This is a genomic window from Geodermatophilus sp. SYSU D00697 (assembly GCF_054050175.1).
In genome coordinates, this window is record NZ_JBJGYV010000014.1 from 1 (window position 1) to 110841 (window position 110841).

Genomic DNA, 110841 nt, shown 5'->3' on the forward strand with positions numbered 1-110841 from the left:
CACGGTTTGCGGGGCGCCGGGGGGGGGTGCGGCGGGGGCGGGCGGGCCCCGGCGCCCGGGCCGTGACTCCACCGGGTGCGCGCGGACCGACCGGATCCGCGCGGCCGGTCTGCACCCCGGGAGGTCAGCCGCGCACGGGACGCTCGCCCCCGGGCCCGCACCCGTCGGGTGCCGGCGCAGGGTCACCGGCGCGCGCCGGACCGAGCCGGTGGCGCACGCGCGCGGCCCACCCGGCCGGGCTGCGGTCGAACTCGGCGGCCACGACCGTCGCCGCGACCACGACGATCGAGACGCACAGCAGCCAGCCGATGAGCGCGAGCGTCACGCCGAACAACCCGTAGCGCAGGCTGTACGTGGCCATCAGGCGGGGCATGTAGACCGTGGTGGCCAGCGCGTAGACGCCCGCGCAGACCGCCGTGAGGGCACCGGTCGGCACCAGCCGGCGCCAGGGGACCCGCCGGTCCAGCAGGAGCCACGGGACGGCCGTCCAGAGCACGAGGCTGCCCAGGACGGAGACCGCCCCGCCCAGCAGCCAGCCGGCGGGCAGCGCGCTGACCAGCGTGCGCAGCAGGAACAGCAGGCCGATCTCCACCAGCAGGACGGCGAGGGCGAGGGTGGCGTGTAGGGAACCCCTGACCCCACGGCGCGGGGGGAGCCCCCAGGCGTCCTGGTACACCCGCTGCAGCCGCCGGGTCAGCGAGACGCCCGAGAAGACGAGGAGCACCACGCTGAAGACGCCGGTCGAGGCGGTGGACGGGTGCGCGAAGAGCCCGCGCACCGCCTCGGCAGCGGACCCGCCGAGGTGGAACCTGCGGATGAGCACGTCGGAGACCAGGTCGCGGTGGTCCGCCGACGCCAGCCCCGAGGCCAGGATGACCAGCGGGATCAGGGCGGTGAAGGCCGAGGCGGCCATGGCCGTCGCCCGGTCGATCCCCCGCAGGGCCACGAAGGAGGCCACCGAGCGGCCGGACAGCGTCGACTCCAGCCGCCTCCCGGCCGTCCGGAGGCCCTCGACGGTCAGCATCCCGGCTCCCTCCCGCGAGGCACGCGGGCCGGAGGCGACGACCGCGTCGTCCGCCGTCCCCGGCAGCCGCCCCCGCCCCTCCGCCGGGTGGTGACCGGCCACGACGCCGTCAGTCGGACCGGGCGGCGCGCCGCGCCACCCGACGACGGTGCCGGCGCAGCACGCCGAGCCCGATCCACAGGACCGCTCCCAGCAGCGCGTCCACCAGGGTGAACAGCCACAGCGGCCAGGTGAAGCCCCAGACCAGGAACCGCAGGGTGACGTCCGCGGTGTTCTGCAGCAGGAACACGACGAGCAGGCCGCCGCCCGCCAGCGTCGCGACGACCCCGCCGCTGAGCCGCCCGCCGTTGGACCGACCACCGGTGCCGCTGGTTCTCGCCGGGCTGGCGCTCTGCCGGACCATGACCGCCTCCTGTGCCGCTCCCGACCGTAGGAGGTCACCGGTACCGACGGGCGTCATCCCGCCCGGATGACCCGGCCCGTCACCGCCTCCTGCGCGGGTCCGGCGGGCCCGGTCCAGGCGCCGACCCTCGTGGCCGTGTCGCCCGCTCACGCCCGCCGGGCCCGGTGGCTGGTGCGCGCGGTGCCCGGTTCACCCCTCCCGGGGGAGGCTGCCGCCACCTCGCGGACGGAGCATGGCGACCCGTGGGCGGCTGCGGGGAGGGGACGGGGTCGGTCGAAGGCCCCGGGTGGGAGGGGGAGCCAGTGGTGACGACAGCGGACCAGTGCACGCCGGCGACGGCCGACACCGCCACGGTCGCGCAGACGCTCCGGATCGGCCACGGGGCGGTGCTGCGGGCCATCCAGGGCAACTCCGTCGACGTCCCCCTCCCCGTCCTCGGGACCGTGCGGTTGCCGCCGCTCGACAGCCTGGTCTGGTTCGGCGGTCTGGCCACCCTGGTGGCGGTCGGCCTCGTGGAGTGGCCCGTCGCCGCGGCCATCGGCGCCGGGCACCTGCTCGTCCAGCAGCAGCACCTCCGGCTCCTGCACGACTTCGGCGAGGCGCTCGAGCGGGCCTGACCGTGCGCCCGCCGGTCAGTGCACGACTGCCTTGAGCCCGATCAGCCCGGCTCCGATCAGGGCCACCAGCGCGCCCTTGAGCAGGGCCTGGTGGGTCGTGGCGCCGGCGAACCGGGCCGCCCAGTACCCGTAGAAGCCGATCAGGGCCAGGCCGGTCCACTTCGCGACCGTGAACGCGGCGTGGACGTCGAGCAGCCCGAGCGCCGACAGCAGGAAGAAGACGGCGGGGAAGGCGACGCCGAAGCCGACCGCCGCGGCGTCCTCGGCCATGTGCCCGAACTGGGACCGGGTGACCGGCGCCCGCGTGCTGGTCTCGGCACCCACGACCTCGCTGTAGACCTCCGCCAGGCCGACCGCCAGGGCCGTCCCGAGCAGCCAGACGGCCATGACCCACGCCTGCGGCGGGTGCTTCTCGATCGCCACGACCAGGGCCAGCCCGATGATCGAGCCGTAGACGACCCTGCCGACCTGCCGGGACCCCAGGTGCGCTTCCAGACTCGTCCGCATGGCGGCAGGGTCGACTCCCGCGCCCCCGCGCGCACCATCCGGTCCGGAGGATGTGCGGATGGGTCAGCCGACGGCACCGGGGACGACGGCGAACAGCCGCTCGCGCACGGTCTCGCGCACCTGCAGCGTCTCCTCGATCCGGACCAGCTGCTCCTCGGACGCGGGCAGCCCGAACACGCTGCTGAGGAACCGCGGCAGGTCCGCGCGGTAGTCGTGCTGCGTCGCCCCGAAGGCCCCGGACGACGTCTGCGCGTTCTTCATGTCCACGAGGCCCTGGAAGAACGAGGTCACCGGCCGCCACCGCATGGCCGGGGGGATGCCGCGGGGGCTCCCCGCGACGACCGGCTCCGGGCGGGGCCGGTCGGTACCCAGCCAGTCCGGCGGGTACCAGAGCAGGTCCGGGCCGAACCTCGTCACGCCGTCGTTGTCGTGGCTGAGCAGGACGAACCGCGGCGTGCAGCCGCGCTGCTCGACCAGGGCGGTCGACTGGGCGTGGTCGTTGACGACGGCGACGGCGTCGGGGTCGACGTCGAGGCGGCCGCCGCGGGTGACCTGGCGCATCCACCCGCTCCCGTACGGCGTCCCGATCCACAGCGCCCGGTCGATCCCCATCGCGTCGAGGCCGAGCGTCCCCCAGTGCAGGAACACGTCCTGGCTGGTGTGCGCGCCGAGGCTCTCGCCGAAGAGCACGACGCGCGGACGGCGTCCCGGACGGTCGCGGAGGCGCTGCAGGACCCGCAGCCACAGCAGCCGGTTCTGCTCTCGAGCCCGGGGCACCATGCCGAGGGACAGCGGGGACGGACGGCGCGAGTACTGCAGGGTCACGGTGGCGACGTCGCCGAGCGCGAGGTACTGCAGCGCGGCGACCGCGACGTAGTTGACGTAGCCGGTGCCGGTCGGCGAGACGAGGACGAGCAGCGAACGGTCGAACGCGCCGGTCCGCTCCAGCTCGGCCATCGCGAGGTCCACCCGTGCCCGCCGGCTCGGCGCGTTGTCCAGCCCGACGTACACCTGCACGGGGGCGGCGCGGGCGGGCGTGCCCATGACGGTCTCGATCGACAGGTCCGGCACCCCGTCGGGACGCTCGACCAGTGGCTCCGGGCGGACCGAGGCGAGGGCGTGCAGCCGGCCGTCGCGCCCCATGCCCTCCCAGGCCACCAGGCTGCCGGGGCCCCCGCTGACCGTCGACGGCACCCACCGGTCGCCCTCGCCCGGCTCGAGCACCGGGACGTCGACCGACGTCCGCGCCTCGATCCGCCGCATCGCCCGGTGCCAGACCGCGGAGACGGCGAGCCCCAGGCCGGCGAGGGAACCCGCATGGCCGGCCAGCCGCCAGGGTCCCGGCGCCCCGGGCAGGACCGCGGCCAGCCGCCGGGCGACGAGGTCGGTGAGGGCGTGCTCCCCGTAGGCGACGCCGGCCAGCGACCCGACGACCCCGGACGCGGCGGCCAGGGACCTCAGCGGTGAGGGAGCTCCTGCCCCCTCGGTGCGCCCGTCCGCGCGGAGCCGGTCCAGCACGTAGGCGACCCCCAGGCCGACCGGGACCGCCAGCGGGACGGCGGCCAGGCGCCCCCCGAGCCGCAGGCGGTCGTCGAGCTCGCGCGCGCCGAGCTGGGCGCCGCCGAGCAGCGCGCCGCTGAGCCCGGTGGCACCCAGCCGCCAGGCGGCCTGGCGCACGGCTCCCCGGAGCGGGTCCTCGGCCCGCGGCGGCAGGGCCCGGAGCAGGGTGAGCCCGAGGGGCACCGCCGCGGCGTCGACCGCGATCGCCCCGGCGCGCCGGGCGGCCGGGGACGCCCCCGCGCCGGCGACCCGCCGGCCGGTGGCCTCGAGCGCGTCCTGCGCCGCGACCGACAGCAGGAAGTGCACCCCGGTGGCCAGCCCCGTCACCAGCCCCTGGTCGACCGCGCTGCGGGGCGACAGCGAGGGCGTGAACGTGCCGGGGGCCGTCGCCGCGGCCACGAGCAGCCCGACGTCCGGCGGCGATCCCGGCTCGGGCCACCGCACCGGGATCCGCCGTCGTGGGTGCACCCGTGCTCGTGCCATGGCGGGATGGTGGGCGCGGGCTCGCGTCCGCGGCTCATCCTCCCGGTAGGAGTTCCGACCGCCGGAGCCTCCGTAGCGTCGTCGCGACCACGAGCGGAGCGTGCGATGACGACTGAACCGGCGACGAGGCCCCCGTCCGAGGACACGGGTGTCGCTCCACCGCCGACGACGGCGACGTCCGCGGGGACTCCCCGGCGCCCGGCCCGGCGGTGGACGCGCCGGCTGCCGCGCTACACCTGGAGCGGGACGGTCGGCGCGGTCGTGCTCGGCTGCGCCTCGCTCACCCCCTCGCTGCTGCCCCGCGGCTGGCTGCTCCAGGGCGTGGTCGGCGGGGTCACGGCGGCGATCGGCTACGGGCTCGGCGTCGCGGTCGCCTGGTTCGTCGCGGAGCTCGCCGACGCCCGGCTGTCGGCCACCGCCCGCCGCCGCGCCTGGCACGTGCTGGCCGTGGCCGGGCCGCTGCTCGTCCTGGTCGCGCTCTGGTCCGGCGCGCGCTGGCAGCGGGACACCCACCTGCTCATGGGCCTCGAGCCACCCGAGGGGTGGTCCTCCGCCGGGATCGTCGTCGTCGCGGTGCTGGTCTTCGCGGGCCTGGTCGCGGTCGCCCGCGGTGTCCGCTGGCTGGCCCGCCGGCTCGTCCGGTGGCTCGGCCGGGTCCTCCCCTCGCGGGTCGCGCGGCCGCTCGGCGTGGTGGCAGTCGGCGCGCTCGTCGTGGTCCTGCTCAACGGCGTGCTGTTCCAGGGACTCGTCGAGGCCGCCAACTCCGCGTTCAGCGTCAAGGACGACGGCACCGAGGCCGGCGCCGTCCGCCCGACCGTCCCCGAACGGTCGGGCGGCCCCGGGTCCCTGGTGGCGTGGGAGCAGCTGGGCCTGCAGGGACGCAACTTCGTCGGCACCGGCCCCACCCCGGAGGAGCTCGCCGCCTTCTCCGGCCGCCCGGCGCGCCAGCCGGTCCGCGCCTACGCCGGGCTGGCCTCCGCCGAGGACGTCGCCGACCGCGCGGACCTCGCCGTGCGCGACCTCCAGCGAGCCGGCGGCCTCGACCGGGAGGTGCTCGTGGTGGTGACCACCACCGGGACGGGCTGGGTCGACCCCGCGGCCGGTGCGGCCCTGGAGTACACGTTCAACGGGGACACCGCCATGGTGGCCGTGCAGTACTCGTACCTGCCCAGCTGGCTGTCCTTCCTCGTCGACCAGGCGAAGGCCCGAGACGCGGGGCGGGCGTTGTTCGACGCGGTGTACGGCGCGTGGGCCCAGCTGCCGCCGGACGACCGGCCGCGGCTGTACGTCCTGGGCGAGAGCCTGGGGACCTTCGGCGGGGAGGCCGCCTTCAGCGGCCTGGGGGACATCCGGAACCGCACCGCCGGAGTGGTGTGGGCCGGGCCGCCGAACTTCAACGAGCTGTGGCGCGGCCTCGTGGCCGACCGGGACGCCGGCTCGCCGGAGTGGCTGCCGGTGTACGACGAGGGCCGCACGGTCCGCTTCGCCGACGAGGCGCCCGACCTCACCGGCCCCCCGGCGCCGTGGGGCGAGCCCCGGGTGGCCTACCTGCAGAACGCCTCCGACCCGATCGTCTGGTGGTCGCCGCGGCTGGTCCTCCAGCGCCCGGACTGGCTCGAGGGTCCGCGCGGTCCCGACGTGTCACCCGAGATGGTGTGGCTGCCCTTCGTCACCTTCTGGCAGGTCACGGCCGACCTGGCGTTCTCGACCGGCGTGCCGGACGGGCACGGGCACCGGTACGAGGCCGACTACGCGGACGCGTGGGCGCAGGTGGGGCAGCCGCCCGGGTGGACCGACGTCGACACCGAGCGGCTGCGCCGGCTGCTCGGCGGGGGCTGACCTGGCCGGCGCACCGGCGTGCGGACGTCCGCTGCCCCCCGCCGGCGGTACCGACTGGTCTCGGGGGCCGTCGTCGTCACGCTGGTTGCGATCAACGTGGTCGACCACTCGCTGCACCCGCCCTGGTGGGTGCGGGGGCTCCAGGGCGCCGCGCTGCTGGCCTGGGCCCGGCTGGACGGGCTGACCTGGGCGCAGCTGGGCCTGGGCCGGGACCGGCTGCGGGCCGGCTGCCGGTGGGCACTGGGGGCGGGGGCCGTCGTCGCCGGCGTCTACGTGGTCGGGGTGTTGCTCCCGTGGACGCGGCCGGCGTTCCAGGACGACCGCTACGACCTCCCGCTGCCGGGCGCGCTGCGCACCGCCCTGCTGGTCATCCCGCTCGGTACGGTGCTCCTCGAGGAGGTCGCGTTCCGCTCGGTGCTGTGGGCGACGCTGTCCCGCCACTGCCGGCCGGGGCAGGTGCTGGTCACCACCTCCGTGCTCTTCGGGCTGTGGCACGTCTTCCCCGCGCTGGGCATCGGGACCACCGACCGCGGCGTCTCCGACGCGGTCGGGGGTGGTGGCAGCGCCGTGGTCGTCGTGGCCACCGTGGCGTTGACGACGGTCGGCGGCCTGGTGTTCGGGGAGCTGCGCCGGCGCAGCGGCAGCGTGGTCGCCAGCGCCGGGGCGCACTGGGCGACCAACGCCCTCGGCGTCCTCTTCGGCCTGTTCGCCCGGCGCCTGGACGCGGCGGGAGCCTGATCTGTGGCGCTCCGGGCCGGTCACCCCCCGCGGACGATGCCCACGGACCGCCCGGCCGCAACGGTGGGACGGTCCGCGCCAGGGCTGCCGGGGGCGAGGAGGTGCGCCGGTGACCGCCGTCGCTGCAGGGGTCGTTCCCGAGGACGACGAGCCCCTCCCACCCGGGACGTCCTTCGTGGACCTCCTGGTGGCCCGGATCGTGCGGGACCACGGCGCGGACCCCGCGGAGGTCCGGGAGCGGGCCGCCGTCGCGCTCGCGGCGTTCGCCGGCGCGCGGGTGCAGGCGTTCGTCCCGATCCTCGTGGAGAAGAGGGTGCGGGAGAGCTACCGCGGCGGCCGGTGAGGTGGGAGCCATGACACCGGTGCCGCCCGGCCTCCGCGCGCCGGCCGGCTCCCGCAGGAGCTGGCTGGTCAAGGACGTCGTGGCCGGGATCGTGCTGACCACCTTGCTGGTGCCGCAGGGGATGGCCTACGCCCAGCTGGCGGGGCTGCCGTCGATCACCGGCCTGTACACGACCATCACCTGCCTGCTCGCCTACGCGCTCTTCGGCCCGTCCCGCATCCTGGTGCTCGGGCCCGACTCCTCGCTGGGGCCGATGATCGCCGCGACCGTGCTGCCGCTCGTGGCGGCGGGCGGCGACCCCGAGCGGGCGGTGGCGCTCGCCTCGATGCTGGCCGTCCTGACCGCGGCGGTCATGATCGCTGCGGGCTGGGCCGGCCTGGGCTTCGTCGCCGACCTGCTCTCGAAGCCCACCATGATCGGCTACATGAACGGGCTGGCGCTGACCATCCTGGTCGGCCAGCTGCCCAAGCTGCTCGGGTTCTCGGTGGACGGCGACGGGCTGCTCGTGGAGCTCGCCGGGTTCGTCGCGGGCGTCGCGCGGGGGGAGACCGTCCCGGCCGCCGCGGCCGTCGGGGTCGGCGGCATCGCCGTCGTCCTCGCCCTCCGCCGGTGGGCGCCTCGCGTGCCGGGTGTGCTGGTCATGGTGGTCCTGGCCATCGCCGCCAGCAGCGCCTTCGGCCTCGGGCAGCGCGGGGTGAGCCTCGTCGGGGTGCTGCCAGAGGGCTTCCCACCGCTGACCGTCCCCGCCGTCGCGTGGTCCGACGTGGCTCCGCTGGTCGCCGGCGCGCTGGCGATCGCGCTGGTCTCGCTCGCGGACACCATCTCCACCGCGTCCTCCTTCGCCGAGCGCACCGGCCAGGAGGTGCGCGGCAACCAGGAGATGGTCGGCATCGGCGCGGCCAACCTGGCCGCCGGCCTGTTCCAGGGCTTCCCGGTCAGCACCAGCGCCTCCCGCACCGCGGTGGCCGAGCGCGCGGGGATGCGCACGCAGCTCACCGGGGTCACCGGAGCCGCGCTCATCCTGGTGATGATCGTGTTCCTGCCGGGCCTGTTCCGGGACCTGCCGCAGGCGGCGCTGGCGGCGGTGGTGATCACCGCGTCGCTCTCGCTGGCCGACCTGCCGGGTACCGCCCGCCTGTGGCGCCAGCGCCGCGTCGAGTTCACCCTGTCGATCGTCGCGTTCGCCGGGGTGGCGCTGCTCGGCGTCCTGCCCGGCATCGCGATCGCCGTCGGCCTGTCGATCCTCAACGTCTTCCGGCGGGCCTGGCGCCCGTACCAGACCGTCCTCGGGCGGCCCGACGGCGTCGCCGGGTACCACGACGTCCGCTCCTACCCGGACGCCCGGCAGCTCCCGGGGCTGGTGATCTACCGGTTCGACGCGCCGCTGTTCTTCGCCAACGCCAAGACCTTCCGCGAGGAGGTCACGGCGCTCGCCCGCACCGAGCCCGCGCCCCGGTGGATCGTGGTCGCCGCCGAGCCGATCACCGACGTGGACACCACGGCCGCCGACGTCCTCCTCGACCTCGACCGGCTGCTGGACGGTCGAGGTCAGACCCTCGTGTTCGCCGAGCTCAAGGACCCGGTCCGGCGCGAGGTCGAGGGTTACGGGCTGACCCGCGAGATCGAGCCGCGGTACTTCTTCCCGACCGTGGAGGCGGCCGTCGAGGCCTTCCAGCGGCGGACCGGCGCCACCTGGCCCGCGCCCCCCGCCGCGCCGGAGGTGGAGACCGCCGTGCTGGAGCGGCCGGACCCGCCTCGCGCGGCCCCGGCGTGAGGCGACTCAGCCGTCCCGGCCGGCCGCGGGGGCAGCGGGGTCCGCGCCCACCGGCGCGGGCCGGTCGGCCGCTCCCGGCTCCGGTGCCGGCGGCCGGCCGGTGGCCAGCCGCCACAGCGCCACCCACCGCACGCGACCCCGCGGGGGCCGGGTGCCCGGCCGTTCCCGGGGGAGCCGGACGCGCAGGGCGCGCGGGCGCACGGTGCAGCGGACGGGGACCGACAGCCGCACCGTCTCCCCGTCGATCCCCACCGGCACCTCGGGGACGTCGGCGGTGACCAGCACCTCCCGCGCCTCCGCCCGCTGCAGACCGCGCTGGTGGGCGCCCTGCAGCAGCCCGACGGCCTGCCGGGCGGTGTCCACCCGCACCGCGATCACCCCGAGCACGCCGCGGTCGAGCCGGGACCGCCGGCCCATCCCGGCGAGGTCGGAGTCCTCGTAGGGGTCGTTGCTCACCAGCAGCGCCTGCGGTGCGTCGATGACCACGTCGCCGACCTCGGCGACCAGGTGCGCGCCACGCCGGCGGCTGAGCAGGTCCGGGAGCGCCTGCAGGGTGGTGCCGCGCTTGTCGTCGCGGTACGCGGGGCTCTCCACGATCTCGGCGTACGCGCCGAAGGAGGCGTTGTTCACGAACGGCCGGCCGTTGACCTCGCCGAGGTCGATCCGGGCCTCCACGCCGTCGCGCAGCGCGTCGAGGCAGCGCGCGGGGTCCTGGCGGTCCAGCCCCAGGTCGAGGGCGAAGTGGTTGCGGGTGCCCGCGCTGACGACCAGGAAGGGCACGCTGTGCTCGGCCGCGACCTGCGCGACCAGCGCCTGGGTGCCGTCCCCACCGGCCACGCCGAGCAGGTCCGCACCCCGGGCCAGGGCGTCCCGGGCCAGTTGCTGGACGTCGGTGCCGGGCCGGTCGAGCAGGGCCACCTCCGCGCCGAGCTCCTCCGCCCGTTCCCGCAGCCCGAACCGGCCGACCTTGCCCCCGCCGGAGCGGGGGTTCATGACGACGAACGGGTGCCGCGGCGGCGGGGTGTCGGTGACCGGCAGGGCCCACTCGGCCCGGTGCGGGCGCAGCGCCGTGTGCGCGGCGGCCACCCCGGCGGCGAGCAGGACGGCGGCCGTGACCGCCACCCACAGCAGGCCGGCGACCGCGAACACCACGACGAGCGCCACGGGCGTGCCCACGGCCAGGGTCAGGGCCAGCCAGCGCACCGGCCCCCGGTGCAGCAGGAACCAGAAGGCCGCGGCCACGACCACCGCGACGGCCGCCACGGTCAGCAGGACCAGCCACAGCCCGCCGTCCCCGGCGAAGGACACCAGCAGCAGGAAGGCGGCGGCGACGAGCGCCAGGGACCCCCGCGCCCACCACCGCCGGGCACGCACCGACGCCACCGCACACCTCCCGGGACCGACGTGTGGCGATGCTCGCGGGCCCGGCTGCCGGGGTCCTCACCCTCTCCGGACGGTTTCCCGGGGTACGGGCGGCCGGGTCCCGCGCGCCGCCCGTCTCCCGAGCAGGAGGACGACGACCGCGGCGACCGACACGAGGGGTGCTGCGCGCATCGCCTCGGCCAGGCCCACCCGGTCGGCGAGCAGCCCGACCACGAACGAGCCGGCCGCCAGCCCCAGCAGGTTGTTGGCCAGGGCGAACACGCCCAGCCCGGTCGCGCGGAGGGACTCGGCGGTCATCGCGGTCACGAGCGCACCGGCCGCGCCGGCGATCCCGGCCACGAAGAACGCCCCCACGGCCAGCAGCACCAGCTGGGCGCCACCGGGTCCCAGTGAGAAGGCCGAGCCGAGGCACGCCAGGGAGGCCAGGCAGTACGCGACCGCCGTCGTCCAGCGGCCGTCCGGCCGGGTGCGGCTGGCCGCGTCGGTGGCCCAGCCGCAGCCGACCATGCCCAGGCCGATGCAGAGGAGGACGGCCGCGGCCACCAGCGCGGCGCGGTCGGTCGACAGGTGGTGGGTCCGGGTCAGGTAGGTCGGCAGCCACGCGATGAGCGCCCCGGCCACGAACAACTGGAGGCCGCTGCCGAGGTAGGCGCACAGCAGGGACGGGCTCGGGACGAGCGCGGTCAGCCGCGCCCGCCCGCCGTCGGCCTCGGCCGCCGGGCCGTCGTCCGGTGCCGGCACGACCCGGTCGGCCACCCGCCGGTCGGTGACGACGAGCGCGTGCAGGCCGGCCAGCGCGAGCCCCACGGCGGCCATGACGGCGAACGACCAGCGCCAGCCGTACGCCGCCGCGACGACACCGCCGAGCAGCACGCCCAGCACGACCCCGAGCGAGGCGCCGGCGAGGAAGGCGCCCGCGATCACCGCCCGGCGGGCGGCGGGGACGACGGTGAGGACCAGGGCGAGCCCGGCGCTCGCGTAGGCCGCCTCGCCGATCCCGAGGACCGTGCGCGCCGCCAGGAGCTGCTCGTAGCTGCCGGCGAGGGCGCAGGCGAGGGTGGCCAGGCTCCACACCACGGCCATCGCCTGCACCGCCCGCGCCCGCCCGACGCGGTCCGCGAGGAGGGACAGCGGGACGCTCAGGACGGCGACCCCCACGGCCACGACGCCGGTCAGCGCACCCAGCTGCGTGTCCGACAGCCCGAACTCCTCGCCGACCAGCGGGAGCACGGCCGTGAGGACGTGGCGCGACATGTGGTCCGACAGCAGCAGCGTGAAGGACAGCGCGAACACGACCCAGGCGAACGCGCTGCGCGCCCCACCGGCCGGGCGCCCGCTCGCGGGGTCCGCAGCCGACGCGGGGCCGGCTCCCTGGCCGGTCGCTGCCTGCTCCTCGCCCGGGTCACCGGAGGAGGGCCGCCGGGGGTGGGCCACGGGCCTCAGCGCCCGTCCGGTGCCGGGGCCGGGGTCTCGTCCGCCGTCGGGGCCGTGGAGCGGGTCCCGGTGCGGGCGGCCGCGCGCCACTGGCTCGGAGTCGTGCCGAACCGCTCGCGGAACCACCGGGTGAACGCACTCGGTGCGCCGAAACCCAGCAGCTGGGACACGTCGGTCAGCGAGAGCCGGTCGTTGGGCAGGTAGCGCTCGACCAGGCGGGCCCGGGTGGCGTGCACGACCGATGAGAAGCTGGCGCCCTCCTCCGCCAGGTGGTGCTGGAGCGCCCTCGGCCGCAGCCCCAGGTGCCGGCTCACCAGCTGCACCGAGCAGCGGCCCAGCGGGAGCAGCAGCTCGACCACCTCCGCCACCTGGTCGATCGCCGTGCGCGCCCCGGGGGCCACGACCGTGCGCAGGAGCTGCTGGGTGTAGGGCCGCAGGGACGCGTCGGAGATGAGGACGGGAGCGGCCAGGTCCCGCGCGCGGAAGGCCACGCAGGTGCCGTCCTGGCCGAACCGGACCCCGGGGCCGAACAGGCGGCGGTAGGGCCCCGGGTCACCGGGCTCCGGGCGGGTGAAGGAGACCGACAGCGGTGTCCAGCTCGCGCCCACGAGCGCCCGGATGACCCCCAGGACGGCCGCCATGACCGTGTCGAGCGCCTGGTCGGTCGGCGCGGGCTCGCCGAACTCGAGCCACACGGTGAGCGTCGCCAGGCCGTCGAGCTGCGCCAGGCGCACGTGGAACGCCTCGTTGTACACGCGCTCGTACCGGATCAGCAGGTCCAGGGCGCTGCCGAGGTCCGGTTGGTCACGGAGCACGACGCTGATCGGGCCGAGGGTGCCCAGCCGGCGCTTCTCGGCCATGCGCAGGCCGAAGTCGGGGCAGTCGGCGTCCCGGGCGGAGAGCTCGAGCAGGCGCGCGGCGGCGGCCCCGGGGATCCACCGGTCCGGGACGTCGAGGTCGGCGGGGTCCAGACCCACGGAGGACAGCAGCCTCGCCGGGTCCAGGCCGAGCGACCGCGCCAGGTCGGCGTACCCGGTGAGCGCCGCGCTCCGCATGCGAGGCCGCATCGGCGGTCCCCTCCTCGGCGATGCGCGAAAAGGTAAGAGGCACGACCCGATCCGTAAAGCGCCCCGTGCCTCCGCTCCCTAGCGTGGCACCACCGGATGGCGGACGACCGAGTCGTGCGGTGGCCCACCCTCCGCCCGTTCGTGCCCCTGGGAGGACCCCGTGCCGTGTGCGCCCCGCGCCGACCCTGGCCCGCGGTGCCCGGTCCCCGCGCCGCGCCGACCCTCGGCGGAGGGCGCCGTGCCCTGGCCGCGCCGCCGACCTGACCCACGCCCCGCGGACGGGAACCGGGCCCTCACCGACCGTGACCGGCAGCTGCTCCGCCACCTGGCGGAGGGCAGGTCCACGGCCCAGATCGCCGCCGCGATGTCGGTCACGAGCAACGCCGCCCGCACCCGGATCCGCCGGGTGCAGGACAAGCTGGCGGTCTCCGGGCGCCGGCACCTGGTGGACGCCGCCCGTCGGAGCGGCGTCCTCTGAGTCGCGCGGCGCCGCCTCATGGACGCCGCCTCTCCGGACGCCGCTCCAGGGACGCCGCCTCGCCGACGCCGACTCGCGGACGACCAGCGGTCCGTCACACTGAGACCACCTCGCCAGGCGGGCGACAGAGGGCCCGCCGGTCCGTGGCGCGTCCGCCTGGCGAGGCCGCGCCCGCCGTCGGCAGGCGGCTCAGCGCGGCGTGTCGACCGCCCCGACCACCCAGCGCGGGAAGGGGTCGCGGCGGTCCTCGGAGGACCCGACGGTGACCGACCCGGCCAGCGCCGCGAGCACGGCCACCGACCGCGCGATCCGCGCCGCCACCGGCTGCCGAGCGGTCCCTCGCCGCGTGCTCGTCACCCCGGCACCCTCGCCGCCGGAGGGTGACGCTGCGTGACCGCCCGGGTGGACTGCCGCCCGGTCCGGCGACGGGGTTCCCCCCTGCGGGTGTCCGGCCGGCCGGCCGGCGCGGGGGTGCAGGATCGGGCGCGTGGACCACCGACCCCGGGACCTCGACCGGTGAGCGGACCGCGGCCGCGCGGCCGCTTCCCGCGGGTGGTCTACGAGCAGGGGGAGGAGCCCGACCCCCGGTTCAGCCTGGCCAACGAGCGGACCTTCCTCGCCTGGGTCCGCACGTCCCTGGCGCTGGCCGCGGCGGGCGTGGCACTGGAGGCGCTGGAGATCCCGCCGTCGGCCGGGCTGCGCCTGGCCTGCGCCCTCCTGCTGGTCGGCCTGGGGGTCCTGGCGCCGCTGCAGGCGTGGTGGGGCTGGGTCGCCACCGAGCGGGCGATGCGCCTGGGGCGGCCGCTGCCGGCGCCCCGGCTGTCCCCGGTCATCGCCGCGGGCACGCTCGCCGCCGGCGTCCTCCTGCTGCTCGGCCTGGTGATCCGGTGAGCGGGGTGCTGCGGTGAGCGCGCCCTCCGGCGGCGGCGACGCCGGCCTGCAGGCCGAGCGCACCGCGCTGGCCTGGCGGCGCACGGCCCTGGCCCTGGCCGTGGGCGCGGTGGGCGCCGGCCGCCTGGCCGCGCCGGTGGCCGGCGCCGTGGCCGTCGCGGTGGCGGGGGTGGGCCTGGTGCAGGCCGTCGCCGTGGCCGTCGCCGCCCAGCGGAGGTACCGGGCCGCCGTCGGGTCCCCGGTCCCGGGCGCGGACCTCCCGGCCGTCCGCGCCGGCGGGCTGCCGATCGCGGCCCTGGCCCTCAGCGGGGTCGTCGTCGGCCTGCTCGCGCTGGCGTTCGTCCTCGGCCCGGCCCGCTGAGCCGGCGGGTCAGGACCCGGCCAGCCGCGCGCACTCCGGGCACGGGTCGCCCGAGCCCAGGCCGCGCCGCCCGCTCCAGCTGCCCTGGACGACGGCGACCGGGGTGCCGCAGACCGCGACCCACGGCGGTGGCCCGTCCGCGGCCTCCCGGGGGACGGCGTGCGCCCGCTGCGACTCCTGGTCCCGGCCGGCCGCGTGCGCGCTGCTCGTCATGTCCTCCAGCATGGGCCCCGCCGAAACCGGGTCGACGAACCGGTCGCCGGGCGGCCAGGGTGGACGCCGTGGAGCACCGGATCCCCGTGGCGCCGGACGTCGAGCTGTGGGCCGAGGAGCGCGGCGGGACGGGTGGAGGAGACCGCACGGCGACGCCGATGCTGCTGGTCATGGGGGCCAACGCCAGCGGGGTCACCTGGCCCGACACGCTGGTCGACCGGCTCGCGGAGCAGCACCGGGTGGTCCGGTACGACCACCGCGACACCGGCCGCTCGACGCGGGCCTTCGAGCGGCGGCCCTACGCCGTCCGGGACCTCGCCACCGACGCCGTCCGGGTCCTCGACGCGCTCGGTGTCGAGCGGGCGCACGTGGTCGGCATGTCGATGGGCGGCACGCTGGTCCAGCTGCTGCTGCTCGACGCCCCCGACCGGCTGCGCAGCGCCACCCTGCTCTGCACCTCCGCGCTCGGCACCGGGCTGGCCGACGTCGCGGGCGGAAGCGACCTGCCCGGCCCCGACCCCCGGCTGCTGGCGTACTGGGCGACGATGGGGGAGGAGCGGGACACCGACGCCGAGCTGGCCTGGCGGGTGGAGCACTGGCGGCTGCTGGCCGGGGACGGCGTGCCGTTCGACCCGGCGGAGTTCCGGGCGCTCGAGGAGCGGGTCATCGCCCACAGCGGCACCTCCCGCGCCCCGGTGGCCCACGCGCTCGCCGACCAGTCCGGCCTCGACCGCGGAGCCGAGCTGGCCGCCGTCCGGGTGCCGACGCTGGTCGTCGAGGCGCCGCTGGACCCGATCAACCCGCCGCCGCACGCGGCGCACCTCGCGCGGGTCATCGGCTCCGCGCGGCTGGTCACCGTCCCCGGGATGGGCCACGCCCTGCCGGCCGCCGTGGTCGGTCCCCTGGCCGAGGCGATCGCCGGCCACACCGCCGCGGTCGACACCGGGGATCAGACCCCGGCCCCTTGATCGGCCCCCGGCCCGCGGGCAGGCTGTGACCCACAACACACGCCGGGTCAGTCGCCGGGAGGTCGCCGTGGAAGCACGCGTCGGGGACAGGATCGTCGTCCACTCCACCCACCAGGGAGAGCCGGAGCGCACCGGCAGGGTGCTCGAGGTGCGCGGTCAGGGCGGGAGTCCGCCCTACGTCATCCAGTGGGACCCCGACGGGCACACCGGGGTGTTCCACCCGGCCGCGGGCTCGTGCGCCGTCGTCCCCGAGCCGGCGAACGGCTGAGCCCGTGGCCAAGGACACCGGGCCCGCGCCGGCCCCGCGCCCCGCCGAGAGGGTGCGCAACGTGGCCCTCGTCGGCCACGCGGGCGCGGGCAAGACCACCCTCGCCGAGGCCCTGCTGGTCGCCACCGGGGCGCTCCCGCGGGCCGGGCGGGTGGAGGAGGGCACCACGTGCCTGGACAACGAGGAGGTGGAGGTCCGGCAGCAGCGGTCGGTCTCGCTCGGCGTGGCCACCGTCGAGCACGGCGACCACCGGATCACCCTGCTCGACACCCCCGGGTCCCCGGACTTCGTCGGCGAGCTGCGGGCCGGGCTGCGCGCCGCCGACGCCGCCCTGTTCGTCGTCTCCGCGGTCAACGGCGTCGACGCCGGCACCGTGCAGCTGTGGGAGGAGTGCGCGGCGATCGGCATGCCGCGCGCGGTGGTCGTCACCCAGCTCGACCGCGCCCGCGCCGACGTCGAGGAGACCGTCCGGCTGTGCCAGACGATGCTCGGCGAGGGCGTCTACCCCGTCCACCTGGTCGAGCGGGGGCCCGACGGCGCCGTCTCGGGGCTGGTCAACCTGCTGCAGCCCGGCGCGCAGGCCCCGGACGCCGACCGGCTCCGCAGCGAGCTGATCGAGGGGATCATCGGCGAGAGCGAGGACGAGGCGCTGATGGAGCGCTACCTCGCCGGCGACGAGCTGGTCCAGGGCGACCTGATGAGCGACCTGGAGACCGCGGTCGCGCGCGGCCACTTCCACCCCGTGCTCTGCGCCGCCCCGCTGCAGGGCATCGGCATCGACTCGCTCCTCTACCTCCTGGTCAACGGCTTCCCCTGCCCGATGGAGCACGGCTGTCCGCCGGTCACCCGTCCCGACGGCTCGAAGGCACCCCCGCTGTCCTGCGACCCCGACGGCCCGCTGGTGGCCGAGGTCGTCAAGACCACGACCGACCCCTACCTGGGCCGGGTCTCGCTGGTGCGGGTCTTCTCCGGCACCCTGCGGCCGGACACCCCGATCCACGTCTCCGGGCACGGCATGGCCGACCGCGGCCACCCCGACCACGACGTCGACGAGCGGATCGGCGCGGTCTCCTCCCCGCTGGGGTCGACGCTGCGCCCGGTGGCGTCCTGCCCGGCCGGTGACGTCTGCGCCGTGGCCCGCCTCACGTCGGCCGAGACCGGCGACACGCTGTCCTCGCCGGAGGACCCGCGGCTCATCCCGCCGTGGGAGCTGCCCACCCCGCAGCTGCCGGTCGCGCTGGAGGCGGCGTCCCGGGCCGACGAGGACCGGCTGGCCACCGCGCTCACCCGGCTGGTGGCCGAGGACCCCACGGTGCGCCTGGAGCGCCGGCCCGACACCGGGCAGCTGCTGCTGTGGTGCGTCGGGGAGGCGCACGCCGAGGTGCTGCTGGAACGGCTGCGGGTGCGCCACGGCGTGACGGTGCAGACCGTGCCGGTGCGGGTCCCGATGGTGGAGACCCTCGCCGGCTCGGCCCGGGTCACCGGGCGGCACGTCAAGCAGTCCGGCGGGCACGGGCAGTACGCGATCGTCGTCGTCGAGGCCGAGCCCGGGCCGCCGGGGTCGGGCGTGGTGTTCGAGCAGCGGATCGTCGGCGGCACCGTGCCCAGCCAGTTCCACGGCAGCGTGGAGAAGGGCATCCGCAGCCAGGCCGAGCGCGGCGTCTCCGGGGACCGGCCGATCGTCGACGTCCACCTCACCCTCGTCGACGGCAAGGCCCACTCGGTGGACTCCTCCGACGCGGCGTTCCAGGCGGCCGGCGCGCTGGCGCTGCGCGAGGCGGTCGCCGCCGCGGGCACCCGGGTGCTCGAGCCCTGGTGCGAGGTGGAGGTGGTCGTCCCGGGGGAGTACGTCGGCGCGGTGATGAGCGACCTGTCCTCCCGGCGGGCGCGGGTCACCGGCAGCGACGCCGACCCCGACCGCGACCGGACGACGGTGCGCGCCGAGGTGCCCGAGGTCGAGCTGCTGACCTACGCCGGCGCGCTGCGCTCGGTCTCCCACGGCACCGGCAGCTTCACCCGCCGGCCGATGGGCTACGAGCCTGCGCCGCCGTCGCTCGCGGCGGTGCCGGCATAGGAGCGGCCCCACCCAGGGGCCCGACGCGGAGGAGGGAGCCGGGGAGCACGGTCGTCTCGGTGCGCCGCCCGGAGGACCGCCGGCGGAACGCACTAGCCTCGCAGGCGGTGTTCAGCGGGGTGGAGGTCACGTGACGTCGTCCAACGGGCCGTGGGCGGCTGCCCCGGCTCCCCTCGTCGGCGGGCCCGTGCCCGACCCGCCGGTCGTCGCCGACCGCAACGAGCTGCCCGACCGGGTCTGGACCGTTCCCAACGCCCTGTCGGTGCTGCGCCTGCTCGGCGTGCCGCTGTTCCTCTGGCTGCTGCTGGGCCCGCACGCCGACGGCTGGGCGGTGCTCGTGCTCGCGCTCGCGGGCCTCAGCGACTGGGCCGACGGGAAGATCGCCCGCGCGCTGGGCCAGTCCAGCCGGCTGGGCGCCCTGCTCGACCCGGCCGCCGACCGGCTCTACATCGTCGCCACGCTGATCGCGTTCGTGCTGCGCGACGTCGTCCCCTTCTGGGTGGTCGCCGTCCTCCTCGGCCGCGAGGTGGTGCTCGGGCTGATGCTGCTGGTGCTGCGCCGGTACGGCTACCCGCCGCTGCAGGTGCACTACCTGGGCAAGGCGGCGACGTTCAACCTGCTCTACGCCTTCCCCCTGCTGCTGCTCGCCGACGGCGACGGGCCGGTGGTCGCAGTGGCCCAGCCGATCGCGTACGCGTTCACCATCTGGGGCGGGACGCTCTACGTCCTGGCCGGCCTGTTCTACGTCGTCCAGGTGGTCGGCATCGTGCGCGCCGAGCGGGCCGGTGCCGGAGCCGCGCCGTGACCTCCACCCTGCAGCGCGGCGGTGGGCCGCGCTCGCTGGGCGCCTCCCTGCTCGACCAGGTGCTGGCCGAGACCCTCGACCCCGCCTACCGCCAGGCCGCCGAGGCCCGGGCCGCCCGCGAGGCGGCCGAGGGCGTGCCGCCGGCGTCGCGGCGGCGCCGCGGGCAGGTGGCGGTCGCCCTCGTCCTCGCGATCGCCGGCGTCCTCGCCGCGGTCACCTACGACCAGGCCGCCGCCGGGGCGCAGGGCCGCGAGGAGGTGCGCGAGGCGCTGGTGGCCGACATCGCGCAGGAGTCGCGGACCAACGACGAGCTGACCGCGCAGCTCGAGCAGCTGCGCGCCGACCTCTCCACTGCCCGCGACGACGCGCTCGCCGCCACGACGGTCGGCCAGCGGGTGCGCGAGGAGCTGGCCGGCGCCGAGACGGCCGCCGCCGTCGTGCCGGTGACCGGCCCGGGTCTGCTGGTCACCCTGGCCGACGCCGAGCCCGACGCCGACGCCGACCCGGTGGGCGGGGCGGGGGAGGAGGACCCCCGCGGGCAGGTGCACGACGGCGACCTGCAGGTGGTGGTCAACGCCCTGTGGGCGGCCGGCGCCGAGGCGGTCAGCATCAACGACCGGCGGCTGGGCCCGGTCACCGCCATCCGGTTCGCCGGCGAGGCCGTCCTCGTCGACTTCCGTCCGGTCACCAACCCCTACCTGGTCAGCGCCATCGGCGACCCGGACACCCTGCGGTCCCGATTCCTGGCCAGCCCCGAGGTCGTGGCCCTCGCCTCGATCTCCGAGTCGTTCGGCCTGCGTTTCGAGTTCGCCCAGGAGGACGAGCTGTCCCTGCCCGCCGGGAGCTCGCCGGAGCTCCGTTCCGCCACCCCGGTGTCCGAGGAGCCCGCCGCGCCGGCTCCCGAGCCCAGCCCGGGAGGCTGACCGTGATCCCCATCCTCGGCCTCGCGGTCGGTGTCGTCCTCGGGCTGGTGTTCGACCCGACGGTCCCGCTCTGGCTGCAGCCCTACCTGCCGATCGCCGTGGTCGCCGCCCTCGACGCGGTCTTCGGCGGTGTGCGCGCCCGCTTCGACGGCATCTTCGACGCGAAGGTGTTCGTCATCTCCTTCGTCTCGAACGTGGTCGTGGCGGCGCTGATCGTCTTCCTCGGCGACCAGCTGGGCGTGGGCGCGCAGCTGTCCACCGCGGTCGTCGTGGTCCTCGGCATCCGCATCTTCGGCAACGCCGCCGCCATCCGGCGGCACGTGTTCCGGGCATGAGCGGCGACGACCGTCCGGCTCCCGAGCCGGACGCCCCGGTCCCGGACGACGCCCGGCCGCCGTCGCCGGAGGACGCTGTCGAGGGCGCTGCCGGCGGCTCGTCCGACGGCTCTCCCGGCGACGCGGAGCCGCCCGCCGACGCCGCCCCGCCGGAACCGGCCGACGCGCCCACGCCCGGTGCGACGGCCGCCGGTGCGGGCGAGCCCCCGGCCTCGGCGGACGGCGCGCCGGACGACCCGCCGGGGGAGCCCGAGCCCGCCGGTGCGGGCGCGCCGGGGGAGCCCGAGCCGGCCGGTGCGGGCGCGCCGGGGGAGCCGCAGTCGCCCGCTCCCGCTGCCGCGAGCAGGCGCCGGCGGGATCCCCTGGCGGCGCTGCTCATCGGCGTCCTGACCCTGCTGCTGGGGTTCGCCTTCGCCGTCCAGGTGCGCAACACCGGCACCGACGAGGACCTCACCGGTGCGCGTGAGGAGGACCTGGTGCGCATCCTCGACGAGCTCAACGCCAGCGAGGACCGGCTGCGCGCCCAGATCGCCGACCAGCGGGCCGCGCTGCGGGACCTGAACAACTCCGACAGCCAGTCCGAGGCCGCCCTGGAGGAGGCCCGGCAGCGGGCCGAGGCCCTCGGCATCCTCAACGGCACGGTCGCCGCACAGGGGCCCGGCCTGGTCATGGACATCCGCGACCCCGAGGGCCAGGTGCGGGTGGCCGACCTGCTCGACGCGGTCCAGGAGCTGCGCGGGGCCGGTGCGGAGACCATGGAGATCGACGGCGTCCGGGTCGGTGTGTCCACCGCGGTCACCGGCGAGCCGGGGGCGCTGCGCGTGGACGGACAGCCGGTCACCAGCCCCTACGAGGTCGTCGTCATCGGTTCCCCGCAGGACCTGGAGACCGCGATGAGCATCCCCGGCGGCGTGGTGGACCGGGTCGGCCGACAGGGCGGCTCGGTGGAGATCGCCCAGTCCGACCGGGTCGTCGTGGACGCGTTGCGGCCCCTCGACACGCCTCAATACGCTTCGCCGGACGCCGACGACGACTGACCCGGCCGGCCCACCACCCCACCCACGACTGGAGACGACGCCGCATGACCACCCCCGACGACCGCCGCTACACCGAGCAGCACGAGTGGGCCCTGCTCCAGGACGGGGAGGGCGCGGCGACCGTCGTCCGGGTGGGCATCACCGACCACGCCCAGGACGCGCTGGGCGACATCGTGTTCGTGCAGCTGCCGCAGGTGGGGGACGAGGTGGCGCCGGGCAACCCGATCGGCGAGGTGGAGTCGACCAAGTCGGTGTCGGACGTCTACTCGCCGGTCGCGGGGGTGGTCGCGGCGGTCAACGAGGTGCTGGCCGACGCGCCGGAGACCATCAACGCCGACCCCTACGGCGCCGGCTGGCTGGTGGAGATCGCCCTCCCGGAGGGGGCCGGCGACCCCACCGAGGCCCTGCTGGACGCCGCCGCCTACCAGGCGCTCGTCGACGCCTCCTGACCCCGCCCGGCGGGTCCGGCCCGGCCTCCGGCGCCGCGGCCGGCACCCGTCGGCGAGCCGGTCCCCTGACCCGCCTGCCCCCCGACGGCGATCACTATGCTTCCCGGGGGCGAGGGGCCGCGCCGCCTGCTGAGGGCGACGCCAGCCTCACCCTGGACCCTCGGTTGACCCTCGGGTCGGCCGCTGGTTCCATGACCCACGGCCCGCCGTGACCCACACGGCGGCCGACCCGCGACGGGCCGTCCGGCCCGTCGTCTGCCGGCCGCCCGACGACCCCCAGGTCCGCGGCGGTGCCACCCCCTGCACCGGAGGAGACAGACGTGCACTGCACTCGTTGTGGCCACAACAACCCCGAGGGCAGTCGCTTCTGCGCGCAGTGCGGCGCGGCGCTGTCCCAGGAGCGGATCGGCGAGTCCACCAGCGTCATCCCCAAGGTCGGTGGCGAGGACTCCGCGGAGACGCCGGAGGTCACCGAGGCCGACGCCCACGCCGGCGCCATCGAGTCGCTCCCGGCCGGGTCGGCGCTGCTGGTCGTCAAGCGCGGGCCGAACGCGGGCAGCCGCTTCCTGCTCGACCAGGACGTGACCACCGCCGGCCGGCACCCCGACAGCGACATCTTCCTCGACGACGTCACCGTCAGCCGCCGGCACGTGGAGTTCCACCGCGAGGGCGGCGGGTTCTCCGTGCACGACGTGGGCAGCCTCAACGGCACCTACGTCAACCGCGAGCCGGTCGACGTCGCGACCCTCGCCGGCGGCGACGAGGTGCAGATCGGCAAGTTCCGGCTGGTGTACCTCACCGGTCCGCGGACGGGCGAGCCCGCACCTCGCTCGTGACGGCGCCGGCGGGCTCGCTCCCGGACGGGGACCCGGTCCCCGCGGCAGCGACGGCAGGGTGACCGCGGTGACCTCGCGCGCGAGTGCGTTCGGGGACGCCGACGACCAGCACACCCCTCGCCTCACCATCGGGGAGGTGCTGACCGTCCTCCGCGACGACTTCCCCGACGTGACGATCAGCAAGATCCGGTACCTGGAGTCCGAGGACCTCGTCCACCCGCAGCGCACGCCGTCGGGTTACCGGAAGTTCTCCTCGGCCGACGTGGCCCGGCTGCGGTACGTCCTGGCCGCGCAGCGCGACCACTACCTGCCGCTGCGGGTCATCAAGGAGCACCTCGACGCCCTCGACCGCGGCGAGCCGCTGCCCGGGTCCGGGGCGCCGGCCGCCGAGGCGCCGACGGCGGGGGCCGGAGCCGGCAGCCTGCCGCCGGAGCAGTTCGCGCAGGCAGCCGGACTGGAGCCGGGACAGCTCGCGGCCTGCGTGCAGTTCGGTCTGCTCGCCCCGGACGCCGAGGGGCGCCACGCCGCGGCGGACCTGCCGATCGCCCGCGCGGCGGCGGGCCTGGCCCGGCACGGCATCGAGCCTCGCCACCTGCGCGTGTACCAGAACGGCGCCGAGCGCGAGGCCGGGCTGGTCGAGCAGCTGGTCGCGCCGGTGCTGCGCGCCCGGTCGGAGGAGGCCCGGACCCGGGCCACCGAGAAGCTGCGCGAGCTGGCCAGCCTGTCGGCGCAGTTGCACGGGGCCCTGCTGGAGGCGCGCCTGCGGGACCTCCTGCGTCCCTGACTCGGGCGTACCGTGGTCCGGGTCGGTCCCCGAGCCCCCGGGCCGGTGCGCCGATCCGTCCACCAGCCGCCAGAACCGATCCACCGCCCGTCCGGGCCGCAGCTGAGGGAGCCCTCCCGTGCAGGAACTGAGAGTCGTCGGGGTCCGGGTCGAGCTGCCCGGGAACCAGCCGATCCTGCTGCTCAAGGAGACGCAGGGGGAGCGGTACCTGCCCATCTGGATCGGCGCGGTGGAGGCCGCCGCGATCGCGTTCGAGCAGCAGGGGGTGCGGCCGGCCCGGCCGATGACCCACGACCTGCTCAAGGACGTCGTCCGCGCGCTCGGCGCGACGCTCGAGGCGGTCAACATCACCGAGATGCGCGACGGCATCTACATCGCCGAACTGGTGTTCGGCGACGAGCGGGTGGTCAGCGCCCGCCCCTCGGACGCGGTCGCCCTCGCCGTCCGGACCGGCGCGCCGATCTTCGGCGCCGAGGACCTGCTCGACGAGGTCGGGATCGAGATCCCCGACGAGCAGGAGGACGAGGTGGAGAAGTTCCGGGAGTTCCTGGACCAGATCTCCCCGGAGGACTTCGGCGCCGGATCCGGCTCCGGCGGAACTCCCTGAGGCTGCCTGTTCACCCTGCGTCTGGACTCAAGTCGAGGTCCAGACCTGCCGATACCCCTCTGATGGGTGAGTGCAGCGACACGCCGCTCGCCTCAGTTGACCGACCCCTGGCCCCGGCTTACGGTCGGCGAACAACACCGGTGTGACACGTGGGACTCGACACGGCTCGGACGTGCAGTGACGTGACAGTGTGGACCACCGGGGTCCCCGCGGTGAGGTGCTGCGGGACGCAGAGGAGGACGCTGACGTGAGCGACCAGAGCAAGGGCTCCCAGGGTCAGCTCTTCAGCGACGCCGCCGTCGGGGCACCGTCCTACGACGAGGTCGACACCGACCTCGTCGGGTACCGCGGCCCGACGGCGTGTGCCGCTGCCGGCATCACCTACCGCCAGCTGGACTACTGGGCCCGTACCGGACTGGTCGCGCCGTCGGTGCGCAGTGCCACCGGGTCCGGGACACAGCGGCTGTACTCCTTCCGCGACATCCTCGTGCTGAAGGTCGTCAAGCGGCTGCTGGACACCGGGGTGTCCCTGCAGAACATCCGCAAGGCCGTCGACCACCTGCGCAACCGCGGCATCAAGGACCTCGCCAACGTCACCCTCTTCTCCGACGGTGCGACGGTGTACGAGTGCACCTCCGCCGAGGAGGTCGTCGACCTGCTCGCCGGCGGCCAGGGTGTCTTCGGCATCGCCGTCTCCGGTGCGCTGCGCGAGCTCTCCGGTGACATCGCCGAGCTGCCCGCCGAGCGCCTCGACGGCGGCCCGGTGCACCCCGCCGACGACGAGCTCTCGCTGCGCCGTCGCCGCCGCGCCGCCGGCTGAGGGGCCGGCACCGCCCCGGGCGGTCCGGCTGACGCGGACCGCGCGCTGGTAGCGTCGTGGTAATGGCGGACCGTGCCCGTGAGCCCCTTCCCGCACTGAGCTCCCTGGACCCCGCCGGGTCCTTCGCCGGCCGGCACATCGGCCCGCGGGGGGACCAGACCGAGGCGATGCTCGCCGCCGTCGGCCACCCCTCGCTCCGGTCGCTGGTCGACGCCGCCGTGCCCGAGGGGGTGCGTGACCGGACGCCGATGGACCTGCCGCCGGCCGCCGACGAGGCCACCGTGCTGCGGCTGCTGCGCGAACGCGCCGCGGCCAACGACGTCTACACCTCGATGATCGGGCTCGGGTACTCCGGGACGGTCACGCCGGCGGTCATCTCGCGCACCATCCTGGAGAACCCCGCCTGGTACACCGCCTACACGCCCTACCAGCCCGAGATCAGCCAGGGCCGGCTCGAGGCGCTGATCAACTTCCAGACGATGGTCGCCGACCTCACCGGGCTGCCGGTGGCCGGGGCGTCCATGCTCGACGAGGCCACCGCGGCCGCCGAGGCGATGACCCTCGTCCGGCGGGCCGGGCGGGCGAAGCCGGACGCGGTGTTCGTCGTCGACGCCGACACGCTGCCGCAGACCCTCGCGGTCCTGCAGACCCGCGCCGAGCCGCTGGGCATCCGACTGCACGTCACCGACCTGTCCGCCGGGTGGCCGGCCGACCTGCCCGAGGCCGGCGCGTTCGGCGTGCTGCTCTCCCACCCGGGGGCCAGCGGCGCCGTCCGGGACCACCGGGCGCTGGCCGCCGCCGCCCACGAGGGCGGCGCGGCGGTGGTCGTGGCCGCCGACCTGCTCGCCCTCACGCTGCTGGAGGCGCCAGGGGAGTGGGGCGCCGACGTCGCCTGCGGCAGCAGCCAGCGGTTCGGCGTCCCCATGGGCTACGGCGGCCCGCACGCCGGGTACCTGTCCGTGCGCGAGGGGCTGGCCCGCCAGCTGCCCGGCCGGCTGGTCGGGGTGTCGGTGGACGCCGACGGCGACGTCGCCTACCGGCTGGCGCTGCAGACCCGCGAGCAGCACATCCGGCGGGAGAAGGCCACCAGCAACATCTGCACCGCCCAGGTGCTGCTGGCCGTCATGGCCGGCGCCTACGCCGTCTACCACGGGGCCGAGGGGCTCACCGCCATCGCCGCCCGCGTGCACCGCAGCGCGCAGGCGCTCGCGGCCTGGCTGCGTGCCGGCGGGGTGGACGTCGTGCACGAGGAGTTCTTCGACACCGTGCAGGCCCGGGTGCCCGGCCGCGCCGCCGAGGTGGTCGCCGCCGCGGCCGACCGGCGGATCAACCTGCGGCTGGTGGACGCCGACACCGTCGGGGTGGCCTGCGACGAGACGACGACGCCGGAGGTCCTGCGCGCGGTCGCCGAGGCCTTCGGCGTCCCGGCGGAGGACGCGGCGCTGGAGGACGGCGGCGCGGACGCGCTGCCCGCGGAGCTGCGCCGCCGCACGCCGTTCCTCACCCACCCGGTGTTCTCCGCGCACCGGTCGGAGACCGCGCTCATGCGGTACCTGCGGTCGCTGTCGGACAAGGACCTCGCGCTGGACCGCACGATGATCCCGCTGGGCTCGTGCACGATGAAGCTGAACTCCGCGGTCGAGATGGCGGCGATCAGCTGGCCGGAGTTCGCCCAGCTGCACCCCTTCGCCCCGGCCGGGCAGGCGCGCGGCTTCCGGCAGCTGATCGACGAGCTGTGCACCGCGCTGGCCGAGATCACCGGCTACGCCGCGGTCAGCGTGCAGCCCAACGCGGGCTCGCAGGGGGAGTTCGCCGGGCTGATGGCCATCCGCGGGTACCACCGCTCCCGCGGGGAGGAGCACCGCGACGTCTGCCTCATCCCGTCGTCGGCGCACGGCACGAACGCCGCCAGCGCGGTCATGGCCGGCATGCGGGTGGTCGTGGTGGCCTGCGACGAGGCCGGCAACGTCGACGTCGCCGACCTGCGGGGCAAGATCGGCCAGCACGCCGACCGGCTGGCCGCGATCATGATCACGTACCCGTCGACGCACGGGGTGTTCGAGACCGAGATCCAGGAGATCTGCGCCGCGGTGCACGACGCCGGCGGCCAGGTCTACGTCGACGGGGCCAACCTCAACGCGATGGTCGGGCTGGCCCGGCCGGGCCGGTTCGGCTCCGACGTCAGCCACCTCAACCTGCACAAGACCTTCTGCATCCCGCACGGCGGCGGCGGGCCGGGGGTGGGGCCGATCGGCGTCCGCGACCACCTGGTGCCGTTCCTGCCCGGGCACCCGCTCGTGGACACCGGCTCGGACGGCCCGACGGTGTCGGCCGCGCCGTGGGGGTCGGCCGGCATCCTGCCGATCTCCTGGGCCTACCTGCGGCTCATGGGCCCCGACGGGCTGACCCGCGCCACGGAGCACGCCATCCTGGGGGCCAACTACCTGGCCGCCCGGCTGCGCGAGCACTACCCGGTGCTCTACACCGGGGCCGGCGGGCTGGTGGCCCACGAGTGCATCCTCGACATCCGGCCGCTCACCAAGGCCACCGGGATCACCAACGACGACATCGCCAAGCGGCTGGTGGACTTCGGGTTCCACGCCCCGACGATGAGCTTCCCCGTGGCCGGGACGCTGATGGTGGAGCCGACCGAGAGCGAGGACCAGGACGAGCTCGACCGGTTCGTCGAGGCGATGGTCACCATCCGCCGGGAGATCGAGAGGGTCGCCTCGGGCGAGTACGACCGGACCGACAACCCGCTGCGCAACGCGCCGCACACGCTGCGCATGGTGGCGGGGGAGTGGGCCCGGCCCTACCCCCGCGAGGTCGCCGTCTTCCCGGTCCCGGCGCTGCGCGACCGCGGGTACCTGAGCCCGGTCCGCCGGATCGACCAGGCCTACGGCGACCGCAACCTGGTGTGCTCCTGCCCACCGCCGGAGGCGTTCGCCGAACCCGAGCCGGCACCGGGCCCGGCCGCGCGGGTGCCCGACCGCGGCGAGGGCGCCCCGGACGACCTGGGCACGGCGGCCGACGCCGTGCCGGCGGGTGCCCAGGCCTGAGCGCCGTCCGACCGCGTGTGGCGCCCGGTCACCGAGGCCGGGCGCCACGCGCGACCGTCGTCCTCCAGTTCTACCGTTATCCCCAACACAGCCGCCGCGTCAGCGGCGCGCCCAGGACCCGCGACGAGGGGGGAGCCGGCGGCTCAGGAGACGGCGAGCCGCGGTGCCCGCCAGGCGCGGTGCGCGACGACCGTGCGGCCGTCGGGCAGCAGTTCACCGTCGTCGTCGAAGAGGACGACGCCGTTGCACAGCAGGCTCCAGCCCTGCTCGGGGTGGCTGCTGACGACGGTGGCGAGGTCGCGCAGGTCGCTGGTGGAGTCCGGGCAGGTCGGTACGTGGGAGCACATGGGATCTCTCCGCTCGGCCCGGCGGGCATCGCCGGGATCACTCAGGGTGTGTGTCCGGTCACTGGACGACGCCGAGTGTGCGCGCGCCACGGACCCCTGTCAGGTGAGACACCTCACGAGGTCACCCGTCCGGATGGGCAACTCTCGCCCGGCCGGGCACGGGCGCCGGGGTGGGGGAGGAGCCGGCTCAGATCTTGCGCAGCAGCACCCGCCGCACCGCGTGGTCGGCCGACTTCTGCAGCACCAGCCGGGCCCGCGAGCGCGTCGGGACGATGTTGCTGCGCAGGTTGGGTCCGTTCACCGCCGCCCAGATCCCCAGCGCGGTCTCCCGGGCCTGCTCGTCGGTGAGGTCGGCGAACCGGTGGAAGTAGGCCGAGCTGTCCTGGAACGCCGTCCGGCGCAGGGCCAGGAACCGGTCCACGTACCAGCGCTGGATGTCGGCCTCGGCGGCGTCGACGTAGACCGAGAAGTCGAAGTAGTCGGAGAGGAAGACCTCGGGCGCGCTGCCGTCGGCCCGCCGTCCGGCCTGCAGGACGTTGAGCCCCTCCAGGACGAGGATGTCGGGCCGGTCGACGACCTGGCGCGCTCCCGGGACGACGTCGTAGGACTGGTGGTCGTAGAGCGGGGCGCTGACCTCGCCGCGCCCGGACTTCACGTCGGCCAGGAAGCGCAGCAGCGCCCGCCGGTCGTAGCTCTCGGGGAAGCCCTTGCGGCCCAGCAGCCCGCGGGCCTCGAGCGCGGCGTTGGGCAGCAGGAACCCGTCGGTGGTGACCAGGTCCACCCGCGGCGCCCCGGGCCCGGCGGCGAGCAGCGTCTGGAGCAGGCGGGAGGTGGTGCTCTTGCCGACGGCGACGCTCCCGGCCACCGCGATGACGTAGGGGACCTTGGCCGTGGCGTCGCCGAGGAACTCGCTGCGCGCCGCCCACAGCCGCCGGCTGGCCTCCACGTGCAGCCGCAGCAACCCGGCCAGCGGCAGGTAGACCGTGGCCACCTCGTCGAGGTCGATGCGGTCGCCGAGTGAGGCCAGCGCGCGCAGCTGCTCCTCGTCCAGCGGCAGCCGGGTGCCCGCCGCGAGGGCTCGCCACGAGTCGCGGTCGAACACCGCGTAGGGCGAGACCTGGTGTCGTGTCCCTGCCGTCACGGTGCCCATCGTGCCGTCCGGCTCCGTGCGCTCACCCGCCCGGGTGGCCCGCGGGGGCCGGCGCACCGCCGTCGCGGCACCGCCCGGCTGCCCCCGTCTAGGGTGCGCGTGTGCCCACCTCACCGGGGCTGCTCGAGTGCATCGAGCGGTACTTCGCCGCCGCGCCGCTCCCGGATGCCCGGATCGAGGCCGCCGGGGCCTTCGACGTGCCGGTGGGCGACCCGGACTGGCCCCACCCGGCCCGGCCGCGGGCGGGGGAGCCGGTCACGGCCGAGGACGTCGGTGCCGCGGTCGCGCTGCAGCAGCGGTCCGGGCTGCCGGTGGCGCTCGAGTGGGTCTGCGAGTGCACGCCGTCGGCCGCGGCGGCCGTGCGGGCGGCCGGCCTCGTCGTGGAGGAGTCCCCGCTGCTGGTCGCCGCCGACCCGGTCGAGCTGCTGCTCCCGCACGGCGTGCGGCTCTACCTCGTGGGCGCCGACGACCCCGAGCTGCCGCGTTACCAGCGGCTCGCGTCGATCGCCTTCGCCCACCCCGGGCCGCGCGCCGACGTGGGGGAGGAGCCGGCGGTGGCGGCGCCGCAGTCGCCCCGGACGGCGGTGCTGCGGGAGCGGATCGCCAGCGGGCGCACGGTGATGTTGGTGGCCGTCGAGGACGGCGACCCGGTCGCCGTCGGCGCCCACCACCCGGTCGACATCGGGGGCTCCGAGGTCAGCGAGATCACCGGGGTGGCGACGCTGCCCCGGTTCCGCGGCCGCGGCCTGGGCGCGGCGGTGGCATCCGCCCTGGCCGCGCACGCCCGGGAGACGGCCGACCTGGTCTTCCTCGTCGCCGGGGACGACGACGTGGCCCGCGTGTACGAGCGGGTGGGGTTCGCCCGGCTGGCCACCGTCGGGGTGGCCGGGCCGGCCGCGGCCGGGGACTGACCGGGCTCAGGACCCCGGCGGGAGTGCGGCGAGGGCCGCGGCGGCCGCCGTCAGCGCCGCCCGGCCGGCGTTCCAGCCGACCGAGCGCGGCACCTCGCTGAGCAGCACGACGACCTGCCCGTCGCGGACGGCGACCGAGTGCAGGTGCCGCTGGCCGCCGACGCAGCACATCCAGCCCTGCTTGACCGCCGGCGTCCCGGGCAGGGTCCCGAAGGTCCCGAACCGCTGGTCGAAACCGTCCGCGGCGACCGGGGTCGCCTCCCGCATCCAGCCGGTGAGGGTCGCGGCGTCGTCCGGGTGCGGGACGACGGGCAGCAGGGCGAGGAACCGGGCGAGGTCGCGCGCGGTCGTGGTCGCCTCGCCCCACTCGCCGAGGACGCGGGGTGGCGCGGTGCGGGTCAGTCCGTAGCGGGCCGCGACGTCCCGCACGAGCCCGGGGCCGTCGAAGCGCGTCCACACCGCGGACGCGGCGGGGTCCGAGGACCGGGCGATCATCCGCTGGAGCGTGCCGAGGTCGTCGGGCGTGAGGGCCACCTGTCCCGCGCGGGCCCGGGCCAGGACGCCCTCGGCGAGGAACAGCTTGACCAGCGACGCGGTGGGGAAGACCCGGTCGCCCTGCCCGTTGTCCGCGCTGGCGGCGGCCAGCCGGGTGGTGCGCGCCTCGATCGCCCGGGCGGTCAGGCCGGTCAGCGGGGTCTGCTGCGGGGCGACGACGACGGCCAGCGTGCCGGTGTCGCCGAAGGCGGCCGCGGCGGCCGCGACCGCGTCCGCCGACGACACCGCCGTCGCCGCCGCGGGCGGAGCGGGCCAGGCGGCCACGAGCAGGACGCCCACCAGCGCGACGACCAGCGCGGACGCGCCACGGGCACGCCGGGAGCCGGATCGGTGTGACGCGACCGCCGGCATGCCGTCATCGTGCGCCCGCTACGTGAGAGAAGCTTCAGTTCTCAATGAAGTGCTGCGTGTTCCTCACCCGGTGGAGTCAGTCTTGTACGTAGGTGGCCACCAGGGTCGCCCGTCCGAGTGTGTGGCCGAACAGGTTGAAGCCGAGGACGGCGGGCGTGGTGTCGGGCGTGACGTCCAGGGTCTCGGTGTCCACGGCGTGCACGGTGATGAAGTAGCGGTGCGGGCCGTGCCCGGCCGGGGGAGCGGCGCCCACGTAGCCGGGGAACCCGGCGTCGTTGCGCAGCTGCACCGCTCCCTCGGGCAATCCGGAGCCGTCCCGGGCGCCGGCGCCGCTGGGCAGCTCGGTGACCGTGGCCGGGATGTTCGCCACCGCCCAGTGCCAGAAGCCGCTCTGGGTGGGCGCGTCGGGGTCGTAGACGGTGACCGCGAAGCTCCGCGTCCCCTCCGGGAAGCCCGACCAGGACAGCTGCGGCGAGCGGTCCTCACCTCCGGCCCCCATGACCCCGCTGACGTGCGGCATGGGCAGCGGCTGCCCGTCGCTGCAGTCGCTGCTGGTCACCTCGAAGCCGGGCACCTGCGGCAGGAAGTCGAAGGGGTCGGGCGGCGTCGGGCGGTCGGCCATGGGGTCCTCTCCTCGGTCCTCCGCGGGGCGGGTGCCCCGCGTCCGCCGCCGACCTTAGGAGGACCCCGCCCTCCCCGCCCCTCGCCCGTCACCGGCCCCCTGCCTCCGGCCACGCGCGGGCGCGCGGTGGACCCGGCGGGGGCCGGGGCGGGGCCGTCCGCCGGTGAGCAGGGGTTTCCCGTCCGACGCGCGACCCCGGGCGCCGGTAGCGTCGGGCCGTGCTCGGACTCCCGGACTCCATCCGCGCCTGCCTGTTCGACCTCGACGGCGTCCTGACCCGGACCGCGACGGTCCACATGGCGGCCTGGAAGCGCACGTTCGACGAGTTCCTGCGCCGGCGGGACCCGTCGGCACCGGAGTTCACCCAGGACGACTACAACCGCTACGTCGACGGCAAGCCCCGCCTCGACGGGGTCCGCGACTTCCTGGCCAGCCGTGGCATCACGCTGCCGGAGGGCACGTCGGACGACCCGCCCGACGCCGAGACGGTGCACGGTGTCGGCCTGCGCAAGAACGACCTGGTGCTGGCCGAACTGGCCGAGCACGGCGTCGAGGTCTACCCCGGGTCGGTGCGCTACCTGCGGGCGGTCAAGGACGCGGGGCTGCTCACCGCCGTGGTGACCGCATCCCGCAACGGCGGGGACGTGGTGTCGGCCGGCGGGTTCGCCGACCTGGTCGACACCCGGGTCGACGGCGTCGTCGCCGCCGACCAGCAGCTGCGCGGCAAGCCCGCGCCGGACACCTTCCTCGCCGCCGCCCGGGAGCTCGGGGTCGACCCGGCCGCCGCCGCGGTGTTCGAGGACGCCCTGGCGGGTGTGGCGGCCGGCCGTGCGGGGCAGTTCGGCCACGTCGTCGGTGTCGACCGGGTGGGCCAGGCCGAGGCGCTCCGGGCGAACGGCGCGGACGTCGTCGTCACCGACCTGGCGCAGCTGCTGGAGGGCGGGTCATGACCGAGGGACGGCCGAGCTTCCCCGTCGAGCCGTGGGCGCTCACCGAGATCGGCCTCGACCACGCGTCGCTGGCCGTGCACGAGTCGGTGTTCGCCCTGGCCAACGGGCACATCGGCATGCGCGGCTCGTTCGAGGAGGGGGAGCCGGTCGTCGTGCCGGGCACCTACCTCAACGGCTTCTTCGAGGAGCGGCCGCTGCCCTACGCCGAGGCCGGCTACGGCTTCCCCGAGCAGGGGCAGACCGTGGTCAACGTGACCGACGGCAAGCTGATCCGGCTGCTGGTCGGCGACACCCCGCTCGACCTGGACTACGGCGAGATCATCGACCACCGCCGCACCCTCGACCTGCGCCGCGGGCTGCTGCGCCGCACCACCGAGTGGCGCTCCCCGAACGGGCGCACGGTCCGCGTCACGAGCACCCGACTGGTCTCGCTGCGTCGCCGGTCCATCGCCGCCATCGAGTACCGCGTCGAGTGCACCGACGGCCGCGGCGACCTCTACGTCGCGCTGCAGTCGGACCTGCTGGCCAACGAGCCGATCGACAGCGGCAGCGAGGCCGACGACCCGCGGGCGGCCGCCGCACTGGCCCATCCGCTGGTCAGCGAGATGGCGGTGGCCCGCGGCCAGCGGGCCGTGCTCGTGCACCGCACCCGTCGCAGCAAGCTGCGCCTGGCCGCCGGGATGGACCACGTCGTCGAGGTGCCCGACAGCTCCACCGAGGACATCGAGGCGGGGGAGGACCTCGCCCGGTTCACCCTGGCCGCGCGGTTGCCGCAGGGGTCGGCGGTCACGATGGTCAAGTACCTGGCCTACGGGTGGTCCTCCCGCCGGTCGGCGGCGGCCCTGCGCGACCAGGTCGAGGGTGCGCTGGCGACGGCCAAGCTCGCCGGGTTCGAGCGGCTGGTGCGCGAGCAGCGTGAGGTGCTCGACGCGCACTGGGCGCACGCCGACGTGGAGGTCGAGGGGGACGACGAGCTGCAGCAGGCGGTGCGGGTCGGCGTCTTCCACGTGCTGCAGGCCGGGCTGCGCGCCGAGCGGCAGCCGATCCCGGCCAAGGGGCTGACCGGCCCGGGCTACGACGGGCACACCTTCTGGGACACCGAGACCTACGTGCTGCCGGTGCTCACCTACATCGCGCCCGAGGCGGCCCGCGACGCGCTGCGCTGGCGGCACTCCACCCTGGACCTCGCGCGTGAGCGGGCCCGGGTTCTCGGCCTGCACGGGGCGGCCTTCCCCTGGCGGACCATCCGTGGCGAGGAGACCTCGGGCTACTGGCCGGCGGGGACGGCGGCCTTCCACATCAACGCCGACATCGCCGATGCCGTCGTCCGCTACCACAACGCCACGGAGGACGAGGAGTTCGACCGGGACCACGGCGCCGAGCTGCTCATCGAGACCGCGCGGCTGTGGGCGTCCCTGGGGCACTTCGACGACGAGCACGGGTTCCGCATCGACGGCGTCACCGGTCCCGACGAGTACACCGCCGTGGTCGACAACAACGTCTTCACCAACCTGATGGCCCAGCGCAACCTGCGGGAGGCGGCGGCGGCGGTCAAGCGCCAGCCCGACGTCGCCGGGCGGCTGGACGTGACCGACGCCGAGCTCGACACCTGGCTGCGGGCGGCCTCCCTGATGGCCGTGCCCTACGACACCCGGCACGGCGTGCACATGCAGTCCGACGCCTTCACCCACCACGAGGAGTGGGACTTCGAGAGCACGCCCCCGGACTGCTACCCGCTGCTGCTGCACTACCCGTACTTCGACATCTACCGCAAGCAGGTGGTCAAGCAGGCCGACCTGGTCATGGCCCTGCACCTGCGCGGCGACGCGTTCACCCACGAGGAGAAGGTCGCCGACTTCGCGTACTACGAGGCGCGCACGGTGCGCGACTCCTCCCTGTCGGCTGCGCCGCAGGCCGTCGTCGCGGCCGAGACCGGGCACCTCGAGCTCGCCCACGACTACTGGGGCGAGGCGGCCCTCACCGACCTGCAGAACCTGCACGGCAACTCCGGGCACGGCCTGCACATCGCCGCGCTGGCCGGCGGCTGGACCGTCGCGGTGGCCGGCTTCGGCGGCATGCGCGACCACGACGGGCACCTGACCTTCGCGCCGCGGCTGCCCGAGGGGATCTCCCGGCTGCGCTTCCGGCTCAACTACCAGGGCCGCTGCCTGACGGTGACGGTCACCCCGACCGAGGCCGGCTACCGGGTGTCGGAGGGGGAGCCGCTCGACGTCCACCACCACGGCCGGCGGCTGACCGTGGCCGAGGACGAGGTGGTCGCCGAGATCCCGCCGGCACCGCCGGTCGAGCCGGTGCGCCAGCCGGCGGGTGCGGCGCCCCGGCGGCGCGGGCGGGAGTGAGCCGGCTCAGCCGGCCCAGCGCTCGCCGAGCAGCCACCAGCCGCCCAGCAGCAGGGCGCCGACGTCGACCAGCAGGAACACCCCCACCCACAGCAGGGCCGGGAGGCGGGTGAGCCGGGCCAGCTGGTCGGCGTCGGAGTCGGGTGCACCGCGGCGGCGCCGCGCGCGCTGCAGCTCCAGCACCGTCCGCGGGGCGGCGAGCAGCAGGAACCAGGTCCCGGCGGCGGCGAACGCGGCCTGTCCGCCCGGCGGCAGCCACGCGGTCACGGCGAGCAGCACGCCGCCGGTGACCAGCACCGCCCACAGCCCGAACCAGTTGCGGATCTGCACCAGCAGCAGCGCCAGCAGGGCCAGGAGCGCCCACAGCAGCCCGACCGCGTGCCCGGACGCCAGCAGCGCGGCCGCGCCCAGGCCGAACAGCGCCGGCCCCGTGTAGCCGGCCGCGCAGGTCAGCACCATCCCGAGGCCGGTGGGCCGGCCGGCCGAGACGGTCAGGCCGGAGGTGTCCGAGTGCAGCCGGATCCCCGACAGGCGGCGGCCGGCGGCGAGGGCGACCAGGCCGTGCGCGCCCTCGTGGGCGATCGTCACGACGGTGCGGGCGGGGCGCCACAGGGCGGGGGAGAGGACGACGACGGCGGCCGCGGCCAGGGTGGCCAGCAGTACCGCCGTGGGCAGGTCGGGGACCGGGGTGGTGATCCGGGTCCAGAAGCGCTCGACGACGTCCACGGCGGCGAGTCAACCGCAGCCACCTGTGAGCGGACCCCCGCGGGCCATTGAACCGTTATCCCCAACTAAGGCCCGGTCAACGGCCGACGACCACCACGAACAGCAGCGAGAACCCCTCTCCGGGCGCGACGCCGGAACAGGCTGCCGGCGAGGGCGGCGAACACGACGACCCGCGCCGTCTCCCGGCGCTCGGCCGGGTGGTCGCCGCCGGCGTCTTCGGACCGTCGGCGCCGGACGGGGGAGAGGTCGCCGCGGAGGGCTACCACGACGTCGGCCCCGAGCTCGCCTTCGCGCTGGGCTGCCACCTCGACGGGGTGCCACAGCTCATGGCCCGCTCGGCGGCGGAAAGCCGTCGACCGGCCGAGGCCGGGGCTGTCACCATCCGGCCGTGGACGTGGTCTCCTCGCTGCCGGCCTTCGTGCTGGCGGTGCTGCTCATCTCGGCCTCACCCGGGCCGGCGATGGCGCTGGTCTTCCGGCGGGCCGCCCTGCGCGGGCTCGTCGGCGCGGTGCCCACCGTCCTCGGCCTCGAGGCGGGCCTGTACCTGTGGGCCCTGTTCGCCGGCGCCGGGTTCGCCGCGCTGGTCGCCGCGTCCGAGGTCGCCTACCTGGTGCTCCGGGTGGTCGGCGCCGCCGTCCTGCTGGTGCTCGGTGTCCGCGCCTGGCGGGCGGCGTGGCGGGAGCGCGGCCGGCCGGACGTGCCCGGCCCCGCGGTCGCCCCGGTCGGCCGCCGGCGCTGGTGGACGGCGGTCGGCGAGGGCCTGCTCGTGCAACTGGCCAACCCCAAGGCGGCCGTGTTCATGATCGCCTTCTATCCGCAGTTCGTCCCCGCCGACGGCCCGGTGTTCGCGACGACGGCGCTGCTGGGCCTGCTGCAGATCACTCTGGAGACGGGGCTCTACCTGGGCCTGGCAGCCGGCGTCGCGCGGGCCGGGACGTGGTTCCGCCGCCCGCGGATCCGCCGGTGGCTCGAGGCGGTCAGCGGCACGGTCCTGGTCGCCCTCGGCGTCCGGGTCGCGGTCTCCAGCCGCTGACGCGGCGCGGGTCAGGGGCGCCAGCCGGGGTCGCGGCCGGACAGCCGCAGCGCCCGCTCGAACGTCGGCGTCGCCTCGTCGACGGCCAGCGCGTCGGCGAAGCCGCCGTACTGGCGGAACAGCTCCCCGTGCTCCACCACCAGGTCGAGGACGAGGCGGGCGGTCTCCTCGCCCACCCGGACCTGCTGGCCGGTCGCCCGGGCGACGTCCCAGCCGTGGACGACGAGCTCCTTGACCAGCATCCCGGCGACCGTCTCCGCGGGGACGGGCGTGCCACCGATGTCGACGGTGCCCTGCCACGCGGCCGGTTCCCGCCAGGCGGCCAGCGCCCGGTCCAGCTGGGCGGCGTAGCGCTGCGGCCAGCCGGCGTCCGCGGTGAAGTCGCGGGTGGTCAGCTCCTCGGGGATCGGCTCCCGCCGGGCGCGGCACTCCAGGCCGTGGGCGCTGTAGAGCACCCAGTGGCCCAGCAGGGCGCGCAGGTCCCACTCGGCGTCCGGGGTGGGGGAGTCCAGGGGGGCACCGGCGGCACCGGCGGCGATCCGGCGGGCCTCGCCGGCCGCCTCCTCGAGCCGGTCGTACAGGGCGGGCAGCGTGGTGGGCGTCGAGGTCATGTCCGGACGCTAGGCAGCCGGCCGCCGTCCGTCTTGGAGGAACGCGACACCGCTGCGCCGGCGGCCTCGCGCGCGTAGCGGGCCGGGGGAGTGCCGACGGCGGCGGTGAAGTCGCGCACCAGGTGGGCCTGGTCGCTGTAGCCCAGCTCGGCCGCGACGGCGGCCCAGTCCACGTCCCCGACGAGGGCCCGCTCGGCGACCTCGCGCAGCCGGGCGGCCCGGATGAGCTGCTTGACCGGCAGGCCGACGGCGTCGGCGAAGGCCCGCTGGAGCCGGCGGACGCCGTAGCCGGTGCGCTCGGCGAGGTGGTCGACGCGGGTGATGGACCGGTCGGCCTCGATGAGCGCGACGGCGGCGTCCAGCGCGGCGCGGTCGGCGACGGGGGAGCGCGCCAGGGTCGCCAGCCACGGCTCGAGGACCCCGCGGACCGCCGCGAGGTCCGCGGCGGCGCGGACCCGCTCGGCCAGGTCCGCCGGCAGGGGGAGCAGGTCCTCGGCGGGCACGACACGGTCGCGCAGCTCGCTGACCGGCCGGTCGACCAGGCACCGGAAGGACGCCGGCCGGAACCGCACCGCGGAGACGGTGGCGGCGCCGGTGAGCGGTCGCCGGTAGGTGCCCGAGACCGGCCCGGTCACCCAGGCGCCGTCGGGCTCGAAGGACAGGTTGACCGCGGGGTAGGACAGCACGAGGGACTCGTGGCTCGTCCCGGGCGGCAGCTCCCATGACACCCGCCAGTACAGCGCGACCAGGTCGGCCAGGGCCTCCGACGGCGCCAGCCGCTCCAGCCGAAAGACGTCGGGGATCGCCGACGGACGCACGATGCCCCGGGTGCTGCTCACCCCGGGACCCTACGAGCGGCTCAGCGCGTCTGGGTCAGGTTGACGACGTTGCCGTCGGGGTCCTTGACGTGTGCGACCCGCTGACCCCAGGGCATGTCGTTGGCCGGGCCGGGCGCCTGCCCGCCCAGTTCCGTCACGCGCGGCAACAGCGCGTCGACGTCGTCCACCTCGATGCTCAGCAGCATCCGGCCGGGGTCGCCGGGGACGACGGAACCGTCGGAGGACAGGCCCAGTTCCGAGCTGCCGACCTGCAGGCCGACGTAGAAGACCGGACCGTCGTCGGGGTAGCGCATCGTCTCGGTGGCGCCCAGGACGCCGGTGTAGAAGGCGTGCAGCCGGTCGACGTCCGGGGTGACGATGATCGGTCGGATGGTGCTCGGCACGGGACCTCCTGTGCTGGGGTGTCGTCGGAGGGGAGACCGTCGCACACCGGTCGACTCATCGGTGGCCCGATTGACTTAGTCCGGCTTAGCCAAGGATCATGGTCGTCATGGAGCGCACGGTCAACGTCCACGAGGCGAAGACCCACCTCTCCCGCCTCCTGGAGGCGGTCGAGCGGGGGGAGGACGTCGTCATCGCCCGGGCCGGGAAGCCCGTCGCGCGGCTGGTGGCCGTTGTGCCGGCGCGGCGGCGGCGGGAGCCCGGCGCGTGGCGGGGACGGGTGGTGATCGCCGACGACTTCGACGAGACGCCGCAGAGCGTGATCGCTGCCTTCCACGGCGACACGGCCCCGTGACGTTGCTGCTCGACACGCACGTGCTGCTGTGGTGGCTGGCTGACGACCACCGGCTGACCCCGGCCATGCGGGAGGCGATCTCCGACCCGGCGACGTCGGTGGCGGTGTCGGCAGCGTCGGCGTGGGAGATGTCGATCAAGGCAGCGCTCGGCAAGCTCTCCGTCCCGGAGGACCTGGCTGACGAGGTCGAGCGTCACGGGTTCGACGTGCTGCCGATCACCGTGGAGGACGGCCTGGCCGCCGGCGCGCTGCCGAGACACCACGACGACCCGTTCGACCGCATGCTCATCGCGCAGGCGGTGCGGCGCAGATTCGTGCTCGTCACCGCCGACCGGAGGTTCAGCGACTACGACGTCCTGGTCCTGAGCTGACCGCCCGGGTAGCCGGTGGCCGCGGCCTGAGTTGACATAATGTGCATTATCGGCACCGCGGGGCCGTGCAGTCGGCCGAGGCGCGACGGCCCGGATCGACGCGGTCCTGGGCCGGCCGGCGGGATGCCGTCCGCCACGGCGCGTTCCCGCGATGTCGTCGTCGCGGATCCGCTGCGTCCGAGGTCCGCGCCCAGGACCCGCCGTCGTTCGCGCGATGTCGTCCGCGCCCAGGACCCGCTGTCGTTCGGGCCGTGTGCCGAGGATCCCGCGGCGAACGGCGCGAGCTGGCGGTGTCCGGCTCAGCCGGCCGGGCCGGACACCGCCGGCCGCCGCCCGTCGTCCCGCCGGGTCGTGGCTCCCGGCTCCCCGTCGCTGACCCGCTCCACGACGAACCCCGATCGGAACACCCGGCCCGCCACCTGCCCCCGCCCCGCTGGCGCCTCGACTGTCCGGCCGGGCGGTGTCGGCACCCCTTCCCCGGTCCGCCGACACACCCGCATTCCGTCACGGTGACGAAAGATGGGGCGGCTCCGACCCCTCGACGGGCGGACATCCCGCGGGCTGCCTAGGGTCGGGGGCATGCAACTCCGACGCCCGATCGCCGCACTGATGACCGCCCTGGCGCTGTTCGGAGGCGGCGCGACGATGACCGCCTGCTCGGCGTCCGGGCAGGACCAGCGGGACGGCACGACCGACGACGAGAGCGTCAACACCGACACCAACGAGGAGAACGACCCCTCGCAGGACAACCTGCCGAACAACTCCGACCAGGACGACGGCGTCGAGCAGGGCGAGGGTGAGGAAGAGGAGGACGGCTGAGCCGTCCCGGCTGCCGCTCCTCCCGGATGGTCCCGAGCCGGTCTCCCCTGTCCGGGTGGGCGGCGGGTCACCCTGATTTCGTCATGGTGACGGAATCAGGGTGACTGCGGCGGTACCGAGGAGCGCGCACCGGTCAGCTCGCGCGTTCGGAGATCCAGAGTTTGTCGAGCCGCCCGGTGGAGCGCACCAGGTCGGCGAGCGTCCGCTCCAGCTCGGCCTTGGTGTGTCGCTCGCTGAGCAGGGTCTGCACGTCCTCGAGTGCGCAGCGGAGCTGGTAGAGCCGGTCCTGCAGCCCGTCGAGCTCGGAGCGGGTCACCAGCACGACGTCGCCGGAGAGGCCGGCCTTCGCCGTCGCCGACCGCTGCTCGTAGGCCCGCTGCCGGCACGCCTGACCGCAGTACTGACGAGGCCGGCCCACCGACCCCTGTTGCGGCAGCACCCGGCGGCACCACCCGCAGCGTCGCTCGGTGCCGCTCTCCCGGCGGGGGCCGGGCAGCGCGGGATCGGTCGATGCCTCCTCGTCGGTCACCTGCGTCCTGTCCTGCTTGGCCACGCTGGGCACGGTAGACGTGACCACCGACAGGACCGAGGGACACGCCCGACACGCGCAGCGCGGCGGGACGGGAGGACGACGTGGACGAGCCGACAACGGAGTTCGACGCACTCACCGAGGAGGCGCTGCGCGCGGCCGGCAGCCTCAAGTGGACCCGGTACGGACCGGCGATCGGCGCGTTCGTCGCCGAGATGGACTTCGGCACCGCCCCGGAGGTCCAGCGGGTGCTGCACGAGGCGGTCGACCGGGCCGCGTTCGGCTACCTGACCACCGAGGCCGCCGCGGCGATGGCCCGCGCGTGCGCCGACTGGTACGGGTCCCGGTACGGCTGGGCGGTGCCCGCGGAGTGGGTCTCACCGCTGGCCGACGTCCTCGCCGGGCTGCAGGTGGCGATCGAGCAGTTCACCCCGCCGGGCAGCCCCGTCGTGCTGCCGACACCGGCGTACATGCCCTTCCTCACCCTGCCGGGCATGCTCGGCCGGCAGCTGATCGAGGTCCCGATGGTCGAGCGGGACGGCCGGATGACCTACGACCTCGACGGCATCTCCCGCGCGTTCGCCGCCGGCGGCGCGCTGCTGGTGCACACCAACCCGCACAACCCCCTGGGCCGGGTGTTCACCGAGGAGGAGCAGCTGGCCCTGGCCGACGTCGTCGAGCGGGCCGGGGTGCGGGTGTTCGCCGACGAGATCCACGCGCCCCTGGTGTACCCGGGAGCCCGACACCGTCCCTACGCCGCGCTCTCCCCCGCGACCGCGCGGCACACCGTCACCGCGACGTCGGCGTCCAAGGCGTGGAACCTGCCCGGCCTCAAGGCCGCCCAGCTGCTGCTGTCCAACGAGGCCGACGCCGCCACGTGGTCGGGCACCGGGTACCGGTACACGCACGCCGCCTCCTCCCTCGGCGTGCTCGCCAACACGACCGCCTACACCGAGGGTGGACCGTGGCTGGCCCGGGTCCTGGACTACCTCGACGGCAACCGCCGGCTGCTCGGGGAGCTGCTGGCCGAGCACCTGCCGGGTGTCCGCTGGACGCCGCCGGAGGGCACCTACCTGGCCTGGCTCGACTGCCGCGGCCTGGACCTGCCCACCTCGGCCGGGGCGTTCTTCCTCGACCGGGCGGGCGTGGCCCTGGTCGACGGCCCGGAGTGCGGCGCTCCGGGAGCCGGGCACGTCCGGCTCAACCTCGCCACGCCGCGGCCGGTGCTGGTGAGGATCGTCGCGCAGCTGGCCGGCGCCGCCGCGGCCGGCACGGACGGTGCCGGAGGGACGCCAGGGGCTCGGATGACGAGGCCCTGACCGGCGTCGCGGGGACCGGCGTTAGCGTGTCGGCGTGGTCCCGGTCCGGTACGCCTTCCTCGACGGGCCGACCCCGATCGCCATGGCGCACCGCGGGGGTGCCATCGAGCACCTCGAGAACACCATGCCGGCGTTCGAGGCCTGCGTGGCGCTGGGGTACCGGTACCTGGAGACCGACGTCCAGGTCAGCGCCGACGGGGTGCCCATCGTCTTCCACGACCCCACGCTGGACCGGGTCACCGACCGCACGGGCCGGGTCGACCAGCTGCCGTGGTCGGAGATCGCCACGGCCCGCATCGGCGGGCGGGAGCCGATCCTGCGGCTGGAGGACCTGCTGGGTGCCTGGCCCGACGTCCGTTTCAACCTCGACATCAAGGCCGCCGGCGTCCTCGCCCCGCTGGTGCGGACGGTGCGCCGGCTGGGGGTCGCCGACCGCATCTGCCTGGGCTCGTTCTCCGACGCGCGCATCGCCGCCGCGCGCCGGCTGTTCGGGCCCACGGTCTGCACCTCGCTGGGCCCGCGCGGTGTCGCGGCGCTGCGCCTGTCCTCCTACTCCCCCCGCGCGGCCGGCCTGGTCCGCATCCAGGCCGGGTGCGCGCAGGTGCCGCTGCAGCTGGGCGGCCGGGCGCTGGTCGACGAGCGGTTCCTCGCCGCGGCGCACGCCCGCGGCCTGCAGGTCCACGTCTGGACGGTGAACACCGAGGAGGAGACGACCGGGATGCTCGACCTCGGCGTGGACGGGGTCATGACCGACCGGCCGGCGATGCTGCGCGAGCTGCTGGAGAAGCGCGGCCAGTGGGTGCCGCGGTGAGTCTCGGGGAGCGCATCCGGGAGTGGCGGCCGCGGACGCCGCCGCTGCCCGCCGACGTCGCGGACCTGGTCGGCCCCGACGACCCGGAGTGGTTCGCCCGCGAGCTGGCCATCGCCGCGACCCCGCCCTGGTGGTTCTGGCGGTTCGCGCTGCGGTGGCTCTCGTGGCTGCCGAGCGTCTTCGGCCGGCTGCAGGTGACCGGCTCGATCCCCGAGGAGTGGCGGCGGGGACCGCTGCTGCTGGCGGTCAACCACATCGGGGACTTCGACACCTTCGTGGTGGCCGTCGCGCTGCACAGGGCCGGCGTCACCCCGCGGTTCATGGCCACCGGCGGCATCATGCGCGCGCCGGTCGCGGGCCCGTTGCTGGAGCGGTCCGGCGGCATCCGGGTGGAGCGCGGCACCGACGTCGCCGCCCACGCGCTGACGGTGACCCGCGTGGCGCTGTCCCACGGCGGCCACGTCGTCGCCTATCCCGAGGGCCGCGTCGGCCTGACGCCGGACGGCTGGCCCGAGCGCGGCCGGACGGGGCTCGGCCGGATGGCGCTGGCCGCCGGCGTCCCGGTCATCCCGGTCAGCCAGTGGGGCGCCCACGAGGTGCTGCAGTACGCCAACGACTGGGGCAAGCTGCGGACCCTGCTGCGGGCGTTCTGGCGGCAGCCGGCGCTGAAGGTGCACATCGGGCCCGCCGTCTTCTTCGAGGACCTGCAGCCGGGCCGGGTGGGCGACGCCAACCGGGCCCGCGTCCGCATCGCCGCGGCGATCACCCGGGGCCTGGCGCCGCTGCGTGCCGGGGAGCCGGCCGACCGCCCTGCCTACGTGGACCCGACCCGGCCGACGACGGCGACCGCAGCGTTCCCCGGCGGCGTCGTCCCCGACGACATCCCGTGAGCGGCTCGTGACGCAGTTCGCCCTGCGGTGCTGGACCGGCCCCGTCCCGGCTGACACCCTGCGCCCGTGACGACGGCCGCCACCCCGACCGCCCCCTCCGCCGACCGGGCCCTGCGCCGCGAGCGGTTCGGCTGGTACTCCTACGACTGGGCGATGTCGGTGTTCAACACCAGCGTCACCACGGTCTTCCTGGGGCCCTACCTGACCTCGGTCGCCGAGGAGGCCGCCGGGCCCGACGGGCGGCTGGCCGTCCTGGGCCTGTCCATCCCGCCCGGCAGCTGGTTCTCCTACGTGCTGTCGCTCTCGGTGGTGCTGCAGGTGCTGGTCCTGCCGCTCACCGGCGCGGTGGCCGACCGCACCGGCCGCAAGCGCCACCTGCTGGGCGGGTTCGCCGTGCTGGGGGCGCTGGCGACCACGGGGCTGTTCTTCGTCGCCGACGGCCGCTACCTGCTCGGCGCGGTGCTGTTCGTGGTGGCCAACATCAGCTTCGGCGCGGCCACGGTCGTCTACTACTCCTGGCTGCCGGACCTGGCCGGCCCCGACGAGCGGGACGCCGTCTCCAGCCGCGGCTGGGCGTTCGGGTACGTCGGCGGGGCGCTGCTGCTCGCGGTGCACCTGGGCCTGGTCCTGGGCGCCGAGGGACTGGGGCTGACCACGGGCGAGGCGGTGCGGATCTGCCTGGCCACCGCAGGCCTGTGGTGGGGGGCGTTCACCGTGTTCACCCTCTCCCGGCTGCGGGACCGGCCGGTGCGCGCGTCCCAGGGCCGCCCGGCCAGCGGCTTCCGGCAGCTGGCGGCCACCCTGCGGGAGATGCGGGCGTTCCCGCTGACGCTGTGGTTCCTCGGCGCCTACCTGCTGTTCAACGACGGCGTCCAGACCGTCATCTCGCTGTCGGCCACCTACGCCACCGAGGAGCTGGGCCTGGAGCAGTCGGTGCTCACCGGCGCCATCCTCATGGTCCAGGTGGTGGCGATCGCCGGGGCGCTGGGCCTGGGCCGGCTGGCCGCCCGGTACGGCGCCAAGCGGGTCGTGCTGGGCAGCCTGGTGGCCTGGATCGCCGTCCTGGTGGCCGCCTACTTCCTGCAGGCCGGCGCGGTCGGCCAGTTCTACGCGCTGGCCGCCGTCATCGGGCTGGTGCAGGGCGGCACCCAGGCGCTGTCCCGGTCGCTGTTCAGCCAGCTCATCCCGGCCGGCAAGGAGGCCGAGTACTACGGCTTCTACGAGATCAGCGACCGCGGCACCAGCTGGCTCGGGCCGCTGGCGTTCGGGCTCACCTACCAGCTGACCGGCTCCTACCGGCTGGCGATCGTGAGCCTCGTCGTCTTCTTCGTGGCAGGCTTCGTGGCGCTGGCCGCGCTGCCGATCCGCCGCGCCGTCGTCGCGGCGGGCAACGCCCCCCCGGAGCGCCTGTGACGTCCCCGTCCCCCGCCGGTGCCGCCGCCCCGCTGTCCGCCGTCCCCGCGGCCGGTGACCGCCGGCGGCACCCGGCGCCGGCGCACCTGCGGTTCTTCCACGGGCCGATGGACTGCGGGAAGTCGACCCTCGCGCTGCAGGTGGACCACAACCAGAGCCGCCAGGGACGACGCGGCCTGCTGCTCACCCAGGGCGACCGGTCCGACCGGCCGCAGATCAGCTCCCGGGTCGGGCTGTGCCGGGAGGCGATCGAGGTCGACGCCGGCACCGACCTGCGGCTGCTGGTCCGCGACTCCTGGGCGGCCGGCGACCGGGTGGACTACCTGATCGTCGACGAGGCCCAGTTCCTCACCGGCCGGCAGGTCGACCAGCTCGCCGAGCTCGTCGACGAGTCGCACGTGGACGTCTACGCCTTCGGCCTGACCACCGACTTCCGCACCCGGCTGTTCCCGGGCACCCAGCGGCTGCTGGAGGTCGCCGACGACGTCCAGCGGGTGCAGGTGGAGGTGCTGTGCTGGTGCGGGCTGCCCGGCCTGCTCAACGCCCGCGTGGTGGACGGCGCCATGGTGCGGCAGGGCGCGACGGTGGTCGTCGCCGACACCGCGCCCACCCCCGCACCGGACGAGACCGGGCCCGACGAGACCGGGCCGGAACCCGAGGTGCACTACCAGGTGCTGTGCCGGCGGCACCACGTCCTGGGCCAGCTGGGGCCGACGGCGGCCGGCCCCGGGCAGCTCGCCCTGCGCTGACCTCACCCCGTCGGGGGGTCGGCGCGGGCTCCTATACCACCCCATGCGATGATTTCGAACCGACTCTGCGGAATCTCTCCGCGAAATCTGTCGTTGGTCCTTTCGACTCCCTCGCCGGGTGGGTAACCCCCCGTCCAGCGACGTCGAGAACCGACCGACACCACCAGCACGAGAGGACGGTGTGCCATGGGCGAGCGTTCCCTGCGGGGCAGCCGACTGGGCAGCGTGAGCTACGAGACCGAGCGGAACACCGCGCCGATCGAGCGGCAGTACGTGGAGTACCGGTGCCCCTCGGGTCACCTGTTCACCGTGCCCTTCGCGGACGACGCCGAGGTCCCGGACACCTGGGAGTGCAAGTTCGACGGCTCCGCCGCCAAGCTCGTCGGCGGTGCCGAGCCGGCTCCCAAGAAGGTCAAGCCCCCGCGGACGCACTGGGACATGCTCCTGGAGCGCCGCTCGGTCGAGGACCTCGAGGAGGTCCTGGCCGAGCGCCTGGAGGTGCTCCGCGGCCGGCGGACCCGCGCCAGCTGAGCTCCGCGCAGATCGCCGTACACGGCCCCGGTGGGATCCCCCACCGGGGCCGTGTCGCGTCCGGGTGCCGGGGGTCCGGCTCCCCCGGCCGGTCCCCAACCGATCAGGGACGTCGCTGCCCCCCACCGCTGGCGGGCGCGCGGTGGGAACCCCCGGGGTGCCTCCCGTCGACGACCTCGCCCTCGATGACCAGCGGCCGGCCCGGGGTCGGTGCGGGGCGCACGCCGGAGACACGGCGGCTGCGGACGTGCACCGGGCCGCGCAGATCGACCGGCAGGCGGTTCGCCAGCACCCGCGCCAGCAGCCCGCGCACCAGGAAGCGGGTGGGCGGGAGCAGGCACAGCAGGCCGACCAGGTCGCCGAGGAAGCCCGGCAGCACCATGAGCAACCCACCGACGGCGACCAGGCCCGCGTCGCCCAGGGCGCGGCCCGACGGGCGGCGCTCGCGCGCCTGGTCCCGCAGCTCGGCCAGCGCCCGGGTGCCCTGCCGTGCCAGCAGCGCCCAGCCCAGCGCGCTGGTGGCCAGCACCGCCAGGAGGGTCCAGCCCACCCCGATCCAGCCCGCGACGAGGACGAAGACGACGACCTCGGCCAGGGCGAGCAACCCGGCTGCGATGCGCACGCGGCGACCCACGGCTCTCCTGCGCCCGCCTCCGGCCCGGCGGCCCCGGCCCGCCTACCGGACCGCGCTCGACCGCCCGCCGTCGCGGACCCGTCCCGGCACGGGGCGGCGGACCCGGCCCGGCAGCCAGTCGGCCAGCCGGTCCTGCAGGCCCCACCAGGTGACCCGTACCAATGCCTCTCCAACGATCGAACCGCTCATCTTGCTCCTGCCGTACGTCCGTTCGGTGAAGGTGATCGGCACCTCCACCACGCGGGCGCCGGCGCGGACGGCCCGCCAGGCCCAGTCCACCTGGAAGCAGTAGCCCTGGCTGGCGACGTCGTCGAAGGGCAGCCGGTCGACCAGGTCCGCCCGCACGGCGCGGAAACCGCCCGTGGCGTCTGCGAGCGGCAGCCGCAGCGCCCACCGCGTCCACACGTTCCCCGCCCGGGACAGCAGCAGCCGGTGCACCGGCCAGTCCTCCACCCGGCCGCCGGGCACGTACCGCGAACCGAGCACCAGGTCGGCGTCGTCCAGGCCCGCCAGCAGGGCGGGTAGCTGCTCGGGGTGGTGCGAGCCGTCGGCGTCCATCTCGACCAGGACGTCGTAGCCGCGGGACCGGCCCCAGCGGAAGCCGGCCACGTAGGCCGGGCCCAGCCCGGCCTTCGCCGTGCGGCGCAGCACGTGCACCCGGGGGTCGCGGGCGGCGAGCTTCTCGGCGAGGTCCCCGGTGCCGTCGGGCGACCCGTCGTCCACCACCAGGGCGTGCGCGTCGGGGACGGCGGTGTGCAGCCGGTCGAGGATCGGCTCGAGGTTCTCCACCTCGTCGTAGGTGGGGACGACGACGAGCACCCGTGACCCGGTCACGCCGCGCTCTCCCGTGCCCGGCGGCGGCGCGCACCGCCGGGGACGGCGACCGCGAGCAGCGCGCCGACCCCGAGTGCGGTGAGGGTCCACTCCGGCGCGGCGCCGAGCCGCTCGGCGAGGGTGGTGGAGTCGCGCTGGGCGACGTCCTCGACGAAGACCGCCGGCTCGAACAGCTCCGAGCGGGCCGCCAGCGAACCGTCGGGCGCGACGATCGCCGAGATGCCGCTGGTGGCGGCGACGACGACGGTGCGGCCGAACTCGACGGCGCGCAGCCGGCTGGCCGCCAGCTGCTGCTCGCTCTCGTCGGTGTAGCCGAAGGTGGCGTTGTTGGTCTGGACGACGAGCATCCCGGCGCCGGCCCGCACCGTGTCGGCCACCAGCTCGTCGTAGACGACCTCGAAGCAGATGACGTCGCCGACCCGCGCACCGCCCATGGGCAGCACCCCGACGTCGGTCCCGTGCACGAAGTCGCGCCGCACCAGGTCGACCTTGTCGCTGAAGAAGCGGAAGAACCCGCGGGCGGGCACGTACTCGGCCAGCGGCACCGGGTGGCGCTTGACGTAGGTGTCGCCCGGCCCGGTCTCGGGGTCCCAGACGATGCCGGTGTTGCTGATGAACCGGCCCGGCCCGTCCACGACCGCGCCGACCAGGATCGGCGCGCCGATCGCCTGTGCGGCGCGGTCGATGGCGCGGGCGGCGTCCTCGTTGGTGTAGGGGTCGATGTCGGAGCTGTTCTCCGGCCAGACGACCAGGTCCGGCTGCGCCCGCTCTCCGGCGGCCACCGCCTCGGCCAGCTCGACGGTGCGGGTGACGTGGTTGTCGAGGACGGCGCGCCGGCGCTCGTTGAACTCCAGGCCCGGCTGGGGGACGTCGCCCTGGATGACCGCGACGGTGCGGGTCGGCCCGCCCGCGGTGAGCGAGGGACCGGGCAGCGGCAGCCAGGCCAGCCAGCCCAGCAGCGGCACGGCGACCGCGCCGGCGAGGAGGGCGGTCGTGGCGCGCCGGCCCGTCCGGCGGCGCCGGGTCAGCCGGAGCACGGCGGCGGCCAGCAGCGTGCCGGTGAGCGCGACGGCGAAGCCGACCAGCGGCACGCCGCCGTAGGCGGCCAGGGCGAGGAACGGGCCCTCGGTCTGGCTCAGGCCCAGCCGGCCCCAGGGGAAGCCGCCCAGCGGCAGCCGGCCGCGCACCGCCTCGTCGGCCACCCACAGCGCCGCGGCCCACAGCGGCCACAGGGGCAGGCGGGAGGTCGCTGCGGTGGCTGCACCGAGCAGCGCCAGGAACAACGCCTGTGACACCGCCAGGGCCAGCCACGGGAAGGCGCCCACGTAGATGCCGCTCCACGACAGCAGCGGCACGAAGAACGCCAGACCCGACACCAGGCCCAGCCACGCCCCGGAGCGGGCGCGCTGCCCGTGCGCGGCGAGCGCGAGGGCGGCCGGTCCGAGGGGCGCCAGCGGCCACAGGCCCCAGCCGGGGAAGGCGAGCAGGAGCAGTCCCCCGCCGGCGGCGGCCAGCAGCGAGCGCCACGGCCATCGCGGGCGGCGGGCCGGGGACGCCGCCCGCGGCGCCTCGGCGGGGCGCTCCACCGTGCCGGGAGCGACTGTTGCCACCGTCGCCTCCCGTGCTCCGTGCGCTCCTGTCCCCCGGGCCGGTCGCACCGGGGCCGCGACCGCCGGCGCCGTTGCCGCGGTGCGCGCCCCAGCATCCCATCCCGGCGAGGCCGGCCGGCGATCCCGCCGACCGGGTGCGTCGTGCGCGCCGGCGCTCCGGGCCGCGCCGGCGGCTGCCGCGCTCGGGGAGCCGCCCCTCCGGGCCGGCCGGCCGGTCGCTGGCGGCGACCTGCGGGCCGTTGTCCGGTGGCGCGGACCCGGGTGGGGCCCGCCGGGTGCCCGGCGCGCGATCCCCCGGGCAGCCGCCGGCGCTCCCGGCCCGGACTGCGGGCGGCGGCGCCGTCCACGCGGCCGGAGGGCCCGCACGACTGGTCCGGGGAGGCGCGTGCCGGTGCTCCCGGAGTGGAACTGCAGGCACTGTAAGAAGTGCGCCGACGGGCGCGCCGCCCTCCGAGCGGTCCGTGGCGAACTGTGACCTCTTCGTTACGGCGTGGCGCCTGGACAGCGCCCCGTGATCACGCCGGGCCCGGGACGACGAGGGTCGCGGTCGCCTCCACCACCGGCTGCGGCGGATCGAGGACGGTGGCCGCCGACGGGCCCCGCTCGGGCCGGGCGCGGGCCACCACGCGGGCGGTGCAGCGCAGCTCCCGGCTGCGCCGGCCGACCCGCACCACCTCCGCGGTCGCCTCGAGCACGTCGCCGGCCTGCACCGGGGCGAGGAAGCGCACCTCGGTGTACCCGGCGAGCAGGCCCTCGTCGCCGTCCATGACGATCGCGACCTCGGTGGCCACGTCCCCGAACAGGCCGAGGGTGTACGCGCCGTCCACCAGGTTCCCGCCGTAGTGGGCGTGCGCGTGGGGCACGTACCGGCGGTGGGTGACGGTGAGCCCGAGGCGGGGGTCGCCGGTCAGGTCGGGAGGGACGTGGAGCGCTGGCGGGGCGTCGTCGCGGGGTGTGCTCATGCGGGGGCCTCCGAGGGGACCAGGGCGGACACGAGGTAGCTGGCGACCTCGCCGGGCGTGGTGCCCCGGCCGAAGACCTTGTCGACACCGAGGTCGCCGGCCATGGCCGGGTCGAACCGGGGGCCACCGACCACGACCAGCGGGCGGTCCTCCCCCATCGCCTCGCGGAACGCGGCGGCGAGCTCGCGGGTGTTGCGCAGATGGGCGTCCCGCTGGGTGACCACCTGGGAGACCAGGACGGCGTCGGCGCGGACCGCCCGCGCCCGCGTGACCAGCTCCGACACGCTGACCTGCGCGCCGAGGTTGGCCACCTCCATCTCCCGGTAGTACTCCAGGCCCTTCTCCCCCGCGAAGCCCTTGAGGTTGAGGATCGCGTCGATGCCGACGGTGTGCGCGTCGGTGCCGATGCACGCGCCGAGCACGACCAGCTTGCGGCGCAGCCCGGAGCGGATGGCGGCGTTGACCTCCGCCGGGGACAGCAGCGGGTAGGCCCGCTCCTCCACGGCCACCGCGTCGAGGTCGACGAGGTGGCGCACGCTGCCGTAGACGACGAAGAAGGTGAAGCCCTCCCCCACCCCGTGGCTGTGCACCACCATCGCCGGCTCGATGCCCATCTTCTGCGCGAGCTGGAGCGCGGCACCGTCCGCCCGCGGGCCAGGGGGTACCGGCAAGGTGAACGACAGCTGCACCATCCCGTCGCCGGTGGTGTCGCCGTACGGGCGCACGATCCCCTCAGGCCCTGCCCGACGGCCTGACTCCGCGCCGCGATCCGTTCCTCGCTCGCCGGCGCTCGCTGCGATGCTCCCGCGGCTGTCCTCAGGCATGCACCCGCTCCAACAGCTCCAGCGCCGGGTTGTACGCGTCGGGGCCGAGCCGGACCACGCCGTCGAGGCCCTTGCCGCGGTCCGGTGGCCGTTTGGTGATGCCGAAGGTGCCGTCGGCGATCGCCTGCAGCAGGCCCTCGTCGGCGATCCGCTCCAGCAGCTGCACCGCCTCGGTGAGCACCGTGTGCGCGCGGCGGTCGATGAACCCGCCCTTCGGGGGCGCGAAGTCCTCGACCAGGCCGCCGGCGGCGTCCAGGACGTAGCGCACGTTCCGCAGCGCGAGGTCCCGGTCGGACAGCCACGGGGTGACCACGGCCTCGGTCATCATCCCGACCAGCAGGATGCCCTGGCCGGTCAGCGCCCCGGCCAGGTTGAAGAACCCGTCGAGCAGGTAGCCGCGGAACACGTCGCCGGTCATGTGCTTGGTCGGCGGCATCCACTTCAGCGGCGCGTCCGGGAACAGCGCGCGGGCGAGCATCGCGTGCGCCAGCTCGAGGCGGAACGACTCGCGCCGGTCCGGGTCGATCTCGAAGGCGTGGCCCAGACCCAGCTGCCCGTCCTCGAGGCCGGCCTCGTGGGCGAGGGTCTCGTTGAGCAGCTGGCTGACGGTGACGGTGTGCGCCTCGTCGACGGCGTCGGCGGTGGTCAGGTAGTTGTCCTCACCGGTGTTGATCACGATGCCGGCGCGGGCGTGCACCATCCGGCTGAAGCGCTGGTCGACGAAGGTGCGCTGCGGGTTGATGTCGCGGAAGAGGATCCCGTACATCGCGTCGTTGAGCATCATGTCCAGCCGCTCCAGCCCGGCCAGCACGGCGATCTCGGGCATGCACAGGCCGCTGGCGTAGTTGGTCAGCCGGACGTAGCGGCCCAGCTCCGCGCCGACGTCGTCGAGGGCGGCCCGCATCAGCCGGAAGTTCTCCTGGGTGGCGTAGGTGCCGGCGTACCCGGTGCGGGTGGCGCCCTCGGGCACGTAGTCCAGCAGCGACTGGCCGGTGGAACGGATGACCGCGATGACGTCGGCCCCGGCCCGGGCGGCGGCCTGGGCCTGCGGGATGTCCTCGTGGATGTCCCCGGTGGCCACGATCAGGTAGATCCAGGGCCGCCGGGGCGGGTCGCCCAGGGTGGCCACCAGCTCCTCCCGGCGGGCGCGGTTGGCGTCGATGCGGGCCAGGCCGGTGGCGACGGCGCCGCGGGCGGCGTCCCGGGCCCGCTCGGCGTCGGCGCCGGTGGGCAGGTCGAACCGCGCCGTCCCGGCACCCACCTGCTCGGCGAGGGCCTGCAGGTCCGGCGCCGTCCCGGAGGCGATCGCGTGCCACACCGGCAGCGCGACGCCGGACTCCAGCCCGACCTGCTCGCGGACGGCGTCCACCACGCGGTTCACCCACGGCACCCGGTCGGTGACCGCGCCCTCGCCGGTCACCGGGTCGGTGCCGGTGAGCCCGGCCAGGCGCAGCACCGCCCGCTCCACGGAGACGGTGGTGTGCCGCCGGGCCAGGTCCACCACGGGTGCGGCCGCGCGGACGGCGAGCTCGCGCGCCCGCGCCACCAGCACCGGGTCCAGCTGCAGGGTCGTCACGGGACCTCCTGACCGTCGACGAGGAGTGCGCGGCAGGCGGGCCGTGCCCGCTCGGCGAGGACGGCGGAGAGGGGCTGCGCCGTCTCCCACAGCGCGAGGTCCGCGGGCGCGCCGACCGCCAGCGGGCCGCCGGGGTGCTCGGCCCGCACCGCGTACCAGCCGCCGTGGGTGGCCGCGTCGAAGGCGTCGAACGGCCGCAGCCCCGACGACGGCGTGCGGTGGTCGACCGCGGCGTGCACCCCGCCCCACGGGTCCAGCGGCGTCACCGGGGCGTCGCTGCCCAGTGCGAGCGCCACCCCGGCGTCGGACAGGTCGGCGAAGGGGTTGCAGTCCCGCGCCCGCCCGTCCCCGAGCCGCTCGGCGTACATGCCGGAGGGGCCGCCCCAGGCCGCGTCGAAGGCCGGCTGGACGCTGGCGACCATCCCCCAGTCCCGCATCCGCTCCACCGCCGAGGGGCCGGCCATCTCCACGTGCTCCAGCCGGTGCCGGCAGGCCCGGACGGCGGCCCGGCCCAGCTCCTCGACGACGGCGCCGACGGCGGCCAGCACCTGCTCGACGGCGGCGTCGCCGATGCAGTGGAACCCCGCCTGCACCCCGGCGCGGGTGCAGGCGCGCACGTGGTCGGCGAGGGAGGCGGTCGCGAAGCGCAGGTGGCCGGCGGTGCCGGGCCGGTCGGTGTAGGGGGCGCTGAGCGCCGCGGTGTGCGAGCCGAAGGCGCCGTCGCAGAACAGGTCACCCCCGGCGCCGGCCAGGTCCAGCTCGGCGACGACGTCGAGGCCGCCGCGCTCGGCCAGCTCGCCCCAGTAGCCCCGCACCCGCGGGCCGGGGGCCTCGGCGGCCAGCGCCAGGAGGCCGGCCAGGTCCGCCGCGCTCGACACCTCAGGGCCGGCCATCTCGTGCACGCTGCCGACGCCCAGCGAAGCGGCCGCCGCCAGCGTGGCCCGCTGGGCGGCCCGGCGCTGGCCGGCGTCCACGGCGCCGTAGGCGGCCTGCCGGGCGGCGTGGTGGGCGTCCAGGCGCAGCCGGCCGTCGGGCGCGAAGCCGGGCAGCTGCGCGATCCCCGGCACCCGGTCGAGCAGGCCGGTGGACACCGTGGCCGAGTGGACGTCGACCCGCGCGAGGTACGCCGGCCGGTCGCCGACCACGGCGTCCAGGTCGTGCCGGGTCAGTGCGCGGCCCTCCGGCCACGACGTCTCGTCCCAGCCCGTGCCCAGCAGGATCCCGCCGGGCGCGGTGGCCGCGTGCGCGGCGAGCGACGCGACGGCCTCCCGCAGGCTCAGGCTCGAGTGGAGGTCGAGCCCGGTGAGCGCCAGCCCGGTCGCGGTGGCGTGCACGTGGGCGTCGACGAAGGCCGGCGTGAGCAGCGCCCCCTCCCCCGCCACGACCCGGTCGGCGGCCGCGGCCTCGCCGGCGTCGCCGAGCCAGGCGATCCGGCCGTCCTCCACCCGCACCGCCCGCCCGGACCGGTCCCCGACGGTCACGTCGGTGAGCACCAGGCTCACGGGTGCACCCGGGGGTCGACGAGGGCCCGGACGCCGGGGCTGGACCGGTAGAGGTCCAGCGCCAGGGCCGCGTGCCCCGGCGTGTAGCCGTTCCCGATCAGCATGGTCACGTCCGCCGCCATCCCCTCCGCCCCGAGCGCCGCCCGCGCGAACGACGTCGCCATGGAGAAGAAGACCACGGTGCCGCCGTCGACCGTCGCGAGGACCGCGCCGTGCTCGGCGCCGGGCGCGTCGACGCAGACCACGGTGACCTCCGCCGGGTCGCCGACGGCCGCGGCGACGGCGAGCGGGTCGGTGGCGTCGGCGACCACGACGCGGTCGGCCAGGCCGGCGGCGGTCAGGGCCGCGGCCTCGCGCTCGTCGCGCACCAGGCCGGTGAGCTCGGTGGCCCCCGCGGCCCGGGCGGCGGCCAGGCTCAGGCAGCCGGACTTGCCCGCCGCGCCCAGGACGGCGACCGACCGCGCCGCGCTCCGCCGGACCACCCGGGCGGTGGCCGCCGGCGCCCCGCACACGTCCAGGAGGGCGAGGGAGACCGCGTCGGGCAGGTCGTCGGGCAGGACGGCGGCGATGGATCGGGCGAACAGGATCGCCGTCCCCGCCGCCGGGACCTGCTCGGAGCGCCCGTCCCAACCGGCCAGGCCGTCGGTGATCGCCAGCGGTGTGAGGGTCAGCGAGACCAGCGTGGCCACCCGCTGGCCCACGGTGAGCCCCAGGGGTGACTCCTCCCCCACCGCGTCGACGACCCCGATGAGCATGCCGCCCGAGCCGGTGACCGGGTTCTGCACCTTGCCGCGGGCGGCGACGATCTCCAGCACCGCGGCCCGGACGGCCGCGCCGTCCCCGCCGCAGGCCTCGGTCAGCTGCCGGAAGGACGCCGCGTCGAGGTTCAGTCGCTGTACCGCGATGCGGACCTCGTCGGGGCCGATCGCCGGGTCGGGGTCCAGGCGTGCGGCGGCCTGGGGCAGCACGCCGGGCGGCTCCAGCACCCGGTGCACCCCGAGGGCGCGTTCCACCGTTCCCACGCAATACTCCCGTCTCACCCGATCGAGGGAGGAAGACCCATCGTATCCATGCCTGTAGACAGAACATCTTCCGGTTAGAGTCGCTGGTGTCGCGAGGACCCCCACCCGGAAGAGGTGCCCGTCGTGCTGGAACAGCCCTACGAGTACGCCGCCCGGCCACTGGCCGAGCCCGACTGGCGGCGGCTGCCCGGTTTCGCCGAGGTCACCGAGGCCGAGTGGCGCAGCGCCCAGTGGCAGCGGGCGCACTGCGTGAAGAACGTGCGGCAGCTGCGCGGCGTGTACGGCGACCTGCTCGACGAGGGCTTCTACGCCGACGTCGAGGCCGACCAGGCCGGGCGGGCGACGATGTCGCTGCTGCTGCCGCCGCAGATGCTCAACACGATCGTGCCGGACGCGGTCCCCACCACCGCGGCGGTCCTGACCGACCCGGTGCGGCGCTACATGCTCCCGGTGGCCTCCGACCGGATGCCCGGCGCGGCGGCCAGCCACCCCTACGCGGCCCGCGACTCGCTGCACGAGCACGAGATGTGGGCGGTGGAGGGGCTCACCCACCGCTACCCGACCAAGGTGCTCGCCGAGCTGCTGCCGACCTGCCCGCAGTACTGCGGGCACTGCACGCGGATGGACCTGGTGGGCAACTCCACGCCCGCCGTCGCCAAGCTCCGGTTCGCCCTCAAGCCGGTCGACCGGCACGCGGCGATGCTCGAGTACCTGCGGGCCACCCCCGGCGTGCGGGACGTGGTGGTCTCCGGCGGGGACGTCGCCAACCTGCCGTTCCGGAACCTCGAGGCGTTCGTCTCCGGGCTGCTGGAGATCGAGTCGATCCGGGACATCCGGCTGGCGTCCAAGGCGCTCATGGGCCTGCCGCAGCACTGGCTGCAGGACGACGTGGTCGAGGGGATGGGCCGCCTGGCCCGGCGGGCGCGGGAGCGGGGCGTGTCCCTGGCGGTGCACACCCACGTCAACGCCGCGCAGCAGGTCACCCCGCTGGTGGCCGAGGCGGCGCGGGCGGTGCTGGACGCCGGGGTCCGCGACGTCCGCAACCAGGGGGTGCTGCTGCGCGGCGTGAACGCCACCGCACCGGCGCTGCTGGACCTGTGCTTCGCGCTGCTCGACGGCGCCGGCATCACGCCCTACTACTTCTACATGTGCGACATGGTCCCCAGCGCCGAGCACTGGCGGGTGTCGCTGGCCGAGGCGCAGACCCTGCAGCACGACGTCATGGGCTACCTGCCCGGCTTCGCGACGCCGCGGATCGTCTGCGACGTGCCCTACGTCGGCAAGCGCTGGGTGCACCAGGTCGCCGAGTACGACCGCGAGCGCGGCATCAGCTACTGGACGAAGAACTACCGCACCGGCATCGAGCGGACCGACGAGGACGCCCTCGACCGCCGCTACACCTACTACGACCCGATCTCCACCCTCCCGGAGAGCGGGCAGGCCTGGTGGCGGGCCCGGGACGTCGACCCGGTCGCCGCCGACGTCGCCGCGGCGGCCTCCCGGGCGGCGTCCCTGACCGACTGAGGAGGGGGGCGCGGCGGTGATCAGGAGACCTGATCCCGCGGCGTCCTCCCCCACCGTCCGCGGCGAGGGAGGACGCTCGACGATCAGGTCCCCTGATCACGGCGCCGGGTGGCTGGTGCCCGTCCTCGGGGGTAGGCAGGGCGGATGGAGGCCGCCGGCGGGGAGTTGCGCACCCCCCGCCTGCGGCTGCGCCGGTGGACCACCCGCCGCGACGACCTCGCCCGGCTGACCGACCTCTACGGCCGCGACGAGGTGACCCGCTGGCTGGGCGGGCCGCCGTCGCTGACCCCGGTCGAGCTCGTGGCGCGCTGGGCGGCGGTCTGCGCCGACGAGCGGTTCGGGGTGTGGGCGGCCGAGGTGGCCGGGACCGGAGAAGTGGCCGGCACCGTGCTGCTCAAGCCGCTGCCCGACGGCGTGGGCGAGGTGGAGGTGGGATGGCACCTGCACCCCGACAGCTGGGGTCACGGCTACGCCACCGAGGCGGCGCGGGCGGTCATCGGCCGGGCCTTCGCCGCCGGCCTGCCGGAGGTCTACGCGGTCGTGCGGCCGGGCAACGCCCCGTCCCTGGCGGTCTGCCGCCGGCTGGGCATGGAGCCGCTGGGCCGGATGCGCCGCTGGTACGACGTCGAGCTGGAGGTGTTCCGGCTGATGGCGCCCGCGATCGTCGAGTGACGGCCGCGGGAGCACCGCAGCGAGCTCAGCGGGGGCGGCGCCGGCGCGCGAACAGGGCCCTCAGGCGGGCGACGGGGTGCGGGTGGGGCAGCTTCGTGCGGGTCCCGTGGACGTCGTGGTGGTCGAGCGCCTCGGCCTCCTCCGGCGTGGGCGCGGTGCCCCCGAGGTGGGCGGGGACCCACCACCGGTCGTCGGGGCCGGTCGGTTGCTGGGGATAGCTGCGCTGCGCCTGGTCGACGAGCTCCTCCATGGCCGTCCGGATCCGGCGCAGCAGCGCCTGGGGCCGTTCCCCCGGTGCCGGGACGAGCGGCTCGCCGAGGACGACGGTGACCCCGATGTGGCGCTGCAGGTTCACGGGGCGGTGCTTGGTGGCGATCCGCTGGCCGCCCCAGACCGCGGCGGGCACGACCGGCACGCCGGCGTCGATGGCCATCCGGGCGACGCCGGCCTTGAGCTCCTTCACCCGGAAGCTGCTGCTGATCGTCGCCTCCGGGAAGATGCCGACCACCTCCCCGTCCTTGAGCGCCCGGACCGCGGACTCGAACGCGGCCGCGCCGGCCCGGCGGTCGACCGGGATGTGGTGCATGGCCCGCATGAACGGCCCGGACAGCCGGGAGGAGAACACCGACGCCTTGGCCATGAAGCGGACCAGCCGGCGCTGCGGGAGGGCGGCCAGGCCGAGGAAGGTGAAGTCCAGGTAGCTGACGTGGTTGCTGCAGACGATCGCCCCGCCGGAGGTCGGGATGTGCTCGGAGCCGCGCACGTCGAAGCCCAGCCGCAGCAACCGGAAGACGAGCAGGGCCAGCCGGATCACCCACCGGTAGGCCCGGTCCCGCCGCCCCGGGTGCGGTCCGAGCAGGTCGGTGCGGACGACGTCGCGCCAGCGGGCGGTGTCCATGGAGCGGGACGATAACGGGCGGTCCTGGCAGCCGGTCGGGAGGCGGCGCGTCAGCCGCCGGCGACGTCGATGAAGGCGAACTCGTCGCCGTCGGGGTCGGTCACGACCGCCTCGCGCGCCGTCGCCCTCCGGGTGACGGCGCCGCCGGCGATGCCCCGGGCCCCCAGGTCGGCCACGGTCTCCTCCACACCCTGATGGCGAGCAGGCCGCGACCGGCGCGCACGGCGTCCTCGACGACCTGAGCCAACCGTCCCGGCGACGCGCCACAGGACCTCCCGGTCGTGCGCGACGACGTCGACGTCCCGGCCGAACAGCCGGCCCCACCACTCGCGCGCCCGCGGGCAGTCGGCGACCGCCAGCCCGGCGACGAGCTCCTCCATCGCCATGTGCACACGGTGGCACGGGCCGGCGTCGACGGTCACGCGGAGGTGACCTCGACCGCGGTGCGCACCACGGCGGTGAGGTCCCCGGTCTCCCGGTACACCCGGCGCTGCAGGTCGGCCCCGGTGCCGCGGGACAGCAGGGCGGCGACGCCGGCCTCCACCCGGTCGAGGTCGCCGGCCGCGGCGAGAGCGGGTCGGACGTGGTCGACCAGGGCGCGCAGCACGTCCGCGGCGGGCGCCGGGCGACCGGTGACCGGGTGCACGAGGTCCTCGCCCAGCCCCGAGCGGCCCGCCCGCCAGGCGGCGACCCGGATCAGCTCGCTGCGGACCGCGGGCGCGGGGACGCCGGCCCGCCACTCCCCGGCGGCCGTCTCCACCAGGCCCCGCACCAGCCCGGCCAGCGTGACGGTGTCCTCGGCCCGGAGCGGGACGTCGGCGATGCGCACCTCGACCGTCGGCCAGCGCTCGGAGAGCCGGGCGTCGAAGTACACCATCCCGGTGTCGACGATCGTCTCGGTCGCGACGAGCCGCTCGATGAGGCGGTGGTAGTCGGCGGCGTCGGCGAACAGCTCGTTGGGTCCCGAGGACGGCCAGCGGTTCCACGCCTGGGAACGGAAGCTGGCGTGGCCGCTGTCGCGGCCCAGCCAGAACGGCGAGTTGGCGCTCAGCGCCGTCAGCACCGGCAGCCAACTGCGGATCCGGTTGAGGACGGCGACGCCCTCCGCGTCGCCGTCCACCGAGACGTGCACGTGGCAGCCGCAGGTCAGCTGCTCGACGGCGGTCAGCCCGAAGGTGTCGGTCATCTCCCCGTAACGCTGCCCGGGCGTGGTCACCGGCTCGACGTCCACCGGGGAGCTGGCCAGCGCCGCCACCCGCGCCCCGACCTCGCGCGCGGCGGCGTCGGCCCGGCCGCGCCAGTACCGCAGGTCGGTGGTGACGTCGGCCAGCTCGGCGCAGACGCGTGTGGCGAACTCCAGTTGCTGTGCCTTGAGTTCGGGCACCAGCCGTCCCCGCGGGTCGCCGCCCCCCGTGGCGTCGGGTGCGGCATCATCGCGGGGCTGGTCGTCACCTCCCCGGTCGGCCCGGTCGTGCTCGGCCACGGTCTCGCCCTCGCCACGGCGGGCGGCGACCTCGAGCGCGGCGGGGCCCAGCGGCACCGGCCGCCCCGCCGGGTCGACGACCAGCAGCTCTTCCTCCACGCCCACGGTGCGCACCCGACCATGATCACCACCGGTCGTCCGTCACGCGCGCCGAGCGGCCGGGCAAGCCGGTGACTCCCCCGTTATGCCCAAGAGCTCAAGCAGGTTCTGGAGACCCCTGCCGGGGCTCCTCCTCCCCGTGCACACCGGACCTGGGCTCGCGCGATCGCTGCCCCGGCGCCGGAGGCGCCGCGCCGTGCCTGCTGGCAGGAGCCGACGAAATGGGATCGCCATTTTGTTCGGGATAACGGTAGAATTGGAGAATGAGTGGTGCTTGGCAGCCGCCGCTGCCGGAGATGCCGGCCCCTCCCCCGGTGCGGGCCTGGCGCCGGCTGACCCCGCCCGAGGGCTACGAGGTGCAGTGGCGCCGGCTGTCCGAGGCGGCGCTCGAGCTCGGCCTCGGGCCCGACCAGCTGGCGGAGGAGGGGCTGGACCCGATCACGGCGGCGCGGGGCTGGAAGCCCGCCACCGTGGCCCTGTACAGCAAGGTCGCCCGCTACGGCGGGATCGCGCTGCCCTCGGTGCCCACACCGGAACCCGAGCCGCCGGTCCTGGAGCTGCGGCCGCTCACCGAGGTCCGCAGCGAGGACCCCGAGCACCTGCGCACCGTCGCCTGGTGCGCCCTGGCCCTGCACTGGCCCGCCACGGTCGGCCAGTTCCGCGCCCTGCGCCGCGAGCAGGTGCGCCCGACGGCGCGACGCCTGGTGGTGCGCACCGAGGACGGCGAGTGGTCGGTGCCCGGCGCGCTCACCGCCTGGCACGCCTGGGAGGCCCGCCGGTCCCGCTTCCCCGCCCTCGCCGACAGCCCCTGGGTGCTGCCCGCGCTGCGCCGCGGCCCCGGTCTGGCCTCGGCGGTCGGCGGGCAGCTGTCCAGCCAGGCGCTGCAGGTGACCTTCGCCAAGCACGCGGTCCGCACTGCGCACGCCCTGCGGCTGACCGCACCGCCGTCGCGGCGGGCCGCGGCCGAGGAGCTGGCCGCCGCGTACCTCACCCTCTCCTACGACTCCTACCGGCGGCTGGCGCTCGCCGCCGGCGCCGCCCCGGTGAGCCCGCGCGGCGCGGTCCGCGCGCTGCGCAGCGTCTCCCGGGCCGCCCGGCTGGCCGGCTGACCGGCGTCAGATCAGCGCGAGCTGCTCGGGAGCCGCACGGGGCGGGGCCCCCGGCCGCGGCGGAGCGGTCCCCGGCAGGCTGCCGGCCGGGAAGTCGCTGTCCGCGTCCCCGGGGATCCCGCCGGGGTCACCGTCCACCCCTCGCGCCGCTCCCCCGGCCTGCCGGTCCAGCCCGTACCGGGCCAGCAGCGGCGCCACCCGCCCGGCCAGCCAGCGGCGGTACTCCGGGTCCACCGAGGCCCCGCGCCGGTAGAGCTGCTGGTAACGCGGCACCAGCTGCGGGTGCTCCCGCGCCAGCCAGGCCGAGAACCACTCCCGAGCTCCGGGGCGCAGGTGCAGCGGGACGACGGTGACCCCCGACGCACCGGCCTCGGCGATCGCCCGCAGCGCCGCGTCGAGGTCGGAGAGCCGGTCGGTGAGCCCGGGCAGCACCGGCGCGAGGAACACGCCGCAGGACAGCCCCGCGTCGGCGACCGCCCGCACGAGCTCCAGGCGGGCACGCGGGCTGGGCACCCCCGGTTCCAGCGAGGCGTGCAGCTCGTCGTCCCAGATGGCCATCGACACCCCCAGGCCGATCGGGACGTCGCGGGCCGCAGCGCCGAGCAGCGGGAGGTCCCGCCGCAGCAGGGTGCCCTTGGTCAGGATGGAGAACGGCGTCCCCGAACCGGCCAGGGCGGCGATCACGCCGGGCATGAGCCGGTAGCGGCCCTCGGCGCGCTGGTAGGGGTCGGTGTTGGTGCCCAGCGCCACGTGTTCCCGGCGCCAGGAGGGCCGGGCCAGCTCGCGGCGCAGCACCTCGACCAGGTTGGCCTTGACCACCACCTGGGTGTCGAAGTCCTGCCCGGTGTCCAGCTCGAGCCACTGGTGGGTGCCCCGGGCGAAGCAGTTGTGGCTGACGACGCCGTTGGCGACGAAGTCACCGGTGCCCGTGGTGATGTCGTACATCGGCAGCTCGGCACCCAGGTCCTCGACCGCCGTGACACGCAGCTCCGGCCCCGTCGGCACCGCCGTGCCCACCAGGCCGGACGCCGACGACCGCCCCGCGCCGACGTGCCGCGCCGCGGCCCCGACCAGGTCGAGGGCCCGCCCGGGGCCCTGCAGCTGGTCGTCGGTCGTGAGGGACGGCCGCCGGTCCCCGCCCGCGGCGACGTGCCGCCACCCGCGTGCGGTGAGGAAGCGGTGGTCGCCACTGGCGACCAGCTCGGTGCCGTCGGCCAGGCACACCCGGTGCGCCGGCTCCGCCGTCGGCCAGTGCGCCAGGACCTCCGTCGCCACGAACCGTCGGACGCCGTTCCGCGGCTCCGTGCCGACGACCCGGTCGCCCACCCGCAGGTCGGCGATCGGCAGCCGACTGCCGTCGGCCATCAGGACGAGCGTGTCACCGGCCAGGCAGTAGACGCACGCGTGCGAGCACCCGCGGTAGGGGTTGATCGTCCAGCGGAACGGCAAGGCCGAGGGGCCGGGCACCTGGTTGAGCGCGCTCTTGCTGCGGACCTCGTGGAAGGTCACCCCCGGGAACTCCGGCACCTGCACGCTGCGCAGCAGGCCCCGCGTGGTGGGCATCCCGGGCAGCGCGCCCGGCTCCTGGGCATCGAGCCGCTGGGCGTCCCACCGCATGACCCCATCCGAACACGCGTTCGAAGTCCTGTCCAGCGGGCGCGCGGGGCCCTAGAGCGGGGGGCGGTCCTCGTAGAACGTGGAGAGCACCACGGTGGTCCGCGTGGTCACGTTCGCCGCCAGCCGGATCTTCTGCAGCAGCGCCTCCAGGCCGTCCGGGGAGGGCACCCGGACCTTGAGGATGTAGCTCTCCACCCCCGCCACCGAGTGGCAGGCCTCGATCTCGGTCAGGTGGGCCAGCCGGCTGGGCGCGTCGTCGGGCTGGGCGACGTCGATCGGCGTGATGGACACGAAGGCGGTGAGTCCCATGCCCAGCGACTTCGCGTCGAGCTTGGCGTGGTAGCCGGTGATCAGCCCGCGCTGCTCGAGGCGGCGCACCCGCTGGTGCACCGCGGACACCGAGAGCCCCACCCGCTCGGCCAGCTCGGTGTAGCTGGCCCGCCCGTCCCGGGCCAGGGCGGCCAGCAGCGCACGGTCGACGTCGGTGGACTGGCTGGGCGGGCCGGCGGACGCGCCCCCGCTCTCAGCCGGCGACGGTGACGAGCTCACGGGGACCGTCGTTGAGGGTGACGACGCCGTCGTCGGTGCACACGACGATGTCCTCGATCCGGGCACCGGCCCGGCCGGCGAGGTAGATCCCCGGCTCGACGGAGAACGCCATGCCCGCGACCAGCGGCAGGTCGTTGCCGGCGACGATGTAGGGCGCCTCGTGGGTGTCCAGGCCGATGCCGTGGCCGGTCCGGTGGATGAAGTGCTCCCCCCAGCCGGCGGCGGCGATGACGTCGCGGGCGGCGGCGTCGACCTGCTCGGCGGTCACCCCCGGGCGGACGGCGGCGGTCGCGGCGGCCTGGGCCTGCTGGAGGACCCCGTACCACTCGGAGACCTCGGCGTCGGGAGTGCGGCCGACCGCGTAGGTGCGGGTGCAGTCCGACCGGTAGCCCGTGGCGGTCTCCCCGCCGATGTCGACCACGACCAGGTCGCCCTCGCGCACCACCCGGTCGGAGACCTCGTGGTGCGGGCTGGCGCCGTTGGGGCCCGAGCCCACGATGGTGAAGTCCACGCCCACGTGCCCCTCGGCCAGGATCGCCGCGGCGATGTCGGCGCCGACCTCCGCCTCGGTGCGCCCGACCCGCAGCCACTCCCCCACCCGCGCGTGCACCCGGTCGATTGCGGCACCGGCCGCGGCGAGCTCGGCCACCTCGGCCGGCGTCTTCACCATGCGCAGCCGGTCCACGACGGGGCCGGCCAGCTCGAGGACCGCGCCGGGCAGGGCCCGCTGGACACCGAGGGCGTGCTCGGCCCAGGTGCGCGCGCCGACCGCGACGCGCGTGGGCGGCGCGCCCAGCCGGGCGGTGGCGGCGCGCGCCAGCAGGGCGAAGGGGTCGTCGGTCTCGTCCCAGGCCAGCACCTCCAGGCCCAGGCCGCCGGCGGGACTGACGTCGACCATCGGCGCCTCCAGCCGGGGGACGACGAGGAAGGGCTCGTCGGACCGGGGCACCACGAGGGCGGTGAGCCGCTCCATCGCGTGGGCGTGGTAGCCGCACAGGTAGCGCAGGTCCGAGCCGGGGGTGAGCACCAGCAGGTCGATCCCGAGCTCGTCGGCGACGTCGCGGGCGGTCCGCACGCGGTCGACGGTCACCAGCGGCCCGGGCGGGTTCGAGGTGGGCACGGTCGGGAGACTATCCACGAGTCCCGGGGTCGTTCCTGACGGTTACCGTGCCGGGTCGTGACGACCATGCTGCTCGACGCAGCCAGCCTCTACTTCCGGGCCTTCTACGGGGTGCCGACCAGCGTGACCAGCCCGGACGGGCGCCCGGTGAACGCCGTCCGCGGGTTCCTGGACATGACCGCCCGGCTGGTCACCGCCCACGCGCCCGAGCGGCTGGTGGCCTGCTGGGACGACGACTGGCGGCCGGCGTTCCGCACCGAGGCGCTGCCCTCCTACAAGGCCCACCGGCTGGCCGCGGACGGCGGCGAGGAGACCCCCGACGAGCTGGGGCCGCAGGTGCCGGTGCTGGTCGAGGTGCTGGCCGCGGCCGGCATCGCGCGGGTCGGGGCGCCCGGCTACGAGGCCGACGACGTCATCGGCACGCTGGCCACCCGCGCGGCGGGCCCGGTGGACGTGGTCACCGGCGACCGCGACCTGTTCCAGCTGGTGGACGACGCCCGGCGGGTGCGGGTCCTCTACACCGCCCGTGGCATCAGCGACATCGAGTGCGTCGACGAGGCGGCGGTGACCGCGAAGTACGGCATCCCCGGCCGGGCCTACGCCGACTTCGCCGTCCTGCGGGGCGACCCCAGCGACGGGCTGCCCGGCGTGGCCGGCATCGGCGCCAAGACCGCGGCGACGCTGATCTGCCAGTTCGGCGACCTGGCCGGCATCCGGGCTGCGGCCGCGCGGACCGTCGTCCCCACGGCGCCGCTCACCGCCGCGGTGCTCAAGCGGCTGCACGCCGGGTCGGCCTACCTCGACGCCGCCCCGGTCGTGGTGGCGGTGGCCCGCGACATCGACCTGCCGCCGGTGCGGGACGCGCTGCCCCGGCGTCCGGCCGACCCCGAGGCGCTGGCGGCCCTCGCCGAGGCCCACGGGATCGGCTCGTCGGTGAAGCGGCTGGGCGCCGCGCTGGGCTGGCCGGCCGACGTCCTCGGCTGACTCGCGGTCGGGGGCGCCTACTTCAGGGCGGCGATCTGGATCAGGTTGCCGCAGGTGTCGTCGAAGACGGCGGTGACCACCGGCCCCAGGTCGGTCGCCTCCTGGGTGAACGCGACGCCCAGCCCCTTGAGCCGCTCCACCTCGGCGTACACGTCGTCGACGGCGAACTGGGTGAACGGGATGCCGTCGGCGACCAGGGCGTCCTTGAACGGGCGCGCCGCCGGGTGGCCGTCGGGCTCGAGCAGCAGCTCGACGCCGTCGGGGTCGGCGGGAGAGACGACGGTGAGCCAGCGGGCCTCGCCGGCGGGCACGTCGGTCTTCTTGGTGAACCCCAGCTTCTCGGTGTAGAAGGCCAGCGCCTTGGCCTGGTCGTCGACGAAGACGCTGGTGAGGTTGATGCGCATCACGGGGTCGGTCCCTCTCGGTCGATGGGCCACCGCTCGACGATCGACCGCAGCGGGCCCGTGTCGAGGTGGTGGAACTTGTACCGGCCCTGCCGCCGGGTGTGCACGAGGCCGGCCTGTTCGAGCACCGCGAGGTGCTGGGAGATCGCCTGGCGCGAGGAGGCCAGGCCGTGCTTCATGGTGAGCCGGCCGCAGATCTCGAACAGCGTCTGACCGTCCTGGTCGGTCAGCTCGTCGAGGATGGCGCGTCGCGTGGCGTCGCCGAGGGCCCGGAACAGGTCGGCCTCGGCGTCCACGGGGACCGTTATAGGCAAGCAGCTACTTGCCTGTCAAGCGGCGGCCGCACCGCCCGCGCCGGTCAGCGGCCGGCCGGGGCCAGCGGTCAGACGTCGGCCCACTCGTACTCGGCGTCCTCGGGGTCGGTGATGCGGATCTCGACGGTGACCTCCTCGCCGTCGGCGGTGACCCCGGTGCACCGGTAGACGGCGTCGTTCTCGACGACCATCTCCTGCGGGCAGCTCAGCTGCACCCCCACGCCGTAGTTCTCCTGGAACTGCTCGGCGACGTCGCGCTCGACGGCCGAGCGGTCCAGCACCCGGTCGCCGAGCAGCCGGGAGAGGACCACGGCGAGGACCAGCAGGACGGCGAGGGCGACCAGGCCACTGACCAGGCCGGTCCGGGACCTCCCCGGCTGACCGGCGGGCTCGGCCGGCGGCCCGTACGGCTGGCCGGGCGGGCCGTAGGGCTGCTGGCCGTAGGGCTGCTGCTGCCCGTACTGCGGAGCCCCGTAGGCGGGCTGCCCGTAGCCGGGCGGGCCGTAGCCGGGCTGCCCGTACGGCTGGCCGCCGGGGGGCGGGCTCCCGGCGGGCGGGCCGTACTGCCCGGGCGGCGGCTGACCCCACGGCTGACCCGGCTGCCCGGGCTGACCCCACGGCTGACCCGGCTGCCCGGGCTGACCCCACGGCTGGCCGGGCTGGTCGGGCTGACCCCACGGCTGGCCGGGCTGGTCGGGCGGCGGGGGCTGCTGACCGCCGTGGCCGCCGGGCGGGGGCGGGCCGTACCCGCCGGGCCGGCCGTACGGACCCGGCTGCTGCGACCCGGAGGGGCCGGGTTGGCCGTACTGCCCCGGCTGGCCACCCTGCGGTGGGTCGGTCATCGTCGCTCCTGCTCTCAGGTCGCCGGTCGGGCGGGACAGCGGGTCCCGGGGCGGGGAGATTGTGCACCACGGCGCGCCGCCGGGCGGTGGCCTCGCCGCAGGGCCCGCCGCGAGCCCGCGAGCGGTGGGCGGGCGGGGTCCTCCCTCAGCCGCCCACCGCCACCGCGACAACCCCGCGCCGGACCCGCTCCACCGCCCGGCGCGCGGTGGCGGCCACCGGGTCCTCGGCGCTCTTGGCCAGCTGGTCGAGCAGGTCGATCAGCTGCCGGGCCCAGCGCACGAAGTCCCCGCCGGAGAGCTCGGTGCCGGCCTGCTCCGCGCCGGCGAGCACGCGGTCGAGGTTCTGCCCGTCGGCCCACCGGTAGGCCGCCCAGGCGAAGCCGAGGTCGAGGTCCCGGGTGGCCGGCACGCCGTGGTCGAGCTCGACGTCCTGCAGCCGCGACCGGATCTGGCGCATCTCGCCGATCGCCGAGGCGACCTTGCCGGCCGGGATCGCCGGCTGCCCGGGGGTGTCCCGCCGCGCCTCGAACACCAGCGTGGAGACGGCGGCCGCCAGCTCCGCCGGGGTGAGGCCGCGCCACACCCCGGCGCGCACGCACTCGGCGACCAGCAGGTCGGCCTCCGACCAGATGCGGGCCAGCCGCCTGCCGTCGTCGGTGACCCGCGGGACGTCGTCCACCGCCGGGACCGCCTCGGTGTCGGCCGGGACCAGCGGGGCCACCTCCGGCACCAGGTACCCCAGCTCCTCGAGGACGTCGCAGGTGCGGTCGAACTGCCGGGTCAGGGAGCCGGTCCGCTCGGCCATCCTGCGGTGGGTGGCCTCGGCCTCCCGCACGGCGCGCAGCCAGCGCTCGGCCGCCCGCACCCGCTCCTCGCGGTCGGGCAGGGCGTGCACGGGGTGGTGGCGCAGCGCGCGGCGCAGGTCGTGCAGCACCGGGTCGTCGGCGGCCGCGGAGCGCTGCTTGACCCGCCGCGCGCCGAGGTCGTTCTCCACGCGGGCGTGACGCAGGGTCGCGGCGAGGTCCCGGCGCGCGTGCGGGCTGCGGTGGTTGAAGTTCTTCGGCACCCGGACCCGGGCCAGCGCGGTGACCGGGGTCGGGAAGTCGACGGTGCCCAGCCGCCCGGCCCACTTGTCCTCGGTGAGCACCAGCGGGCGCGGCTCGGCGAGGTCGGTGACGCCGGGGTCCAGGACCACGGCCAGGCCCTGGCGCCGCCCCGACGGGACCCGGATGACGTCGCCGGGCCGCAGCGCGGCCAGCGCGTCGCTGGCCTCCATCCGGCGCTTGGCCTGGGAGTCGCGGGAGAGCTCCTTCTCCCGGTCGGCGATCTGCTGGCGCAGCGCGGCGTACTCGCCGACGTCGCCCCCCTCGCTGCGCATCTCCGCCGCCCACCGCTCGGCGTCCCGCTCGTGCCGGGCCGCCGCCCGGGCCAGGCCGACCACCGAGCGGTCGGCCTGGAACTGGGCGAAGGAGGAGGCCAGCAGCTCGCGGGCCCGGGCCCGGCCGAAGGAGCCGACCAGGTTGACGGCCATGTTGTAGCTGGGCCGGAACGAGGACCTCAGCGGGTAGGTGCGGGTGCTGGCCAGCCCGGCGACCACCGAGGGGTCCATGCCCGGGGCCCACACGACGACGGCGTGGCCCTCGACGTCGATGCCGCGGCGACCCGCGCGGCCGGTGAGCTGGGTGTACTCCCCCGGCGTGACGTCGACGTGGGCCTCGCCGTTCCACTTGACCAGCCGCTCCAGGACGACGGTGCGCGCGGGCATGTTGATGCCCAGCGCGAGGGTCTCGGTGGCGAAGACGGCCTTGACCAGGCCGCGGACGAAGCACTCCTCGACGGTCTCCTTGAACGCCGGGACCAGGCCGGCGTGGTGGGCGGCCAGGCCCGCCAGCAGGCCCTCGCGCCACTCCCAGAAGCCGAGGACGTGCAGGTCCTCCTCCGGCAGCGAGCCGGTGCGCTCGTCGATGACCTGCGCGATCTCCGACCGCTCCCGCTCGTCGGTGAGCCGCAGCCCGGCACGCAGGCACTGGTCGACGGCGGCGTCGCAGCCGTTGCGGCTGAAGACGAAGGTGATCGCCGGCAGCAGGCCGGCGCGGTCGAGCCGCTCGATCACGTCCGGGCGGGCCGGCGGCCGGTAGCGGGGCTTGTGCCAGTCGCGGTCGCGGTCCCGGCGGGAGCCGCCGTTGCCGCCGCCCCAGCTGTCCAGCCGCCGCTCGTGCTCGCGCACGTAGCGGACCAGCTCGGGGTCGACGACGCTGGCGCCGCGCTCGCGGGTGGACTGCCCGCGCGGGTTCTCCCCCTGCTCGGCGGCGTGCGCGGCCGGGCGCAGGCTGAACAGGTCGAACACCCGGTTGCCGACCAGCATGTGCTGCCACAGCGGGATCGGCCGGACCTCGCTGACCACGACCTTCGTGTGGCCGCGGACGGTGACCAGCCAGTCGGCGAACTCCTCGGCGTTGCTCACCGTCGCCGACAGCGACACCAGGGTCACCGACTGCGGGAGGTGGATGATCACCTCCTCCCAGACCGCGCCGCGGAAGCGGTCGGCCAGGTAGTGCACCTCGTCCATGACGACGTAGCCGAGGCCGTCGATCGCCGGGGACTCCGCGTAGAGCATGTTGCGCAGCACCTCGGTGGTCATCACGACCACCGGGGCGTCGCCGTTGATGGCGTTGTCGCCGGTGAGCAGGCCGACCTTCGCCTCGCCGTAGCGCTCGACCAGGTCGTTGTACTTCTGGTTGGACAGCGCCTTGATCGGCGTCGTGTAGAAGGCCTTGCGCCCCTCGGCCAGCGCCTTGTGGACGGCGAACTCCCCGACGACGGTCTTGCCCGCACCGGTCGGCGCGCAGACCAGCACGCCCGCGCCCTGGTCGAGCGCCTCGCACGCCTCCACCTGGAACGGGTCGAGGGAGAACCCCAGGTCGGCGGTGAAGTCGGCCAGCGTGGGGTGGGCGCTGCGCCGCCGGGCAGCCGCGTACCGCTCAGCGGGGCTGGACATGGCTCCACGTTAGGCCGACGGAACGGCATCGGCTCGGCCGCCCCGGCGATGGCCGGGGGACCTGATGACGGCGCGGTCAGGCGCGGCCGGTACCCACCACCCGCAGCGCCCCGGGCACGCACACGCTGGCCGCGGGCAACGGGGCGACCGGCTCCCCGTCGGCGTAGGTGGTCGGCCCCTCCCCCGCCAGCTCCACCCGGGCGGCCCGGTGCACGGTGACGGCCGGGTGCTCGACGTGGGTGCCGGCGGTCAGCCGCGGCCGGGTGGCCACCAGTTCGCGGCGGCCGACCGGACCGACGACGGTGACGTCGAACCGCCCGTCGGCGGGGTCGGCGGCCGGGCACACCCGCATCCCCCCCGCCGTAGCAGGGCGTGTTGCCGACGGCGACCAGGGTGACCGGCAGGGTGCGCGCGGTGCCGTCGAGGGTGAGGGTCAGCGCGAGCGGCCGCAGCCGGGCCAGCTCGGCGAGGATGGCCACGTCGTAGCGGCGCGGACCGCGCGGCCACCGCAGCCGGTTGGCCCGGTCGGTGACCGCGGAGTCGAACCCGCAGCACAGCACGGTGGCCCACCAGCGCCCGCCGGTGCGGCCGGCGTCGACGGTGCGCACCCGCCCGGCGCGCAGGTCCTCGGCGGCGGCCCGCGCGGCGGCGACCGGCTCGCGGGGCGTGCCGAGGGCCAGGGCGAGGTCGTTGCCGGTCCCGGCCGGGAGCACCGCCAGCGGGACGGCGGTGCCCGCGACCGCCTGCAGGCCCGCGTGCGCGGCGCCGTCCCCGCCGACGGCCACGACCGCGGCGGCGCCCTCGGCGACCGCCGCGGCGGCCTGCTCCTCGGCGGCAGCCCGGGTGGTCGCGGGCAGCACGGACGGCTGCAGTCCGGCCGCGCGCAGCTCGGCGAGCACGGCGGTGGCTGCCTTCCGGGCCCGGCCCCGGCCGGCCGCGGGGCTCACCAGGACGGCGACCTGCCTGCCGGCCGCCCCGCGGAGGTCCGGGACGGGGCCCTTCCCGGGCAGGGGGACCTCGCTCAGCCGCGGGTACGGGCGGCCGGGCCGTCGGCCGGCGCGGGGACGTCGTCCTCCCGGCCCGGGCCGTCGTAGGGCGTCGGCGTGGCGTCCAGCTGCGAGGGCGTCGCGTCCAGCGGGGAGGCCTCGTCGTCGCCGAGGTCGTGGAAGTGTTCGACGGCCGCCCGCTTGGCCCGCCGCCGGTCGACGAAGCGGGCGATCTGGATGGCCAGCTCGAACAGCACGATCATCGGGCCGGCCATCAGGAGCATCGTGAACGGGTCCTGCGTGGGGGTGATGAACGCGGCGAAGACGACGGTGAGGAAGAAGATCCAGCGCCGGCTCTTGCGCAGCACCTCGTAGCTGAGGACGCCGACCAGGTTGAGGGCGACGGCGACCAGCGGCACCTCGAAGCTGACGCCGAAGGCGACCAGCAGGGAGAGCACGAACCCGATGTAGTCCTGGGCGGTCAGCGCGACCACCACGCCGTCGCCGGCCAGGCTCAGCAGCAGCTCCAGGCCCGCCGACAGCGAGATGTAGGCCAGCACCGCGCCCAGGGCGAACAGCGCCGTCGAGACCGTGACGAAGGTGATCCCGTACCGCTTCTCGTTGCGCTTGAGACCCGGGGTGATGAACGCCCACAGCTGGTAGAGCCACACCGGCGCCGACAGCACCGCGCCGGCCAGCAGGCTCACCTTGAGCCGGATGAAGACGCCGCCGAAGACGTCGGTGATCAGCAGGCCGCAGGTGTCGTCGGCCCCCTGCCCGAAGCGCAGCTCGCCGGGGAGTCCGCAGTACGGCGCGCGGATGAACTCACCGAGGCCGTGGGAGTACCACCAGAAGGCGAACCCGGCGGCCAGCAGCAGCGCCAGCAGCGCCTTGGCGACCCGGTTGCGCAGCTCGGTGAGGTGCGCGATGAGCGACATGGTCGCCTGGGGGTCCCGCGGGCGACGGCGTCGCCGCAGACGGGACCGGCGCGGGCCCTGCTCGCTCATCGTGGTGCCGGAGGTCGGGTCAGCGGCTGCTGTCGGCCGAGCCGCTCTGCTGGGCGGCGCGGGCCCGCAGCTCGGCGGCCCGGGCCTCCGCGGCCCGCGCCTCGGCCTCGAGGGCGGTGGCGTCGGGGCCGGCCGGGGGCAGCACCTCGCCGCGCACGGGGGTGGTCTTGGCGGCGTCCTTGGTGCGGACGTCGTCGTCCTTCATGCCCTTCATCTCGCCCTTGAAGATGCGCAGCGAGCGGCCCAGCGAGCGCGAGGCGTCCGGCAGCTTCTTGTAGCCGAAGAGCAGCAGGATGGCCAGGATGATCAGGCCGATCTCCAACGGGCCGAGTCCGGCCATGACGGTCCTCCTGGGGATGCGGTGGCGTCCACGATGCTACGTGGCGAACCCTGCTGCGTGGTCCCCCGAAGCGGGGGGGCGCGTCCGGCCGGTCAGCGGCCGGTGCCGCCGACCTCCGCGGCGCGCGCCGCGGTGGCCTGCGCGTCGGTGAGGACCGGCCGCAGGTCCCGCTCCAACGCCGCGACCTCACGGCGCAGCCGCGAGATCGCGCCGAACAGGCCGTGGGCCAGCGCGCCGAGGACCACGAGGGCCAGGACGGCGACGGCGATCCAGACGAACAGCAGCAGCACGCCTGCGACCCTAGTCCCCGGACCTGTCCGGGGACTGTCCGTCGGATGGATAGTGGGCGAGCGCGGCGCGGGCGTCGGCGGCCACCTCCGCGGCCAGCTCGGCCGGCTCGTCGACGGTGGCGGCGCCGCCGAGGGAGGCCACGAGCCGGCGCGCCCAGGCCACGTCCGCGGTGCGGACGGCGACGGCCAGCCCGCCGGGCGGGTCGTCGACCTCCCGCACGTCCTCGACCGGGTAGTACTCGGCCACCCAGCGGGCGGTGCGGGCCAGCCGCAGCCGCACCACCGGCGACCCGGGCTCGGGTTGGTACAGGCCCGCGTCGAGGTCGCGCAGGTGCACCCCCGGCGGCGGCGCGGCGGGCTCGTCGAGGACCCGGACGTCGTCGATCCGGTCCAGCCGGAACAGCCGGACCCCGGCGACCTCGCGCGACCAGGCCTCGAGGTACCAGCGGCCGTCGACCAGCAGCAGCCGCAGCGGGTCGACGGTGCGCTCGGTCCGTTCGTCGCGGGTGGGCACGTAGTAGTGCAGGTGCAGGGCGCGCCTGCGTTCGAGCCCCTCCCGGACGACGGCCAGGGCCTGCTCCCGGGCGTCGACCGACAGCGCCACGGGGGTGACCCGCTCGCCGGCGTGCCCGGCGGCCGCCGACACCTTGGCCAGCGCCCGGCTGACCGCCTCCTGCTCGGCCAGGCCCGGCAGCTCGAGCAGCGTCTTCAGGGCGACCACCAGGGCGACCGCCTCGTCGGTGGTCAGCCGCAGCGGGCGGACCATCCCCGCGGTGAAGGTGACCCGCACCCGGTCGCCCTCGAAGGCCAGGTCGATGAGGTCACCGGGGCCGTAGCCGGGCAGCCCGCACATCCACAGCAGCTCGAGGTCGCGGCGCAGCTGCCGCTCGGGGACGCCGAAGTCGCGGGCCACCTCGGCCAGCGGCACGCCCTCGGGGCGCGCCGTGAGGTACGGGACCAGCGACAGCAGCCGCGTCATCCGCTCGGTCGTGGTGGGGGCGCTGGTCATGCCGCCGCCCTCATGCCGCCGCCCTCATGCCGTCGCCCTCGTGCCGCCGCCCTCGTGCCGCCGCCCTCATGCCGCCGCCCTCATGCCGCCGCCCTCATGCCATCGCCGCCAGCCGGGTCAACCGCTCGACGACGGCCCGGCGCACCTCGGCCGGCGCCTCCACCACCACGTCGGCCCCGTAGGCGGCCAGCTGGTCGGCCAGCCGCATCGGCTCGGTGGTGCGGAGCTGCAGCAGGTCCCAGTCCTCGCCGTCGTCGCCGCGGGCCGGGCCGAGGGGCACCGCGTGCCGGCGCAGGCCGATCGCCGCGCCGGGCCGGGCGCGGACCACCACCAGCTGCTCCTCCCCACCGAACTGACCGGCGACCATCGCCGCCAGGTCGACGTCCTCGGGCGGCTCGAAGGCGCCGGCCGGGCCGACCGCGCGCGGTGTGCCCACGACCCGGGAGAGCCGGAACACCCGCGGCGCCCGCCGGTCGAGGTCCAGGCCGCCGAGGTACCAGCGGCCGTGCCAGGCCACCACCCCCCAGGGCTGCACGTGCCGGCGGGCCGGCGTGTCCTCGTCGGGGCGGCGGTAGTCGAACTCCAGCGCCCGGCGGTCGCGGGCCGCGGCGTAGCAGGGCTCGAAGGCCGGCTCGTCGGAGTCCAGCCGCGGGCGCAGCGGCAGCGCCCGGCCGGTGTCGACGTCCACCCCGGCGGCCTTGAGCTTGACCAGCGCGCTCTGCGCCGCACCGGCCAGCTGCGCGGACTCCCACAGCCGCAGCGCCAGGCCGACCGCGGCGGCCTCCTCGCCGGTCAGGGTGATCTCCGGCAGCTCGTAGTCGGCGCGCGCGATGCGGTAGCCGTCCTCGGTGTCGAAGGCGCTGGTGCGGCCGGTCTCGAGCGGCACGCCCATCTCGCGCAGCTCGGCCTTGTCCCGCTCGAACATCCGCTTGAACGCCTCGTCGGCGCGCGCGGTGCCGTCGTCGGGCTCGTAGCCGGGCACCGTGGCCCGGATCTTCGCCGCGGTCACGTACTGCCTGGTCCCGAGCAGGGCGATGACCAGGTTCACCAGCCGCTCCGCCCGCTTCGCCGCCACGCGCCCAGGCTAGTCATTCGCCGGGGCGTCGGGGTGGGTCGACCAGCAGGGCGACCGGCGAGCGGTCTGGCTAGCCTGCCCGCGTGGGGGAAGCGACTTCGACGCAGCAGCGGATCCGGTGGCGACGCGGGACGGTGACCGCCCTGGGCCGGTCCTGGCGGGACGCCCAGGAACTGACCGTCCAGGTCACCGACGACGGCGAGGTGCGGGCGCTGGCGCACCCGTCGCTGGTCGGGGTCCCCGAGGTCGGGGACACGGTGCTGCTCAACACCACCGCGTGGGCACAGCGCCTGGGCACCGGCGGGTACGCCCTCGTCGTCGCCGTCCCCGACCGGCTGCCGCCGGACCCCGTGGGCCCCGGGCACCTGGTCAAGGCCCGCTACACGCCGCTGCAGGTCACGGTGCAGGGCGTCGACGAGCAGGAGACCGAGCACCACGTGACCATCGCCGAGGCCGAGGACCTCGGCGGCATGCCCGTCGTCGTCGCGGACCTGCACTCGGCGCTGCCGGCGGTGCTGATCGGCGTCCTGGCCACCGATCCGGACCTCAAGGTCGCCTACGTCATGACCGACGGCGGGGCGCTGGTCGCCGGGTTCTCCCGGACGCTCTCGGCGCTGGCGCCGTCGCTGGCCGGGGTGGTCACGGTGGGCCAGGCCTTCGGCGGCGACGTCGAGGCGGTCACCCTGCACACCGGGCTGCTCGCGGCCCGGCACGTGCTCGGCGCCGACGTGGCGATCGTGACCCAGGGGCCGGGCAACCTCGGCACCGGCACGCCGTGGGGGTTCTCGGGGGTGGCCGCCGGTGAGGCATGCAACGCGGTGTCGGTGCTCGGGGGCCTCCCGGTCGGTGCGCTGCGGATCTCCGACGCCGACCTGCGGCCGCGCCACCGAGGGGTCTCCCACCACTCGCTCACCGCGTTCGGGCGGGTGGCCCTGGCCGGGGTGACGTTGGTGGCGCCGCGGGGGCTCGGGTCCGAGCTCGGGGGCCAGGTCGAGGAGGACCTCGCCGGTCAGCCCGAGCGCAACCCGGTGGTGTGGATGGACGTCGAGGGCCTGGAGGACGCGCTGGGGCTGTCCCCCGTGCCGCTGTCGACGATGGGCCGCGGGTGGCCCGAGGAGCGCGCCTACTTCCTCGCCGCGGCCGCCGCGGGCCGGTACGCCGCGCTGCAGGTGCCGCTGCCCGACGACGCATGAGCGGAGGGTGGGAGACGAGGTCTGCTCGTCTCCCACCCCGCCGGTGCTCACATGCTGGCGATGAGCTTGTCGACCCGCTCGTCGACGGCCTTGAACGGGTCCTTGCACAGCACGGTGCGCTGGGCCTGGTCGTTGAGCTTGAGGTGCACCCAGTCGACGGTGAAGTCGCGGCGCTTCTCCTGGGCCCGCCGGATGAACTCACCGCGCAGCCGGGCACGGGTGGTCTGCGGCGGCACGTTCTTGGCCTCGAACACCCGCGGCTCGTGGGCCACCCGGTCGACGGCGTTGTTGCGCTCGAGCAGGTAGTACAGGCCCCGCCGGCGGCTGATGTCGTGGTAGGCGAGGTCCATCTGCGCGATCCGCGGGTGCGACAGCGGGAGGTCCCGCTTGGCCCGGTAGCGCTCGATCATCGTATACTTGGTGGCCCAGTCGATCTCGCGGTCGATCAGCGAGAGGTCGCCGGAGTCGACGGCCTTGAGCACCCGGCCCCACAGCTCGAGCATCTGCCGGTGCACCGGGCCGAAGCCCTCGCGGTCGACGAACTCCGCGGCGCGGCTGTGGTACTCGGACTGGATCTCCAGCGCCGACATCTCCTTGCCGTTGGCCAGCCGGACCTTGCGCCGTCCGGTCATGTCGTGGCTGATCTCCCGGATGGCGCGGATGGGGTTCTCCAGCGCCATGTCCTTGATCGGGACGCCGGCCTCGATCATCCGCAGCACCAGGTCGGTGACGGCGACCTTGAGCAGCGTCGTCGTCTCGTTCATGTTGGAGTCGCCGACGATGACGTGCAGCCGCCGGTAGCGCTCGGCGTCGGCGTGCGGCTCGTCGCGGGTGTTGATGATCGGCCGGGAGCGGGTGGTCGCCGAGGAGACGCCCTCCCAGATGTGCTCGGCGCGCTGGCTGACGCAGTAGATCGCGCCGCGCGGGGTCTGCAGCACCTTGCCGGCGCCGACGACGATCTGCCGGCTGACGAGGAACGGGATCAGGACGTCGGCCAGCCGGCTGAACTCCCCGTGCCGGCCGACCAGGTAGTTCTCGTGGCAGCCGTAGCTGTTGCCGGCCGAGTCGGTGTTGTTCTTGAACAGGTAGATGTCGCCGGTGACGCCCTCCTCGGCCAGCCGCTGCTCGGCGTCGACCAGCAGCCCCTCGAGGATCCGCTCGCCGGCCTTGTCGTGCACGACCAACTCGGTGAGGTCGTCGCACTCGGCGGTGGCGTACTCGGGGTGGCTGCCGACGTCGAGGTAGAGCCGGGAGCCGTTGCGCAGGAACACGTTGGAGCTGCGCCCCCACGACACCACGCGGCGGAACAGGTAGCGCGCCACCTCGTCCGGGGACAGCCGACGCTGCCCGCGGAAGGTGCACGTGACGCCGTACTCGGTCTCGATGCCGAAGATCCGTCGTTCCACGATCCGACTCTAGGCGCCGACACCGACACTGGCCCGGTCGCCGCGCGCGGCTACTCCCGCCGCTCGTCCAGCCGGCGCAACAGGTCGTCGGCGGCCTCGGCGATCGCCGCGTGGTCGTTCTGCGTCGCCCGCTGCTTCGCGTGGACGAGCGCGGCCCGGTTGACCCGCGAGAAGTCGCCGTAGGGGAACGCGTAGCGCTTCTTGGTGTCCGCGGAGGCGTCCGGGTCGACGGCCAGGTGCCAGGTCCCGTAGCCGTCGTGCCCGTGGGCCCCGATCTCGTCGTTCTCCTCGGCCGCCGAGGGCGCCGCGTCCGACCACTCGGTGTCGGCATCGACGGTGCCGGCGTCGATGAGCCGGCGGGCCTGGTCCACGCCGGCCCGGTGCACCCGGTACTCGGGCACCTGGCCTCCCCTGTCAGGTGGTGGGCGACTGTCCTCCGCTGCCCGCGGTGCCGCCGGTGTCGGGGGCGGTCGGCTCGCCGAGGCCGGCCGGCGCGCCGGGGGCCGGCGTGCTGGGCGTGTGCGCGGCGGTGTGCGGCTCCTCGACGGTCTCGGCGGCGGTCTGGGCCGCCGCGCTGTCGCCGCGGTCCAGCAGCGTGTGCAGCGCGGCGCCGACCACCCGGCGGAAGGCCCGCTTGGGCCGGCGGCGGTCGAGGACGGCGACCTCGAGCTGCTCGGCGGTCAGCAGCGACGGGCCGCTGCCGTTGCCGCCGCTGGTGGCCGGGCTGACCGCCGACAGGGCCTGGACGCCGACCTTGAGCGCCTCGGCGAGGGTCATGCCGGGCAGGTAGTGCTCCCGCAGGTTCGCGCTGACGGCCTCGGCCTGGCCGCCCATGACCACGAAGTCCGGCTCGTCGACGACCGAGCCGTCGAAGGTCAGCCGGAAGAGCTGGTCGGACTCCGGCGTGTCGCCCACCTCGGCGACGCACAGCTCCACCTCGTAGGGCTTCATCTGCTGGGTGAAGATCTCGCCGAGGGTCTGCGCGTAGGCGTTGGCGATCACCCGGCCGGTGACGTCGCGCCGGTTGTAGGAGTAGCCGCGGACGTCGGCCAGCCGCACGCCGGCGACCCGCAGGCTCTCGAACTCGCTGTACCGGCCGACGGCGGCGAAGCCGATGCGGTCGTAGAGCTCGCCGACCTTGTGCAGCGTGGAGCTGGGGTTCTCGGCGATGAACAGCACACCGTCGGCGTAGGTCACCACGGCGACGCTGCGACCGCGGGAGATGCCCTTGCGGGCGTACTCCGAGCGGTCGCGCATCAGCTGCTCGGGCGAGGCGTAGTACGGCATGGTCATGGCGATCAGCCCTGCCCCTCGGCGGCGGCCCGCTCGTCGGTGATGGTCTTCGCGACGGCGGCGACCTCGTCGTCGCTGAGCCGGATCGCGCCCTCGGCGTCGACCCGGTAGACGATCGGGTACAGCCGGCGCACCGGGTCGGGACCACCGGTCGCGGAGTCGTCGTCGGCCGCGTCGTACAGCGCCTCGACGAGGGAGCGTGTGGCGGCGTCCCCGTCGAGCCCCGGCCGCCAGGTCTTCTTCAGCGAGTTGCGGGCGAACAGCGAGCCCGAGCCCACCGCGGCATAGCCGCGCTCCTCGTAGTTCCCACCGGTGACGTCGTAGCTGAAGATGCGCCCCGGGGTGGTGTCGGGCGCGGCGTCGAGGTCGAAGCCCGCGAACAGCGGGACGACGGCCAGGCCCTGCAGCGCGGCGCCGAGGTTGCCGCGGATCATCTGCGCCAGCCGGTTGGCCTTGCCGTCGAGGGACAGCGTCAGGCCCTCGATCTTCTCGTAGTGCTCGAGCTCGACCTGGTAGAGCTTCACCATCTCGATGGCGATGCCCGCGGCCCCGGCGATGCCGATGACCGACCAGGCGTCGGCCGGGTAGACCTTCTCGATGTCCCGGCTGGAGATCAGGTTGCCCATGGTGGCGCGCCGGTCGCCTCCCATGAGGACGCCGCCGGCGTAGGTGACCGCGACGATCGTCGTCCCGTGCGGGGTGATGTCACCGACCGGGATCTGGGGCACCGGACGGCGACCGGGCAGCAGGTCGGGCGCGGTGACCGCGAGGAAGTCGGTGAACGAGGAGCCCACCCGGTCCAGGTAGGCGGGCGGGAACCCGCTCCGACCAGCTGACGACTCGTTCACCCATCCGCCTCTCCCGCCGCACGTTGACGGCGTTCCCCGCTGCTCCGCGATCCCAGCGACGACCTGCCGGCAGGCCGCCCGTGCGGCGTCACTGCGACCCTACCGGCGGTCCCCGACGTCAGCCGTCGGTGCCGCCGGGCCGGACGACGAAGGTCTCCTGGAGCCGCCTCAGTGCCTGTACCTCGCGGTGTCCTCGGATGTGGAAGGCGGCAGTGTGGAGGAGCGCCGGGTCGTCTCGGGACGAGCCCAGTCCGTGGTTGCACCGCTGGCAGAGGAGCTGGCGCGTCACGCCCGACCCGTGGTCGTGGTCCAGGTGCCGCGGTTCCTGGTCGCCACAGATGGCGCACCGGTCACCCTGCGACGCCCGCATCTGGGCGACGTCGACCTCGGAGATGCCGTGCGTGCGCAACCAGTGTGCGGTGCTGTTGGCCTCGTTGTGGCAGGCCTTGCACCTACTGCCGAAGCCGGAAGGCGTGCAGGCGCTCTGGACGTGGTCCTCGACGGGGACCGCCTGCTTGCACCTCGGACACCAGCGAGAGCCCTCGGGCACCCAGGAGTGGTCGCGAACGTCCTCGCCCGGCGCCTGTCCCGGTACCAGCGGTCGCTGCGTTCCCCGGTTGCAGTTCAGGCAGTGGAACGACAACCCGTCGGGCAGGGATCGATCACGACCGAAGGCGGCGACGGGCCTTGTCTCGCCGCACCGCGGGCACCTCTGACTGCCCGTCCGTTGCGGAGAGTCAGGAGGTGGTCACTCCCCGCCCTTCTGCACGTAGGACCGAACGAACTCCTCGGCGTTCTCCTCGAGCACCTCGTCGATCTCGTCCAGGATCGAGTCGACGTCCTCGGTCATCTCCTTGTGGCGCTCGGCGACCTCGGTGTCGACCGAGGCCTCGACGTCCTCGGTCTCCTCGCGGGTGCGCGTGGTGCGCTGCTGACCGCCGGTGTCCCTCGTGGCCATGGGTGCCTCCAGGTCGCTGTGTGGCAGGTGCCGTGAGCAGAAGTTACCCGCGAGGGGTGACGAACGGGTGTCGACGGGCAGGCGCCAACGACGACGCGGGAGGGGCTCAGCCGCCGGTGATCGTGTCGACCAGCTCCTGCGCCGAGGACGTCGACTCGAACAGCGCACCCACGTGGTCGCGGGTCCCGCGCAGGGGTTCCATGGTCGGGATCCGCACCAGGTTCTCCCGCCCGAGGTCGAACACCACCGAGTCCCACGAGGCGGCCGCCACCTGGGCCGGGTAGCGGCGCAGGCACTCGCCCCGGAAGAAGGCGCGGGTGTCGGTGGGCGGGCGCACCATGGCCCGCGTCACCTCCTCGTCGCTGAGCATCCGCTGCATCGACCCGCGGGCCACCAGCCGGTGGTAGAGCCCCTTCTCCGGCCGCACGTCGGAGTACTGCAGGTCGACCAGGTGCAGCCGGGAGTCGCCCCAGCCCAGCCCGTCGCGGGTGCGGTAGCCCTCCAGCAGCCGCAGCTTGGCCGGCCAGTCGAGCCGGTCGGCGCAGCGCATCGGGTCGGCGGCGAGGTCCTCGAGCACCTCGGCCCACCGGCGCAGCACGTCGGCGGTCTGCTCGTCGCCGTCCTCGCGGCGGTCGACGTGCCGCTGCGCCATCTCCAGGTAGGCCTGCTGGACCTCCAGCGCGGTCATCCGCCGTCCGTCGCGCAGCCGTACCTGCTGGGTCAGCGACGGGTCGTGGCTGATCGCCTGCAGCGCCTCCACCGGCTCCTCGAGGGAGAGGTCCTGGGTCAGCGTCCGCGCCTCGATCATGGCCAGCACCAGCGACGTCGTCCCCACCTTGAGGTAGGTCGACAGCTCGGCGAGGTTGGCGTCGCCGATGATCACGTGCAGCCGGCGGTACTTGTCGGCGTCCGCGTGCGGCTCGTCCCGGGTGTTGATGATCGGCCGCTTGAGCGTCGTCTCCAGCCCCACCTCGACCTCGAAGAAGTCCGCGCGCTGCGAGAGCTGGAAGCCCTGGGTGCGGCCCTCGGTGCCGATGCCGACCCGGCCGGAGCCGGCGAAGACCTGGCGGGTGACGAAGAACGGGATCAGCCCGCGGATGATGTCGAGGAACGGCGTCCGCCGGTCCATCAGGTAGTTCTCGTGGGCGCCGTACGAGGCGCCCTTGCCGTCGGTGTTGTTCTTGTACAGCTGGATCGGCTGGGTGCCCGGGACGCGCGCGGCCCGCCGGGCGGCCTCGGCCATCACCTGCTCCCCCGCCTTGTCCCAGAGGACGACGTCGCGCGGGTTGGTGACCTCCGGCGTCGAGTACTCCGGGTGGGCGTGGTCGACGTAGAGCCGCGCGCCGTTGGTGAGGATGACGTTGGCCATCCCGGAGTCCTCGTCGAGGTCGTTGTGGTCGAGGGCCTGGGCCGGCGACAGGTCGAACCCGCGGGCGTCGCGCAGCGGGGACTCCTCCTCGAAGTCCCACCGCGGCCGGCGCGGCGTCGGCGCCTCGGCCACCGCCCAGGCGTTCACCACCTGGCTGGACAGGGTGGTCGGGTTCGCCGTCGGCTGCCCGGGCACCGAGATGCCGTACTCGACCTCGGTGCCCATGACCCGCCGCACGCTCATGCGCCAACCCTAGGCCGCCTCGCCGACGGGCGTCCGGGGCCGCCCCCGTGCCCCCGGACGGCGGCGGCCCGGCCCCCGCCGGGACGGGGACCGGGCCTGGTGACGTGCTGGAACGGCCCTGCTGCACGGCCCGCCCCCCGCAGGGGCCCGCCGCGAGCTTGCGAGCGGCGGGGGCAGGTGGTGTTCTCCGAGGCGCGGGGGCAGCAGGTCCTTCTGCTACAGGTACTGGCCGGTGTTGGTCGCGGTGTCGATGGCGCGGCCGGACTCGGTGCCCTTGCCGCTGATGAGCGTGCGGATGTAGACGATCCGCTCGCCCTTCTTGCCCGAGATCCGCGCCCAGTCGTCGGGGTTGGTGGTGTTGGGCAGGTCCTCGTTCTCCTTGAACTCGTCCAGGCACGCCGCCATCAGGTGGCCGACCCGCAGCCCACCGCCGGGCCCGGCCTCCAGCCGCTCCTTGATGGCCATCTTCTTGGCGCGGTCGACGATGTTCTGCAGCATCGCGCCGGAGTTGAAGTCCTTGAAGTACAGGACCTCCTTGTCGCCGTTGGCGTAGGTCACCTCGAGGAAGCGGTTCTCCTCGCTCTCGGTGTACATGCGCTCGACGGTGCGCTGGATCATCCCGGCGATCGTGGCCTCGCGGCTGCCGCCGTGCTCGGCGAGGTCGTCGGGGTGGATCGGCAGCGAGGTGGTCAGGTACTTGCTGAAGATGTCGCGGGCGGCCTCCGCGTCCGGCCGCTCGATCTTGATCTTCACGTCCAGCCGGCCCGGCCGCAGGATCGCCGGGTCGATCATGTCCTCGCGGTTGGAGGCGCCGATGACGATGACGTTCTCCAGGCCCTCGACGCCGTCGATCTCGCTGAGCAGCTGCGGGACGATCGTGCTCTCCACGTCGGAGGACACCCCCGACCCGCGGGTGCGGAAGATCGAGTCCATCTCGTCGAAGAAGACGATGACCGGCGTGCCCTCGCTGGCCTTCTCCCGGGCCCGCTGGAACACCAGCCGGATGTGCCGCTCGGTCTCCCCGACGTACTTGTTGAGCAGCTCGGGGCCCTTGATGTTGAGGAAGTAGGACTTGGCCGCGTTCTCGCCGCGGACCGCCGCCACCTTCTTGGCCAGGGAGTTGGCGACCGCCTTGGCGATCAGCGTCTTGCCGCAGCCGGGCGGGCCGTAGAGCAGGATGCCCTTGGGCGGGCGCAGCTCGTACTCGCGGAACAGGTCGGCGTGCAGGAACGGCAGCTCGACGGCGTCCCGGATCTGCTCGATCTGCCGGGCGAGGCCACCGATGTCGCCGTAGTCGATGTCGGGGACCTCCTCGAGGATGAGCTCCTCGACCTCGCTCTTGGGGATCCGCTCGTAGACGTAGCCCGAGCGGGTCTCCAGCAGCAGCGAGTCACCGCTGCGCAGCGGCTGACCGGTCAGCGAGTCGGCCAGGTAGACGACCCGCTCCTCGTCGGTGTGGCCGATCACCAGCGCGCGCGGCGTCACGCCGTCGATCGGCTCCAGGAGCTCCTTGAGCATGACGATGTCGCCGGCGCGCTCGAAGCCGCACGCCTCGACGACGTTCATCGCCTCGTTGAGCATGACCTCCTGGCCGTGCTGCAGCGCCTCGACGTCCACCGCCGGGGAGACCGACACGCGCAGCTTGCGGCCGCCGGTGAAGACGTCGACCGTGCCGTCCTCGTGGCGGGTCAGGAAGACGCCGTAGCCCGACGGGGGCTGGCCGAGCCGGTCCACCTCCTCCTTGAGCGTCACCAGCTGCTCGCGCGCCTCGCGCAGCGTGGCGGCGAGCTTGTCGTTGCGCTCGGAGAGGAACGCGGCGCGGCCCTCCGCCTCGGCGATCCGCTCCTCCAGCGCCCGCACCTGGCGGGGGCTGTCGGCGACCTTGCGACGCAGGAGACCGATCTCCTCCTCGAGGTAGGAGATCTGGCTGAGCAGAGCAGAGACGTCGCGTTCACGCCGCGCTCGGAACTCGTCGGGACCCAGGCCCATCGCGCACCTCCGCACACATCGGGAGAGCCAGGAGGCAAATCTATACACGCCCGGGGACAGCGTGCCGGGGGCTCGCTGGCGGTCCGGTCACGGGGAGGGAACGGCTTGGTGTCGATCCGCCCCTGGCGCCCCTGGAGCGGTCAGCCCTTCTGCGCCCGCCGCTGCCGCAGCGGGGCCACGACGCCCTCCGCCAGCCGCCGCGCCGTGACCAGGAACGCCGTGTGGGCGACCATCCGGTGCTCCGGGCGCACCGCCAGCCCGACGGCGTGCCACGGGCGCAGCAGGGACTCCCACGCGTGCGGCTCGGTCCAGACCCCCTGCGCCCGCAGCGCCTCGACGTAGGTGGACAGCTGGGTCGTCGTCGCGACGTAGCCGACCAGGACCCCGCCGGGCCGCAGCGCGGCCGCCACGGTCGGCAGCACCGCCCAGGGCTCCAGCATGTCGAGGACGACGCGGTCCACCACCTCCTCGGCCGGGTGGTCGGCCAGGTCGCCGAGCCGCAGCGACCAGTTCGGCGGCACCGCGCCGAAGAACGCGCCGACGTTGGCCCGGGCGACGTCGGCGAAGTCCTCCCGCCGCTCGTAGCTGGTGAGGCTCCCCCGCTCCCCCACCGCACGCAGCAGCGAGCAGCTCAGCGCCCCCGACCCGGCCCCGGCCTCCAGCACCCGCATGCCCGGCCCGATGTCGCCGAAGCCGACGATCTGGGCGGCGTCCTTGGGGTAGATGACCTGCGCGCCGCGCGGCATGGAGAGCACGAAGTCGGCCAGCAGCGGCCGGAAGGCCAGGTAGCCGGTGTTGGCGGTGGAGTGGACGACGGAGCCCTCCGGGGCGCCGATGAGGTCGTCGTGCGCGATCGCGCCCCGGTGGGTGTGGAACTGCCTGCCCGGCTCCAGGACGACGGTGTGCAGCCGGCCCTTGGGGTCGGTGAGCTGGACCCGGTCGCCGGCGACGAAGGCCCCGGGGACCGGCTCCCCGCGGCGGGGCTCCGGCTGGTCGGCGGTCGGGTCGTCGGCGTGCTGCTGGTCGTCCACGGGCGGCCAGCCTACGGAGTGCGTGGCGCGCCTCTCGGCGCGCGCACTCGGAACTGTCGGTGGGCCGACCTAGCCTCGAACCCATGACGGCGATGGTCACCGGGCAGCCGACCGATGGTGCTGCCTCTTCCCCGGACTCGCCCGTCGACCCGACGGCGACCCCGCGCCGGCCCTCGCTCTCCCCGAGCCGGGCGGCGGACTTCAAGACCTGTCCCCTGCTCTACCGGTTCCGCACGATCGACCGGCTCCCCGAGCGCAAGAGCCTGGCCGCCGTGCGCGGCACGCTGGTCCACGCGGTGCTGGAGAAGCTCTACGACCTGCCCGCGCGGCAGCGGACGCTCGAGGCCGCCCGCGACCTGGTCGGGCCGGCCTGGGAGGAACTGCGGGCCGACCCCGAGGTGGCGGAGCTCTTCACCGAGGGCGGCGCCGCCGACGACGCGCCGGCCGGGCAGTCCCTGGAGGCGTGGCTGGCCTCGGCCGGCACGCTGGTGGAGACCTACTTCTCGCTGGAGGACCCGTCGCGCATCGAGCCGCACGGGCGGGAACAGCTGGTCGAGGTCACCCTCCCCGACGGGTTGCTGCTGCGCGGCTACGTCGACCGCCTCGACGTCGCGCCCAACGGGGCGTTGCGGGTGGTCGACTACAAGACCGGGTCGATGCCCCGCGAGGCGTTCGAGGCCAAGGCGCTGTTCCAGATGAAGTTCTACGCCCTGGTGCTGTGGCGCACCCGCGGCGTGGTGGCCAGCCAGCTCAAGCTGCTCTACCTCGGCGACGGCGACGCGCTGACCTACGCGCCGGAGGAGGGCGAGCTGGTGCGCTTCGAGCGCACCCTGCAGGCGATCTGGGCGGCGATCGAGCGGGCGGTGGCCACCGGCGACTTCCGGCCCAACCGCACGCGGCTGTGCGACTGGTGCGACCACCAGGCACTGTGCCCGTCGTTCGGTGGCACTCCCCCGCCGTTCCCGGCCGAGGCGGCGGCTGCGGCCGGCTGGCAGTCCCTGCCGATCGTCGAGCGGGACTGACCGAGGCGCGGGCGGCCGAGGACCCCTTCCGCTGACCGCTCCGCGGGTCGACAGTGACCCCGTGCGGGGATACCGGGCCGCGCGGGCCTTCGACGGCGAACGGGTGCTGCCGGGCGGCGCGCTCGTCCTCGTCGAGGGCGGCACGATCGTCGCCGTCGAGGCCGGGTCGGCGCCCGCACCGGCCGGCTGCCCGGTCACCGAGCTGCCGGACACCACGCTGCTCCCCGGCCTGGTCGACACCCACGTGCACCTGTGCGGGGACAGCAGCCCTCGGGCCCTCGACCAGCTCCCGGAGCTGTCGGCCGACGAGCTCGACGCGATCATCACCGAGGCCGGACGGCAGCACCTGCGCGCCGGGGTCACCGCCGTCCGGGACCTCGGCGACCACCGGTGGGCCGTCCTCGAGCGCGCGGGGCGCGGCGACGGCGGGCCGACGATCGTCGCGGCCGGGCCGCCGATCACCTCCCCCGGCGGGCACTGCTGGTCCATGGGCGGCGAGGCCACCGGCGTCGACGCGCTGCGCCGGGCCGTGCGGGAGCGCGCCGAGCGGGGCGCCGGCGTGGTCAAGGTGATGGCCAGCGGCGGGCTGATGACCCCGGGGACCGACCTCACCGCCGCCCAGTTCTCGCCGGCCGAGCTGCGCGCGGTGGTCGACGAGGCCCACCGCCACGGGCTCCCGGTCACCGCCCACGCCCACGCGCTGGCGGCCGTGGAGCAGGCCCTGACCGCCGGGGTCGAGGGCATCGAGCACTGCAGCTGCCTGACCGCGGACGGCGTCCGGACGCCACCCGGGCTCGCCGCCGGCCTGGCCGCGGCGGGCACCCTCGTGTGCCCGACGCTCGGGTGGCAGCCCGGCATCGAGCCACCGCCGCACGTCCAGGCGAGGATGGCCGCCACCGGGGCCACCGTCGAGGCGCAGCTGGGGAACGTGGCGGCGCTGCAGCGGGCCGGGGTGGCCCTGCTGGCCGGCACCGACGCCGGGATCTCGCCGCCGAAGGCGCACGGGCTGGTCCCGATGGCGGTGGCCGACCTGGTGGGCGAGTGCGGCGTGCCGGTGACCGAGGCGCTGGCGGCGGCCACCGGGCGGGCGGCCCGCGCCTGCGGGCTGGAGGACCGGACCGGCCGGCTGGCGCCCGGCCTGGACGCCGACCTGCTGCTGGGCGACGGGGACCTGACCCGCGACGTCACCGGGTTGCAGCGCCTCCGGCTGGTGCTCTCCCGCGGCCGCGAGGTACCGCTGGACGGCGGAGCGCCACGGGACAGCGGAGCGCCACGGGACGGCGGAGCGCCACGGGACGGCGCAGTGCCGCCCGGTGGCGCGGTCGGGTCCTAGACCCGGACGGCGTCGGCGTCCCGCGCGGTCAGGACGTCGGCGAGGTCGGCGAGCCCCACGCCCTCCAGCGTGTCCCGCAGCACCAGGCCGGGCGCCGGAGGCAGCGGCTGCAGCGACGGCACGCCGAGCACCGCGGCGCCCGCGGCCAGGCCGGCGGTGGCGCCGGCGACGGAGTCCTCCAGCACCACGCAGCCGTCCGGGGCCACGCCCAGAGCGGTCATGGCCTGCAGGTAGGGCGCCGGGTCGGGCTTGCGCGCGGGGACCTCGTCGCCGCAGACGGTGACGTCGAACGGCGGCACGTCGGGGAACGCGCGGCCGATCGACTCCAGGACGATGTCGGCCAGCCGGCGCGGCGTGGTGGTCACCAGCGCGGTCGGCGTCGCGGCGGAGCGCACCTCCGCGATCAGCTCCCGGGCTCCGGGCCGCCAGTGGATCGCCCCGCCCAGCAACCCGGCCACCCGGTCCTCGATCCACCGGCAGTCGGCCCGGAACTGCTCCTCGCTGCGCACCACGCCCAGGTCGGCGTACAGGATGTCCATCGCCACCCGCATGCTGGTGCCGACGGTCCGCTCGCGCGCCGCCGAGGACATGCGGCCGCCCAGCTCGCCTGCCAGGGCGAACATCGCCTCGCCCCAGTACTGCTCGGTCTCCACCAGCGTGCCGTCCATGTCGAACAGCACCGCCTGCACCGGGCCGGCGAGAGGGAGGGCCGCGTCGCTCAGGGATCGGGTCTCAGGGGTGCGCACTGACACCACGGTACGGCGCGCACCGGCACCGGGCCGGGGGTCGGGCACCCCGCCCGGCGTGATGGTGGCCGCACCCGCGGCCCCGCCGGCGCGCCGTCAGTCGTCGTCGGTGCGGTAGCCCAGGTTGGGCGCGAGCCAGCGCTCCGCCTCGGCGACCGTCCAGCCCTTGCGCCGCGCGTAGTCCTCGACCTGGTCCCGGCCGATGCGGCCGAGCACGAAGTACCGCGACTGCGGGTGGGAGAAGTACAGGCCGCTGACCGCAGCACCCGGCCACATGGCCATGCTCTCGGTCAGCTGGATGCCGGTGGCGGCCTCGACGTCGAGCAGTTCCCAGATGGTCCGCTTCTCGGTGTGCTCGGGACAGGCCGGGTACCCCGGCGCCGGCCGGATGCCGGTGTACCGCTCGGCGATCAGCGCGTCGTTGCCCAGCCGCTCGTCGGCCGCGTAGCCCCAGAACTCCGTGCGCACCCGCTGGTGCAGGCGCTCGGCGAAGGCCTCGGCCAGCCGGTCGGCCAGGGCCTCGAGCATGATCGCGCTGTAGTCGTCGTTGGCCTTCTTGAACTCCGCCACCCGCTCGGCCAGGCCGATCCCGGCGGTCACGGCGAAGGCGCCGACGAAGTCGGGCAGGCCGCTGTCGGCGGGGGCGACGAAGTCGGCCAGGGACCTGCGCGGTGCGCCGTCCCGGCCCTCGGTCTGCTGCCGCAGCTGGTGCAGGGTGGCCCGCACGGCGCGGCGGGACTCATCGGTGTAGACCGCGATGTCCTCGCCGTCCACCCGGTTGGCCGGGAAGAGGCCGAACACCCCGGTGGCCCGCAGCCACCGCTCCCGGACGATCCGGTCGAGCATCGCCTGGGCGTCCTCGTAGAGCCGCCGGGCGGCCTCGCCGGTCGCCGGGTTGTGCAGGATGTCGGGGAACCGGCCGCGCATCTCCCAGGCGTTGAAGAACGGCTGCCAGTCGATGTAGCGGCGCAGCTCCTCGATCGGCTGGTCGGCCATCGTCCGCACGAACTGGGTGGCCACGCCGTGCCGGTGCTCCGGGCCGGCGTCCCGGGCCTGCTGCAGCAGCATCCGCGGCCGCGGGGGGTGGTAGCCGCTCCAGTCGAACTCGGGCGCCGCCGCGCGGGCGGCGGCCAGCGACAGCATCGACCGGGTGTCCTGCCGGGCGGCGTGCCGCTCGCGCAGCGCCGCGTAGTCGCTCTCGGTCTCGGCCAGCAGCCGCGGGCGCTGCTCGTCCGACAGCAGGGCCGCGACCACGGGCACCGACCGCGAGGCGTCCTTCACCCAGATGACCGGGCCGTGGTAGCGCGGCGCGACCTTGACCGCGGTGTGCGCCCGGGAGGTGGTCGCCCCGCCGATCAGCAGCGGGACGTCGAAGCCCTGGCGCTCCATCTCGGCCGCCAGGTGGGCCATCTCGTCGAGGGAGGGCGTGATCAGGCCGGAGAGGCCGATGATGTCGGCGCCCTCCTCCTTGGCCGCGTCGAGCACCCGCTGTGCGGGGACCATGACCCCGAGGTCGACGACGTCGTAGTTGTTGCACTGCAGGACGACGCCGACGATGTTCTTGCCGATGTCGTGGACGTCGCCCTTGACGGTGGCCATGACGACCTTGCCGTTGCTGCGCTCGGCGTCCCCGGGCTGCTTCTCCGCCTCGATGAACGGGATCAGGTAGGCGACGGCCTTCTTCATGACCCGCGCGGACTTCACCACCTGCGGCAGGAACATCTTGCCGGCGCCGAACAGGTCGCCGACCACGTTCATGCCCGCCATCAGCGGGCCCTCGATGACCTCGATGGGGCGGCCGCCGCGCGCGCTGATCTGCGCCCGCAGCTCCTCGGTGTCGGCCTCGACGAACTCGTCGATGCCCTTCACCAGCGCGTGGGTGATCCGCTCCCCCACCGGCAGGGACCGCCACTCGTCCGTGGCGACCTCGCGGGCCGCGCCGTCCCCGGCGTAGTCGCCGGCGATCTCCAGCAGCCGCTCGGTCGCGTCCGGCCGCCGGTTGAGGACGACGTCCTCGATGCGCTCCCGGAGCTGCGCCGGGACCTCGTCGTAGACCTCCAGGGCGCCGGCGTTGACGATGCCCATGTCCAGGCCGGCCGCGATCGCGTGGTACAGGAAGACGGCGTGGATCGCCTCCCGCACGCGGTTGTTGCCGCGGAAGGAGAACGAGACGTTGGAGATCCCGCCGGAGACCAGTGCGCCGGGCAGGTGCTGCTTGATCCAGCGGGTGGCCTCGATGAAGTCGCGCCCGTAGTCGGCGTGCTCCTCGATGCCCGTGGCGACGGCGAACACGTTGGGGTCGAAGATGACGTCCTCGGCGGGGAACCCGACCCGCTCGGTGAGGACGTCGTAGGCGCGCCGGCAGACCTGGGTGCGCCGCTCGAGGCTGTCGGCCTGGCCGGCCTCGTCGAAGGCCATCACCACCACCGCCGCGCCGTACTTGCGGCACAGCCGGGCCTGCCGGACGAAGTCCTCCTCCCCCGCCTTGAGGGAGATGGAGTTGACGATCGCCTTGCCCTGGACGTTCTTCAGCCCGGCCTCGATGACCTCCCACTTCGAGGAGTCGATCATGATCGGGACGCGGGAGATGTCCGGCTCGGCGGCGATCAGCTTCGTGAAGCGGTCCATCGCCTCGACGCCGTCGATCATCCCCTCGTCCATGTTGACGTCGATGACCTGCGCGCCGGCCTCGACCTGCTGCCGGGCGACGGCCAGCGCGGTGGTGTAGTCGCCGGCCTTGATCAGGTTCCGGAAGCGGGCCGAGCCGGTGATGTTGGTGCGCTCGCCGACGTTCACGAACAGGCTCTCGCCGGTGACGGTGAGCGGCTCGAGGCCCGACAGCCGCAGCGCCGGGGGCGCCTGCGGCGGGGTGCGGGGGGTGGTGCCCTCGACCGCCGCGGCCAGGACGGCGATGTGTTCGGGGGTGGTGCCGCAGCAGCCGCCCACGAGGTTGACCAGGCCGCTGGCGGCGAACTCACCGACCAGCGCGGCGGTCTCCTCCGGCGACTCGTCGTACTCGCCGAAGGCGTTGGGCAGGCCGGCGTTGGGATAGCAGGAGACGAACGTGTCCGCGACCCGCGCGATCTCGGCGAGGTAGGGCCGCATCTCCCGGGCGCCCAGCGCGCAGTTGAGGCCGACCAGCAGCGGGTCGACGTGCCGCACCGAGTACCAGAACGCCTCGGTCACCTGCCCCGACAGCGTCCGCCCGGAGGCGTCGGTGATCGTCCCGGAGATCATCACCGGCCAGCGGCGCCCCCGCTGCTCGAACAGGGTCTCCAGCGCGAAGACCGCCGCCTTGGCGTTGAGCGTGTCGAAGATCGTCTCGACGATCAGCACGTCGCAGCCGCCGTCGACCAGGCCGCCGGCCTGCTCGAGGTAGGCCTCCACCAGCTCGTCGTAGGTGACGTTGCGCGCGCCGGGGTCGTTGACGTCGGGCGAGATGGACGCCGTGCGGCTGGTCGGGCCCAGCGCGCCGACGACGAAGCGCGGCTTGCCGGGGGTGCGCCGGGTCATCGCGTCGCTCTCCCGACGGGCGAGCCGGGCGGCGGCGACGTTGATCTCGCGGGCCAGGTCGCCCATGCCGTAGTCGCGCAGCGAGATCCGGTTGGCGTTGAACGTGTTGGTCTCGACCAGGTCCGCGCCGGCCTCGAGGTACTCGCGGTGGATGCCGGCGACCAGCTCGGGCTGCGTCAGGCAGAGCAGGTCGTTGTTGCCCTGCACGTCGGTGGGCCAGTCGGCGAAGCGCGCGCCGCGGTAGCCGGCCTCGTCGGGCCGGTCGCGCTGGATCGCCGTCCCCATGGCCCCGTCGAGCACCAGGACGCGCTCACGGAGCAGGGCCGTGAGCGCCGCCGTCGCGTCGGGGCGGAGGGACGGGGCCCCCTCGGCGGCGACCGTCGTCCCCTTCGGAGGGGCGGAAGACGTGTTGCGGGACGGCACCGAGTCAGGGTAGCCGCCCGGCCCCGCGGCGAGTCGCTCCTCCGGGGGACGGCGGCCACACGCACGGGTCGGCGCACACGCGGCGTGTCCTCCCCCGCGACGTAGGCTTCCAGGGGTGATCGACCCGAAGTCCACCCCTGAGGACCTGCCCCGGCTGAGCGACCCCATGGTGGTCGTCGCCTTCGAGGGCTGGAACGACGCCGGGGACGCCGCCACCGGGGCGCTGGAGCACCTCGAGCTCATCTGGGACGCCACCCCGCTCGCCGCGCTCGATCCCGAGGACTACTACGACTTCCAGGTCAACCGGCCCACCGTCTCGCTCATCGGCGGGGTGAGCCGGCGGATCGAGTGGCCCACCACGCGCATCTCCGTCGCGCGACCGCCGGGCTCGGACCGCGACGTCGTCCTCATCCGGGGCATCGAGCCCAACATGCGCTGGCGCGGCTTCTGCGAGGAGCTCATCGAGCTGTGCCGGGAGCTCGGCGCGCAGACCGTCGTCGGCCTCGGCGCGCTGCTGGCCGACACGCCGCACACCCGGCCCACGCCGGTGAGCGGGTCGGCCTACGACGCGGAGTCCGCCGAGCGGTGGGGCCTGGAGACCTCCCGCTACGAGGGCCCCACCGGCATCCTCGGCGTCTTCCAGGACGCCTGCGTGCAGGCCGGGCTGCCCGCGATCAGCTTCTGGGCGGCCGTGCCGCACTACGTCTCCCAGCCGCCTTCGCCCCGGGCCACGGTGGCGCTGCTGCAGCGGGTCGAGGAGGTCCTCGAGCTCGCCGTGCCGCTGGGCGTCCTCCCGCAGCAGGCCGAGGACTGGGTGAAGACCGTCGACGAGATGGCCAACGAGGACGCCGAGGTCGTCGAGTACGTGCGCTCGCTCGAGGAGCGGGCCACGGAGAGCGACCTGTCCAACGCCAGCGGCGACGCCATCGCCCGCGAGTTCGAGAGATACCTGCGCCGCCGCGGCGGCAGCAACTGACCTCGGCCTCGTCGCTGGGTCCCGCCTCGAGCGTGCGAGAGGTGGGGGGCGACGGGTCCTTGCGCCGCGCCGGCGCGGCCCCTCCCCGGCCGGGCCCCCCGTCCCGCGGTCGGCCGGGCAGGACCGGACATCGGCGGCCGACGCTCCGCGGGCGCCCGCCGCCGCCGTCCGGTCCCCCTCGTCGCTGCTCTCCCCTGTCTCCGGTACCGCAGCCGGCCGGCGCCTGAGGGCGCGGTCGTGTTGGGGATAACGGTTGAGTGTCGTGTCGGCGCGTCCGCCGGTGCGCCCCGGGCCCGAGCCGGGTGGGCGCGGCCTACGGCAGGCGGAGCAGCGGGCGCATCGCCGACGTGGCGTCGGCGTCGAAGAGGCGGTCGTGCATCGCCAGGGCGAACCGGTCGGTCATCCCGGACACGTAGTCCACGACCTGCGTGGTGGGGTCGGCCTCGGTGTCGCGGTAGGACGCCGGGATCAGCTCCGGGTGGGCCAGGTGGTGGTCGACCAGCCGGCGGGTGACGTCGATCGCCAGCTGCTTCTGCCCCGCGGCGGTCTCGGAGGCGTAGACCCGCTCGAACATGAACGTCCGCAGCTCGTGCATCGCCGCCAGCTGCTCGGGCGCCATCACGACGGCACCGGCGGTGTTCTCCGCCGAGAGCGACCCCTCGACGACGGCGTCGATCATGGCGCCGACCATCTCGCTGCCCGGGTCGCCGAACGCGGCGCGGGCGCGGGCCGGCAGGTCGGTCACCCGCAGCACCCCGGCCCGGACGGCGTCCAGCGCGTCGTGGGACAGGTAGCCGATCCGGTCGGCGTAGCGGACGCACTCGGCCTCGCGGGTCTCCGGCGGCGGGTCGATCTTCCAGCTGTGTGCCCGGATGCCGTCGCGGACCTCCCAGGTGAGGTTGAGCCGCTCGAGCACCTCGACGATCCGCACCCCCTGGGCGGCGTGGTGCCAGCCGCCCCGGACGTAGGGCTCCAGGGCGTCTTCGCCGATGTGCCCGAACGGTGAGTGGCCGAGGTCGTGGCCCAGCGCGATCGCCTCGGCCAGGGTCTCGTTGAGGCCCAGGGCGCGGGCCAGTGACCGGGCGACCTGGGTGACCTGGAGGGTGTGGGTCAGCCGGGTGACGAAGTGGTCGCCGTCGGGGTTGAGGAAGACCTGCGTCTTGTGCTTGAGCCGGCGGAAGGCCTTGGCGTGCAGGATCCGGTCGCGGTCCCGCTCGAACGCCGTCCGCAGGAGGTCCTCGGGCTCGGTCAGCGCCCGGCCGCGGGTCGCCGCCGAGCGGGTGGCGGCCGGCGCGAGGTCCTCCTCGGCCGCCTCCCGCGCGGCCCGGTCCACCAGCCGGAAGGGCCCCCGCTCCATCAGCAGTCCTGCAGGGCCACACCGAGCAGCGCGTCGACCGCGTCACACACGACCGACGGGGCGCCGTCCTCCAGGTCGTCGCCGTCCCCGGCGGCCAGCGTCCGCGCCGCCCACGCGTCGACCAGCGCGATCGCGCCCGGGCTGTCGAGGTCGTCGCACAGCCGCTCCCGCAGGCCCTGCAGCACCGGTGCGGCGGGCGCGCCGGCGTCGCGGGCGACGGCGCGGCGCCAGGTGACCAGCCGCTGCTCGGCCTCCCGCAGCAGGTCCGGCGTCCAGGCGCGGTCGGTGCGGTAGTGCTCCGACAGCAGCGCCAGGCGGATCGCCATCGGGTCGACGCCCTCACCGCGCAGCTTGGAGACGAAGACCAGGTTGCCCCGGCTCTTGCTCATCTTCTCGCCGTCGAGGCCGATCATCGCCGCGTGCACGTAGGCCCGGGCGAAGGGCCCCTTCACCCCGGTCGCCGCGGCGGTCAGCGCCTCGGCGTGGACGGCGGAGTACTCGTGGTGCGGGAACACCAGGTCGCTGCCCCCGCCCTGCACGTCGAAGCCCATGCCGATGGTCTCCAGCGCGATCGTGGCGCACTCGATGTGCCAGCCGGGCCGGCCGGCGGTGCCGCGCGGGCCGGGCCAGGCCGGCTCCCCCGGCCGCTCGCCCCGCCAGAGCAGGGGGTCGAGCCGGTTGCGCTTGCCGGCGCGGTCGGGGTCGCCACCCCGCTCGGCGAAGAGCCGCAGCATGGTGGCCTCGTCGTAGCGGGACTCCCCGCCGAAGCCCGGCGCCTGCGCGACGTCGTGGTACACGTCGCCGGTGCCGTCGTCGAGCACGTAGGCCAGGCCCTCGTCGAGCAGGTCCTCGATGTGGGCCACGATCTGCGGGATCGACTCGACCGCGCCCACGTAGTCCTCGGGTGGGAGTACCCGCAGCGCGGTCATGTCCTCCCGGAACAGCGCCGTCTCCCGCATCCCCAGGACGACCCAGTCCTCGCCGTCGCGCTCGGCGCGCTCGAGCAGCGGGTCGTCGATGTCGGTGACGTTCTGCACGTAGTGGACCGCGTGGCCGGCGTCCCGCCACACCCGGTTGACCAGGTCGAAGGCCAGGTAGGTGGCCGCGTGGCCCAGGTGGGTGGCGTCGTACGGGGTGATGCCGCAGACGTAGATGCGAGCGGTGTCCCCGGGGGAGGTGGCGACGACCTCGCCGCGCGAGGTGTCGTACAACTCGAGCACGGGACCGGTGCCCGGGAGGGTCGGCAGGAGCGGAGCAGGCCAGGCGAGCACGCCCCGAGCCTAGATGCGGCTACCGACCGCGCCCGGCGACCCTCATCCTGTCGGTGGGGACACCGGCCCGCGCAGGAGGTGGATCGTGGAGCTCGACCAGTACCTACCGGTCCTGCAGAAGGCGAACGCGCGCTTCGCCGACGCCGCCGCGGAGGCGGTCCTGGCCCGGGGCTGGGGCGCGCCGGTGGCCGGGTGTCCCGGCTGGACGCTGGCCGACCTGGTCTGGCACCTGGCCGAGGTGCAGCACTTCTGGGCGTGGGTGGTGCGCACCCGGGCCCCCGACCCCGGCGGCTACGCCGAGCCGGTGCGCCGTCCCGACGAGGAACTGCTGGGCTACGGCCTGGCCCAGTCGGCCGAGCTGGAGACGGTCCTGGCCGGCGCCGACCCGGCCGAGCGGGTGTGGACGTGGGCTCCGCGGCAGGACGTGGCCTTCGTGCTCCGCCGCCAGGCCATGGAGGCGGTCGTGCACACGGTGGACGTCGAGGAGGTGCTCGGCGACATCCGTCCCGTCCCGGCCGACGTCGGCCTCGACGGGCTCGACGAGTGGCTGGAGGTCATGGTCCCCGCCGTGTTCCCGGACGGACCGCCCGACACCGCCCATCCCGTGGTCTTCCACGCGGTGGACGCCGACGCCGAGCGCACCCTCTTCGCCGGCAGCCGCCCGTTCCCCATCGCCGCGCTCACCGGCACCGCGGGCGACCTGCTGCTCGCCGTGTGGCGCCGGCTGCCGCTGGAGGTCCTCACCGTGGACGGCGACGGGCTCCAGGCCGCCGCCATGATCGACCTGGTCCGGCTCGAGTAGCCGCTCAGGGCCAGGTGGTGGCGTACCGCTCGAAGGCCTCGCCGGTCTGGATGCCGACGACGCAGAACACCAGTCCGGCGGGGTCGGTCATCTGCCAGAACGAGCCCATGTCGGCCAGCCGGCGGGCGCCGAGGCCCTCCAGCCGGGCCACCTCGGCCGGGATGTCGTCGGTCTCGACGTCGACGTGCCAGCGCGGCGGCGTGCCCTCCCCGGTCCGCTGCACCTCCAGGTGGAAGCCGTCGCCGAAGGAGCCGAGGGAGTTCCAGTCGTCGTCGGAGGGGTCGGGCGTCACCGGGTGACCGGTGGCCGCCGACCAGAAGTCCAGCCCCGCCACGTGGTGCTCCGGCGGCAGGTCGAGCAGCAGGATCGCCAGGCGCGAACGGTGCGGCATGTGCCCACTGTCGCCCGGCCGGCGCGAGATCTGCACGGTGGTGGCCATCAGCGGCCTGACGGCCACCACCGTGCAGATCTCGCGGGTGCTCTCAGAACGGTGGCCAGGGCAGGGCGGGCCAGTCGCCGCTGGGCTGCGGGTGCCGGCCGGTGCGCAGCAGGTCGGCCACCCGCTGCTGCGTGCGGCGCACCTCCCGGCGGGTGAGGTGCTCGTGCAGCCGCTCCCCCAGGTCGCCCAGCAGGTCGTCGCGCAGCCGCTCGAGCACCTCGAGGGCCTCGGCGGGCAGCGGCTTGCCGGCCCAGCGCCACAGCAGCGTCCGCAGCTTCGGGTCGACGGAGAAGCAGATGCCGTGGTCGACGCCGTACACGTGGCCGTCGGGGGTCGGGATGATGTGCCCGCCCTTGCGGTCGGCGTTGTTCACGACCGCGTCGAACACCGCCATGCGCCGCAGCCCCGGGTGGTCGGAGCGCACGAAGGCGGCCAGGTCCACGTCGGGGTCGCCGTCGACCCACAGCTGCACCATGCCGGGCCCGAACGGGCCGTCCCGGAGCACCGTGGGCGGCACCACCCGCCAGCCGGTGGCCTCCGACACGAGCGCGGCGGCGACCTCGCGGCCGGCGAGCGTGCCGTCGGGGAAGTCCCACAGCGGTCGCTCCCCCGCCACGGGCTTGTAGACGCACTCGGCCTCGAGCTCGTCGGTGCGGATGGCGCCGACGAGGGTGACGTTGCTGGCGTCGAGCATCCGGCCCTCGAGGTCGATCTCGCCGTCGAGCAGCAGGCGGCGTGCCTCGCCGTCGTCCGCCGGCGGGCGGAGGTCCGACGCCGGGTCTGCGGGGCGCTCGGTCATCGGGGACGGGGTGCGGGGCTCAGCGGCGGTAGCCGTTCTGCCGCGGGCAGACGTGCCCGCTGGGGTCGAGGGGCAGCGAGCACAGCGGGCAGGCGGGCCGGCCGGCGGCCACCACCCGGCGGGCGCGGACGACGAAGGCGCGGGCGGCGGCGGGGGTGATCGTCACCCGCAGCGCGTCGGGGCCGTCCTCGCTGTCGGAGAGGATCGCGTCCTCGTCCACCGGCTCGTCGCCGGCGGCCACGGCCTCGACGACGACGGCCTGCGCCTCGCCGTCCCAGGCCAGGCCCATGGCGGCGACCCGGAACTCCTCGTCGACCGGCGCGGTGAGCGGCTCGAGGTCGTCGACCTCCGCGTCGGGCGGGACGACGACGCCGGGGCGCGTGGCGATCTCGTCGAGCAGCTCGTTCATCCGGTCGGCCAGCACCTGCACCTGCGTCTTCTCCAGCGCCACGCTGACCACCCGGCCGGAGGCGTCGGAGGCCTGCAGGTAGAAGGTGCGCTCGCCGGGCTGCCCGACCGTGCCTGCGACGAACCGGGACGGGCGGTCGAAGAGGTGGACCTGGCGCGACACGGGACCCAGGTTACGCGGAGGCGCCGACCGGTCGCGCCGAGACGCCCAGGTCACACCGTCGCGCCCGCGCCCCCGCCGACGACGGCGTCGGAGTCGGCCGTCCTCCGACGCCGGCCCTTCTTCTTCGGCGGGACCAGCGCGGCGACGTCCCCGCCGGTGTCGTTCACGCGGACGACGAACGGGCGGGTCTCGGTGTAGGTGACCACCGAGATGGAGGCGGGGTCGACGACGATCCGCTGGAACTGGTCCAGGTGCAGGCCCAACGCGTCGGCGAGGACGGCCTTGATGACGTCACCGTGGCTGCAGGCCAGCCACACCGCGTCCGGCCCGAGGGTGGCGTTCCACGCCCGCACGGCGGCGACCGCCCGCGCCTGCGTCTGCGCCAGCCCCTCCCCCTCGTCGCCGGGGAAGACCGCGGCCGAGGGATGGGCCTGGACCACCTTCCACAGCGGCTCCTTGACCAGCTCCTTGAGCGGCCGGCCGGTCCAGTCGCCGTACCGGGCCTCGCCGAGCCGGTCGTCGGTCCGCAGCTCCAGCGACCGCCCGTCCAGGACGGCCTCGGCGGTCTGCCGGCAGCGCTCCAGGGGGCTGCTCACGACCGCGGCCAGCGGCACCGGCGCCAGCCGCTCCCCCACCGCCCTCACCTGCGCCTGCCCGGTCTCGTCGAGCTGCACGCCCGGGGTCCAGCCGGCCAGGACGCCGCCGGCGTTGGCCGTCGTCCGGCCGTGCCGCAGGAGGATCACGGTGGTCACGACCGCCGACCCTATGCCGGGCCGGCCCCCGTGCAGCGGTCCTCCTACTGGGCGGCGATCACGCCCGTGCCGAGCAGCACCAGGATGAGCGCGCCGAGCACCACCCGGTAGGCGACGAACGGGGTGAAGCTGCCGCGGTCGAGGTAGCGCAGCAGCCAGGCGATGACCGTCCAGCCGACGCCGAAGGCGAGCACCGTGGCCAGGACCGTGGGGCCCCACGCGACCTGCTCGCCCTCGGTGCCGCCGGTGAGCGCCTCGTAGGCCTGGAAGACGCCCGACCCGAGCACGGCCGGCACGGCCAGCAGGAACGAGTACCGGGCCGCGGCCGAGCGCGAGTAGCCCAGGAACAGCCCCATCGTGATCGTGCCGCCGGAGCGGGAGACGCCGGGGACCAGCGCCATCGCCTGGGCGAAGCCGAAGGCGATGCCGTGCCCCACGGTCAGCTGGTCCAGCTCCCGTTTCTTCGAGCCCACCCGGTCGGCCCAGTACAGGACCAGCGAGAAGGCGATCAGGGCGGTCGCGACGATCCACAGGCTGCGGAAGGTGGTCTCGATGCGGTCCTGCAGCAGCAACCCGAGGACGACGATCGGCACGCTGCCGACGATGATCAGCCAGCCCATGCGCGCGTCGGGGTCCGACCGCAGCCGGCGGTCCCCCAGCGAGAGGACCCAGGTGCGGATGATCCGCCCGATGTCGCGCCGGAAGTAGAGCAGCACCGCCGCCTCGGTGCCGATCTGGGTGATGGCGGTGAACGCCGCGCCGGGGTCGCCCCAGCCGAAGGCCTCCCCCACCACGCGCAGGTGCGCGCTGGAGGAGATCGGCAGGAACTCCGTCAGGCCCTGCACCAGGCCCAGGACGACGGCCTCGAGCCAGCTCATCGCGCGGCCGGCCCCCGTCCGGGTCGGGCGGTGCGGCGGCGGGCGGGATCGGTTCCTCGGAGCACGGGAGGCCAGCCTAGGCGGACCGGGCCCGATCCCGGCGCGCCGCTCCGGTACCGCCGCTCCCCGGCCCGGCCGGGGGGTCGCCGGTAGGTTGGCCCTCCGTGGAACAACGCGCGCTGGGCCGCAGCGGTCTGGTCGTCTCCCGCCTCGCGCTGGGCACCATGACCTGGGGCCGGGACACCGACGAGGACGAGGCCGCGATGCAGCTGACGGCCTTCGTCGACGCCGGCGGCACGCTCGTCGACACCGCGGACGTCTACTGCGACGGGGACAGCGAGCGCACCCTGGGCCGGCTGCTCTCCGACGTCGTCCCCCGCTCGGACGTGCTGATCGCCACCAAGGCCGTGGGCCGCACCTCGCCGGGGCCGATGGGCCGCGGCGCCTCGCGCGGGCACCTGCTGGCCGCCCTGGACGCGTCGCTGGAGCGGCTGGGCGTCGACCACGTCGACCTGTGGCAGCTGCACGCCTGGGACGACACCGCGCCGCTGGAGGAGACCCTCGCCGCCTGCGACACCGCGGTCTCCTCCGGACGGGTGCGCTACGTGGGGGTCAGCAACTTCACCGGCTGGCAGACCGCGCAGGCGGCCACCTGGCAGCGCGCCTGGCCGGGGCGGGTGCCGGTCGTCAGCACCCAGGTCGAGTACTCGCTGCTGCAGCGCGGCGTGGAGCGCGAGGTCGTGCCGGCGGCGGAGGCGCTCGGCCTCGGCGTCCTGGCCTGGTCGCCGCTGGGGCGCGGGCTGCTCACCGGCAAGTACCGGCACAGCACACCGTCGGAGTCCCGCGCCGCCTCCCCGCAGTGGCAGGGCTTCATCGACGAGCTGCGCACCCCGACGTCCGACCGGATCGTGGAGGCCGTGATCACCGCCGCCGAGGGGCTGGGCACCTCACCGCTCGCGGTCGCCCTCGCGTGGGTGCGCGACCGCCCCGGCGTGACCGCGCCCGTCGTGGGCGCTCGCACCGCCCAGCAGCTGCAGGCCTCCCTGGACGCCGAGGCGGTCCGGCTGCCCGCGGCGATCCGCACGGCGCTCGAGGACGTCTCGGCGCCCTACTTCGGCTACCCGGAGCGCCGATGACCCGGCCGGCCCTCGCCACCGACCCCGTCTTCACCGCCTTCTGCGCCGCGGGCCTGTGGCCGGGCCTGGGCAAGCGGACGGCGGCCGAGCTGCCCGCGGCGGGGATCACCTCGCCCGACGACGTCACCGCCGACCGGCTGCTGAAGCTGCCCCGGGTCGGCCGGCAGCGCGCCGAGCGGCTGTTCTCCAGCTTCCTGGCCGCCGCGCCCACCTACGAGGTGGTCGAGCTGCTGGTCGGCGCCGGGCTCGACGCGCGGCTGGCCGCCACCGCCGCCGACGCCCTGGGCACCGACGCGGCCCGGCGGCTGCGCGACGACCCGTGGGCGCTGCTGGGCCTGCCCGGGGTGGCCCTCACCGACGCCGACCGGCTGGCCATCGCCGTCCTCCCGGGAGCCGACCGGCAGGACAGCCGGCGCGGCCGGGCGATCGTGGCGATGACCCTGCGGACGGCGACCCGCGACGGGCACACCGTGCTGCCCGTCGACCTGGTGGTCGCCGCGCTGCGCGCCGAGCAGATCGCGGACCCAGCGGCGGCGATCGTGGCCGCGGTGGAGTCCGGCGACGTGCTCGACCACGAGCCGCCGGAGCCGGAGTTCGACGAGGACGCCGACCCCGACGAGCTGCCCGAGCCGGACCCGGCGCTGCGGATGCTGTCCCTGGCCCGCTACGGCATGGCCGAGGAGGCGGTCGCCGAGAACGTGGCCCGGCTGGCCGCCACCGCCGAGCGGATCGCCGACCCGGCCGCCGTCCGGTCGGTGGCCAAGGGCCTGGACGAGGCGCAGAAGAAGGCCGTCGCCCAGGTCCTCGGCGCCGGGGTCTCGCTGCTGACCGGCGGGCCGGGCACCGGCAAGAGCCGCACCGTGGCGGCGGTCGTGACCCTGCTGCGCTCGAAGGGCTCGGAGGTGGCGCTCGCCGCGCCCACCGGCCGGGCGGCCAAGCGGCTGGAGGAGCTCACCGACCACCCGGCGGTCACCGTGCACCGGCTGCTCGGCGCGCAGGGCACCTCCGGCGGGTTCGCCCGCAACGAGGAGTGGCCGCTGGACGCCGACATCGTCGTGGTCGACGAGGCCTCGATGCTCGACGTCGAGCTGACCGCGGCGCTGCTGGAGGCCTGCCAGGACGGCACCCACCTGCTGCTCGTCGGTGACCCCGCGCAGCTGCCCTCGATCGGTCCCGGGCACGTGCTCGGCGACCTCATCGACTCCGGCGTCGTGCCGGTCACCGAGCTCACCACCCTCTACCGGCAGGCCGAGGGCGGGGCGATCGCGCGGCTGGCCAACGCCGTCCGGGGCGGGGCACTGCCGCCGGTGGACTCCCCCGACCGCGAGGTGGTCGTCGTGCCGGCCACCGGGAGCGCCGAGGCGGCCAAGCGGGTGGTCCAGCTGGTCACCGACTCCATCCCGCGGGCACTGGGCATCGACCCGGCCACCGTGCAGGTGGTGACCCCCGTGCACCGCGGCCCGGCGGGCACCATCGAGCTGAACAAGGCGCTCAAGGAGAAGCTGAACCCGGGCGACGGGACGGTGTGGGGCTTCGACGTCGGCGACCGCGTGGTGGCCACCGCCAACCACCTGGACCTGGAGCCGATCGGGTTCGCCAACGGCGAGGTGGGCGTGGTCACCGGCACCGGCGACGGCACCCTCGACGTCGACTTCGCCTCCGGGCCGGTGACGGTGAGCGGGTCGGCGATGAGCGACCTGCGGCACGGCTGGGCGATCACGGTGCACCGCGCGCAGGGCTCGGAATGGCCCGGCGTGGTCGTCGTCCTGCCGCCCGAGGCCGGCGGGATGCTGTCGCGGCCGCTGGTCTACACCGCGCTCACCCGCGCGCAGCGGCACCTGTCGATCGTGCACGCCAGCGGTGCGGCGCTGGCCCGCGCGGTGAGCCAGGTCGACGTCCGGCCGCGGCGCACCCGCCTCGCGCAGCTGCTCGCCGACAACTAGGAGGACCTCCCTGTCCCACCGCTCGCGAACTCGCGGCGGGCCCCTGCAGGGAGGCCGTCAGTCGCGGGCGGCCAGGTCGGCGCGCGCGGCGCAGAGCAGCTGGCGGGTGGCCGCCTGCAGCTGCCCCGGGCAGGTCAGCGGTCGCGGGAACCGGATGCGCAGGTCGCGGGAGCTGGTCGGGCGCTCGATGCGCAGCCGGTACCCGAGGCGGTCGATGCCCAGCGGCCGCACGACGTCGGGCGGGCCGAGCTCCCCGGCGGGGATGCGGCTGCGCAGCAGCGCCATCACCTCCGGGTGGTCGCGGTCGAGGTGCCGCAGCATCCCGCCCTCGACGTCGACCAGCGGGTCGGGGCGGGCGGCGGCGAACTCCGGCGGGCTGACCTCGGTGCAGTGCTCCCCCTCCCGCAGCACCACCTCGGCGAGGTCCAGGCGCAGCAGCAGCGCCCCGCTCCCGACGTCGAGCAGGTGGCCGTCCGGGCGCACCTCGGCGAAGGCCAGCGCCGCGGTCCGCTGGTCGGCCGGGCGCACCGCCGTCAGCCAGCCGGAGAGCCACAGCTGGGCCCGCAGCGAGTCGCGCAGGGGCACCGGCGACCGGTCGCTGACCATCAGCACGGTGGAGCGGTCGGTCTCCTCCTCCAGGGCGGTGGCCACCTCGCCGTCGGCCGGCACGAGGACCAGCACCTGGCCGAGGGCGGTCGTGGCGTGCGCCAGCGGCCGCCCGGGCGACAGGCCGCGGACGCAGAGGGCTGCGGCGGTCCGGCAGGCGACCGTGCGAGCCCGCTCGGCCGCGTCGATCAGCACGGCGGGCGGGGCGGGATCCCGGCCGGGACTCGTCGTCATGGCGCTCCCTCTGCGATCTCCGACACAAGTAAGGGAAGCCTAACCAATCCCGGACGCCGAGGGGAAGGCCACGGCGGACCACCCACCCCGGGACCGACCCCGCGGCTGGCGACGACGTCGTGCCCGGCGCCGGCAGCCGCGTCGAGCGGTCCCCGAGCGCGCAGCGACCTCCGGCCCTGTCGCCCGCGGGCGGGTCCCGGCTGCGATGGGGACCGTGTCCGCGAGCGCCCAGCGGGGCCTGACCACCCCGCCCGTGCCCGGCCCGGCGCCGATCCCGCCGCCGCTGCCGGGGCCGCCTCCACCGGGGCCCGAGCCGGCGCCGCCCCCGCTGCCGGAGCCCGGACCGACCCCGGTACCGCCGCCGGAGCCGGTGCCCCCGCCGGAGCCGGTGCCCCCGCCCGAGCCCCTGCCGCCACCCCTGGCCCCAGTGGGCCGCCGGGCGGACCGACCTCAGCTCAGAGCGGGCCCTCGTCGTCGTCGACAGGGACGTCGGACTCCTGCTCGAGCACGTCGGCGTCGTTCGCCTCCCGGTCACCCACCGGGCGCAGCGGGCTGCCGGTCTCGCCGGGCCGGGCCGCCAGCTGCTGCTCGAGGGCGTCGGCCTCGGGGACGTCCTCACCGGGCGGCGTCGCGTCCCCGGCGACGGACACGGCGGGCGGGTCCAGCAGCGCCTCCTGCTCCGCGCGGTCGGCGTCGGGCACGTCGGTGCCGGGTTCACTCACGGCTCGTCCTCCGTCACGTCGGGACCTGCGGTCGGTGCCCATCCTGCCGTCCGCCCCGGGGCCCGGCAGTCCGGGTCCGAGGCGCGGAGATGACGAGCACGTGACCGGGAGGCGTCCGTCGGGGCACAATCGGCCGGGTGGAGGCGGTCGCCGGGGAGTACGAGTTCGCGCCGCTGCGGATCCCACCGGGCACGTCCCGGTCCGCGGCGGCGACCATGCTGAGCCTGCAGGCGGACACGGGGGGCTGGGAACTCGCCCGGCTCCAGCTGCACGCCGACGGCACGAGGAAGGCGATCATGCGCCGACGAGCGCGGTTGTCCTACCTGCCCAAACCGCACATCTGAGGCGCGCTCACGGCACGAGCACGACCTTGCCGACGGTGCTGCGGTCGGCCAGCTTGGCCAGCGCCTGCGGGGCCTGGTCGAGCGGCAGCACCTCGCTGACCAGCGGGTCGATCGCGCCGGCCTCGACCAGCCGGGTCAGCGCGTCGTGGGTGCTGGCGATCAGCGACGGCTCCTTGGTCCGGTACAGGCCCCAGTGCAGGCCGACGATGCTGTAGTTCTTGACCAGCGCGTGGTTGGCCGGGGCCTCGGGGATGCGCCCGCTGGTGAAGCCCACGACGACCAGGCGGCCCTCGAAGGCGATGCACCGGCGGGACCGGTCGAACACGTCCCCGCCGACCGGGTCGTAGACGACGTCGGCGCCGTGCCCGCCGGTGACCTCCTTGACGACCGGGACGAAGTCCTCGGCCGTGTAGTCGATGACGTGGTCGGCGCCGAGTTCCCGGCAGACCTCCACCTTGCGGGCGCCGCCGGCCGTCGCGATCACGCGGGCGCCGGCGGCCTTGCCCAGCTGGATCGCGGCCGAGCCGACCCCACCGGCCCCGGCGTGGACCAGCAGCCACTCCCCCGGCTGCAGGTCCGCCCGGCGGTGCAGGCCGACGTGACCGGTCTGGTAGGTCAGGTAGAGCGCGGCGGCCTTCTCGTCGGGCATCCCCTCGGGCACCGGCCAGATGTTGCCGGCGTCCATCAGCGCGTACTCCTGGAAGGCGCCGAACCCGCCGGCCGGCGAGCCGAGCACCCGCTGGCCGGTCTCGACGACCTCCCCGCACAGCTCGACGCCGGGGGTGAACGGCAGCGGCGGCCGCTCCTGGTACTTGCCCTGGACCACCAGGACGTCCGGGAAGTTCAGCGCGGCCGCCCGTACCCGCACCAGCGTCTGGCCCTCCCCGGGGGTGGGCTGGTCGACCTCGTCGAGGCTCAGGACCTCCGAGGGTTCGCCGAGTTCGTGGACCCGCCATGCACGCATACCGGCGACCTTGCCAGACCGACCGTGACCGCGGTCACCGGCCTCGACCGGTTCGGCGTGCCGGGTGCCGTGGGCCGTGACAGGGTCCTCCCCGTGGCCCGCCTCCGGGCCGACCGGGAGGACCCATGATCGAGCACCTCACCGACCGGCTGCGGTTCCTCCGGGCCTTCGTGGCCCACCCGCGGCAGGTGGGCGCCGTCCTGCCGACGTCCCGCGCCGCGGTCCGGGACATGCTCGACCTCGGCGACGTGCCCGGCGCCGACCTGGTGGTCGAGCTGGGTGCGGGCACCGGCGTCCAGACCGGGGAGATCCTCGCCCGGCTGGGGGCCGACGCCCGGCTGGTCTCCTTCGAGATCGACCCCGACCTGGCCCGGCTGCTCGAGGAGCGCTTCGACGACCCGCGGCTGCAGGTCGTGTGCGACTCGGCGGAGGAGCTCGACGTCCACCTCGGCGGCAAGCGGGCCGACGTGGTGGTCTCGGCGCTGCCCTACACCTCGATGGCGCCGCCGCTGCGGACGCGCGTCCTCGACCTGCTCCCGGCAGTGCTGGCGCCGGGCGGCACGGTGCTGGTCATCCAGTACTCGCCGCTCATGCTCGGTGAGCTGCGCCGCCGCTTCGCCTCGGTGCGCCAGCGGCTCTCGCCCTGGAACGTGCCGCCGGCCTTCCTCTTCGCCTGCCGGCTCCAGCCCGCCGACGGCGGTCGCTAGCGCATCGACGGCGGGCGCAGGGCCTCGGGGACGACGGCGGTCTGCCCGCTCGCCGTCTTCGCGCTGGGCACGCCCTTGAACGCGTACGGGACCGCTCCCACGCCGGGCTGGACGACGTAGGCCGCGCCCGGCTCGCCCGAGGCCCAGGCGGCGAGCATCGCGTCGGCCACCTCCCCGGCGGAGAGCACCGGGAACCCGGCGTTCTCGAACTCCTCGCGGATGGGGTCGATGATCGCGGTGTCGGCGAACCCCGGGCAGATCGCGGTGATCCGGATCCCCTGCGCGGCCAGCCGCGGGGCCATCGACCGGACGAACGCGACCGCCCCGCCCTTGGCCACGCTGTAGCCGGGGTCGGTGGCCATCGGCGAGAGCCCGGCCAGGGACGCGGTGACCACGACCGCGCCGCCGCCGGCCCGCTGCAGCGCCGGGAGCGCGGCCTCGGTGCCGTAGACGACGCCGAGCAGGTCGACGTCGAGCACCCGCAGGAAGCCGTCGACGTCCAGCAGCGCGTCGGAGTCGAACCCGGCGATGCCGGCGTTGAGGAACACCGCGTCCAGGCGTCCGTGCTCGGCCTCGACCGCCTCGACCACGGCGCGGTTGGCGGCGCGGTCGGTGACGTCCAGCGGCAGGAACGCGCAGCCCAGCTCGGCGGCCACGGTGCGGTTGCGCTCGCTGTCGAGGTCGGTCAGGACGGCGGTGACGCCGCGCTCGCGCAGCCGGCCGGCGAGGGCGCGGCCGAAGCCACCGGTCCCCCCGGTGATCAGCGCGACGGAGCCGGGGCCGGGTGTGGGGTCGCTCACCCCGGCATCACACCACGCGGCGCTCCGCCGCACCGAGGCCCCACCTCGCCGCGATCATGGAGTCCGGGAGGCGACTCCCCGACGCGCGCCGAGTGTCGCCTCCCGCACTTCATGATCGTCGCGGGTGGACCGGGCGGACGGCGCTCAGGCGGCGCGCAGGAACCGGTCGAGCACCCGGATGCCGAAGCGCAGGGACTCCACCGGCACCCGCTCGTCGATCCCGTGGAACAGGGAGGCGAAGTCCAGGTCCGGCGGCAGCCGCAGCGGGGAGAAGCCGAAGCAGCGCATGCCGAGGCGCTCGAAGCTCTTGGCGTCGGTGCCGCCGCTCATCGTGAACGGCACCGGCCGCGCGCCGTCGTCCTCGGCCTCGAGCGCGGCGACCATCTGGTCGACCAGCGGGCCGTCGAACGTCGTCTCGACCGCCTGGTCGTGGACGAGCCAGTCGCGCCGGACCCCCTCGCCGAGCAGGCTCGCCAGCTGCCGCTCGAACTCCTCCTCCTGCCCGTAGAGGAAGCGGCCGTCGACGGTGGCGCTGGCGGTGCCGGGGATGACGTTGGCCTTGTAGCCGGCGTCGACCATCGTGGGGTTGACCGTGTTGCGCAGCGCCGCGCCGATCATCCGGCTGATGCTGCCCAGGCGGGCCAGGGCCTGCTCGGGCTCGTCGGGGTCGATCTCGATGCCGTAGGCCTCCTCGACGGCGGCGAGGAACTGCCGCATCGGCGGGGTGAGCACGGTCGGGAAGCGGTGCGCGCCGAGCCGGGCCACGGCCGCGCAGAGCCGGGTGACGGCGTTGTCGTCGTGGACGAAGGAGCCGTGGCCGGGCTTGCCCCCGGCGGTCAGCCGCATCCAGGCCAGGCCCTTCTCCGCGGTCTGGACCAGGTAGAGCCGCAGGTCGTCGCGGACGGTGATGGAGAAGCCGCCGACCTCGCTGATCGCCTCGGTGCACCCCTCGAACAGGTCGGGGTGGTCCTGCACCAGGAAGCGGGCGCCGAGCCGGCCGCCGGCCTCCTCGTCGGCGACGAACGCCAGGACGACGTCCCGCGGCGGCGCGACGCCGGTGCGGGCCCAGTCGCGCACGAGGGCCAGGACCATCGCGTCCATGTCCTTCATGTCGACCGCGCCGCGGCCCCAGACGTAGCCGTCGCGCTCCTCGCCGGAGAACGGGTGCACGCTCCACTCGGCGGGGTCGGCGGGGACGACGTCGAGGTGGCCGTGGAGGAGCAGGGCGGGCCGGCTGCGGTCGGCACCCGGGATGCGGGCCACCAGGCTGGCCCGGCCCGGCTCGGACTCCAGGACCGTGCTCGGGATGCCGACCTCGTCGAGCTTTCCGGCCACCCACTCGGCCGCCGTCCGCTCGCCCTTGCCGGTGGCGGTGTCGCCGGTGTTGGTCGTGTCGATGCGGATCAGCTCGGACAGCAGCTCGGCGACCTCGTCCTGGGCGCGGACGAGGGGCGCGGCGGTGGGCTCCGACATGCCGACGATGGTGCCACCGGGGGTGTGCCGACCCCGCGGACGGCTCGGTTATGCTGACCCCGTCGCCCGCGAGGGCGGCTCACCTGTCCGGGTGGCGGAATGGCAGACGCGCTAGCTTGAGGTGCTAGTGCCCTTTATCGGGCGTGGGGGTTCAAGTCCCCCCTCGGACACCGACGCGAACCCCCACAGCTCGGTGGCTGTGGGGGTTCGGTCGTCGCTGGAGACGTCGGCACCGTCGAGTCGTCGCTCGACCATCGAGTGTCCCCGGCTCCGGTCCCGTGATCACGATGGCGTCTCTCCGCCTGAGCACCTGCGCTGAGTAATCCGGCGGATGCCCGGGGCACGCTCCGTGCCTAGCGTTCCCCGCGTCCACCGTCCGGTCCGCGACGAGCAGCAACGCGGCCGACAACGAGGAGATCCGATGACCGCCGTCGCCGACCCCGCCTCTGTCGCGCCACACGAGCTCCTGTGGACCCTTACCAACGCCTCCGTCCCCGCACGCGCAGTCCAGCTGGTCGCCGAGCTGGGCGTGGCCGACCTCGTCGAGGGCGAACCCATGCCCGCCGCGCTGCTCGCCGACTCGTGCGGCGTCGCGGCCGAGCCGCTGGACCGGGTGCTCCGCCTGCTGGCCGCCCACGGCGTGTTCGAGTGGACCGGCGTCGGCTATCGGCACAGCGAGGCCTCCCGACTGCTCCGGAGCGACGTCCCCCGGTCGATGCGCGACTTCGCTCGGATGATGGGGCTGCCGGTGATGTGGTCGGCGTTCGCTGAGCTCGACCGGTCCGTCCGCACCGGCGCGCCGGTCTTCGACGACCGGGACGACGGCGGCTTCTTCGGTTACCTCGGCGGCCACCCGCAGGAAGAACGGGTCTTCGCGGGGGCCATGACCGCGAAGGCCCAGGCCGACATCGCCGCAGTGCTCGACGCCTACGACTTCCGGCGGTTCGCCACCATCGCCGACATCGGCGGCGGCCGCGGCCATCTGCTGCGCGCCGTCCTCGATGCCGTCCCGACGGCGCGCGGGATGCTGTTCGACCTGCCCGCCGTGGTGGGGATGGCGCCCGTCGCCGGCACCGACCGCCTCACGACCCGCGCCGGGGACTTCTTCCGCGACCCGCTGCCCGCGGCCGACCTCCACCTCCTCATGGAGGTCGTCCACGACTGGCCCGATGACGAGTCGGTCGCGATCCTGCGGGCGGTACGCGCCGCTGCGAAGCCCGGAACCACCCTCCTGGTCATCGAGGACGTGCTGTTCGACGATCGGCTCGACCGCCGCGCTCTGACGCTCGACGTGATCATGCTGACCGTCACCGGCGGCCGCGAACGCACCCCTGAGCAGCTCGCCGAGCTGTTCCGTGCTGCCGGCTTCCGGCTCACCGCGGTGGTGCCCACCCATGGACCGCTGCACCTGGTCGAGGGCATCGCGGTCTGAGCAGGCCGAGTGTCCGCCGGCCGCCGCGGCACGGATGAGTTCGGCCGGGATGCGATGTGAGTAGTTCGGCGGATGTCGCTCAGGAGCCGGCACGGCAGGGTGGGCGCGTCCCGGCATGGTGCCCCGGTCCGGCGACGGACGCTCCTCCGAGCCCGCCGGGCGCCAGCCGACGTCCGGCGCCCTGGGGAGTCGTCATGATCGTGGTGTCAGCAGCCACCGGCCAGTACGGCCGGCTGGTCGTCGAACGCCTGCTCGAGCGCGTACCCGCGACGGAGGTCGCG

114 protein-coding genes, 1 tRNA gene and 1 pseudogene (1 of these 116 only partly in view) are annotated in these 110841 nt (G+C 75.4%); 50 read left to right on the forward strand and 66 right to left on the reverse strand.

The window, feature by feature from the left end; translation table 11 throughout:
* Positions 1-124: 124 nt before the first annotated feature.
* Together ACI79C_RS13505 and ACI79C_RS13510 are read right to left on the reverse strand one after the other, a co-directional pair.
* Positions 125-1024, reverse strand: coding sequence for a YhjD/YihY/BrkB family envelope integrity protein (locus ACI79C_RS13505; RefSeq protein WP_456946175.1), 900 nt, complete (start codon positions 1022-1024; stop codon positions 125-127).
* 109 nt (positions 1025-1133) lie between these two features.
* Positions 1134-1427: a lipopolysaccharide assembly protein LapA domain-containing protein gene (locus tag ACI79C_RS13510; protein WP_456946176.1), complete on the reverse strand. Its 294-nt coding sequence runs from the start codon at positions 1425-1427 to the stop codon at positions 1134-1136.
* Positions 1428-1732: 305 nt separating this feature from the next.
* On the opposite strand from ACI79C_RS13510, the gene ACI79C_RS13515 reads away from it, so the two are divergent.
* A complete protein-coding gene (locus ACI79C_RS13515) occupies positions 1733-2044 on the forward strand; it encodes a hypothetical protein (protein ID WP_456946177.1) in 312 nt (103 codons plus the stop codon).
* 15 nt (positions 2045-2059) lie between these two features.
* Here ACI79C_RS13515 and ACI79C_RS13520 read toward each other — a convergent pair whose 3' ends face one another.
* On the reverse strand, positions 2060-2551 hold the full coding sequence (locus tag ACI79C_RS13520) for a hypothetical protein (RefSeq protein ID WP_456946178.1): 492 nt from the start codon (positions 2549-2551) through the stop codon (positions 2060-2062).
* Between the two features lie 63 nt (positions 2552-2614).
* Positions 2615-4594, reverse strand: a complete 1980-nt coding sequence (locus ACI79C_RS13525; RefSeq protein WP_456946179.1) for an alpha/beta-hydrolase family protein — start codon at positions 4592-4594, stop codon at positions 2615-2617.
* Positions 4595-4699: 105 nt separating this feature from the next.
* Between ACI79C_RS13525 and ACI79C_RS13530 the strand changes: the two genes are divergently transcribed.
* The 4 genes from ACI79C_RS13530 (at position 4700) to ACI79C_RS13545 (ending at position 9288) form a co-directional block, all read left to right on the forward strand.
* Complete coding sequence (locus ACI79C_RS13530; protein ID WP_456946180.1) at positions 4700-6433, forward strand: alpha/beta hydrolase; 1734 nt, start codon at positions 4700-4702, stop codon at positions 6431-6433.
* 18 nt (positions 6434-6451) lie between these two features.
* Positions 6452-7171, forward strand: coding sequence for a CPBP family intramembrane glutamic endopeptidase (locus ACI79C_RS13535; protein WP_456946181.1), 720 nt, complete (start codon positions 6452-6454; stop codon positions 7169-7171).
* A gap of 109 nt (positions 7172-7280) precedes the next feature.
* On the forward strand, positions 7281-7514 hold the full coding sequence (locus ACI79C_RS13540; RefSeq protein WP_456946182.1) for a three-helix bundle dimerization domain-containing protein: 234 nt from the start codon (positions 7281-7283) through the stop codon (positions 7512-7514).
* Between the two features lie 10 nt (positions 7515-7524).
* Positions 7525-9288, forward strand: a complete 1764-nt coding sequence (locus ACI79C_RS13545) for a SulP family inorganic anion transporter (protein ID WP_456946183.1) — start codon at positions 7525-7527, stop codon at positions 9286-9288.
* 6 nt (positions 9289-9294) lie between these two features.
* Here ACI79C_RS13545 and ACI79C_RS13550 read toward each other — a convergent pair whose 3' ends face one another.
* From ACI79C_RS13550 to ACI79C_RS13560, 3 genes are all read right to left on the reverse strand, one after another.
* The gene (locus ACI79C_RS13550; protein ID WP_456946184.1) at positions 9295-10671 is read right to left on the reverse strand and encodes a diacylglycerol/lipid kinase family protein; all 1377 of its coding nucleotides are present in this window, start codon (positions 10669-10671) and stop codon (positions 9295-9297) included.
* A 57-nt stretch (positions 10672-10728) separates the two neighbouring features.
* Complete coding sequence (locus ACI79C_RS13555; protein ID WP_456946185.1) at positions 10729-11964, reverse strand: MFS transporter; 1236 nt, start codon at positions 11962-11964, stop codon at positions 10729-10731.
* 146 nt (positions 11965-12110) lie between these two features.
* Positions 12111-13172, reverse strand: a complete 1062-nt coding sequence (locus tag ACI79C_RS13560; RefSeq protein ID WP_456946186.1) for an AraC family transcriptional regulator — start codon at positions 13170-13172, stop codon at positions 12111-12113.
* A gap of 238 nt (positions 13173-13410) precedes the next feature.
* On the opposite strand from ACI79C_RS13560, the gene ACI79C_RS13565 reads away from it, so the two are divergent.
* On the forward strand, positions 13411-13650 hold the full coding sequence (locus ACI79C_RS13565) for a response regulator transcription factor (RefSeq protein WP_456946187.1): 240 nt from the start codon (positions 13411-13413) through the stop codon (positions 13648-13650).
* A 189-nt stretch (positions 13651-13839) separates the two neighbouring features.
* Here the strand turns inward: ACI79C_RS13565 and ACI79C_RS13570 are convergent, their stop codons facing one another.
* Positions 13840-14007, reverse strand: a complete 168-nt coding sequence (locus tag ACI79C_RS13570; RefSeq protein WP_456946188.1) for a hypothetical protein — start codon at positions 14005-14007, stop codon at positions 13840-13842.
* A 159-nt stretch (positions 14008-14166) separates the two neighbouring features.
* Between ACI79C_RS13570 and ACI79C_RS13575 the strand changes: the two genes are divergently transcribed.
* Entirely contained in the window at positions 14167-14541 is a 375-nt protein-coding gene (locus ACI79C_RS13575; RefSeq protein ID WP_456946189.1) for a YidH family protein, read from the forward strand.
* 13 nt (positions 14542-14554) lie between these two features.
* Positions 14555-14902, forward strand: coding sequence for a DUF202 domain-containing protein (locus ACI79C_RS13580; protein WP_456946190.1), 348 nt, complete (start codon positions 14555-14557; stop codon positions 14900-14902).
* 9 nt (positions 14903-14911) lie between these two features.
* On the opposite strand, the gene ACI79C_RS13585 is transcribed toward ACI79C_RS13580, so the two are convergent.
* Entirely contained in the window at positions 14912-15115 is a 204-nt protein-coding gene (locus ACI79C_RS13585) for a hypothetical protein (RefSeq protein WP_456946191.1), read from the reverse strand.
* A 68-nt stretch (positions 15116-15183) separates the two neighbouring features.
* Between ACI79C_RS13585 and ACI79C_RS13590 the strand changes: the two genes are divergently transcribed.
* The 13 genes from ACI79C_RS13590 to gcvP all read left to right on the forward strand — a co-directional run bounded on the left by ACI79C_RS13590 (position 15184) and on the right by gcvP (position 28080).
* Positions 15184-16083, forward strand: a complete 900-nt coding sequence (locus tag ACI79C_RS13590) for an alpha/beta fold hydrolase (protein WP_456946192.1) — start codon at positions 15184-15186, stop codon at positions 16081-16083.
* 67 nt (positions 16084-16150) lie between these two features.
* Positions 16151-16351 carry a DUF1918 domain-containing protein gene (locus tag ACI79C_RS13595; protein ID WP_456946193.1) on the forward strand — a complete coding sequence of 67 codons (201 nt, stop codon included), beginning with the start codon at positions 16151-16153 and terminating at the stop codon, positions 16349-16351.
* Between the two features lie 4 nt (positions 16352-16355).
* Complete coding sequence (locus tag ACI79C_RS13600) at positions 16356-18425, forward strand: elongation factor G-like protein EF-G2 (RefSeq protein WP_456946194.1); 2070 nt, start codon at positions 16356-16358, stop codon at positions 18423-18425.
* Between the two features lie 130 nt (positions 18426-18555).
* The gene (locus ACI79C_RS13605) at positions 18556-19230 is read left to right on the forward strand and encodes a CDP-alcohol phosphatidyltransferase family protein (RefSeq protein WP_456946195.1); all 675 of its coding nucleotides are present in this window, start codon (positions 18556-18558) and stop codon (positions 19228-19230) included.
* Positions 19227-20153, forward strand: coding sequence for a DUF881 domain-containing protein (locus tag ACI79C_RS13610; protein WP_456946196.1), 927 nt, complete (start codon positions 19227-19229; stop codon positions 20151-20153). The genes ACI79C_RS13605 and ACI79C_RS13610 overlap by 4 nt, the downstream gene beginning before the upstream one ends.
* A 2-nt stretch (positions 20154-20155) precedes the next feature.
* Entirely contained in the window at positions 20156-20488 is a 333-nt protein-coding gene (locus ACI79C_RS13615) for a small basic family protein (RefSeq protein ID WP_456946197.1), read from the forward strand.
* Positions 20485-21525: a DUF881 domain-containing protein gene (locus ACI79C_RS13620; RefSeq protein WP_456946198.1), complete on the forward strand. Its 1041-nt coding sequence runs from the start codon at positions 20485-20487 to the stop codon at positions 21523-21525. The genes ACI79C_RS13615 and ACI79C_RS13620 overlap by 4 nt, the downstream gene beginning before the upstream one ends.
* Positions 21526-21569: 44 nt before the next feature.
* The gene (gcvH, locus tag ACI79C_RS13625) at positions 21570-21974 is read left to right on the forward strand and encodes a glycine cleavage system protein GcvH (protein WP_456946199.1); all 405 of its coding nucleotides are present in this window, start codon (positions 21570-21572) and stop codon (positions 21972-21974) included.
* 320 nt (positions 21975-22294) lie between these two features.
* On the forward strand, positions 22295-22810 hold the full coding sequence (gene odhI, locus ACI79C_RS13630) for an oxoglutarate dehydrogenase inhibitor Odhl (protein WP_456946200.1): 516 nt from the start codon (positions 22295-22297) through the stop codon (positions 22808-22810).
* 67 nt (positions 22811-22877) lie between these two features.
* On the forward strand, positions 22878-23594 hold the full coding sequence (gene ftsR, locus ACI79C_RS13635) for a transcriptional regulator FtsR (RefSeq protein WP_456946201.1): 717 nt from the start codon (positions 22878-22880) through the stop codon (positions 23592-23594).
* Positions 23595-23712: 118 nt separating this feature from the next.
* The gene (locus ACI79C_RS13640; RefSeq protein ID WP_456946202.1) at positions 23713-24201 is read left to right on the forward strand and encodes a bifunctional nuclease family protein; all 489 of its coding nucleotides are present in this window, start codon (positions 23713-23715) and stop codon (positions 24199-24201) included.
* A 247-nt stretch (positions 24202-24448) separates the two neighbouring features.
* On the forward strand, positions 24449-25021 hold the full coding sequence (locus tag ACI79C_RS13645) for a MerR family transcriptional regulator (protein WP_456946203.1): 573 nt from the start codon (positions 24449-24451) through the stop codon (positions 25019-25021).
* A 62-nt stretch (positions 25022-25083) separates the two neighbouring features.
* Positions 25084-28080 carry an aminomethyl-transferring glycine dehydrogenase gene (gcvP, locus tag ACI79C_RS13650; RefSeq protein WP_456946204.1) on the forward strand — a complete coding sequence of 999 codons (2997 nt, stop codon included), beginning with the start codon at positions 25084-25086 and terminating at the stop codon, positions 28078-28080.
* 143 nt (positions 28081-28223) lie between these two features.
* Here the strand turns inward: gcvP and ACI79C_RS13655 are convergent, their stop codons facing one another.
* Positions 28224-28427, reverse strand: a complete 204-nt coding sequence (locus tag ACI79C_RS13655; protein ID WP_456946205.1) for a DUF5999 family protein — start codon at positions 28425-28427, stop codon at positions 28224-28226.
* Positions 28428-28614: 187 nt separating this feature from the next.
* Positions 28615-29577, reverse strand: coding sequence for a type I pantothenate kinase (coaA, locus tag ACI79C_RS13660; RefSeq protein ID WP_456946206.1), 963 nt, complete (start codon positions 29575-29577; stop codon positions 28615-28617).
* Between the two features lie 101 nt (positions 29578-29678).
* Between coaA and ACI79C_RS13665 the strand changes: the two genes are divergently transcribed.
* A complete protein-coding gene (locus ACI79C_RS13665; protein WP_456946207.1) occupies positions 29679-30488 on the forward strand; it encodes a GNAT family N-acetyltransferase in 810 nt (269 codons plus the stop codon).
* A 6-nt stretch (positions 30489-30494) separates the two neighbouring features.
* Here ACI79C_RS13665 and ACI79C_RS13670 read toward each other — a convergent pair whose 3' ends face one another.
* Both ACI79C_RS13670 and ACI79C_RS13675 read right to left on the reverse strand, forming a co-directional pair.
* On the reverse strand, positions 30495-31394 hold the full coding sequence (locus ACI79C_RS13670) for an LppW family protein (RefSeq protein WP_456946208.1): 900 nt from the start codon (positions 31392-31394) through the stop codon (positions 30495-30497).
* A gap of 76 nt (positions 31395-31470) precedes the next feature.
* Positions 31471-32016 (reverse strand): YbhB/YbcL family Raf kinase inhibitor-like protein, encoded by a 546-nt coding sequence (locus ACI79C_RS13675; protein ID WP_456946209.1) that lies wholly within the window; start codon positions 32014-32016, stop codon positions 31471-31473.
* A gap of 218 nt (positions 32017-32234) precedes the next feature.
* Here ACI79C_RS13675 and ACI79C_RS13680 point away from each other — a divergent pair, with 218 nt between their 5' ends.
* Both ACI79C_RS13680 and ACI79C_RS13685 read left to right on the forward strand, forming a co-directional pair.
* Complete coding sequence (locus ACI79C_RS13680; protein WP_456946210.1) at positions 32235-32966, forward strand: HAD family hydrolase; 732 nt, start codon at positions 32235-32237, stop codon at positions 32964-32966.
* Complete coding sequence (locus ACI79C_RS13685; protein ID WP_456946211.1) at positions 32963-35326, forward strand: glycoside hydrolase family 65 protein; 2364 nt, start codon at positions 32963-32965, stop codon at positions 35324-35326. Before ACI79C_RS13680 ends, ACI79C_RS13685 begins: the two co-directional genes overlap by 4 nt.
* A 6-nt stretch (positions 35327-35332) precedes the next feature.
* Here ACI79C_RS13685 and ACI79C_RS13690 read toward each other — a convergent pair whose 3' ends face one another.
* A complete protein-coding gene (locus tag ACI79C_RS13690; RefSeq protein WP_456946212.1) occupies positions 35333-36052 on the reverse strand; it encodes a M50 family metallopeptidase in 720 nt (239 codons plus the stop codon).
* 388 nt (positions 36053-36440) lie between these two features.
* Here ACI79C_RS13690 and ACI79C_RS13695 point away from each other — a divergent pair, with 388 nt between their 5' ends.
* The gene (locus tag ACI79C_RS13695) at positions 36441-37085 is read left to right on the forward strand and encodes a LysE family translocator (RefSeq protein WP_456946213.1); all 645 of its coding nucleotides are present in this window, start codon (positions 36441-36443) and stop codon (positions 37083-37085) included.
* A gap of 11 nt (positions 37086-37096) precedes the next feature.
* Here ACI79C_RS13695 and ACI79C_RS13700 read toward each other — a convergent pair whose 3' ends face one another.
* Genes ACI79C_RS13700 through ACI79C_RS13710 form a run of 3 tightly spaced genes read right to left on the reverse strand, consistent with a single transcriptional unit; the run spans position 37097 to position 38918 of the window.
* Positions 37097-37696: a TIGR03086 family metal-binding protein gene (locus ACI79C_RS13700; protein ID WP_456946214.1), complete on the reverse strand. Its 600-nt coding sequence runs from the start codon at positions 37694-37696 to the stop codon at positions 37097-37099.
* Positions 37693-38535, reverse strand: coding sequence for a helix-turn-helix domain-containing protein (locus ACI79C_RS13705; RefSeq protein ID WP_456946215.1), 843 nt, complete (start codon positions 38533-38535; stop codon positions 37693-37695). The genes ACI79C_RS13700 and ACI79C_RS13705 overlap by 4 nt, the downstream gene beginning before the upstream one ends.
* A 20-nt stretch (positions 38536-38555) precedes the next feature.
* Positions 38556-38918, reverse strand: coding sequence for a VOC family protein (locus ACI79C_RS13710; RefSeq protein ID WP_456946216.1), 363 nt, complete (start codon positions 38916-38918; stop codon positions 38556-38558).
* 98 nt (positions 38919-39016) lie between these two features.
* On the opposite strand from ACI79C_RS13710, the gene ACI79C_RS13715 reads away from it, so the two are divergent.
* From ACI79C_RS13715 to ACI79C_RS13725, 3 genes are all read left to right on the forward strand, one after another.
* Positions 39017-39271, forward strand: a complete 255-nt coding sequence (locus tag ACI79C_RS13715; protein WP_456946217.1) for a type II toxin-antitoxin system Phd/YefM family antitoxin — start codon at positions 39017-39019, stop codon at positions 39269-39271.
* A complete protein-coding gene (locus tag ACI79C_RS13720; protein WP_456946218.1) occupies positions 39268-39642 on the forward strand; it encodes a type II toxin-antitoxin system VapC family toxin in 375 nt (124 codons plus the stop codon). Before ACI79C_RS13715 ends, ACI79C_RS13720 begins: the two co-directional genes overlap by 4 nt.
* Before the next feature lie 579 nt (positions 39643-40221).
* Positions 40222-40461 (forward strand): hypothetical protein, encoded by a 240-nt coding sequence (locus tag ACI79C_RS13725; protein ID WP_456946219.1) that lies wholly within the window; start codon positions 40222-40224, stop codon positions 40459-40461.
* A 133-nt stretch (positions 40462-40594) separates the two neighbouring features.
* On the opposite strand, the gene ACI79C_RS13730 is transcribed toward ACI79C_RS13725, so the two are convergent.
* Positions 40595-41014: a hypothetical protein gene (locus ACI79C_RS13730; protein ID WP_456946220.1), complete on the reverse strand. Its 420-nt coding sequence runs from the start codon at positions 41012-41014 to the stop codon at positions 40595-40597.
* A gap of 80 nt (positions 41015-41094) precedes the next feature.
* Here ACI79C_RS13730 and ACI79C_RS13735 point away from each other — a divergent pair, with 80 nt between their 5' ends.
* From ACI79C_RS13735 to ACI79C_RS13760, 6 genes are all read left to right on the forward strand, one after another.
* The gene (locus ACI79C_RS13735) at positions 41095-42309 is read left to right on the forward strand and encodes a MalY/PatB family protein (protein ID WP_456946221.1); all 1215 of its coding nucleotides are present in this window, start codon (positions 41095-41097) and stop codon (positions 42307-42309) included.
* A gap of 34 nt (positions 42310-42343) precedes the next feature.
* Positions 42344-43120, forward strand: a complete 777-nt coding sequence (locus tag ACI79C_RS13740; protein ID WP_456946222.1) for a glycerophosphodiester phosphodiesterase — start codon at positions 42344-42346, stop codon at positions 43118-43120.
* Entirely contained in the window at positions 43117-44010 is an 894-nt protein-coding gene (locus ACI79C_RS13745) for a lysophospholipid acyltransferase family protein (protein ID WP_456946223.1), read from the forward strand. The genes ACI79C_RS13740 and ACI79C_RS13745 overlap by 4 nt, the downstream gene beginning before the upstream one ends.
* A gap of 66 nt (positions 44011-44076) precedes the next feature.
* Positions 44077-45423 (forward strand): MFS transporter, encoded by a 1347-nt coding sequence (locus ACI79C_RS13750; protein ID WP_456946224.1) that lies wholly within the window; start codon positions 44077-44079, stop codon positions 45421-45423.
* Entirely contained in the window at positions 45420-46172 is a 753-nt protein-coding gene (locus ACI79C_RS13755) for a thymidine kinase (RefSeq protein WP_456946225.1), read from the forward strand. Before ACI79C_RS13750 ends, ACI79C_RS13755 begins: the two co-directional genes overlap by 4 nt.
* 186 nt (positions 46173-46358) lie before the next feature.
* Positions 46359-46703, forward strand: a complete 345-nt coding sequence (locus tag ACI79C_RS13760) for an RNA polymerase-binding protein RbpA (protein ID WP_456946226.1) — start codon at positions 46359-46361, stop codon at positions 46701-46703.
* A gap of 103 nt (positions 46704-46806) precedes the next feature.
* Here the strand turns inward: ACI79C_RS13760 and ACI79C_RS13765 are convergent, their stop codons facing one another.
* From ACI79C_RS13765 to kdd, 8 genes are all read right to left on the reverse strand, one after another.
* The gene (locus ACI79C_RS13765; RefSeq protein ID WP_456946227.1) at positions 46807-47325 is read right to left on the reverse strand and encodes an FxsA family protein; all 519 of its coding nucleotides are present in this window, start codon (positions 47323-47325) and stop codon (positions 46807-46809) included.
* A gap of 54 nt (positions 47326-47379) precedes the next feature.
* Positions 47380-48171: a polyprenol monophosphomannose synthase gene (locus ACI79C_RS13770; RefSeq protein WP_456946228.1), complete on the reverse strand. Its 792-nt coding sequence runs from the start codon at positions 48169-48171 to the stop codon at positions 47380-47382.
* The gene (lnt, locus tag ACI79C_RS13775; protein ID WP_456946229.1) at positions 48168-49781 is read right to left on the reverse strand and encodes an apolipoprotein N-acyltransferase; all 1614 of its coding nucleotides are present in this window, start codon (positions 49779-49781) and stop codon (positions 48168-48170) included. The genes ACI79C_RS13770 and lnt overlap by 4 nt, the downstream gene beginning before the upstream one ends.
* 515 nt (positions 49782-50296) lie before the next feature.
* A complete protein-coding gene (gene kal, locus ACI79C_RS13780) occupies positions 50297-50743 on the reverse strand; it encodes a 3-aminobutyryl-CoA ammonia lyase (RefSeq protein ID WP_456946230.1) in 447 nt (148 codons plus the stop codon).
* On the reverse strand, positions 50740-51468 hold the full coding sequence (gene kamE, locus ACI79C_RS13785; protein ID WP_456946231.1) for a lysine 5,6-aminomutase subunit beta: 729 nt from the start codon (positions 51466-51468) through the stop codon (positions 50740-50742). Before kamE ends, kal begins: the two co-directional genes overlap by 4 nt.
* A 91-nt stretch (positions 51469-51559) precedes the next feature.
* Positions 51560-53143: a lysine 5,6-aminomutase subunit alpha gene (gene kamD, locus ACI79C_RS13790; RefSeq protein ID WP_456946232.1), complete on the reverse strand. Its 1584-nt coding sequence runs from the start codon at positions 53141-53143 to the stop codon at positions 51560-51562.
* Positions 53140-54645 carry an amidohydrolase gene (locus tag ACI79C_RS13795; RefSeq protein ID WP_456946233.1) on the reverse strand — a complete coding sequence of 502 codons (1506 nt, stop codon included), beginning with the start codon at positions 54643-54645 and terminating at the stop codon, positions 53140-53142. Before ACI79C_RS13795 ends, kamD begins: the two co-directional genes overlap by 4 nt.
* Entirely contained in the window at positions 54642-55667 is a 1026-nt protein-coding gene (gene kdd, locus ACI79C_RS13800; protein ID WP_456946234.1) for an L-erythro-3,5-diaminohexanoate dehydrogenase, read from the reverse strand. Before kdd ends, ACI79C_RS13795 begins: the two co-directional genes overlap by 4 nt.
* 123 nt (positions 55668-55790) lie before the next feature.
* On the opposite strand from kdd, the gene ACI79C_RS13805 reads away from it, so the two are divergent.
* On the forward strand, positions 55791-57191 hold the full coding sequence (locus ACI79C_RS13805; protein WP_456946235.1) for a KamA family radical SAM protein: 1401 nt from the start codon (positions 55791-55793) through the stop codon (positions 57189-57191).
* 144 nt (positions 57192-57335) lie between these two features.
* A complete protein-coding gene (locus ACI79C_RS13810) occupies positions 57336-57863 on the forward strand; it encodes a GNAT family N-acetyltransferase (protein WP_456946236.1) in 528 nt (175 codons plus the stop codon).
* Positions 57864-57888: 25 nt separating this feature from the next.
* Here the strand turns inward: ACI79C_RS13810 and ACI79C_RS13815 are convergent, their stop codons facing one another.
* The 3 genes from ACI79C_RS13815 to ACI79C_RS13825 are packed head-to-tail and all read right to left on the reverse strand — an operon-like array spanning position 57889 to position 60358.
* On the reverse strand, positions 57889-58761 hold the full coding sequence (locus ACI79C_RS13815) for a lysophospholipid acyltransferase family protein (protein WP_456946237.1): 873 nt from the start codon (positions 58759-58761) through the stop codon (positions 57889-57891).
* Positions 58762-58811: 50 nt separating this feature from the next.
* A complete protein-coding gene (locus ACI79C_RS13820) occupies positions 58812-59183 on the reverse strand; it encodes a hypothetical protein (protein WP_456946238.1) in 372 nt (123 codons plus the stop codon).
* Positions 59180-60358, reverse strand: coding sequence for a glutamate--cysteine ligase (locus tag ACI79C_RS13825; protein WP_456946239.1), 1179 nt, complete (start codon positions 60356-60358; stop codon positions 59180-59182). Before ACI79C_RS13825 ends, ACI79C_RS13820 begins: the two co-directional genes overlap by 4 nt.
* Before the next feature lie 248 nt (positions 60359-60606).
* Here ACI79C_RS13825 and ACI79C_RS13830 point away from each other — a divergent pair, with 248 nt between their 5' ends.
* On the forward strand, positions 60607-61452 hold the full coding sequence (locus ACI79C_RS13830) for a hypothetical protein (protein ID WP_456946240.1): 846 nt from the start codon (positions 60607-60609) through the stop codon (positions 61450-61452).
* Positions 61453-61458: 6 nt separating this feature from the next.
* Here the strand turns inward: ACI79C_RS13830 and ACI79C_RS13835 are convergent, their stop codons facing one another.
* The 3 genes from ACI79C_RS13835 to ACI79C_RS13845 are packed head-to-tail and all read right to left on the reverse strand — an operon-like array spanning position 61459 to position 64738.
* Complete coding sequence (locus ACI79C_RS13835) at positions 61459-63069, reverse strand: Rv2578c family radical SAM protein (RefSeq protein WP_456946241.1); 1611 nt, start codon at positions 63067-63069, stop codon at positions 61459-61461.
* Between the two features lie 51 nt (positions 63070-63120).
* Complete coding sequence (locus ACI79C_RS13840) at positions 63121-63618, reverse strand: Lrp/AsnC family transcriptional regulator (RefSeq protein WP_456946242.1); 498 nt, start codon at positions 63616-63618, stop codon at positions 63121-63123.
* Positions 63593-64738, reverse strand: coding sequence for a M24 family metallopeptidase (locus ACI79C_RS13845; RefSeq protein ID WP_456946243.1), 1146 nt, complete (start codon positions 64736-64738; stop codon positions 63593-63595). Before ACI79C_RS13845 ends, ACI79C_RS13840 begins: the two co-directional genes overlap by 26 nt.
* A 66-nt stretch (positions 64739-64804) precedes the next feature.
* Between ACI79C_RS13845 and ACI79C_RS13850 the strand changes: the two genes are divergently transcribed.
* Entirely contained in the window at positions 64805-65722 is a 918-nt protein-coding gene (locus ACI79C_RS13850; protein WP_456946302.1) for a 5'-3' exonuclease, read from the forward strand.
* Positions 65723-65739: 17 nt separating this feature from the next.
* On the opposite strand, the gene ACI79C_RS13855 is transcribed toward ACI79C_RS13850, so the two are convergent.
* From ACI79C_RS13855 to ACI79C_RS13905, 11 genes and pseudogenes are all read right to left on the reverse strand, one after another.
* A complete protein-coding gene (locus ACI79C_RS13855) occupies positions 65740-66126 on the reverse strand; it encodes a VOC family protein (RefSeq protein WP_456946303.1) in 387 nt (128 codons plus the stop codon).
* On the reverse strand, positions 66126-66422 hold the full coding sequence (locus tag ACI79C_RS13860; protein WP_456946244.1) for an ArsR/SmtB family transcription factor: 297 nt from the start codon (positions 66420-66422) through the stop codon (positions 66126-66128). Before ACI79C_RS13860 ends, ACI79C_RS13855 begins: the two co-directional genes overlap by 1 nt.
* Positions 66423-66508: 86 nt before the next feature.
* Positions 66509-67282: a DUF4333 domain-containing protein gene (locus ACI79C_RS13865; RefSeq protein ID WP_456946245.1), complete on the reverse strand. Its 774-nt coding sequence runs from the start codon at positions 67280-67282 to the stop codon at positions 66509-66511.
* A 145-nt stretch (positions 67283-67427) separates the two neighbouring features.
* The gene (locus tag ACI79C_RS13870) at positions 67428-70280 is read right to left on the reverse strand and encodes a DEAD/DEAH box helicase (protein WP_456946246.1); all 2853 of its coding nucleotides are present in this window, start codon (positions 70278-70280) and stop codon (positions 67428-67430) included.
* 76 nt (positions 70281-70356) lie between these two features.
* Positions 70357-70632: a hypothetical protein gene (locus tag ACI79C_RS13875; protein WP_456946247.1), complete on the reverse strand. Its 276-nt coding sequence runs from the start codon at positions 70630-70632 to the stop codon at positions 70357-70359.
* 46 nt (positions 70633-70678) lie between these two features.
* Positions 70679-71227, reverse strand: a pseudogene (locus ACI79C_RS13880) (diacylglycerol kinase family protein); the annotation flags it as partial.
* A 74-nt stretch (positions 71228-71301) separates the two neighbouring features.
* On the reverse strand, positions 71302-72204 hold the full coding sequence (tatC, locus tag ACI79C_RS13885) for a twin-arginine translocase subunit TatC (RefSeq protein WP_456946248.1): 903 nt from the start codon (positions 72202-72204) through the stop codon (positions 71302-71304).
* A gap of 88 nt (positions 72205-72292) precedes the next feature.
* On the reverse strand, positions 72293-72613 hold the full coding sequence (gene tatA / locus ACI79C_RS13890; RefSeq protein ID WP_456946249.1) for a Sec-independent protein translocase subunit TatA: 321 nt from the start codon (positions 72611-72613) through the stop codon (positions 72293-72295).
* A 92-nt stretch (positions 72614-72705) separates the two neighbouring features.
* Positions 72706-72903, reverse strand: coding sequence for a hypothetical protein (locus ACI79C_RS13895; RefSeq protein WP_456946250.1), 198 nt, complete (start codon positions 72901-72903; stop codon positions 72706-72708).
* Positions 72904-72913: 10 nt separating this feature from the next.
* Positions 72914-73912 (reverse strand): helix-turn-helix transcriptional regulator, encoded by a 999-nt coding sequence (locus tag ACI79C_RS13900; protein ID WP_456946251.1) that lies wholly within the window; start codon positions 73910-73912, stop codon positions 72914-72916.
* Positions 73913-74006: 94 nt separating this feature from the next.
* Positions 74007-74987, reverse strand: a complete 981-nt coding sequence (locus tag ACI79C_RS13905) for a helix-turn-helix transcriptional regulator (RefSeq protein WP_456946252.1) — start codon at positions 74985-74987, stop codon at positions 74007-74009.
* A gap of 83 nt (positions 74988-75070) precedes the next feature.
* Here ACI79C_RS13905 and ACI79C_RS13910 point away from each other — a divergent pair, with 83 nt between their 5' ends.
* Positions 75071-76180, forward strand: a complete 1110-nt coding sequence (locus ACI79C_RS13910; RefSeq protein WP_456946253.1) for a DUF3866 family protein — start codon at positions 75071-75073, stop codon at positions 76178-76180.
* 47 nt (positions 76181-76227) lie between these two features.
* On the opposite strand, the gene pafA is transcribed toward ACI79C_RS13910, so the two are convergent.
* From pafA to ACI79C_RS13955, 9 genes are all read right to left on the reverse strand, one after another.
* Positions 76228-77586, reverse strand: a complete 1359-nt coding sequence (gene pafA / locus ACI79C_RS13915; RefSeq protein WP_456946254.1) for a Pup--protein ligase — start codon at positions 77584-77586, stop codon at positions 76228-76230.
* Positions 77587-77636: 50 nt separating this feature from the next.
* Entirely contained in the window at positions 77637-77987 is a 351-nt protein-coding gene (locus ACI79C_RS13920) for a hypothetical protein (RefSeq protein WP_456946255.1), read from the reverse strand.
* Positions 77988-78000: 13 nt separating this feature from the next.
* Positions 78001-78879, reverse strand: a complete 879-nt coding sequence (gene prcA, locus ACI79C_RS13925) for a proteasome subunit alpha (protein WP_456946256.1) — start codon at positions 78877-78879, stop codon at positions 78001-78003.
* Positions 78880-78884: 5 nt separating this feature from the next.
* A complete protein-coding gene (gene prcB, locus ACI79C_RS13930; RefSeq protein ID WP_456946257.1) occupies positions 78885-79727 on the reverse strand; it encodes a proteasome subunit beta in 843 nt (280 codons plus the stop codon).
* Between the two features lie 118 nt (positions 79728-79845).
* Positions 79846-80277 (reverse strand): endonuclease domain-containing protein, encoded by a 432-nt coding sequence (locus tag ACI79C_RS13935; RefSeq protein WP_456946258.1) that lies wholly within the window; start codon positions 80275-80277, stop codon positions 79846-79848.
* Positions 80278-80475: 198 nt separating this feature from the next.
* The gene (locus ACI79C_RS13940) at positions 80476-80685 is read right to left on the reverse strand and encodes a ubiquitin-like protein Pup (protein ID WP_456946259.1); all 210 of its coding nucleotides are present in this window, start codon (positions 80683-80685) and stop codon (positions 80476-80478) included.
* Positions 80686-80791: 106 nt separating this feature from the next.
* A complete protein-coding gene (gene dop, locus ACI79C_RS13945) occupies positions 80792-82297 on the reverse strand; it encodes a depupylase/deamidase Dop (RefSeq protein WP_456946260.1) in 1506 nt (501 codons plus the stop codon).
* A 216-nt stretch (positions 82298-82513) separates the two neighbouring features.
* The gene (gene arc / locus ACI79C_RS13950; RefSeq protein WP_456946261.1) at positions 82514-84286 is read right to left on the reverse strand and encodes a proteasome ATPase; all 1773 of its coding nucleotides are present in this window, start codon (positions 84284-84286) and stop codon (positions 82514-82516) included.
* Positions 84287-84426: 140 nt separating this feature from the next.
* Positions 84427-85317 carry a tRNA (adenine-N1)-methyltransferase gene (locus ACI79C_RS13955; RefSeq protein WP_456946262.1) on the reverse strand — a complete coding sequence of 297 codons (891 nt, stop codon included), beginning with the start codon at positions 85315-85317 and terminating at the stop codon, positions 84427-84429.
* Positions 85318-85400: 83 nt separating this feature from the next.
* Here ACI79C_RS13955 and ACI79C_RS13960 point away from each other — a divergent pair, with 83 nt between their 5' ends.
* On the forward strand, positions 85401-86339 hold the full coding sequence (locus ACI79C_RS13960) for a RecB family exonuclease (RefSeq protein ID WP_456946263.1): 939 nt from the start codon (positions 85401-85403) through the stop codon (positions 86337-86339).
* A 61-nt stretch (positions 86340-86400) separates the two neighbouring features.
* Positions 86401-87672, forward strand: coding sequence for an amidohydrolase family protein (locus tag ACI79C_RS13965; RefSeq protein ID WP_456946264.1), 1272 nt, complete (start codon positions 86401-86403; stop codon positions 87670-87672).
* Here ACI79C_RS13965 and ACI79C_RS13970 read toward each other — a convergent pair.
* Together ACI79C_RS13970 and metH are read right to left on the reverse strand one after the other, a co-directional pair.
* Complete coding sequence (locus ACI79C_RS13970; protein ID WP_456946265.1) at positions 87669-88418, reverse strand: HAD family hydrolase; 750 nt, start codon at positions 88416-88418, stop codon at positions 87669-87671. The two genes, ACI79C_RS13965 and ACI79C_RS13970, sit on opposite strands and share 4 nt — an antisense overlap.
* Positions 88419-88514: 96 nt before the next feature.
* On the reverse strand, positions 88515-92354 hold the full coding sequence (gene metH / locus ACI79C_RS13975; protein ID WP_456946266.1) for a methionine synthase: 3840 nt from the start codon (positions 92352-92354) through the stop codon (positions 88515-88517).
* Positions 92355-92469: 115 nt separating this feature from the next.
* Here metH and ACI79C_RS13980 point away from each other — a divergent pair, with 115 nt between their 5' ends.
* Positions 92470-93330 carry a PAC2 family protein gene (locus tag ACI79C_RS13980; RefSeq protein WP_456946267.1) on the forward strand — a complete coding sequence of 287 codons (861 nt, stop codon included), beginning with the start codon at positions 92470-92472 and terminating at the stop codon, positions 93328-93330.
* A gap of 313 nt (positions 93331-93643) precedes the next feature.
* Here the strand turns inward: ACI79C_RS13980 and ACI79C_RS13985 are convergent, their stop codons facing one another.
* Positions 93644-94687: an HD domain-containing protein gene (locus tag ACI79C_RS13985; protein WP_456946268.1), complete on the reverse strand. Its 1044-nt coding sequence runs from the start codon at positions 94685-94687 to the stop codon at positions 93644-93646.
* Positions 94687-95958, reverse strand: a complete 1272-nt coding sequence (gene mshC, locus ACI79C_RS13990) for a cysteine--1-D-myo-inosityl 2-amino-2-deoxy-alpha-D-glucopyranoside ligase (RefSeq protein ID WP_456946269.1) — start codon at positions 95956-95958, stop codon at positions 94687-94689. The genes ACI79C_RS13985 and mshC overlap by 1 nt, the downstream gene beginning before the upstream one ends.
* Before the next feature lie 85 nt (positions 95959-96043).
* Here mshC and ACI79C_RS13995 point away from each other — a divergent pair, with 85 nt between their 5' ends.
* The gene (locus tag ACI79C_RS13995) at positions 96044-96760 is read left to right on the forward strand and encodes a maleylpyruvate isomerase family mycothiol-dependent enzyme (RefSeq protein WP_456946270.1); all 717 of its coding nucleotides are present in this window, start codon (positions 96044-96046) and stop codon (positions 96758-96760) included.
* 4 nt (positions 96761-96764) lie between these two features.
* Here the strand turns inward: ACI79C_RS13995 and ACI79C_RS14000 are convergent, their stop codons facing one another.
* The 5 genes from ACI79C_RS14000 to ACI79C_RS14020 form a co-directional block, all read right to left on the reverse strand.
* Positions 96765-97151, reverse strand: a complete 387-nt coding sequence (locus ACI79C_RS14000) for a VOC family protein (protein ID WP_456946271.1) — start codon at positions 97149-97151, stop codon at positions 96765-96767.
* 91 nt (positions 97152-97242) lie between these two features.
* Positions 97243-97998 (reverse strand): SCO1664 family protein, encoded by a 756-nt coding sequence (locus tag ACI79C_RS14005; RefSeq protein WP_456946272.1) that lies wholly within the window; start codon positions 97996-97998, stop codon positions 97243-97245.
* 19 nt (positions 97999-98017) lie between these two features.
* Entirely contained in the window at positions 98018-98569 is a 552-nt protein-coding gene (locus ACI79C_RS14010; protein WP_456946273.1) for a DUF3090 family protein, read from the reverse strand.
* Between the two features lie 50 nt (positions 98570-98619).
* Entirely contained in the window at positions 98620-99321 is a 702-nt protein-coding gene (locus tag ACI79C_RS14015; protein WP_456946274.1) for a histidine phosphatase family protein, read from the reverse strand.
* A 44-nt stretch (positions 99322-99365) separates the two neighbouring features.
* Positions 99366-100199, reverse strand: a complete 834-nt coding sequence (locus tag ACI79C_RS14020) for an undecaprenyl-diphosphate phosphatase (RefSeq protein WP_456946275.1) — start codon at positions 100197-100199, stop codon at positions 99366-99368.
* Between the two features lie 164 nt (positions 100200-100363).
* On the opposite strand from ACI79C_RS14020, the gene ACI79C_RS14025 reads away from it, so the two are divergent.
* Together ACI79C_RS14025 and ACI79C_RS14030 are read left to right on the forward strand one after the other, a co-directional pair.
* Entirely contained in the window at positions 100364-101335 is a 972-nt protein-coding gene (locus ACI79C_RS14025; protein ID WP_456946276.1) for an aldo/keto reductase, read from the forward strand.
* Complete coding sequence (locus tag ACI79C_RS14030; protein ID WP_456946277.1) at positions 101332-103278, forward strand: AAA family ATPase; 1947 nt, start codon at positions 101332-101334, stop codon at positions 103276-103278. The genes ACI79C_RS14025 and ACI79C_RS14030 overlap by 4 nt, the downstream gene beginning before the upstream one ends.
* A 57-nt stretch (positions 103279-103335) precedes the next feature.
* On the opposite strand, the gene ACI79C_RS14035 is transcribed toward ACI79C_RS14030, so the two are convergent.
* Both ACI79C_RS14035 and ACI79C_RS14040 read right to left on the reverse strand, forming a co-directional pair.
* Positions 103336-104118 (reverse strand): DUF2470 domain-containing protein, encoded by a 783-nt coding sequence (locus ACI79C_RS14035; protein WP_456946278.1) that lies wholly within the window; start codon positions 104116-104118, stop codon positions 103336-103338.
* A gap of 455 nt (positions 104119-104573) precedes the next feature.
* Positions 104574-104840: a hypothetical protein gene (locus ACI79C_RS14040; protein WP_456946279.1), complete on the reverse strand. Its 267-nt coding sequence runs from the start codon at positions 104838-104840 to the stop codon at positions 104574-104576.
* Between the two features lie 137 nt (positions 104841-104977).
* Here ACI79C_RS14040 and ACI79C_RS14045 point away from each other — a divergent pair, with 137 nt between their 5' ends.
* Complete coding sequence (locus ACI79C_RS14045; protein ID WP_456946280.1) at positions 104978-105184, forward strand: DUF5703 family protein; 207 nt, start codon at positions 104978-104980, stop codon at positions 105182-105184.
* Between the two features lie 7 nt (positions 105185-105191).
* On the opposite strand, the gene ACI79C_RS14050 is transcribed toward ACI79C_RS14045, so the two are convergent.
* Entirely contained in the window at positions 105192-106148 is a 957-nt protein-coding gene (locus ACI79C_RS14050; RefSeq protein ID WP_456946281.1) for an NADPH:quinone oxidoreductase family protein, read from the reverse strand.
* 125 nt (positions 106149-106273) lie between these two features.
* On the opposite strand from ACI79C_RS14050, the gene ACI79C_RS14055 reads away from it, so the two are divergent.
* Positions 106274-106855, forward strand: a complete 582-nt coding sequence (locus tag ACI79C_RS14055) for a class I SAM-dependent methyltransferase (protein ID WP_456946282.1) — start codon at positions 106274-106276, stop codon at positions 106853-106855.
* On the opposite strand, the gene ACI79C_RS14060 is transcribed toward ACI79C_RS14055, so the two are convergent.
* Positions 106852-107655 (reverse strand): SDR family oxidoreductase, encoded by an 804-nt coding sequence (locus ACI79C_RS14060; protein ID WP_456946283.1) that lies wholly within the window; start codon positions 107653-107655, stop codon positions 106852-106854. The genes ACI79C_RS14055 and ACI79C_RS14060 overlap by 4 nt on opposite strands.
* 144 nt (positions 107656-107799) lie before the next feature.
* Positions 107800-109128 carry a M20/M25/M40 family metallo-hydrolase gene (locus ACI79C_RS14065; RefSeq protein WP_456946284.1) on the reverse strand — a complete coding sequence of 443 codons (1329 nt, stop codon included), beginning with the start codon at positions 109126-109128 and terminating at the stop codon, positions 107800-107802.
* 85 nt (positions 109129-109213) lie between these two features.
* On the opposite strand from ACI79C_RS14065, the gene ACI79C_RS14070 reads away from it, so the two are divergent.
* From ACI79C_RS14070 to ACI79C_RS14080, 3 genes are all read left to right on the forward strand, one after another.
* Positions 109214-109298, forward strand: a tRNA-Leu gene (locus ACI79C_RS14070).
* A 251-nt stretch (positions 109299-109549) separates the two neighbouring features.
* Positions 109550-110560, forward strand: a complete 1011-nt coding sequence (locus ACI79C_RS14075) for a methyltransferase (protein WP_456946285.1) — start codon at positions 109550-109552, stop codon at positions 110558-110560.
* A gap of 194 nt (positions 110561-110754) precedes the next feature.
* Positions 110755-110841, forward strand: the 5' end (the start) of a protein-coding gene (locus ACI79C_RS14080; RefSeq protein WP_456946286.1) for an NAD(P)H-binding protein. Its footprint extends 741 nt past the window's final position; only the first 87 of its 828 coding nucleotides appear in the window; it begins with the start codon at positions 110755-110757; its stop codon lies beyond the right edge, outside the window.

Excerpts from the sequence above, each read along its gene's own strand:
- ACI79C_RS13505 (WP_456946175.1), bottom strand. The coding sequence starts at position 1,024 with ATGCTGACCGTCGAGGGCCTCCGGACGGCCGGGAGGCGGCTGGAGTCG.
- ACI79C_RS13510 (WP_456946176.1), bottom strand. The coding sequence starts at position 1,427 with ATGGTCCGGCAGAGCGCCAGCCCGGCGAGAACCAGCGGCACCGGTGGT.
- ACI79C_RS13520 (WP_456946178.1), bottom strand. The coding sequence starts at position 2,551 with ATGCGGACGAGTCTGGAAGCGCACCTGGGGTCCCGGCAGGTCGGCAGG.
- ACI79C_RS13525 (WP_456946179.1), bottom strand. The coding sequence starts at position 4,594 with ATGGCACGAGCACGGGTGCACCCACGACGGCGGATCCCGGTGCGGTGG.
- ACI79C_RS13530 (WP_456946180.1), top strand. The coding sequence starts at position 4,700 with ATGACGACTGAACCGGCGACGAGGCCCCCGTCCGAGGACACGGGTGTC.
- ACI79C_RS13545 (WP_456946183.1), top strand. The coding sequence starts at position 7,525 with ATGACACCGGTGCCGCCCGGCCTCCGCGCGCCGGCCGGCTCCCGCAGG.
- ACI79C_RS13560 (WP_456946186.1), bottom strand. The coding sequence starts at position 13,172 with ATGCGGCCTCGCATGCGGAGCGCGGCGCTCACCGGGTACGCCGACCTG.
- ACI79C_RS13585 (WP_456946191.1), bottom strand. The coding sequence starts at position 15,115 with ATGACGAGCAGCGCGCACGCGGCCGGCCGGGACCAGGAGTCGCAGCGG.
- ACI79C_RS13620 (WP_456946198.1), top strand. The coding sequence starts at position 20,485 with ATGAGCGGCGACGACCGTCCGGCTCCCGAGCCGGACGCCCCGGTCCCG.
- gcvH (WP_456946199.1), top strand. The coding sequence starts at position 21,570 with ATGACCACCCCCGACGACCGCCGCTACACCGAGCAGCACGAGTGGGCC.
- gcvP (WP_456946204.1), top strand. The coding sequence starts at position 25,084 with ATGGCGGACCGTGCCCGTGAGCCCCTTCCCGCACTGAGCTCCCTGGAC.
- ACI79C_RS13655 (WP_456946205.1), bottom strand. The coding sequence starts at position 28,427 with ATGTGCTCCCACGTACCGACCTGCCCGGACTCCACCAGCGACCTGCGC.
- coaA (WP_456946206.1), bottom strand. The coding sequence starts at position 29,577 with ATGGGCACCGTGACGGCAGGGACACGACACCAGGTCTCGCCCTACGCG.
- ACI79C_RS13670 (WP_456946208.1), bottom strand. The coding sequence starts at position 31,394 with ATGCCGGCGGTCGCGTCACACCGATCCGGCTCCCGGCGTGCCCGTGGC.
- ACI79C_RS13675 (WP_456946209.1), bottom strand. The coding sequence starts at position 32,016 with ATGGCCGACCGCCCGACGCCGCCCGACCCCTTCGACTTCCTGCCGCAG.
- ACI79C_RS13685 (WP_456946211.1), top strand. The coding sequence starts at position 32,963 with ATGACCGAGGGACGGCCGAGCTTCCCCGTCGAGCCGTGGGCGCTCACC.
- ACI79C_RS13700 (WP_456946214.1), bottom strand. The coding sequence starts at position 37,696 with ATGACCTCGACGCCCACCACGCTGCCCGCCCTGTACGACCGGCTCGAG.
- ACI79C_RS13715 (WP_456946217.1), top strand. The coding sequence starts at position 39,017 with ATGGTCGTCATGGAGCGCACGGTCAACGTCCACGAGGCGAAGACCCAC.
- ACI79C_RS13725 (WP_456946219.1), top strand. The coding sequence starts at position 40,222 with ATGCAACTCCGACGCCCGATCGCCGCACTGATGACCGCCCTGGCGCTG.
- ACI79C_RS13760 (WP_456946226.1), top strand. The coding sequence starts at position 46,359 with ATGGGCGAGCGTTCCCTGCGGGGCAGCCGACTGGGCAGCGTGAGCTAC.
- kal (WP_456946230.1), bottom strand. The coding sequence starts at position 50,743 with ATGAGCACACCCCGCGACGACGCCCCGCCAGCGCTCCACGTCCCTCCC.
- ACI79C_RS13810 (WP_456946236.1), top strand. The coding sequence starts at position 57,336 with ATGGAGGCCGCCGGCGGGGAGTTGCGCACCCCCCGCCTGCGGCTGCGC.
- ACI79C_RS13815 (WP_456946237.1), bottom strand. The coding sequence starts at position 58,761 with ATGGACACCGCCCGCTGGCGCGACGTCGTCCGCACCGACCTGCTCGGA.
- ACI79C_RS13830 (WP_456946240.1), top strand. The coding sequence starts at position 60,607 with ATGAGTGGTGCTTGGCAGCCGCCGCTGCCGGAGATGCCGGCCCCTCCC.
- ACI79C_RS13835 (WP_456946241.1), bottom strand. The coding sequence starts at position 63,069 with ATGCGGTGGGACGCCCAGCGGCTCGATGCCCAGGAGCCGGGCGCGCTG.
- ACI79C_RS13850 (WP_456946302.1), top strand. The coding sequence starts at position 64,805 with ATGCTGCTCGACGCAGCCAGCCTCTACTTCCGGGCCTTCTACGGGGTG.
- ACI79C_RS13855 (WP_456946303.1), bottom strand. The coding sequence starts at position 66,126 with ATGCGCATCAACCTCACCAGCGTCTTCGTCGACGACCAGGCCAAGGCG.
- ACI79C_RS13865 (WP_456946245.1), bottom strand. The coding sequence starts at position 67,282 with ATGACCGACCCACCGCAGGGTGGCCAGCCGGGGCAGTACGGCCAACCC.
- ACI79C_RS13870 (WP_456946246.1), bottom strand. The coding sequence starts at position 70,280 with ATGTCCAGCCCCGCTGAGCGGTACGCGGCTGCCCGGCGGCGCAGCGCC.
- ACI79C_RS13875 (WP_456946247.1), bottom strand. The coding sequence starts at position 70,632 with ATGCGGGTGTGCCCGGCCGCCGACCCCGCCGACGGGCGGTTCGACGTC.
- tatC (WP_456946248.1), bottom strand. The coding sequence starts at position 72,204 with ATGTCGCTCATCGCGCACCTCACCGAGCTGCGCAACCGGGTCGCCAAG.
- tatA (WP_456946249.1), bottom strand. The coding sequence starts at position 72,613 with ATGGCCGGACTCGGCCCGTTGGAGATCGGCCTGATCATCCTGGCCATC.
- ACI79C_RS13900 (WP_456946251.1), bottom strand. The coding sequence starts at position 73,912 with ATGACCAGCGCCCCCACCACGACCGAGCGGATGACGCGGCTGCTGTCG.
- prcA (WP_456946256.1), bottom strand. The coding sequence starts at position 78,879 with ATGACCATGCCGTACTACGCCTCGCCCGAGCAGCTGATGCGCGACCGC.
- ACI79C_RS13940 (WP_456946259.1), bottom strand. The coding sequence starts at position 80,685 with ATGGCCACGAGGGACACCGGCGGTCAGCAGCGCACCACGCGCACCCGC.
- dop (WP_456946260.1), bottom strand. The coding sequence starts at position 82,297 with ATGAGCGTGCGGCGGGTCATGGGCACCGAGGTCGAGTACGGCATCTCG.
- arc (WP_456946261.1), bottom strand. The coding sequence starts at position 84,286 with ATGGGCCTGGGTCCCGACGAGTTCCGAGCGCGGCGTGAACGCGACGTC.
- ACI79C_RS13960 (WP_456946263.1), top strand. The coding sequence starts at position 85,401 with ATGACGGCGATGGTCACCGGGCAGCCGACCGATGGTGCTGCCTCTTCC.
- ACI79C_RS13985 (WP_456946268.1), bottom strand. The coding sequence starts at position 94,687 with ATGGAGCGGGGGCCCTTCCGGCTGGTGGACCGGGCCGCGCGGGAGGCG.
- ACI79C_RS14000 (WP_456946271.1), bottom strand. The coding sequence starts at position 97,151 with ATGCCGCACCGTTCGCGCCTGGCGATCCTGCTGCTCGACCTGCCGCCG.
- ACI79C_RS14005 (WP_456946272.1), bottom strand. The coding sequence starts at position 97,998 with ATGACCGAGCGCCCCGCAGACCCGGCGTCGGACCTCCGCCCGCCGGCG.
- ACI79C_RS14020 (WP_456946275.1), bottom strand. The coding sequence starts at position 100,199 with ATGAGCTGGCTCGAGGCCGTCGTCCTGGGCCTGGTGCAGGGCCTGACG.
- ACI79C_RS14030 (WP_456946277.1), top strand. The coding sequence starts at position 101,332 with ATGACCCGGCCGGCCCTCGCCACCGACCCCGTCTTCACCGCCTTCTGC.
- ACI79C_RS14035 (WP_456946278.1), bottom strand. The coding sequence starts at position 104,118 with ATGACGACGAGTCCCGGCCGGGATCCCGCCCCGCCCGCCGTGCTGATC.
- ACI79C_RS14050 (WP_456946281.1), bottom strand. The coding sequence starts at position 106,148 with ATGCGTGCATGGCGGGTCCACGAACTCGGCGAACCCTCGGAGGTCCTG.
- ACI79C_RS14055 (WP_456946282.1), top strand. The coding sequence starts at position 106,274 with ATGATCGAGCACCTCACCGACCGGCTGCGGTTCCTCCGGGCCTTCGTG.
- ACI79C_RS14065 (WP_456946284.1), bottom strand. The coding sequence starts at position 109,128 with ATGTCGGAGCCCACCGCCGCGCCCCTCGTCCGCGCCCAGGACGAGGTC.
- ACI79C_RS14075 (WP_456946285.1), top strand. The coding sequence starts at position 109,550 with ATGACCGCCGTCGCCGACCCCGCCTCTGTCGCGCCACACGAGCTCCTG.